This is a genomic window from Micromonospora parathelypteridis, assembly GCF_014201145.1.
Taxonomy (GTDB): domain Bacteria; phylum Actinomycetota; class Actinomycetes; order Mycobacteriales; family Micromonosporaceae; genus Micromonospora; species Micromonospora parathelypteridis.
Genome location: NZ_JACHDP010000001.1, coordinates 4,808,656 through 4,921,349, shown reverse-complemented (window position 1 = coordinate 4,921,349; position 112,694 = coordinate 4,808,656). Strand labels below are relative to the sequence as shown.

At 72.1% G+C, this 112,694-nt stretch carries 109 protein-coding genes and 1 riboswitch (2 of these 110 only partly in view); of the genes, 49 read left to right on the top strand and 60 right to left on the bottom strand.

Annotation, left to right across the window (positions count from 1 at the left end; translation table 11 throughout):
• From HNR20_RS22195 to HNR20_RS22180, 4 genes are all read right to left on the bottom strand, one after another.
• Positions 1-1,655, bottom strand: partial view of an ABC transporter permease gene (locus HNR20_RS22195; protein ID WP_184182989.1) — the 5' portion only. The gene continues 1,531 nt to the left of window position 1, outside the view; 1,655 of the gene's 3,186 nt are visible here — the first part of the coding sequence; its start codon is at positions 1,653-1,655; the stop codon falls past the left edge of the window.
• Positions 1,656-1,785: 130 nt separating this feature from the next.
• Positions 1,786-1,950 (bottom strand): hypothetical protein, encoded by a 165-nt coding sequence (locus HNR20_RS22190; RefSeq protein ID WP_184182985.1) that lies wholly within the window; start codon positions 1,948-1,950, stop codon positions 1,786-1,788.
• Entirely contained in the window at positions 1,947-2,162 is a 216-nt protein-coding gene (locus tag HNR20_RS22185; RefSeq protein ID WP_030336216.1) for a helix-turn-helix domain-containing protein, read from the bottom strand. Before HNR20_RS22185 ends, HNR20_RS22190 begins: the two co-directional genes overlap by 4 nt.
• Positions 2,162-2,641, bottom strand: a complete 480-nt coding sequence (locus HNR20_RS22180; protein WP_184182982.1) for a DUF2975 domain-containing protein — start codon at positions 2,639-2,641, stop codon at positions 2,162-2,164. Before HNR20_RS22180 ends, HNR20_RS22185 begins: the two co-directional genes overlap by 1 nt.
• A gap of 155 nt (positions 2,642-2,796) precedes the next feature.
• Here HNR20_RS22180 and HNR20_RS22175 point away from each other — a divergent pair, with 155 nt between their 5' ends.
• The 4 genes from HNR20_RS22175 to HNR20_RS22160 all read left to right on the top strand — a co-directional run bounded on the left by HNR20_RS22175 (position 2,797) and on the right by HNR20_RS22160 (position 5,418).
• Positions 2,797-3,261: a MerR family transcriptional regulator gene (locus HNR20_RS22175; protein WP_184182979.1), complete on the top strand. Its 465-nt coding sequence runs from the start codon at positions 2,797-2,799 to the stop codon at positions 3,259-3,261.
• Complete coding sequence (locus HNR20_RS22170) at positions 3,258-3,686, top strand: carboxymuconolactone decarboxylase family protein (protein ID WP_184182976.1); 429 nt, start codon at positions 3,258-3,260, stop codon at positions 3,684-3,686. Before HNR20_RS22175 ends, HNR20_RS22170 begins: the two co-directional genes overlap by 4 nt.
• A 74-nt stretch (positions 3,687-3,760) precedes the next feature.
• Positions 3,761-4,327: an RNA polymerase sigma factor gene (locus HNR20_RS22165; protein ID WP_184182974.1), complete on the top strand. Its 567-nt coding sequence runs from the start codon at positions 3,761-3,763 to the stop codon at positions 4,325-4,327.
• A gap of 101 nt (positions 4,328-4,428) precedes the next feature.
• On the top strand, positions 4,429-5,418 hold the full coding sequence (locus tag HNR20_RS22160; protein WP_184182972.1) for a hypothetical protein: 990 nt from the start codon (positions 4,429-4,431) through the stop codon (positions 5,416-5,418).
• Between the two features lie 65 nt (positions 5,419-5,483).
• Here the strand turns inward: HNR20_RS22160 and ligD are convergent, their stop codons facing one another.
• On the bottom strand, positions 5,484-6,521 hold the full coding sequence (gene ligD, locus HNR20_RS22155; protein WP_184182970.1) for a non-homologous end-joining DNA ligase: 1,038 nt from the start codon (positions 6,519-6,521) through the stop codon (positions 5,484-5,486).
• Between the two features lie 47 nt (positions 6,522-6,568).
• Here ligD and msrB point away from each other — a divergent pair, with 47 nt between their 5' ends.
• Positions 6,569-6,973: a peptide-methionine (R)-S-oxide reductase MsrB gene (msrB, locus tag HNR20_RS22150; RefSeq protein ID WP_184182968.1), complete on the top strand. Its 405-nt coding sequence runs from the start codon at positions 6,569-6,571 to the stop codon at positions 6,971-6,973.
• A gap of 36 nt (positions 6,974-7,009) precedes the next feature.
• On the opposite strand, the gene HNR20_RS22145 is transcribed toward msrB, so the two are convergent.
• From HNR20_RS22145 to HNR20_RS22135, 3 genes are all read right to left on the bottom strand, one after another.
• On the bottom strand, positions 7,010-7,618 hold the full coding sequence (locus HNR20_RS22145; protein ID WP_184182966.1) for a DUF305 domain-containing protein: 609 nt from the start codon (positions 7,616-7,618) through the stop codon (positions 7,010-7,012).
• Between the two features lie 63 nt (positions 7,619-7,681).
• Positions 7,682-8,425 (bottom strand): lytic polysaccharide monooxygenase, encoded by a 744-nt coding sequence (locus tag HNR20_RS22140; RefSeq protein ID WP_184182964.1) that lies wholly within the window; start codon positions 8,423-8,425, stop codon positions 7,682-7,684.
• Positions 8,426-8,535: 110 nt separating this feature from the next.
• On the bottom strand, positions 8,536-8,811 hold the full coding sequence (locus HNR20_RS22135) for an isoamylase early set domain-containing protein (protein WP_184182961.1): 276 nt from the start codon (positions 8,809-8,811) through the stop codon (positions 8,536-8,538).
• Between the two features lie 156 nt (positions 8,812-8,967).
• Here HNR20_RS22135 and HNR20_RS22130 point away from each other — a divergent pair, with 156 nt between their 5' ends.
• The 5 genes from HNR20_RS22130 (at position 8,968) to HNR20_RS22110 (ending at position 12,697) form a co-directional block, all read left to right on the top strand.
• The gene (locus tag HNR20_RS22130; RefSeq protein WP_110563403.1) at positions 8,968-9,228 is read left to right on the top strand and encodes a metallothionein; all 261 of its coding nucleotides are present in this window, start codon (positions 8,968-8,970) and stop codon (positions 9,226-9,228) included.
• Positions 9,229-9,411: 183 nt separating this feature from the next.
• Positions 9,412-10,356 carry a DMT family transporter gene (locus tag HNR20_RS22125; RefSeq protein ID WP_229687381.1) on the top strand — a complete coding sequence of 315 codons (945 nt, stop codon included), beginning with the start codon at positions 9,412-9,414 and terminating at the stop codon, positions 10,354-10,356.
• Between the two features lie 61 nt (positions 10,357-10,417).
• Positions 10,418-10,873 carry a GNAT family N-acetyltransferase gene (locus HNR20_RS22120; RefSeq protein WP_184182958.1) on the top strand — a complete coding sequence of 152 codons (456 nt, stop codon included), beginning with the start codon at positions 10,418-10,420 and terminating at the stop codon, positions 10,871-10,873.
• Positions 10,874-10,991: 118 nt separating this feature from the next.
• Entirely contained in the window at positions 10,992-12,116 is a 1,125-nt protein-coding gene (locus HNR20_RS22115; protein WP_184182955.1) for a lytic polysaccharide monooxygenase auxiliary activity family 9 protein, read from the top strand.
• A gap of 92 nt (positions 12,117-12,208) precedes the next feature.
• A complete protein-coding gene (locus tag HNR20_RS22110; RefSeq protein ID WP_184182952.1) occupies positions 12,209-12,697 on the top strand; it encodes a GNAT family N-acetyltransferase in 489 nt (162 codons plus the stop codon).
• Between the two features lie 6 nt (positions 12,698-12,703).
• Here HNR20_RS22110 and hemQ read toward each other — a convergent pair whose 3' ends face one another.
• From hemQ to hemE, 3 genes are read right to left on the bottom strand one after another with little or no spacing between them, the layout of a single operon-like run.
• Complete coding sequence (hemQ, locus tag HNR20_RS22105; protein WP_184182949.1) at positions 12,704-13,405, bottom strand: hydrogen peroxide-dependent heme synthase; 702 nt, start codon at positions 13,403-13,405, stop codon at positions 12,704-12,706.
• On the bottom strand, positions 13,402-14,811 hold the full coding sequence (gene hemG, locus HNR20_RS22100) for a protoporphyrinogen oxidase (protein ID WP_184182948.1): 1,410 nt from the start codon (positions 14,809-14,811) through the stop codon (positions 13,402-13,404). Before hemG ends, hemQ begins: the two co-directional genes overlap by 4 nt.
• A 6-nt stretch (positions 14,812-14,817) precedes the next feature.
• Positions 14,818-15,915 (bottom strand): uroporphyrinogen decarboxylase, encoded by a 1,098-nt coding sequence (gene hemE, locus HNR20_RS22095; RefSeq protein WP_184182947.1) that lies wholly within the window; start codon positions 15,913-15,915, stop codon positions 14,818-14,820.
• A 230-nt stretch (positions 15,916-16,145) separates the two neighbouring features.
• On the opposite strand from hemE, the gene HNR20_RS22090 reads away from it, so the two are divergent.
• Positions 16,146-16,718, top strand: coding sequence for a DUF3000 domain-containing protein (locus HNR20_RS22090; protein ID WP_184182946.1), 573 nt, complete (start codon positions 16,146-16,148; stop codon positions 16,716-16,718).
• Between the two features lie 132 nt (positions 16,719-16,850).
• On the opposite strand, the gene HNR20_RS22085 is transcribed toward HNR20_RS22090, so the two are convergent.
• Together HNR20_RS22085 and HNR20_RS22080 are read right to left on the bottom strand one after the other, a co-directional pair.
• A complete protein-coding gene (locus HNR20_RS22085) occupies positions 16,851-17,615 on the bottom strand; it encodes a hypothetical protein (protein ID WP_184182944.1) in 765 nt (254 codons plus the stop codon).
• A 51-nt stretch (positions 17,616-17,666) separates the two neighbouring features.
• Positions 17,667-18,848 (bottom strand): trypsin-like peptidase domain-containing protein, encoded by a 1,182-nt coding sequence (locus tag HNR20_RS22080; RefSeq protein ID WP_184182941.1) that lies wholly within the window; start codon positions 18,846-18,848, stop codon positions 17,667-17,669.
• 203 nt (positions 18,849-19,051) lie between these two features.
• On the opposite strand from HNR20_RS22080, the gene HNR20_RS22075 reads away from it, so the two are divergent.
• The 4 genes from HNR20_RS22075 to HNR20_RS22060 all read left to right on the top strand — a co-directional run bounded on the left by HNR20_RS22075 (position 19,052) and on the right by HNR20_RS22060 (position 24,860).
• Positions 19,052-20,380 (top strand): ribonuclease D, encoded by a 1,329-nt coding sequence (locus HNR20_RS22075; protein WP_184182938.1) that lies wholly within the window; start codon positions 19,052-19,054, stop codon positions 20,378-20,380.
• A gap of 242 nt (positions 20,381-20,622) precedes the next feature.
• Positions 20,623-21,819: a thiolase family protein gene (locus HNR20_RS22070; RefSeq protein ID WP_184182935.1), complete on the top strand. Its 1,197-nt coding sequence runs from the start codon at positions 20,623-20,625 to the stop codon at positions 21,817-21,819.
• On the top strand, positions 21,816-23,885 hold the full coding sequence (locus HNR20_RS22065) for a 3-hydroxyacyl-CoA dehydrogenase NAD-binding domain-containing protein (protein WP_184182932.1): 2,070 nt from the start codon (positions 21,816-21,818) through the stop codon (positions 23,883-23,885). Before HNR20_RS22070 ends, HNR20_RS22065 begins: the two co-directional genes overlap by 4 nt.
• 168 nt (positions 23,886-24,053) lie before the next feature.
• Positions 24,054-24,860, top strand: coding sequence for a hypothetical protein (locus tag HNR20_RS22060; protein WP_184182929.1), 807 nt, complete (start codon positions 24,054-24,056; stop codon positions 24,858-24,860).
• Between the two features lie 65 nt (positions 24,861-24,925).
• Here HNR20_RS22060 and HNR20_RS22055 read toward each other — a convergent pair whose 3' ends face one another.
• Genes HNR20_RS22055 through HNR20_RS22040 form a run of 4 tightly spaced genes read right to left on the bottom strand, consistent with a single transcriptional unit; the run spans position 24,926 to position 27,693 of the window.
• The gene (locus HNR20_RS22055; protein ID WP_184182926.1) at positions 24,926-25,345 is read right to left on the bottom strand and encodes a VOC family protein; all 420 of its coding nucleotides are present in this window, start codon (positions 25,343-25,345) and stop codon (positions 24,926-24,928) included.
• The gene (locus tag HNR20_RS22050) at positions 25,342-25,749 is read right to left on the bottom strand and encodes a VOC family protein (RefSeq protein ID WP_184182923.1); all 408 of its coding nucleotides are present in this window, start codon (positions 25,747-25,749) and stop codon (positions 25,342-25,344) included. The genes HNR20_RS22055 and HNR20_RS22050 overlap by 4 nt, the downstream gene beginning before the upstream one ends.
• A gap of 44 nt (positions 25,750-25,793) precedes the next feature.
• Positions 25,794-26,969, bottom strand: coding sequence for a sensor histidine kinase (locus HNR20_RS22045; RefSeq protein ID WP_184182920.1), 1,176 nt, complete (start codon positions 26,967-26,969; stop codon positions 25,794-25,796).
• 55 nt (positions 26,970-27,024) lie between these two features.
• A complete protein-coding gene (locus HNR20_RS22040) occupies positions 27,025-27,693 on the bottom strand; it encodes a response regulator transcription factor (protein WP_184182917.1) in 669 nt (222 codons plus the stop codon).
• A 143-nt stretch (positions 27,694-27,836) separates the two neighbouring features.
• Here HNR20_RS22040 and HNR20_RS22035 point away from each other — a divergent pair, with 143 nt between their 5' ends.
• Positions 27,837-28,988 (top strand): C39 family peptidase, encoded by a 1,152-nt coding sequence (locus HNR20_RS22035; protein ID WP_184182914.1) that lies wholly within the window; start codon positions 27,837-27,839, stop codon positions 28,986-28,988.
• Here the strand turns inward: HNR20_RS22035 and HNR20_RS22030 are convergent, their stop codons facing one another.
• Both HNR20_RS22030 and HNR20_RS22025 read right to left on the bottom strand, forming a co-directional pair.
• Positions 28,989-30,275 (bottom strand): outer membrane protein assembly factor BamB family protein, encoded by a 1,287-nt coding sequence (locus HNR20_RS22030; RefSeq protein WP_184182911.1) that lies wholly within the window; start codon positions 30,273-30,275, stop codon positions 28,989-28,991.
• Positions 30,272-31,543: an outer membrane protein assembly factor BamB family protein gene (locus tag HNR20_RS22025; RefSeq protein ID WP_184182908.1), complete on the bottom strand. Its 1,272-nt coding sequence runs from the start codon at positions 31,541-31,543 to the stop codon at positions 30,272-30,274. Before HNR20_RS22025 ends, HNR20_RS22030 begins: the two co-directional genes overlap by 4 nt.
• Before the next feature lie 125 nt (positions 31,544-31,668).
• Between HNR20_RS22025 and HNR20_RS22020 the strand changes: the two genes are divergently transcribed.
• Entirely contained in the window at positions 31,669-33,552 is a 1,884-nt protein-coding gene (locus HNR20_RS22020; RefSeq protein ID WP_373291106.1) for a DUF6311 domain-containing protein, read from the top strand.
• Here the strand turns inward: HNR20_RS22020 and HNR20_RS22015 are convergent, their stop codons facing one another.
• Together HNR20_RS22015 and HNR20_RS22010 are read right to left on the bottom strand one after the other, a co-directional pair.
• Positions 33,553-35,409 carry a DUF6311 domain-containing protein gene (locus HNR20_RS22015; protein WP_229687383.1) on the bottom strand — a complete coding sequence of 619 codons (1,857 nt, stop codon included), beginning with the start codon at positions 35,407-35,409 and terminating at the stop codon, positions 33,553-33,555.
• Entirely contained in the window at positions 35,409-37,511 is a 2,103-nt protein-coding gene (locus HNR20_RS22010; RefSeq protein WP_229687384.1) for a DUF6311 domain-containing protein, read from the bottom strand. Before HNR20_RS22010 ends, HNR20_RS22015 begins: the two co-directional genes overlap by 1 nt.
• A 155-nt stretch (positions 37,512-37,666) precedes the next feature.
• On the opposite strand from HNR20_RS22010, the gene HNR20_RS22005 reads away from it, so the two are divergent.
• Positions 37,667-38,860: a hypothetical protein gene (locus HNR20_RS22005; protein ID WP_184182905.1), complete on the top strand. Its 1,194-nt coding sequence runs from the start codon at positions 37,667-37,669 to the stop codon at positions 38,858-38,860.
• A 172-nt stretch (positions 38,861-39,032) separates the two neighbouring features.
• On the opposite strand, the gene dxs is transcribed toward HNR20_RS22005, so the two are convergent.
• From dxs to HNR20_RS21990, 3 genes are all read right to left on the bottom strand, one after another.
• Positions 39,033-40,982 (bottom strand): 1-deoxy-D-xylulose-5-phosphate synthase, encoded by a 1,950-nt coding sequence (gene dxs / locus HNR20_RS22000; protein ID WP_184182902.1) that lies wholly within the window; start codon positions 40,980-40,982, stop codon positions 39,033-39,035.
• Positions 40,983-41,246: 264 nt separating this feature from the next.
• On the bottom strand, positions 41,247-42,482 hold the full coding sequence (locus HNR20_RS21995) for a class I SAM-dependent RNA methyltransferase (RefSeq protein ID WP_184188781.1): 1,236 nt from the start codon (positions 42,480-42,482) through the stop codon (positions 41,247-41,249).
• A 49-nt stretch (positions 42,483-42,531) separates the two neighbouring features.
• A complete protein-coding gene (locus tag HNR20_RS21990) occupies positions 42,532-44,610 on the bottom strand; it encodes an APC family permease (protein ID WP_184182900.1) in 2,079 nt (692 codons plus the stop codon).
• Positions 44,611-44,772: 162 nt separating this feature from the next.
• Here HNR20_RS21990 and HNR20_RS21985 point away from each other — a divergent pair, with 162 nt between their 5' ends.
• Positions 44,773-45,438 (top strand): potassium channel family protein, encoded by a 666-nt coding sequence (locus HNR20_RS21985; RefSeq protein WP_184182897.1) that lies wholly within the window; start codon positions 44,773-44,775, stop codon positions 45,436-45,438.
• A 3-nt stretch (positions 45,439-45,441) separates the two neighbouring features.
• Positions 45,442-46,131 carry a potassium channel family protein gene (locus HNR20_RS21980; protein WP_184182894.1) on the top strand — a complete coding sequence of 230 codons (690 nt, stop codon included), beginning with the start codon at positions 45,442-45,444 and terminating at the stop codon, positions 46,129-46,131.
• A gap of 43 nt (positions 46,132-46,174) precedes the next feature.
• On the opposite strand, the gene HNR20_RS21975 is transcribed toward HNR20_RS21980, so the two are convergent.
• From HNR20_RS21975 to dut, 4 genes are all read right to left on the bottom strand, one after another.
• Positions 46,175-46,858, bottom strand: coding sequence for a DUF3159 domain-containing protein (locus HNR20_RS21975; RefSeq protein ID WP_184182891.1), 684 nt, complete (start codon positions 46,856-46,858; stop codon positions 46,175-46,177).
• Positions 46,859-46,883: 25 nt separating this feature from the next.
• Positions 46,884-47,264 (bottom strand): OB-fold nucleic acid binding domain-containing protein, encoded by a 381-nt coding sequence (locus HNR20_RS21970; RefSeq protein WP_184182888.1) that lies wholly within the window; start codon positions 47,262-47,264, stop codon positions 46,884-46,886.
• A gap of 104 nt (positions 47,265-47,368) precedes the next feature.
• Positions 47,369-48,031: a DUF3710 domain-containing protein gene (locus HNR20_RS21965; RefSeq protein WP_184182885.1), complete on the bottom strand. Its 663-nt coding sequence runs from the start codon at positions 48,029-48,031 to the stop codon at positions 47,369-47,371.
• A 25-nt stretch (positions 48,032-48,056) separates the two neighbouring features.
• On the bottom strand, positions 48,057-48,593 hold the full coding sequence (dut, locus tag HNR20_RS21960; RefSeq protein ID WP_184182883.1) for a dUTP diphosphatase: 537 nt from the start codon (positions 48,591-48,593) through the stop codon (positions 48,057-48,059).
• 90 nt (positions 48,594-48,683) lie between these two features.
• Here dut and HNR20_RS21955 point away from each other — a divergent pair, with 90 nt between their 5' ends.
• Positions 48,684-49,214: a DUF3093 domain-containing protein gene (locus tag HNR20_RS21955; RefSeq protein WP_184182880.1), complete on the top strand. Its 531-nt coding sequence runs from the start codon at positions 48,684-48,686 to the stop codon at positions 49,212-49,214.
• A 23-nt stretch (positions 49,215-49,237) separates the two neighbouring features.
• On the opposite strand, the gene HNR20_RS21950 is transcribed toward HNR20_RS21955, so the two are convergent.
• On the bottom strand, positions 49,238-50,059 hold the full coding sequence (locus tag HNR20_RS21950; protein WP_184182877.1) for a hypothetical protein: 822 nt from the start codon (positions 50,057-50,059) through the stop codon (positions 49,238-49,240).
• Positions 50,060-50,179: 120 nt separating this feature from the next.
• Positions 50,180-50,476: a DUF4193 domain-containing protein gene (locus tag HNR20_RS21945; protein WP_007075406.1), complete on the bottom strand. Its 297-nt coding sequence runs from the start codon at positions 50,474-50,476 to the stop codon at positions 50,180-50,182.
• Positions 50,477-50,910: 434 nt separating this feature from the next.
• Here HNR20_RS21945 and HNR20_RS21940 point away from each other — a divergent pair, with 434 nt between their 5' ends.
• Positions 50,911-51,426 (top strand): LytR C-terminal domain-containing protein, encoded by a 516-nt coding sequence (locus HNR20_RS21940; RefSeq protein ID WP_184188779.1) that lies wholly within the window; start codon positions 50,911-50,913, stop codon positions 51,424-51,426.
• A 36-nt stretch (positions 51,427-51,462) separates the two neighbouring features.
• Here the strand turns inward: HNR20_RS21940 and HNR20_RS21935 are convergent, their stop codons facing one another.
• Positions 51,463-52,284, bottom strand: a complete 822-nt coding sequence (locus HNR20_RS21935; protein ID WP_184182874.1) for an inositol monophosphatase family protein — start codon at positions 52,282-52,284, stop codon at positions 51,463-51,465.
• 290 nt (positions 52,285-52,574) lie between these two features.
• On the opposite strand from HNR20_RS21935, the gene HNR20_RS21930 reads away from it, so the two are divergent.
• A complete protein-coding gene (locus HNR20_RS21930) occupies positions 52,575-54,164 on the top strand; it encodes an RNA polymerase sigma factor (RefSeq protein WP_184182871.1) in 1,590 nt (529 codons plus the stop codon).
• A gap of 245 nt (positions 54,165-54,409) precedes the next feature.
• Complete coding sequence (locus HNR20_RS21925) at positions 54,410-54,643, top strand: DUF7455 domain-containing protein (RefSeq protein ID WP_030337431.1); 234 nt, start codon at positions 54,410-54,412, stop codon at positions 54,641-54,643.
• A gap of 825 nt (positions 54,644-55,468) precedes the next feature.
• Here the strand turns inward: HNR20_RS21925 and HNR20_RS21920 are convergent.
• The 3 genes from HNR20_RS21920 to HNR20_RS21910 all read right to left on the bottom strand — a co-directional run bounded on the left by HNR20_RS21920 (position 55,469) and on the right by HNR20_RS21910 (position 58,313).
• Positions 55,469-57,202, bottom strand: a complete 1,734-nt coding sequence (locus HNR20_RS21920; protein ID WP_184182868.1) for a DEAD/DEAH box helicase — start codon at positions 57,200-57,202, stop codon at positions 55,469-55,471.
• A gap of 189 nt (positions 57,203-57,391) precedes the next feature.
• A complete protein-coding gene (locus tag HNR20_RS21915; protein WP_110563367.1) occupies positions 57,392-58,054 on the bottom strand; it encodes a trimeric intracellular cation channel family protein in 663 nt (220 codons plus the stop codon).
• Positions 58,055-58,094: 40 nt separating this feature from the next.
• Complete coding sequence (locus HNR20_RS21910; protein ID WP_007456912.1) at positions 58,095-58,313, bottom strand: DUF3039 domain-containing protein; 219 nt, start codon at positions 58,311-58,313, stop codon at positions 58,095-58,097.
• An 88-nt stretch (positions 58,314-58,401) separates the two neighbouring features.
• Here HNR20_RS21910 and HNR20_RS21905 point away from each other — a divergent pair, with 88 nt between their 5' ends.
• Together HNR20_RS21905 and HNR20_RS21900 are read left to right on the top strand one after the other, a co-directional pair.
• Entirely contained in the window at positions 58,402-59,337 is a 936-nt protein-coding gene (locus tag HNR20_RS21905; protein ID WP_184182865.1) for a pseudouridine-5'-phosphate glycosidase, read from the top strand.
• Entirely contained in the window at positions 59,334-60,233 is a 900-nt protein-coding gene (locus tag HNR20_RS21900) for a carbohydrate kinase family protein (protein ID WP_184182862.1), read from the top strand. Before HNR20_RS21905 ends, HNR20_RS21900 begins: the two co-directional genes overlap by 4 nt.
• 52 nt (positions 60,234-60,285) lie before the next feature.
• Here HNR20_RS21900 and HNR20_RS21895 read toward each other — a convergent pair whose 3' ends face one another.
• Complete coding sequence (locus HNR20_RS21895) at positions 60,286-60,645, bottom strand: DUF3099 domain-containing protein (protein ID WP_184182859.1); 360 nt, start codon at positions 60,643-60,645, stop codon at positions 60,286-60,288.
• A gap of 104 nt (positions 60,646-60,749) precedes the next feature.
• Here HNR20_RS21895 and HNR20_RS21890 point away from each other — a divergent pair, with 104 nt between their 5' ends.
• Together HNR20_RS21890 and HNR20_RS21885 are read left to right on the top strand one after the other, a co-directional pair.
• Positions 60,750-61,037 carry a hypothetical protein gene (locus HNR20_RS21890; protein ID WP_184182856.1) on the top strand — a complete coding sequence of 96 codons (288 nt, stop codon included), beginning with the start codon at positions 60,750-60,752 and terminating at the stop codon, positions 61,035-61,037.
• Between the two features lie 13 nt (positions 61,038-61,050).
• The gene (locus tag HNR20_RS21885) at positions 61,051-61,362 is read left to right on the top strand and encodes a YlcI/YnfO family protein (RefSeq protein WP_074318058.1); all 312 of its coding nucleotides are present in this window, start codon (positions 61,051-61,053) and stop codon (positions 61,360-61,362) included.
• Positions 61,363-61,371: 9 nt separating this feature from the next.
• Here the strand turns inward: HNR20_RS21885 and HNR20_RS21880 are convergent, their stop codons facing one another.
• Both HNR20_RS21880 and HNR20_RS21875 read right to left on the bottom strand, forming a co-directional pair.
• Positions 61,372-61,959, bottom strand: a complete 588-nt coding sequence (locus HNR20_RS21880) for an HhH-GPD-type base excision DNA repair protein (protein WP_221309877.1) — start codon at positions 61,957-61,959, stop codon at positions 61,372-61,374.
• Positions 61,960-62,012: 53 nt separating this feature from the next.
• Positions 62,013-62,492 carry a MarR family winged helix-turn-helix transcriptional regulator gene (locus tag HNR20_RS21875; protein ID WP_184182851.1) on the bottom strand — a complete coding sequence of 160 codons (480 nt, stop codon included), beginning with the start codon at positions 62,490-62,492 and terminating at the stop codon, positions 62,013-62,015.
• A 105-nt stretch (positions 62,493-62,597) separates the two neighbouring features.
• On the opposite strand from HNR20_RS21875, the gene HNR20_RS21870 reads away from it, so the two are divergent.
• From HNR20_RS21870 to dtd, 5 genes are read left to right on the top strand one after another with little or no spacing between them, the layout of a single operon-like run.
• The gene (locus tag HNR20_RS21870; RefSeq protein ID WP_184182848.1) at positions 62,598-63,446 is read left to right on the top strand and encodes an alpha/beta fold hydrolase; all 849 of its coding nucleotides are present in this window, start codon (positions 62,598-62,600) and stop codon (positions 63,444-63,446) included.
• Positions 63,447-63,502: 56 nt separating this feature from the next.
• Positions 63,503-64,084, top strand: a complete 582-nt coding sequence (locus HNR20_RS21865; protein ID WP_184182845.1) for an ArsR/SmtB family transcription factor — start codon at positions 63,503-63,505, stop codon at positions 64,082-64,084.
• On the top strand, positions 64,081-64,623 hold the full coding sequence (locus HNR20_RS21860) for a GNAT family N-acetyltransferase (protein ID WP_184182842.1): 543 nt from the start codon (positions 64,081-64,083) through the stop codon (positions 64,621-64,623). Before HNR20_RS21865 ends, HNR20_RS21860 begins: the two co-directional genes overlap by 4 nt.
• Before the next feature lie 4 nt (positions 64,624-64,627).
• On the top strand, positions 64,628-66,112 hold the full coding sequence (locus HNR20_RS21855) for a DUF7782 domain-containing protein (RefSeq protein WP_184182838.1): 1,485 nt from the start codon (positions 64,628-64,630) through the stop codon (positions 66,110-66,112).
• Positions 66,113-66,155: 43 nt separating this feature from the next.
• Complete coding sequence (gene dtd / locus HNR20_RS21850) at positions 66,156-66,578, top strand: D-aminoacyl-tRNA deacylase (protein WP_184182835.1); 423 nt, start codon at positions 66,156-66,158, stop codon at positions 66,576-66,578.
• A 131-nt stretch (positions 66,579-66,709) separates the two neighbouring features.
• On the opposite strand, the gene HNR20_RS21845 is transcribed toward dtd, so the two are convergent.
• Positions 66,710-67,498 carry a sporulation protein gene (locus HNR20_RS21845; RefSeq protein WP_184188777.1) on the bottom strand — a complete coding sequence of 263 codons (789 nt, stop codon included), beginning with the start codon at positions 67,496-67,498 and terminating at the stop codon, positions 66,710-66,712.
• A 232-nt stretch (positions 67,499-67,730) separates the two neighbouring features.
• Between HNR20_RS21845 and sigB the strand changes: the two genes are divergently transcribed.
• The 4 genes from sigB (at position 67,731) to HNR20_RS21825 (ending at position 70,155) form a co-directional block, all read left to right on the top strand.
• Positions 67,731-68,747, top strand: coding sequence for an RNA polymerase sigma factor SigB (sigB, locus tag HNR20_RS21840; protein WP_373291115.1), 1,017 nt, complete (start codon positions 67,731-67,733; stop codon positions 68,745-68,747).
• A 123-nt stretch (positions 68,748-68,870) separates the two neighbouring features.
• On the top strand, positions 68,871-69,248 hold the full coding sequence (locus HNR20_RS21835) for an ArsR/SmtB family transcription factor (RefSeq protein WP_184182829.1): 378 nt from the start codon (positions 68,871-68,873) through the stop codon (positions 69,246-69,248).
• Positions 69,245-69,751, top strand: coding sequence for an SRPBCC domain-containing protein (locus HNR20_RS21830; protein ID WP_184182826.1), 507 nt, complete (start codon positions 69,245-69,247; stop codon positions 69,749-69,751). The genes HNR20_RS21835 and HNR20_RS21830 overlap by 4 nt, the downstream gene beginning before the upstream one ends.
• Complete coding sequence (locus tag HNR20_RS21825) at positions 69,748-70,155, top strand: VOC family protein (RefSeq protein ID WP_184182808.1); 408 nt, start codon at positions 69,748-69,750, stop codon at positions 70,153-70,155. Before HNR20_RS21830 ends, HNR20_RS21825 begins: the two co-directional genes overlap by 4 nt.
• Positions 70,156-70,165: 10 nt before the next feature.
• Here HNR20_RS21825 and HNR20_RS21820 read toward each other — a convergent pair whose 3' ends face one another.
• The 3 genes from HNR20_RS21820 to HNR20_RS21810 are packed head-to-tail and all read right to left on the bottom strand — an operon-like array spanning position 70,166 to position 74,832.
• Positions 70,166-72,721, bottom strand: a complete 2,556-nt coding sequence (locus tag HNR20_RS21820; protein WP_184182805.1) for a bifunctional acetate--CoA ligase family protein/GNAT family N-acetyltransferase — start codon at positions 72,719-72,721, stop codon at positions 70,166-70,168.
• Positions 72,722-72,744: 23 nt separating this feature from the next.
• Positions 72,745-73,926 (bottom strand): acetoin utilization protein AcuC, encoded by a 1,182-nt coding sequence (locus HNR20_RS21815; protein WP_184182802.1) that lies wholly within the window; start codon positions 73,924-73,926, stop codon positions 72,745-72,747.
• 48 nt (positions 73,927-73,974) lie between these two features.
• Positions 73,975-74,832, bottom strand: coding sequence for a sulfurtransferase (locus HNR20_RS21810; protein WP_184182799.1), 858 nt, complete (start codon positions 74,830-74,832; stop codon positions 73,975-73,977).
• Between the two features lie 100 nt (positions 74,833-74,932).
• Here HNR20_RS21810 and HNR20_RS21805 point away from each other — a divergent pair, with 100 nt between their 5' ends.
• Positions 74,933-75,622 (top strand): iron-dependent transcriptional repressor DtxR, encoded by a 690-nt coding sequence (locus HNR20_RS21805; RefSeq protein ID WP_184182796.1) that lies wholly within the window; start codon positions 74,933-74,935, stop codon positions 75,620-75,622.
• A gap of 51 nt (positions 75,623-75,673) precedes the next feature.
• On the opposite strand, the gene HNR20_RS21800 is transcribed toward HNR20_RS21805, so the two are convergent.
• From HNR20_RS21800 to HNR20_RS21790, 3 genes are all read right to left on the bottom strand, one after another.
• Entirely contained in the window at positions 75,674-76,222 is a 549-nt protein-coding gene (locus HNR20_RS21800; RefSeq protein ID WP_184182793.1) for a hypothetical protein, read from the bottom strand.
• A gap of 111 nt (positions 76,223-76,333) precedes the next feature.
• Entirely contained in the window at positions 76,334-76,588 is a 255-nt protein-coding gene (locus HNR20_RS21795; protein ID WP_184182790.1) for a DUF5522 domain-containing protein, read from the bottom strand.
• Between the two features lie 34 nt (positions 76,589-76,622).
• A complete protein-coding gene (locus HNR20_RS21790) occupies positions 76,623-77,612 on the bottom strand; it encodes an asparaginase (protein WP_184182787.1) in 990 nt (329 codons plus the stop codon).
• Between the two features lie 216 nt (positions 77,613-77,828).
• Here HNR20_RS21790 and HNR20_RS21785 point away from each other — a divergent pair, with 216 nt between their 5' ends.
• Genes HNR20_RS21785 through HNR20_RS21775 form a run of 3 tightly spaced genes read left to right on the top strand, consistent with a single transcriptional unit; the run spans position 77,829 to position 80,995 of the window.
• Positions 77,829-79,103, top strand: coding sequence for an MFS transporter (locus HNR20_RS21785; protein ID WP_221309875.1), 1,275 nt, complete (start codon positions 77,829-77,831; stop codon positions 79,101-79,103).
• Between the two features lie 59 nt (positions 79,104-79,162).
• Positions 79,163-80,020 (top strand): alpha/beta fold hydrolase, encoded by an 858-nt coding sequence (locus tag HNR20_RS21780; RefSeq protein ID WP_184182781.1) that lies wholly within the window; start codon positions 79,163-79,165, stop codon positions 80,018-80,020.
• 33 nt (positions 80,021-80,053) lie between these two features.
• Entirely contained in the window at positions 80,054-80,995 is a 942-nt protein-coding gene (locus tag HNR20_RS21775; RefSeq protein WP_184182778.1) for a MerR family transcriptional regulator, read from the top strand.
• 22 nt (positions 80,996-81,017) lie between these two features.
• Here the strand turns inward: HNR20_RS21775 and HNR20_RS21770 are convergent, their stop codons facing one another.
• Positions 81,018-81,953, bottom strand: coding sequence for a DUF2332 domain-containing protein (locus tag HNR20_RS21770; RefSeq protein ID WP_184182775.1), 936 nt, complete (start codon positions 81,951-81,953; stop codon positions 81,018-81,020).
• Between the two features lie 142 nt (positions 81,954-82,095).
• Between HNR20_RS21770 and HNR20_RS21765 the strand changes: the two genes are divergently transcribed.
• Both HNR20_RS21765 and HNR20_RS21760 read left to right on the top strand, forming a co-directional pair.
• Positions 82,096-83,208, top strand: a complete 1,113-nt coding sequence (locus HNR20_RS21765) for an FAD-dependent monooxygenase (RefSeq protein WP_229687470.1) — start codon at positions 82,096-82,098, stop codon at positions 83,206-83,208.
• A gap of 87 nt (positions 83,209-83,295) precedes the next feature.
• Positions 83,296-83,377, top strand: a riboswitch (ZMP/ZTP riboswitch).
• Between the two features lie 13 nt (positions 83,378-83,390).
• Entirely contained in the window at positions 83,391-84,290 is a 900-nt protein-coding gene (locus HNR20_RS21760; RefSeq protein WP_184182772.1) for a bifunctional 5,10-methylenetetrahydrofolate dehydrogenase/5,10-methenyltetrahydrofolate cyclohydrolase, read from the top strand.
• Positions 84,291-84,466: 176 nt separating this feature from the next.
• Here the strand turns inward: HNR20_RS21760 and HNR20_RS21755 are convergent, their stop codons facing one another.
• Both HNR20_RS21755 and nrdR read right to left on the bottom strand, forming a co-directional pair.
• Positions 84,467-87,361 carry a vitamin B12-dependent ribonucleotide reductase gene (locus HNR20_RS21755; protein ID WP_184182769.1) on the bottom strand — a complete coding sequence of 965 codons (2,895 nt, stop codon included), beginning with the start codon at positions 87,359-87,361 and terminating at the stop codon, positions 84,467-84,469.
• Between the two features lie 29 nt (positions 87,362-87,390).
• Entirely contained in the window at positions 87,391-87,894 is a 504-nt protein-coding gene (gene nrdR / locus HNR20_RS21750) for a transcriptional regulator NrdR (RefSeq protein ID WP_184182766.1), read from the bottom strand.
• Between the two features lie 540 nt (positions 87,895-88,434).
• Here nrdR and lexA point away from each other — a divergent pair.
• Positions 88,435-89,220, top strand: coding sequence for a transcriptional repressor LexA (gene lexA, locus HNR20_RS21745; protein ID WP_110563337.1), 786 nt, complete (start codon positions 88,435-88,437; stop codon positions 89,218-89,220).
• Between the two features lie 58 nt (positions 89,221-89,278).
• On the opposite strand, the gene HNR20_RS21740 is transcribed toward lexA, so the two are convergent.
• Both HNR20_RS21740 and hflX read right to left on the bottom strand, forming a co-directional pair.
• On the bottom strand, positions 89,279-91,033 hold the full coding sequence (locus HNR20_RS21740) for a hypothetical protein (protein WP_184182763.1): 1,755 nt from the start codon (positions 91,031-91,033) through the stop codon (positions 89,279-89,281).
• Between the two features lie 50 nt (positions 91,034-91,083).
• On the bottom strand, positions 91,084-92,538 hold the full coding sequence (gene hflX / locus HNR20_RS21735; protein ID WP_184182760.1) for a GTPase HflX: 1,455 nt from the start codon (positions 92,536-92,538) through the stop codon (positions 91,084-91,086).
• A 183-nt stretch (positions 92,539-92,721) separates the two neighbouring features.
• Here hflX and HNR20_RS21730 point away from each other — a divergent pair, with 183 nt between their 5' ends.
• Positions 92,722-94,188, top strand: coding sequence for an NAD-dependent malic enzyme (locus tag HNR20_RS21730; RefSeq protein ID WP_184182757.1), 1,467 nt, complete (start codon positions 92,722-92,724; stop codon positions 94,186-94,188).
• Between the two features lie 122 nt (positions 94,189-94,310).
• Here the strand turns inward: HNR20_RS21730 and dapF are convergent, their stop codons facing one another.
• The 3 genes from dapF to HNR20_RS21715 are packed head-to-tail and all read right to left on the bottom strand — an operon-like array spanning position 94,311 to position 96,857.
• Entirely contained in the window at positions 94,311-95,162 is an 852-nt protein-coding gene (dapF, locus tag HNR20_RS21725) for a diaminopimelate epimerase (RefSeq protein WP_184182754.1), read from the bottom strand.
• Between the two features lie 7 nt (positions 95,163-95,169).
• Positions 95,170-96,093, bottom strand: a complete 924-nt coding sequence (gene miaA / locus HNR20_RS21720) for a tRNA (adenosine(37)-N6)-dimethylallyltransferase MiaA (protein WP_184182751.1) — start codon at positions 96,091-96,093, stop codon at positions 95,170-95,172.
• Positions 96,090-96,857 carry a class III extradiol dioxygenase subunit B-like domain-containing protein gene (locus tag HNR20_RS21715; RefSeq protein WP_184182748.1) on the bottom strand — a complete coding sequence of 256 codons (768 nt, stop codon included), beginning with the start codon at positions 96,855-96,857 and terminating at the stop codon, positions 96,090-96,092. The genes miaA and HNR20_RS21715 overlap by 4 nt, the downstream gene beginning before the upstream one ends.
• A gap of 150 nt (positions 96,858-97,007) precedes the next feature.
• Between HNR20_RS21715 and HNR20_RS21710 the strand changes: the two genes are divergently transcribed.
• Positions 97,008-98,216, top strand: coding sequence for a DUF349 domain-containing protein (locus tag HNR20_RS21710; RefSeq protein WP_184182745.1), 1,209 nt, complete (start codon positions 97,008-97,010; stop codon positions 98,214-98,216).
• 518 nt (positions 98,217-98,734) lie between these two features.
• Positions 98,735-100,096 carry a pectate lyase family protein gene (locus HNR20_RS21705; protein ID WP_229687469.1) on the top strand — a complete coding sequence of 454 codons (1,362 nt, stop codon included), beginning with the start codon at positions 98,735-98,737 and terminating at the stop codon, positions 100,094-100,096.
• A 49-nt stretch (positions 100,097-100,145) separates the two neighbouring features.
• Here the strand turns inward: HNR20_RS21705 and miaB are convergent, their stop codons facing one another.
• A complete protein-coding gene (gene miaB, locus HNR20_RS21700; protein ID WP_184182738.1) occupies positions 100,146-101,639 on the bottom strand; it encodes a tRNA (N6-isopentenyl adenosine(37)-C2)-methylthiotransferase MiaB in 1,494 nt (497 codons plus the stop codon).
• A gap of 220 nt (positions 101,640-101,859) precedes the next feature.
• Between miaB and HNR20_RS21695 the strand changes: the two genes are divergently transcribed.
• The gene (locus HNR20_RS21695) at positions 101,860-102,768 is read left to right on the top strand and encodes an alpha/beta fold hydrolase (protein ID WP_229687468.1); all 909 of its coding nucleotides are present in this window, start codon (positions 101,860-101,862) and stop codon (positions 102,766-102,768) included.
• Positions 102,769-102,838: 70 nt separating this feature from the next.
• Here the strand turns inward: HNR20_RS21695 and fxsT are convergent, their stop codons facing one another.
• Genes fxsT through HNR20_RS21665 form a run of 6 tightly spaced genes read right to left on the bottom strand, consistent with a single transcriptional unit; the run spans position 102,839 to position 112,012 of the window.
• The gene (gene fxsT / locus HNR20_RS21690) at positions 102,839-106,708 is read right to left on the bottom strand and encodes an FxSxx-COOH system tetratricopeptide repeat protein (RefSeq protein ID WP_184182732.1); all 3,870 of its coding nucleotides are present in this window, start codon (positions 106,706-106,708) and stop codon (positions 102,839-102,841) included.
• A complete protein-coding gene (locus HNR20_RS21685; RefSeq protein WP_184182730.1) occupies positions 106,705-107,976 on the bottom strand; it encodes a TIR-like protein FxsC in 1,272 nt (423 codons plus the stop codon). The genes fxsT and HNR20_RS21685 overlap by 4 nt, the downstream gene beginning before the upstream one ends.
• Positions 107,973-108,632, bottom strand: coding sequence for a TIR-like protein FxsC (locus tag HNR20_RS21680; RefSeq protein WP_229687467.1), 660 nt, complete (start codon positions 108,630-108,632; stop codon positions 107,973-107,975). Before HNR20_RS21680 ends, HNR20_RS21685 begins: the two co-directional genes overlap by 4 nt.
• A gap of 52 nt (positions 108,633-108,684) precedes the next feature.
• The gene (locus HNR20_RS21675) at positions 108,685-109,509 is read right to left on the bottom strand and encodes an AAC(3) family N-acetyltransferase (protein ID WP_229687466.1); all 825 of its coding nucleotides are present in this window, start codon (positions 109,507-109,509) and stop codon (positions 108,685-108,687) included.
• Positions 109,493-111,793: an FxsB family cyclophane-forming radical SAM/SPASM peptide maturase gene (locus HNR20_RS32755; protein ID WP_229687465.1), complete on the bottom strand. Its 2,301-nt coding sequence runs from the start codon at positions 111,791-111,793 to the stop codon at positions 109,493-109,495. Before HNR20_RS32755 ends, HNR20_RS21675 begins: the two co-directional genes overlap by 17 nt.
• 30 nt (positions 111,794-111,823) lie before the next feature.
• Positions 111,824-112,012, bottom strand: coding sequence for a hypothetical protein (locus tag HNR20_RS21665; RefSeq protein ID WP_184182718.1), 189 nt, complete (start codon positions 112,010-112,012; stop codon positions 111,824-111,826).
• A gap of 151 nt (positions 112,013-112,163) precedes the next feature.
• Here HNR20_RS21665 and HNR20_RS21660 point away from each other — a divergent pair, with 151 nt between their 5' ends.
• The gene (locus HNR20_RS21660; RefSeq protein ID WP_184182715.1) at positions 112,164-112,415 is read left to right on the top strand and encodes a DUF2277 family protein; all 252 of its coding nucleotides are present in this window, start codon (positions 112,164-112,166) and stop codon (positions 112,413-112,415) included.
• 57 nt (positions 112,416-112,472) lie between these two features.
• On the opposite strand, the gene HNR20_RS21655 is transcribed toward HNR20_RS21660, so the two are convergent.
• A protein-coding gene (locus HNR20_RS21655) for a hypothetical protein (protein ID WP_184182713.1) crosses the window boundary here: on the bottom strand, positions 112,473-112,694 show its end. Its footprint extends 258 nt past the window's final position; only the last 222 of its 480 coding nucleotides appear in the window; its start codon lies beyond the right edge, outside the window; its stop codon occupies positions 112,473-112,475.

Here is a 112,694-nt window from a genome sequence, read left to right as displayed (position 1 = left end):
TGCTCGACCTGGGACCGCTCCCCCGTGCTGATCAGGGACCAGGCCAGGGTGCTGCCACCGACGGCGAGGGCGAGCAGCAGTACCGGACCGGCGTGCGGACGCCGACCGGCCTGCCACATGCCGAACATGGTGGCCGTCCAGGGGCGTCGGTCGACAAACCGCTCGGCGAACCGGGTGAGCGGCGGAAGCACCCGCAGAGCCAGGACGGCGCCGGCGAGCACGCCGAGCGTCGGGGCGGCGACCAGCAGCGGGTCGAGCCCGAGCCGGCCGTTCGAGCCGGCGAGCGGTGAGGCGTACCGGCGCAGCTGCACCCAGGCGAGCACGGCGAGCGCCACCAGCACCAGGTCGACGCTGGCCCGCTGGACGCTCGCCGCCCGGTTCGGGCGGGATCGGGCGGCCATGTCGGCCACGTACGTGCCGGCGCCGCGCAGCGTCGGCGCGACCATGGCCACCAGGCAGCCCACCGCGGTTGCCACGGCGGCCGCCCAGACCAGGGCGGTGTTGCCGCCCGCGGCGGAGAGTTCCGCCGAACCACCGGGCCGGACGAACCGCAGCGCCTCCACGGCGATCAGTGGTCCGAGCAGGGCGGCCGGGGCGACCACCAGGGTGGCCTCGCGGGCGGCGAGACCGGCCAACTGCCGGCGGGCCGCGCCCCGGGCGCGCAGCAGCGCGGTCTGCGGACGGCGGTCCTCGTGCAGCAGGGCGGCGACCAGCACCAGCGCGTACCCGCCGAGCACCAGGATGAGCAGCAGCGGGGTGGCCAGCGAGGAGCGGCCCACCAGGTCGGCGCGGCCGATCCGGTCCAGCAGCCCCACCATCTTTGTCGCTGTCTGCGCCGACGAGCCCAGTTGGGCGGCCTCCGGCACCGCCGTGCCGGCCGCGGCGAGGGCCTTCCGCACGGCTGGCAGGTCGGCGGTGTCGACGTCACCGAGATCCGGTTCGGCCAGCCAGGACGCCGACACCGCGCCCGGGAAGGTCGCCTCGAAGTCGGCCCGGTCGAGCGTGAACGGCCCGTACGAGGTGCCGGAGGCGACGCTGCCCGCGCCCACCCCGGGGGCGAGCAGCCAGTACGCGTCGGTCGGGTCGCGAGGCCGCCAGGTGCCGGCGAGCACGAACTCGCCGCGCCGCTCGGTGGACCGGTCGCGCACCGGGATGCGCTCGCCGACGCTCAGGCCCAGCGCCACCGCGGCCCGCTCCGGGAGGCTCACCTGGATCGGGTTCGCCCCCGGGCGGGGCCACGCTCCGCTGGTCAGCTCCGCGTGCGCGGCGAGGTCGTCGAGGATGGCCGGGTTGGCGAAGATGGGCTCGTCGCCGGTACGGGGCACGGTGCCGAGGGAACCGGTCAGCTCCCGTCCGGTGCCGTACCGGGCGACGCTGACGCTGACCGGAACCCCGGCGAGGCCGTCGGCGAACTCGGCGCGGACCGCGTTGTCGCGGTTGGCGAACTCGGCCGCGTCGCGTCCGCCCGAACCACTGACCAGAAGGCCGCGTTCCTCCGCCGGCGAGGCGGCGACCAGCGCACGCTGCCCGGCGTCCACCGCCCGGCGGTTGTAGTCGGACAGCCCGGTGACCAACGCGACGGCGACCAGAGCCGCGATCACCGCAGCCACCAGCAGCCCGCGCGCCTCGCGGGCACGCCTCCACACCAGCTTCATCCGACGCCTCCCCTGGCCCCAACGGGCCGACGACCATCAAGACAGGCCACGCACCAGGAAAGGTTCGCGCCCGTTACATGATCGTTATTCCGGGGAGGGCCAGCTCATGCTGGCCCGCGCGCAGGGGCGGCTAGCTGCCGCCCCGGAGGTTCCGGATGCCGAACACCACCGCGCCGATCACGAGCACGACGCCCAGGAGTTGGAGGCCCGGCGAGTCGTCGGCCTCCCCGTGCGCGATGCCGGCGACGCCGAGCGCGACCCCGAGAACGGCGACGACCGTCAGGACGTACCTCATGGGGTTTCCTCCTCGACCCACTCGAGCAGGTCTCCGGGCTGACAGTCGAGCACCCGGCACATCGCTTCCAGCGTGCTGAAGCGGACGGCCTTGGCCCGACCGTTCTTCAGCACCGCCACGTTGGCCGGCGTGAGCCCGACACGCTCGGCGAACTCCCCGACGCTCATCTTGCGCTTGGCCAACTCGACGTCGATGCGGACGACGATGGGCATCAGATCACCGCTTCCATGTCGGTCCGCAGCGTGGTCGCCTGCCGCAGCAGCGCACGCATCACCACCATGAGGAGCCCCAGCACGGTGACTCCCACGGTCAGCAGGAACAGCAGCAGCGGCATTCCGGGGTCGTCGGCCTGGAACCCGACGTAGAGGAAGACACCCACGAGCACCACCCACGCGGCGGCGATGGCCCACACGATCGCGTCCACCCACTTCAGGGACGCTTCGGTGAAGATGCGGTCGCTCTTGACCAGGCTGAGCAACTTCCAGGTCGAGACGATGACCACCTGGACGCACAGCACCCAGAACACCGCCACGGCGGTCGCCGGCCACCGGAGATAGGCGTCGTCCGGCGATTCCGCGGCCATGTGCGCGAACTGCCCGGGCAGCGAGAGGGTCTGGAACACGACCAGGACCCCGAACAGCACCACGAGGAAGACTCGGAGAGCGGCAACCGCTCGATGCTCCGTAACCATGCATCGAGTTTCGCTCGTTACCTATCGAAAGTCAATCGGTTCCGTTCACGGCCTCGGGCACGTCCATGCACAGCTGGCGGGAGCACACCTCGACTATTGCCTCGTTCATCGGCCTGCTTGCGTTAGAGCGCGCTCACAGCCCTAGCGTGCAGGGCATGGACGTTGATGACGCACTCCGGGAGGCGTTGCGCCTCGCGGTGGACCCGCCGGGTGGTGTCTCCATCGAATCGCTGCGCGAGCTCGCTCGCGATGACGATGCAACCGAGTGGGACATCGCCACGGCGGCAGAGCATCTGAAGATCAATCCCCACACGTTGCGTTACTACGAACGGATCGGCCTGGTCCAGGTCGCGCGGGACAACGCCGGCCACCGCCGGTACGACGCCGCGGCTGTCCGACGTCTGGTCTTCCTCATTCGAATGCGTACCTCTGGCATGCCGATCAGCGACCTGCGCCATTACATCGGCCTCGTTGACGCCGGCCAGTCCACCGTGCCCGAGCGCCTCGACATGATGCTGGAGCACCGAGACACCCTGCGCTCGCAGATTGCTCAGCTGCAGCTGGCCCTGGCCGCCACCGAGTACAAGATCGCCACTTATGAAGGAGCACCCCAGCCATGACGAGAACCACCAACACTGCCCAGTACGACATCAACAGCCCTGAGAATCTTGCCCGCCGCAAACACGGTCTGAGCGTGCTGTCCCAGATCGACGGACACCAGGGCGAGGCCGTCATCGAGGCACTGGCCGACATCAACCCCGCCATGGGCCACCACGTCGCAGCCTTTTCCTTCGGCGACATCTACGACCGTCCCGGACTCGACCCCCGAAGCCGGCAGCTGGTCACCATCGGAGTCCTCACCGCTCTGGGTGGATGCGAGCCGCAGCTGAAGGTCCACATCGGCGCCGCGCTCAACGTCGGCCTGACGCGCGAAGAGATCACCGAGGCCATCCTGCACGCCGCGGTCTACTGCGGCTTCCCCCGCGCACTGAACGCCACCTTCACCGCCCGCGAGGTCTTCGCCACGCGTGACGACCCGGCGTAACCCGACGGACCACGTGCCACGATTGTCGGATCGTCCACTGTCACGACGGGCGATGGACCGGACATGGAGTAGACGTGAGCTCCGGGACTGAGCATGAGGACCGCTTCCGACGCGTCTACGCGGTCAACTTCGAAGCACTGCTGGCGTACGCGATGCGGCGCGTCGAGCAGCCCGAGGACGCGGCCGACGTGGTCGCCGAGACCTTCCTGGTCGCCTGGCGGCGCAGCCGCGAGATGCCGCCGGAGGCCGAGGCCCGGCTGTGGCTGCATGGCGTGGCCCGGCGGGTGCTGGCCAACCACCACCGCGGCGGGGCGCGCCGGGGGCGGTTGGGTGATCGGTTGCGGCAACGGTTCAGGGCGGCCGTGGCCGTCGACCCGGGCAGCGAGGTGCCCGAGCGGCTCACCGTCCGGGCCGCGTTGGCCCGGCTCAACGAGGTGGACCGAGAGGTGCTGATGCTGACCTTCTGGGAGGGGTTGGAGCCGCGCGAGGTTGCCGTGGTCCTCCAGGTGAGCCCGGCCGCGGTCCGTACGCGACTGTCCCGCGCCCGAGCCCGGTTGCGGGACCTCATCGGTGACGACCTCGACCCACCCGGACATGTACTCGACGTCATGGCCGTACGCGCCCCCGAGGAGGGCAGATGACCGACGAACAGCTCGACCGGAGACTCCGCGACGCCGACCCGTACCGACCCGAGGTCATCGCGCACCTCGACGGGGTCGCGCAGGACCTCCTGGAGGAGATCATGTCCACGCCGATCCTCGAATCCGTCACCGAGCCACCGGGCAAGCGCTCCCGACCACGCCACCGCCTGATGGGCGGTCTCGCCAGCGCAGGCATCGCGGCCGCCGTACTCGGCATCGTATTCGGCGCCTCCATTCTGAAGACCGATCAGCCAGGGAGCCACGAAGCGTCTCCGGAAACGAGTTCCACCTCCCAGGCGCCGGCGGCGACCGCCTATTCGGCGATGGTGCTCAAGGCGGCCGAGGAGAACCCGCGGCTGCTGATCGACCAGCCCGGCTGGAAGGCAACGCACGTCTACGGGTTCGCCACGAAGATGGGCAGCATCACCTACAGCAATGGTGCGCACCACCTCAGGATGGACTGGTACCCGGCCAGCGAGTACGACGATTACCGCAAGGATCGGCTCGAGGTCAGCAAGCCGGAGCCGGTGCAGGTCGACCGCTGGCCGGGTGAGCTGTTCCGATACAACGCGAGCGACTTCGCGGTCATGCTCCGGCCTCGCGACGGCTCCTTCGTCGAGATGCGCGCCGCGAGCGCCTGGACGCGCAGCGATCTCGATCGCGTTCTCGCCAGCGTGGTCCGGGTCGACGCCCGTACGTGGCTGGCCGCGCTCCCGGCGGAGATCGTCACGCCGGGGCTGGTGAACGAGCGGGCGGCAGCGGTGCTCGCCGACGTGCCGCTCCCCCCGGGCTTCGACCCCGCCACGCTGAGCGTCGAGGGCGTCAACTCCCCCTATCACTTCGGCGTACGGGTGATCGGCCCGGTCGGCTGTGCGTGGATCACCGAATGGACGCGCGCGAAGAAGAGTAACGACGACGCGGCTCTCCGGCGGGCGGCTGACGCCTTGCGCAGCAGCCACAACTGGAAGGTGCTCCAGCAGATGGACGCCGAGGGTGACTGGCCGAACGGGTTCTGGGAGACCGCCGACAGGGTGGCCTCAGGTGAGCCTGTCCACCCCAAGATGATGAACCCCTGCGATACGGGGCAGTAGCTGACCGTCGAGGCTGCTCGGGGACGGCGACGTGCCGGTCCCGGGCAGCCCGGCATCCAGCGCGCTCAGGCGCTCTCCTCCTCAGGGGCGCGCTTGGCGCGGCTGGGCTGCACCCGCTTCGGTTCGCCGGGCATCTTCGGGTGGTCCGGCGGGTAGGGCAGGTCACCCTGGCCGGCGGCGGCGTCCCGTTCGGCCCACTCCAACAGCGGTGTGATGTCCCACGGGGCGTCGTCGATGCCGGCGTGCGGGTCGCCGCGCTCGGCGAGCCGGGCCGGGACGGTACGCAGGTCGAAGTCGTCCGGGTCGACGTCGGGCAGCTCGTCCCAGGTGACCGGGGTCGAGACGGTGGCCCGCGCGTTGGCCCGCAGCGAGTACGCGCAGGCGATCGTCCGGTCCCGCGCCATCTGGTTGAAGTCGACGAAGACCCGACGGCCGCGCTCCTCCTTCCACCAGGCCGTGGTGACCAGGTCGGGGTGGCGGCGCTCCACCTCCCGAGCCAGCGCGATGGTGGCCCGGCGCACCTCGGTGAACGTCCAACGGGGCTGGATGCGCAGGTAGACGTGCACGCCCCGGCCACCGGAGGTCTTCGGCCAACCGGTCACACCCAGCTCGTCGAGGACGGCGCGGACCTCCCCGGCGGCCCGCGCCGCGTCGGCGAAGTCGGTGCCGGGCTGCGGGTCCAGGTCGATGCGCAGCTCGTCGGGCCGGTCGACGTCGGCGGCGCGCACCGGCCACGGGTGGAACACGATGGTGCCCATCTGCGCCGCCCAGGCCACGTGCGCCAGATCGACCGGGCAGAGCTCCGCCGCGCTCCGACCGCTCGGGAAGGTGATCTCGGCAGTCGTCACCCAGGGAGGCACGCCCCGAGTGGGCACCCGCTTCTGGAAGAACATCTCGCCCTCGACGCCCTCGGGGAAGCGTTGCAGCGTGGTGGGCCGGTCCCGCAGGGCACGCATGATCCCGTCGCCCACCGCGAGGTAGTAGTGGAAGACGTCCGCCTTGGTGAAGCCCCGCTGCGGGAAGATCACCCGATCGGGGCTGCTCAGTCGAACGCTGTGCCCGGCCACGTCGACCTCGGCGACCGCTGCCTTTGTGCCAGCCATCTCGCGACCATATGCCACAGCCCCGACGTTCGACGTACCGTTGACGGGTGAGTCTTGACGACAACGAGCTGCCCCGCACCGAGGACGAGTGGCGGGTCCGGTTGACCCCCGAGGAGTTCCACGTCCTGCGGGAGGCCGGCACCGAACGCCCCTGGACCGGCGAGTACGTGGACACGAAGACGGCCGGCGTCTACAACTGCCGAGCCTGCGGGCTGGAGCTCTTCTCCAGCGACACGAAGTTCGACTCGCACTGCGGGTGGCCGAGCTTCGACGACGCCATCCCGGGCCGGGTCAAGGAGATCGAGGACCGCAGCCTCGGCATGGCCCGCACGGAGATCCGCTGCGCCCGCTGTAACAGCCACCTCGGGCACGTCTTCCACGGCGAGGGCTTCACCCCGAAGGACACCCGGCACTGCGTCAACTCGGTCTCCATCCGGCTGGAACCCCGCTGACCTGAGCTGTCCGAGCGCCGTGCGGCAGGCGCGCGCTCACGGCGTACCGCCGAGCAGCTCGACCTCGGCGGTGCGGGACTGCTCGATCCGCCGGGCCAGGTCACGGACCCGCTCGTTTCGGCCGACGCCGACCTGGGCTCGGGCCAGGTCGGCCGCCGCCCGCTGGTGGTCGGCGAGCACCTCGCGCAGTGTCCGGTCGACGTCCGCGTCGGGCGCGGTCCGCAGCCGGTCGAGTGCGGCCTCGTCACCATGGCCTTCGTGATGGTGTACGACCGCGCTGGCGCCCGGCCCGGCGGTGGGCAGCCAGCCTCGCATCGCGGACAGCTCGTCGGCCTCGGTCGCCTCGATGGCGGCGGCCAGGGTGCGCAGCGCGTCGTCGCGCACCCGGTCGCGAGCGAGCCGGACGATCTGCAGGGTGCGTTCGCTGTGTCCGACCATCGTGCTCAGGAACACCACGTCGATCCCGCTCATCTCGGCCACGTCGGCCGGGGAACCAGCCACCGCGGACCCGGCCACCGCCGAGCCGGCCGGGGACGCGGGGGCTGGTTGTGGCACGGCTGACGGGCTCGACGGGGGCGACCCGGCGCAGGCGCTGGTGAGCAGCAGCGCGGCGACGAGGGATGCCAGACGGGTACGGCGGGGCATGCCGGGTGCTCCGTTCACGCGAGGGCGGCGACACGGGTGCGACCAGGGGCCGCACCCGTGCGGTCAGACCTGAAGCCAGAGCGCCGGTACGTTCGGCGGCTCCCACCCGGGGATCGCCGTGTGCGCCTGCCGGCAGCGGTACGTCTGCCCGCCGTAGGTGACCTGGTCGCCGACCTGGTACGCCCGGCCGGTCGTCCAACTGCCGCCCGGGGCGGGCGTCGTGGGCGGCGCGGTGGTCGGGGTGGGCCGTGGGGTGGGTGAGGTGCTCGGGGTGGGGGTGGGCGCCGGTCCGCCTCCGCCGCCGATCTGCACGTCGATGCAGGAGTAGAAGGCGTTCGCGGTGTCGGAGATGTTCCAGACGGCGAGGATCTTCTGCCGGCCGGAGAAGCCGCCGAGGTTGACGGTGTGCGAGACGGTCGCCCCCGGCTGCTGGCCGTTGCCGTTGACCACGCCGACCCGGGTGTTGCCGATCCAGTACTCCCAGTTACTGGTGGCGTGCCGGGCGGTGTTCACCCAGGTGAAGGTCAGTGAGCTGCCGACCGAGGTGGCCGGCCAGCCCCGGCTGTCGTCGTTGAGGACGGCAAACTGGGCGATCCCGGCGTTGCAGCTGCGCAGGCCCTTGGGCCCCTCGACGCTCTGCGGCTCGTACTTGATCTGCCCGCAGTCGGGCACCCGGCCCTGCGCGCAGAGCGCCTGCCGGCTCGGCGGGGCGGAGACGTAGCCGTGCGCCTGAGCGGGGGCGGCGACGGTGAGGGTGGCGGCGACGGCACCTGCCGCCACCAGCGGGACGGTGATTTTTCTACGCATCGGGGCGGCTCCTTCTCCAGTTCTGGTGAGGTGCCCCTCAACGTAATTTAAACATTGTTAACAGTAAAGACCTCCATCGATAAATACATCGATGGTGACGAGTTTTCTGGTCAGAGTCGGAGCAGGCTGCCACGGTCGTCGACCTGGTCGGCGGATTCGTCGTCCAGCCAGACGCCGCCGGAGGCGAGGTAGCGGAACCGGTACTCCCCGGGCGGGAGCTTCACGGTGACCGTCCGGGTGCCGTCGCGGCGGATCACCAGCTCGTGCCGGCCCGGCTCCCAGCCGTTGAAGGAGCCGACGACGCTCACCGGACCGGGCGGGGCGTCGCGAGGCAGACAGAAGGTGACCCGGGTCTGATTGCCGAAGAGCCTGTTGCGCTTGATCACTGTGATCCTCCGGGGGTTGCGGCGGTTCACCCGGCACAACGGGCAACACGCCGGGGCCGACACGCCGCCCATCCCACCGAACACCGACATTTCACTGCCCCCATGTCCTAACTCGGGAGATTCTGGTGGTACATGTCCTGATACGGGAGGTTAGCCATGGCAACGTGCGAGGTCTGCGGCAACGACTACTGGATGGCGTTCGAGGTGCACACCGTCAGCGGCGACGTGCACACCTTCGACTCGTTCGAGTGCGCGGTCCACCGGATGGCACCGATCTGCGAGCACTGCCAGGTCAAGATCGTCGGGCACGGCGTCGAGGTCAACGGCCGGTTCTTCTGCTGCGGACACTGCGCCCGCGCGGTCGAGGGCGCCGAGGGCGCCGAGATCCGCGACGCCGTCGGCGCACGCCCAGCCTGACCACGCCACGCCCTGCGGTACGGTCGTCCCCATGCGGCCGTTGCTGGGCGTCCTGCCCCCACCGCGCTCCTGAGCGGAGCGCCGTGCCTTCGCCGACCGGGTGACTGACCCGGCTCGGCCAGTTCGCCGTACGCGCTCCGTCGACGTCGTCCCCGTCAACGGCTCACCCCTCGGAGCGCATCCGTGTCCACCTCCCGTACCGCGCCGCTGGCCGCCTCGGCCCCAGCGGTCACCCAGGCCCGCACCGGCCTGATCCAGATCACCGTCACCGGCGTGCTGTGGGGCACGACCGGCGTGGCGGTGCAACTCCTGCGCGAGAGCACCGGGCTCAGCCCGGTGAGCATCGGCTTCCACCGCCTCGCGATCGCCGCGCTCGTCCTGCTGGCGTGCACCGCCGGTCGGCTCGGCACGATCCTGGCCGCCCTGCGCGCGGCACCCGTACCGCTGCTGCTCACCGGCGTCGGCCTCGGTCTCTACCAGGCGCTCTACTTCGCCGCCGTGGCCTGGGCCGGCGTCAGCGTGGCCACCGTCGTCAGCCTGGGCCTGGCCCCGGTGCTCGCCGCGACCTGGGAGTCGGTGCGCGCCCGACGGCTCCCCGGCCCGCTGCGACTCGGCACGCTGGTCGCGGCCGTGGCCGGCCTCGCCCTGATCACCGGCGCCACGGCGGACCCCGGCGCCGCGACGCCCGCCCCACTGCTCGGCCTGCTCGCGGCGGCCGGTTCCGGCCTGGGGTACGCGGTGACCACCCTGATCAGCCGGCAGGTGTCGCAGCGCGCCACGCCGATGACGCTGACCACCATCTCCACCACGGTCGGAGCGCTGACCCTGGCACCGTTCGCCCTGGTCGCCGGCGTCAGCGCGCCGGTACGCCTCGACACCGTGGCACTGCTGCTGCACCTCGGCGTGGTCACTACCGCGGTGGCGTACGCGCTGTTCTACGCCGGGCTGCGCACCACCCCGGGCAGCGTCGCCGCCGTGCTGACCCTGCTCGAACCGCTCACCGCCGCGGCACTGGCGGTGGCACTGCTGCACGAACCGCTCCCGTTGCCGGTCATCGGCGGCGGCCTACTGCTGCTCACCGCCGTGGCCGCCACCTACCTGGCACCCGCCAGCCTGAAGACACCGTGAGCGGACCCGGCCGGGTCGGACGCGCCCGACCCGGCCGGGCGGCACGGCCTACCATCGGTGGGTGCCCCAGCAGACCACCGAAATCCGGACGGCCTCCTTCGCCGACCTGAACGCCCGCACCTTCCACGATTTGCTCAAGCTGCGCATCGACGTGTTCGTGGTGGAGCAGCACTGCCCGTACCCGGAACTCGACGGCCGGGACGTGGAGCCGGGCACCCGGCATCTCTGGCTGACCGACGGCGGCGCGCCGCTGGCGTACCTGCGGATCCTGGCCGACCCCGACGGCACCGCCCGGATCGGTCGGGTGGTGGTGGCGCCGACGGCGCGCGGCGGCGGGCACGCCGGCCGACTGATGACGGCGGCGCTGGAGGTGCTGGGCAACCGGCCCTGCGTGCTGGAGGCCCAGTCGCACCTGGTCGCGTTCTACGCCCGGCACGGCTTCGCGGTCAGCGGCCCGGAGTACGTCGAGGACGGCATCCCGCACACGCCGATGCGACGCGATCCCATTGACGCCTGACTATCGACCTGGCATGGTGCCGGGTAGAGCCATCGCAGGAGCCAGCGAATAGGCCCGGGAGTGGGCAACTCCCGGCGGTCCGGGTGTCGTCGTCCGACCTCATCCCCCCGGGGGCTCCATGTCCACTCTCGCCCGATCCCCACGCGTGCTCCGGCCGCTCGCCGTCGCGGCGGCCGCCACGCTCCTGCTGGCCACCGCGCTGATCACGGTGCTGGTCCAGCCCGCCTCCGCGCACGGCTCGGTCGTCGACCCGGCCTCGCGCAACTACAGCTGCTGGCAACGCTGGGGCAGCGACTTCCAGAACCCCCGGATGGCCACCGAGGACCCGATGTGCTGGCAGGCCTGGCAGGCCGACCCGTCCGCCATGTGGAACTGGAACGGCCTGTTCCGCGAGGGGGTGGCCGGCAACCACCAGGGTGCCGTCCCCAACGGCCAGCTGTGCAGCGGCGGGCGCACCCAGAGCCCTCGCTACAACGCGCTGGACACCATCGGCGCCTGGAAGACCACCTCGGTGTCGAACAACTTCCGGCTCCGCTTCTTCGACCAGGCCAGTCACGGCGCCGACTACATCCGGGTGTACGTGACGAGGCAGGGCTTCAACGCGCTCACCGAGCCGCTCGGTTGGGACGACCTGGAGCTGGCCGGCCAGATCGGCAACACCCCGGCCTCGCAGTGGGATCAGGACACCGGTGGCGTCTCCATCCAGATCCCGGTCAACGCGTCGGGACGCACCGGGAGGCACATCGTCTACACCGTCTGGCAGGCCAGCCACCTGGACCAGTCGTACTACCTGTGCAGCGACGTCACCTTCGGCGGAACGAGCACCCCTCCACCGACCACCGCACCGCCGACGACTCCCCCGCCCACCACGCCGCCACCCACCACGCCCCCGCCCACCACCGCACCGCCGACCACCCCGCCGCCGACCCTGCCGCCGGCCGGGGCGTGCACGGCGACGTACCAGGTCACCGGCCAGTGGGCCGGAGGCTTCCAGGCTGAAGTGAAGGTGACCGCCGGCGGCTCGCCCACCCGGGGCTGGTCGGTGAGCTGGAACTACGGCAACGGCCAACAGGTCGCCTCGTCGTGGAACGCCACCGTCAGCACCAACGGCACGCTGGTCACCGCGCGCAACGTCAACTACAACGGCAACCTCGCCGCCGGAGCGAGCACCACGTTCGGTCTGCTCGGCTCGTGGAACGGCAGCAACCCGGTTCCGCTGGTCTCCTGCACGACGACCAGTTGACCCCCGTCCGGTGCCGCACCCGGGCGGGGGTGCGGCACCGGCCGGTGGTAATTCGATGGCACGCTCCCGCCACCCCGGGGCACCATCCCCGCATGATCGAGATGCGGGTACTCACCCCCGACGACTGGCCGACCTGGCGCGAGTTGCGGCTGGCCGCCCTCGCCGAGGCGCCGGAGGCGTTCGGGTCCCGGCTCGCCGACTGGCAGGGCGAGGGCGACCGCGAGCAGCGCTGGCGCGACCGGCTGAGCATCCCCGGCTCACACAACCTGGTGGCCGTCCTGGACGGACGTCCGGTCGGGATGGCCAGCGGCGTACCCACGGCGGACCCACTCCTGATGGAGCTGATCTCGATGTGGGTGCACCCCGACGCCCGCGGCCGGAAGGTCAGCAACCTCCTGGTGGACACGGTGGCGCGCTGGGCCCGCGAAAGCGGCGCCGACCGGCTACGCCTCAGCGTCATGCCTAACAACGCGCGGGCGAAGGCCCTCTACCGTCGCACCGGCTTCACCCAGACCGACGAGTTGGGCGATCTCCTGCCCGACGGCGTGAGCCGCGAACAGGTCATGCTCCGCCCGCTGTGAACCGGGTCAGATCAGGCAGTTGACGATCTCGCCAACCGACCGCCGGCGGCCCGTGTAGAAGGGAACCTCCTCGCGGACGTGCCGGCGTGCGCCAGAGGCACGCAGGTCACGCATCAGGTCGACGATGCGGTGCAACTCGTCGGCCTCGAACGCGAGCATCCACTCGTAGTCACCCAACGCGAACGAGGCGACCGTGTTGGCCCGTACGTCCGGGTAGCCGCGGGCCATCTTCCCGTGCTCGGCCAGCATCTCGCGCCGCTCGGCGTCGGGCAGCAGGTACCACTCGTAGGAGCGGATGAACGGGTAGACGCAGATGTAGGGGCGGGCCTCCTCGCCGGCCAGGAACGCCGGGATGTGGCTCTTGTTGAACTCTGCCGGCCGGTGCAGCGCCATCTGCGACCAGACCGGGGTCAGCGCCCGCCCCAGCGTGGTGCGACGGAACCGCAGGTACGCGTCCTGCAGAGCGTCGCTGGACGCGGAGTGCCACCAGATCATCACGTCCGCGTCGGCACGCAGACCGGAGACGTCGTACACGCCCCGAACCACCACGTCCTTGCCGGCCAACTCGGCGAAGAGAGCGTCGACCTCGTGGGTGACGTTGTCCCGCAACGATGGCAGCGGGGCGCTGGCCCGGAACACCGACCACATCGTGTAGCGGATGCTGTCGTTCAGCTCCCGCAGACGGGCCGCGTTGGTCTGCTCGGTCATCTCGCCGATCCTCCCAGTGCTGTGATGATCTCTTCGGCCGCCGTCTCGCCGGAGCGGACGCAGACCGGGATGCCGACGCCGTCGTAACCGGCGCCGGCGAGGACCAGGGTGCGGTGCGCGGCCCGCAACGCCGTCCGCGCGGCGACGACCCGGTCGGCGTGCCCCGGGGCGTACTGGGGCAGCGCCCCGCCCCACCGCTGCACGTGCCCGTCGACCGGGGCGGGCAGCGGGGTGCCGAGCACCGCCGAGAGCTCTCGATGCACGGTGGTCGCCAGGTCCGCGTCGGGGCGCTGCAGGTGCGCCTCCTCGCCGTAGCGGCCCACCGACGCGCGCACCAACGCCAACCCGTCCGGTCGGCGCAGGTGCCCCCACTTCGTGGTGAAGAAGGTGGCGGCCTTGATCAGCAGTCCTTCGGTGCTGGGCACCAGGAAGCCCGACAACTCGGGCAGTTGCGGCTGCGGCACCGCCAGGGTGACCAACGCGACGCTCGCGTAGTCCAGCTCCCCGACGCTCGCCGCGGCCGCCGGGGCCGGACCCGCGAGCAGCCGGGCCGCCGGTCGCGCCGGCACCGCCAGCACCACGGCGTCCACGTCGACCAGCTCCGGATCACGCGTGGGGCCGACCGTGAGCCGCCAACCCGTGTCGGTCGGGGTCAACTCACGGACGGCGGCGTCCCGTCGTACCGTCGCGCCGCTGGCCTTCACCGCCGCCTCGACCAGGGTGCTGAGCCCACCGACCAGGGTGCCGAAGACCGGGGCGCCGGGTGCGCGCGGCGCGGCGGCCTGCGCCGCCCGAACCGCGCCGGTCAGGGTGTGCTCCACCCGGGCCGTGCGGGCCAGCGCCGGCATCGTCGTGACCAGGGAGAGATCGTCGGCACGGCCCGCGTACACGCCGCCCAGCATCGGGTCGACCAGCCGCTCGACCACCTCGTCACCGAAGCGGGACCGGACCAGCGCGCCCACCGACACGTCCGCGTCCGGCCCGACCAGCGGCCGACCACCGTCGGTGTCGGCGTCCGTCCTCGGGCGGGCCACCGTGGTCACCCGGTCCAGATCCCCGGGTACGCCCACCAGGGTGCCGCCCGGGATGGGGCGCAACCCCCCGTCGATGACCAGCGCGGCCTGCCCGACCGTGGGGTGCACGATCCGGTCGGCCAGCCCGAGCCTGCGGGCCAACGCCACCGCCGCGCTCTCGGCGCCCGTCGGGTCGCGCATCAGGAACGACTCGGCGCCGAGCTCCACCGGCTGGCCAGCCAGCTCCCCGGTGCGCAGCTTGCCGCCCAGCGCGCCGGACTGCTCGTACACCGTGATCTCGGTGCCGGCCGGTGCGCGGTCGCGCAACCGGACCGCGGCGGCCAACCCGGCGATCCCGCCGCCGACCACCGCCACCCGCCAGGGCTGCCGCATCGCCGGTCAGCCCTGGTCGACCCGGCGGCTGGAAAGCTCGTGCACCAGCGCGACCACCCGGGTCAACACCTCCGGGTCGGTTTCCGGCAGCACGCCGTGGCCGAGGTTGAACACGTGCCCGGGGGCCGCCGCGCCCTGGGCCAGAATGCGGCGCACCTCGGCCTCCACGACCGGCCACGGCGCGAGCAGCACGCACGGGTCCAGGTTGCCCTGCACCGCCTTGCCCGAACCGATCCGGTGCGTCGCCACGTCCAGCGGGGTACGCCAGTCGACACCGACCACGTCCGCGCCGGCCTCACCCATCGCGCCGAGCAGCTCGGCGGTGCCCACCCCGAAGTGGATCCGCGGCACCCCGGCGTTAACCAGCCCGCTCAGCACGGCGGTCGAGTGCGGCAGCACGTAACGGCGGTAGTCGGCCTCGGAGAGCGCGCCCGCCCACGAGTCGAACAGCTGCACGGCGGACACGCCGGCCTCGATCTGCACCCGCAGGAAGGCCAGCGTCACCTCGGCCAGCCGGCCGCAGAGCGCGTGCCACAGCGCCTCGTCGCCGTACATCAGGGCCTTGGTCTTCGCGTGGGTCCGCGACGGCCCACCCTCGACCAGGTAGCTGGCCAGGGTGAACGGCGCGCCGGCGAAACCGATCAGCGGGGTGTCGCCCAGCTCGACCACCAACTGCCGGACGGCCTCATCCACGTACGAGACGTCGTCGCGGGTGATCGGGCGGATCCGCTCGACGTCGGCGGCGGTGCGGATCGGCTCGGCGACCACCGGGCCGGTGCCCGGCACGATGTCCAGGTCGACCCCGGCCGCGGCGACCGGCACCACGATGTCGCTGAACAGGATCGCCGCGTCCACTCCGTGCCGGCGCACCGGCTGGAGGGTGATCTCGGTGACCAACTCCGGGCGACGGCAGGACTCCAGCATCGGCACGCTCGCCCGGATCTCCCGGTATTCCGGCAGGGAGCGACCGGCCTGGCGCATGAACCAGACCGGCGTGTGCGGGACGGGCCGGCGTCGGCAGGCCCGGATGAAGGGCGAGTCGGCCGGTCCGCCGGGGCGGGGTTCTCCGTCTCGGGCGGCAGTGCCCGTGGTGTCCGTGGTCATCGCCGCAATCGTGCCACGCCCACCGCCCCCACCCCGCCGGGGGTGAAAGGAAGGAGACCTGGTCGACGTCTCCGGTGGAGCAGGGACCCCTTGTCAACGCCCGAACGTCGGCCCAATCGACTCGCCCCGGCGTCCCGGATGGCCGGGCCCCGGCGGACGGGAACGGCCGTCCGGTCCGGTCTCGGCGCGCCGTCGAAGCAGGGGGGCGGACGGCGGCATAGGCTGCCGACATGGCCCCCCCGATCGCGCTCCCGGAGACGTTCGCCCGCGCGGTCGCCGGGCTGCGGTCGGCGGCCCCCCGGCCGGAGATCACTCTGGAGGAGGTCGGCGCACCCCAGCGGCTGGCCCCGTTCACGTTCGCGCTCTCCGCGACCGTGCTGCGCGACGGCGACGAGGTGGCCACCGGCCGGCTGATCCTGCTGCACGACCCGGTCGGCCACGAGGCGTGGCAGGGCACCCTGCGGTTGGTCACCTACGTGACCGCCGAGTTGGAGGTCGACCTGGCCGCCGACCCGCTGCTGCCCGGGGTCGGCTGGACGTGGCTGACCGACGCGTTGGACACCCAGGGCGCTGGCCACCGGGCGATCGGCGGGACGGTGACGCAGACCATGTCGACCCGGTTCGGCGACCTCGCCGGCCCGCCGACCGTCGGCGACATCGAGATCCGCGCCTCCTGGACGCCCGTCGACGACGAGCTGACCCCACACCTGCTCGGCTGGTGTGCACTGCTCGCCTCCACGGCCGGCCTGCCGCCACCGGGGGTCACGGCCCTGTCCGACCGCCGCCCCGCCGGCGCAGCCTGAACGACCCACCCACGCGCCGCCCCGATGCAGCGGCGTCGATCATGCAGTTGTGGTGGGCGAGATGCCCCTCGGCGCGGCATTTGCGGGGCACCAGAAGTCCATGATCGACGAAGGCTTCGGCACGGGCGTCGCTTACAGGTAGTTCTCCGCCTCGTTGCAGACCTTGTCGAGGTCCTTCATCGCCGCGTCGTACGCGCCCCTGTTGCCAGCCGCCGCCGCTCCCAGCGCGGTCGTCAGCTTGTCCAGGCAGCTCGCGATGACCGTCTTCTGCCGGGCCTGCTCGTCGCGATCGTTGCGGGTGCCGGTCAGGTCCTGCTCGGTGTTGTCGAGCTCCTGCTGCATGGCCTGCAGATCGGTGTTCAGCTTCGTGATCTCGGCGGTGCTGGCGGCGATGGTGTCGTCGCGCTGGCTGACCTGACCGGTAAGGCGCTTTTCGGTGCGGTTCAGCTCGTTGTTCTTCGTCACGAACAGCCCGGTCATCACCGCGCTGACGACGAAGAGCAGCGCGACCACCAGGGCCAGCACCAGCACCGCAGGACGTCGCCCGGTCGACGGCGCACCGGCCGGGCCGTACGCCGGCGCCATGGCGGGCGGCGCGGACATCGGCTGCCCGTACCCGGGGCCGGGCACCGGCGGCGCGGAGACCGGACCGGGGTACGGCGGGGTGCTGGCCGGGTAGCCCGGCGGCACGCTGTACTGCGGTGGCACAGGCGGGTGCGCACCGTACTGCGGCGGGACCTGGCCCGGGGCGTACGGCTGCGGCACGGTCGGGTCGGCGCTGGTAGACGGCGGCGGGGCCTGCTGCGGAACGGCCTGCTGCGGCACTGTCCGGTCCGGGTCGGGCGGCGGGGAGAAGGCCGGCAGCGGACCCTCCGGCCCGGGCGGTGGTTGGGTCATCTTCGCTCCTGGAGGTGCGCAGGTCCCGCGTCGGCAGGCGCGGTGGGATTGTCAGCAGATCTTGAACCCGTCGCAGGCGACCTTGATCGGTACGGCGAGCCCGATGCCCTCGGCGTTGCGTGCCTTGGCGGTGGCGATGCCGACCACCTGCTTGCTGCCGTTGATCACCGGCCCGCCGGAGTTGCCCGGGTTGATCGGGGCGTCGAACTGGATCGCCGGCCCGGACCCGCCCTGGGCGGGGCGCAACGCGCTCACCACACCGGTGGTGACGCTGTCCTCCAGGCCGAGCGGAGCGCCGACGACGACGATCTGCTGGCCGGACTTCGCCGCGGCGGGCGCGGTGACCAGGCCGGTGAACTTGCCGCTGGTACGCAGGTGCGCCACATCATTGGCCTTGTCGACCTTGACGATCGTGGCGGGGAAACGCTGGCTGGTGCGCTCCAGGAAGACTTCGCGGTCTCCGCTGTCCCAGACCGCCTCCACGACGTGGAAGTTGGTGAACAGGTTTGTCCCGCCCTCGGCCGTCGGCTTGCCCACCGCGAACGCGGTGCCGGTGAACTGACCGGCCCGGACCCGGAACACGCTGGGCAGCACCGCGCTGGCCACCGCCTCCGGATTGAAGGCGGCACCCGCCTGCTTCTCCAACGCCTCCGCGCGCTCGTCCAGGCCGTCGAGGCGGGCGCCGTCGCCGTCCTGGGCCTGCGCCAGCCGGCGGTCCGTGTCGGCGAGCCGCTGGCCGAGACGATCTAGCTGGTACGCCTGCAGCCCGGCCACCGCGGCCAGCACGACGATGGCCAGCGTGGCGAGAACGGCCGGCCAGCGGCGGCGGGTGGGTCGGACGGCCGGCGGTGCCGCACCTGGCCAACCGGCGTGTCCAGCGGCGGCGAGGGGCTGGACGCCGCCCGGTGGCGGGTAGCCGCCCGCCGTCGGGAAGCTGGGTGCGGCCGGTGGGTAGCTGGCGGCTGCCGCCGGAGCAGCCGGCCCGTACGGCCCGGCCGACGGGGTGCCCCACTGGCCGGTGTTGGGCGGAACGGGCCGGTCGGCGCGGGGTGCCGGAACGGGCCGGGACGGGACAGCGCCGCCAGCCGGGGGCGTGGACCAGGTCGGCGGGGCACTCGGGTAGGGCTCGGCACGCGGTGGCGGCGGCCCAGGCCGGCCCGCCGTCGGGCCGCCCACGTCGTCGGGCTCGGCACCCGCCGGTCGCCCGTCCCCCGAACCGAAGCCAGCCGTCATGGTCGCCGCGCCTCTCCCCGTGGTCGCCCCCGCAGCCGTCACGCGTCACGCGTTGCGGGTCACGGTTCGATGGAACGTACCTGCGCGAACGGGCTTTGTCTCCCCCAATGTCCGGCATCCGGCGGGACACCTTGCGGACACCTGATCGACACACGCCGGACCGGCTGCACCCGCCGGATCACCGCGCGCACTAGGGTTGGCAGGTGACCGACGAACCACCCCTGCGCCGTCGGCCCGCCGAAGAACCCCCGGGAAACGCACCCCAGCACCCGCCGTCGGCCCAGCCGCAGCCGGCGGGCGAGAGGGTCGACCCGGCCGACGGTGGGCCCGTTCCGCTGATCGCCCCGCGTGACGGCACCCCCGATCCGGTGGCTGCTCCAGCCGAGTTCGCCGAGGTCGTGGCCCGCTTCGCGGCCGGCACCGGCCCCGTCGCCCTGGACGCCGAGCGGGCCTCCGGCTACCGCTACAGCCAGCGCGCGTACCTGGTGCAGCTGCGCCGGGCCGGTGCGGGCACAGCGCTGATCGATCCGCTGCCACTGCCTGACCTCAGTGCGCTGGACGCGGTGATCGGTGAGGCCGAGTGGGTGCTCCACGCGGCCAGCCAGGATCTGCCCTGCCTGGCCGAGGTGGGGCTGCGCCCGCGTCGGTTGTTCGACACCGAACTGGCCGCTCGGCTGGCCGGGTTCGAGCGGGTCGGGCTGGCCGCGCTGACCGAGCAGTTGCTCGGGTTCACCCTGGAGAAGCACCACTCGGCGGCCGACTGGTCGAGCCGACCGCTGCCCGAGTCGTGGCTGACGTACGCCGCTCTCGACGTGGAGCTGCTCACCGATCTGCGTGACGCGCTCGACGCCGAGCTGACCCGGCAGGGAAAGTCGGCCTGGGCCGCGGAGGAGTTCGCCGCGTTGGTCCGCACCGGGGCACGTCCGCCGCGGGTCCGCGCGGAGCCCTGGCGGCGTACCTCCGGCATCCACCGGCTTCGTGGGGCGCGGGCCCAGGCCCGTGTGCGCTCGATGTGGTACGCCCGGGACCAGATCGCGGCCCGACGGGACGCCGCGCCCGGTCGGGTGTTGCCCGACTCGGCGATCATCGCCGCCGCCGAGTTGGACCCGAAGGACGAGAAGACCCTGTTGACCCTGCCCGGTTTCGGCGGTCGGTCGGTCCGTCGGTTGGCCCGCACCTGGCTCGCCGCTCTCGACGACGCACGGCAACTGCCGGAGGACTCGCTGCCGGTCTCCCCGACCGTGGAGGGCCCGCCCCCGCCGCACCGCTGGGCCGAACGGGACCCGGTGGCGGCCGGTCGACTGGCTCGCAGCCGGGAGGTGGTCATCCGCATCGCCGGTGAGCACAACCTGCCGCCGGAAAACCTGATCACACCGGATTCGGTTCGCCGGTTGGCCTGGACCCCGCCCGAGGAGCTCACCGAGGAGACGGTCGCGGAGACCCTGCGCGGCCTCAACGCCCGCGAGTGGCAGATCGCGCTCCTCACCCCGGACCTGACCCCAGCCCTGTCCCCCGACACCCCCACCGCCTAACCCACCCACCCACCCCCTCCCGCTGTTGATCATGAAGTTATTGCCGTACACGCCGGCGTGTTCCAACAACAACTTCATGATCGACCGGGGCCGGGTGTGGGGTGGGCCACAGCGGGGGGTGGGGACGGGCTTGGTTACTGGCGAGTAGCATCCGAGGGAAACGTGCCCGTGTCGGCGACCCTTGTTCGGTCCGGCGTGCCGCCCGGTGCGAAGGCCGAATCACGGTCGAATAGGAGGCTCAAGTGCCCCGTGAAGTTCGCGACGTCGTCTTCGTCGACGGCGTCCGTACCCCGTTCGGCAAGGCGGGTGGCATGTACGCCAACACCCGCGCCGACGACCTGGTGATCCGATGCATCCGGGAACTGCTGCGGCGCAACCCGCAGCTGCCTCCGGAGCGGGTCGAGGAGGTCGCCATCGCGGCCACCACCCAGATCGGCGACCAGGGCCTCACCATCGGCCGTACCGCCGCCCTGCTGGCCGGTCTACCCAAGACCGTTCCCGGCTTCGCCATCGACCGGATGTGCGCTGGCGCGATGACCGCGGTGACCACCGTGGCCAGCGGCATCGCCATGGGCGCGTACGACATCGCCATCGCCGGCGGCGTCGAGCACATGGGACACCACCCGATGGGCGAGGGTGTCGACCCCAACCCGCGCATCATCGCGGAGAAGCTGGTCGACCCGTCCGCGCTGGTCATGGGTGCCACCGCGGAGAACCTGCACGACCTGGTCCCACACATCACCAAGGCGCGCACCGACGCGTTCGCGCTCGCCTCGCAGCAGAAGACCGCGAAGGCGTACGCCAACGGCAAGCTCCAGGACGACCTGGTGCCGATGTCCATCCGTGACGCGGAGGGCGGCTGGGGCCTGGCGACGGTGGACGAGGCCCCACGGGACACCTCGCTGGAGAAGCTCGCCACCCTGAAGACGCCGTTCCGCCCACACGGCAAGGTCACCGCGGGCAATGCGGCAGGCCTGAACGACGGTGCCACCGCGAGCCTGCTCGCCGACGAGGCCACCGCCCGCGAGCTGGGCCTGCCGGTCGCCATGCGGCTGGTGTCGTTCGGGTTCGTCGGTGTCGAGCCGGAGGTGATGGGCGTCGGCCCGATCCCGTCGACGGAGAAGGCGCTGCGCCTGGCCGGGCTCAGCATCGACGACATCGGCCTGTTCGAGCTGAACGAGGCGTTCGCCGTACAGGTGCTGGCCTTCCTCGACCACTTCGGCATCGCCGACGACGACGCGCGGGTCAACCCGTGGGGCGGCGCGATCGCCATCGGTCACCCGCTGGCCTCCTCCGGCGTACGGCTGATGACGCAGCTGGCCCGTCAGTTCGCCGAGCACCCCGAGGTCCGTTACGGCCTCACGGCGATGTGCATCGGCATCGGCATGGGCGGCACGGTCATCTGGGAGAACCCGCACTGGACGGAGGGCAACAAGTGAGCGCGCTCGCCGCACCGAACGAGGTCGTCACCCGGGCGCTGCTGCGTCAGGTGAACGTACCGGGGTTGGATCGACCCGCCGCCCTGATCACGCTGGACAACGGCTTCGACCACACCAAGCCGAACACCTTCGGCCCGGGCGGGCTGGCCAGCCTGGACGAGGCGATCACCGCCGCCCTCGCCGCCGACCCGGCGTTCATCGCGGTCACCGGCAAGCCGTACATCTTCTGTGTGGGCGCGGACATCGTCGGCCTGCCGCAGCTTGCCGACCGCGCGCAGGCGCTGGAGATCGGCCGACTCGGGCACCGGGTCTTTGCCCGGCTCAAGGACAGCACGGTCCCCACCTTCGCGTTCGTCAACGGCGCGGCGATGGGCGGCGGCCTGGAGTTGGCGCTGCACTGCCACTACCGGACGCTCTCCGGTGGCGCGGCGGCCCTGGCCCTGCCCGAGGTCTCTCTCGGCCTGGTGCCCGGCTGGGGTGGCACCCAGTTGCTGCCGAACCTGATCGGCATCCCCGCCGCCACTCAGGTGATCATCCAGAACCCGCTGATGCAGAACAAGATGCTCAAGCCGAAGCAGGCCGCCGAGCTGGGCATCGCGGACGTGCTGCTGGAGCCGGCCGACTTCCTGGAGCGATCCCTGGAGTGGGCCGCCGACGTCGTGCGTGGTCAGGTCACCGTGACCCGACCGGAGGTCGACAAGGACATGTGGGCGGGCGTGCTCTACTTCGCCCGACAGACCCTCGACCAGCGGCTGCACGGCGCGGTCCCGGCCGCGTACAAGGCCCTGGACCTGCTGGAGACGGCGAAGGACGGCGACTTCGCCGCCGGCACCGCCGCGGAGGACGAGGCCCTCGCGGACCTGGTCTTCTCCGAGGAGCTGCGCAGCGGCCTGTACGCCTTCGACCTGGTGCAGCGGCGGGCCAAGCGGCCGGCGGGCGCACCGGACAAGGGTCTGGCCCGCACGATCACCAAGGTGGGCATCGTCGGCGCCGGCCTGATGGCCAGCCAGTTGGCGCTGCTGTTCGCCCGCCGCCTCCAGGTGCCGGTCGTGATGAGCGACCTGGACCAGTCCCGGGTGGACAAGGGCGTCGGCTACGTGCACACCCAGATCGAGAAGGCCGTCACCAAGGGCCGGATGGACAAGGGCACCGCCGCCAAGCTGTACGGCCTGGTCTCGGGCACGGTCGACAAGAGCGCCTTCGCGGACGCCGACTTCGTCATCGAGGCGGTCTTCGAGGACCTGGGCGTCAAGAAGCAGGTCTGGGCCGAGTTGGAGAAGATCGTCTCTCCGGAGGCGGTGCTCGCCACCAACACCAGTTCGCTGTCGATCACCGAGATGGCCGCCGAGCTGGAGCACCCGGAGCGGGTGGTCGGCTTCCACTTCTTCAACCCGGTGGCGGTGCTGCCGCTGCTGGAGATCGTCCGGGGCGAGCGGACCGACGACGCCACCCTGGCCACCGCGTTCGCGGTCGGCAAGCAGCTCAAGAAGTCGTCGGTGCTGGTCAAGGACGCCCCGGCGTTCGTGGTGAACCGGCTGCTCACCCGCTTCCTGAGCACCGTCTTCGCCGCTGTCGACCAGGGCACCCCGCTGGACGTGGCGAACAGCGCACTGGACCCGCTGGGCCTGCCGATGCGGCCGCTGGCCCTGCTCCAACTGGTCGGCCCGGCTGTCGCGTACCACGTGGGCGGCACCCTGCACGCGGCGTACCCGGACCGGTTCGGCGTCAGCGAGAACCTCAAGCGGATCGCCGACTCCGGTCGGCCGCTCGTGGTCGACGACCAGATCGACGAGGAGGTCGCCAAGCTGCTCGTCGTCGGTGACCAGCCGCTGACCGCCGAGCAGGTACGCCAGAACGCTCTCGACGCGCTCGCGCAGGAGATCCGGCTGATGCTGGACGAGGGTGTGGTCGCCGAGGCGCAGGACATCGACCTGTGCATGATCCTCGGCGCCGGTTGGCCGTTCCACCTGGGCGGCGTCACGCCGTACCTGGACCGGACCGGCACCTCCGAGCGGGTCACCGGTCAGCGGTTCCTGCCGCGCGGGGCGGCGAGCCTGCCCGCCTGAGGAGATCGCAGCACCACCGTCGCGGTGGTCGGACCGTCCCTCGTGGACGGCCGGCCACCGCGACCGTTTGTGATCAGCCGGCCCGCGAAGGGGACTTCAGCAGGGACAACACCGGTAGCCGCCCCGGGTTAGGATCACGCGTTTGCACCCCCAACTTGGAGCTGACTGATGTCTCAGCCGCCGGCCACCCCCTACGGCCCGCCGCACGATTCCTCCATCCCGCCGCAGCAGCCCGGCCAGCCGGGTCAGCCGCCGCAGCCGGGCCAGCCGCAGCAGCCCGGCCAGCCGGGCCAGCCGCAGCAGCCCGGTGGTTGGCCGCCGCCGCAGCAGCAGGGGTTCCCGCCCGCACAGCCGGGTCAGCCGTACCTGCCTGGCGGCCCGCCGCCGGCGAAGAAGTCGAACGTCGGCAAGATCGTGCTGATCGTTCTGGCGGTCGTGTTGGTGCTCTGCCTCGGCGGCGTGGCGATCACCTGGTTCGCGGTCAAGGACGACGTGGGCGACGTCGTCGACGCCACCAAGACCCGGGTGGTCGCGCCGGAGACCCTCGCCGGCCGGCCGAAGCTCACCGACCCGCAGTTGCAGGCGGCCGCCGACGATCTGGTCACCCAGATGAAGTCTGAGGTGCAGAACGAGACCAGCACGATCGGTGCCTTCTACGGTGACCCGACCAAGCAGGATCTGGTCATGATCGCCGCCGTGTCCGGCCTGATGACGGACCCGAAGAAGGAACTGGAAGACGCCGTGACCGGGCTCTCCACCGAGCTGAGCGTGACCAACATGGCGGTGGTCGAGGCCGGCCCGCTCGGCGGTGACGCGCGCTGCGGCGACGGCAAGGCCGCCGGGGACGTACCACTGGGCATCTGCGTCTGGTCCGACCGGGGCAGCCTGGGCATGGTGGTGATCTACTTCAAGACCGCCGAGCAGGTGAAGGCCGAGTTCGCCACGATCCGGGGCCAGGTCGAGCAGCGCTCCTGAGTCGTACGCGACCGAGGCCCCGGCCACCCCTCGGGTGACCGGGGCCTCGTGCCGTGCACCGGTTGTCAGGCCGGCTCGGCAACTCCCGCCGCGGCCCGCGCCGCCGCTGCCGCCGCCCGCTCGGCCTTGTTGCCGAGCACGCAGAACTCGTTGCCCTCCGGGTCGGCAAGCAGCACCCAACCCCCGCCGGTTGGGCCGACGTGATCGGCGACGAACGTCGCGCCGATGCCGAGCAGCCGCTCGACCTCCTCAGCCCGGGTCCGGTCGGCGGGTTGCACGTCGAGGTGCAGCCGGTTCTTCACCGCCTTGCCCTCGGGCACGACGATGAACAGCACCTCCGGGCCGCCGGGCGGCAGGAGCATCGCCTCCGGGTCACCGGGGAAGTCGTCCGGCTGCCGAGGGCAGTCGAAGACCTGCGACCAGAAGCCGGCCAGGGCGTACGCGTCGTGACAGTCGATGCTGATGTTGTGGATCGTCGAACTCACAGCTGGTCCTCCACAGTGGTCGTGTGGACACGTTCCGCAGCGCTGCGGAGCACGCAGAACTCGTTCCCCTCCGGGTCGGCGAGCACCGCCCAGCCCGTACCGTCGGCGTGCCGTCGGTCGGCGACCAGGGTGGCCCCGAGGCCGAGCACCCGCTCGATCTCCTCGCCCATGGTCCGACCGACGGGTTCCAGGCAGATGTGGAGCCGGTTCTTGGTCACCTTCTCTTCCGGCACCTCCTGGAAGAACAGGTTCGGCAGGGTCTCGTCCGGCGGCAGCAGGGCCGCCTCCGGATCACCGGGGGCGTCCTCGTCGTGCCGGGCGTAGCCGAGCACCGCGGACCAGAAGCCCGCCAGGGCGTACGTGTCGTGGCAGTCGAAACTGATGTTGCGGATCCTGGGATTCATAGCCGCGTGATCATCCAGCGGCGGAGCGCCGCACGCAACCCCGTTCAGCTGGGGATGGGCACCGTACCGTTCACCGCCGGAGCGTCCGCCGACGGCAGCGTGACCGTCACCTCCAGGCCACCGCCGGGCTGCGCGACCACCCGCACCGTGCCGCCGTGCGCCGTGCAGACCGCCCGGACGATGGACAGTCCCAGGCCGGAGCCGCGGGCGCCGGTGCGTTCCCGGCCGCCGCGCCGGAACGGCTCGAACAGCCCTGGCACGTCGGCCTGGTCCACCTCGAACCCGGTGTTGCCCACCACCAGCCAGGACCGGTCGCCGTCGGTGCCGGTACGCACCCAGAGCCGGCCGTGCAGGTGGTTGTAGCGGACCGCGTTCTCGATGAGGTTGCCGGCCAGCCGGTCGAGCAGCCCCGGGTCACCGACGACGGGCGCGGACTCCAGCGACGTCTGCACCCGCAGGCCGATCCGCTCCACCTCGCGGCGCATCGCCGACAGCGCGTTCGCGGTGCCGGCCGCGAGGTCACACTCGGTGCGCCGGCCCAACTGCCGCCCCGCCTGCGCCTCGCTGCGGGCCAGCACCAGCAGAGCGTCCACCAGGCCGTTGGCCCGCTCGGACGCGTCCCGGACCACCGTCGCCATCCGTCGGTACTCGGCGGCGTCCGCGTCGTCGTCGCTGAGCGTCACGTCGATCTCGGTCCGCATGACGGCGAGCGGGGTACGCAGCTCGTGCGAGGCGTTCGCCACGAAGCGCTTCTGCGCCTCGAACGCGGACGCGATCCGGTCCAGCATGGCGTCGAACGTCTTGGCCAGCTCGGCCACCTCGTCGTCGGCGCCCGAGTAGCCGATCCGCTGGTCCAGGGTCGCCTCGCCGAGCCGTTGCGCGGTCGCGGTGACCTGGTGCAGTGGGCGCAGCGCCCGACCGGCCACCGCGTACGCGCCGGCCACCCCGACCACACTGATCGCCAACAGCGCGACCAGGCCCTTGGCCAACAGCTCCCCCGACGCGGCGTCGACCAGTTGCCGCTGCCAGTCGGCGGCGTCCATCCGTCGGCCGTCGGAGAGCAGCACGACCGTGCCGGGCAGCAGTTCGTCGGTGGGCCGCAGCGCGTCACGGACCAGCAGCCAGGCCAGCAGCACGAGGATCGCCCCCGCACCGACCAGCAGCACACCGTTGAGCAGAGTCAGCCGCAACCGCAGGGTGGGCCGCACCCTGCGGCTCACCGGGCGCCCTCGGTTCGCGACTGCGGGGCTCGCAAACCCGGCTCACTCCTCGCGCTCACAGCCCCACCTCGGCCGTGCGGTAGCCCGCGCCCACCACCGTCTCGATCAGCGGTGGGTCGCCGAGCTTCTTGCGCAGGGTCATCACGGTGACCCGGACGATGGTGGTGAACGGGTCGGTGTTCGCGTCCCAGACCCGTTCCAGCAGCTCCTCACTGGAAACCACCGCGCCACGCGCCTTGAGCAGTTCGCTGAGCACCCCGAACTCCTTGTTGGTCAGGTCGACCGGCATCCCGGCGCGGGTGGCCACCCGGCGGGCCGGGTCGAGCACCAGGTCGGCCAGTTCGAGCACCGGCGGCGCGGCCGGGGTGGCCCGTCGGCCCAGCGCCTGCACCCGGGCTACCAGCTCATCGAAGGCGAACGGTTTGGGCAGGTAGTCGTCCGCACCGAGCTGCAACCCCTCCACCCGGTCGGCCACCGTGCCGCTCGCGGTGAGCATCAGCACCCGGGTCAACGCGCCGGAGGCGGCCAGGTCGGCGCAGATCTGGTCACCGTGCACGCCCGGCAGGTCGCGGTCCAGCACCACCACGTCGTAGCGGGTGACGAACGCCGCCTCGTGGCCGGCGTCGCCGTCGTACGCCACGTCGACCGCCATCCCCCGCTTGCGCAACCCGCGCGCGATCGCGTCGGCGAGGTTGCGCTCGTCCTCCACCACCAGTACCCGCATCCCCGGCCTCCTCGCTGCTGACCACCGACAACCTAGTGCCAGCTGGCAACCATCGTCCCTCGCCGCCCGCGCCGGTCGGCGTTGCGGACCTTCGCGGCGTACGCGATGCTGTGCGGCGGCACCGAGCGACGGACGGACCTGGCATGACCATCGCGGCACCACCCATCCGGCGGGACATCGCCTACCAGGGCTTCCACCTGCCGGCGGACACGACGGCCGGCAGCGCCGACAGCCTGCTCGCCACCGATCGAGGGCTGACCCTCGACGCTGCCGAGGGGCGCGGGACCTGGACGGCGCCGCCGGTACCTGTCGGTTTCCCGGTCGCCGAGGTGGTGCCGTCGTGGACCGCCGACACCCCGGACGACTGCTGGATCGAGGTCGAGCTGCGCGGCTGGCACGACGACGCAGCCAGCACCGACTGGTATCTGCTGGCCCGCTGGGCGGCCGGCGACCACGCGGTACGACGCACCTCGGTGCCCGGGCAACGCGACGGCGACGCCCGGGTCGACACCGACACCCTGATCATGACCGGCGCGACGGTCACCGGGTGGCAGGCGCGGGTGACCCTGTTCCGGCCGGCCGGCAGCCCGACCGGCCCGGTGTTGCGCAGCCTCGGCGCGGTCGCCACCGGCGCCACCCCAACCGACCAGGGGTACGAGCAGGAGCCCGACTCGGCCGACGCCCGCGCACGGGTGCTGGACGTGCCCCGGTACTCGCAGCGCCTGCATGCCGGCCAGTACCCGCAGTGGGGTGGCGGCGGCGACTCCTGGTGCAGCCCGACCTGCACCTCGATGGTGCTCGCCTACTGGGGTGCCGCGCCGGCACCGGAGCGCTACGCCTGGGTGGAACCGTCCGGCCCACGTCCGGTGGTGGTGCACGCCGCCCGGCACTGCTACGACCACGCGTACGCCGGGGCCGGCAACTGGCCGTTCAACACCGCGTACGCCGGTCTGCACGGCGTGGACGCGTTCGTCACCCGGCTACGGTCACTTGTCGAGGCCGAGGCGTTCATCGCGGCCGGCATCCCCCTGATCGTCTCCGCCGCGTTCCGGGCCGACGAGGTGCCGGGGCTCGCGTACGACACCGGCGGCCACCTGATGGTGCTTGTCGGTTTCACCGCCGACGGCGACCCGGTGCTCAACGACCCGTACGCCCCGGACGACGACGCGGTCCGCCGGACCGTGCCCCGGCAGCGGTTCGAGGCGGTCTGGCAGCGTGGCAGCGGCGGCGTGGCGTACGTGCTGCGACCCGCGTCGGTGCCGCTGCCACCGCCGCCCACCCAGGCCAACTGGTAATCAGTCGGGCGGCCCGAACAGCCGGTATGAGCCGTCCACGCGCTGGCAGAGCAGGATGGCGGCGGTCGCCTGACAGTTCCGAGCGCCGTCCGGCAGCACGTCGGTGAGGCGAGCCTCTCCGGCGCGGACGTCCAACTCCGCGACGAGCAGCCCACCGTCCGGATGCTCGCGCACGCCGACCAGCGGGCCGCCGAGGGCGAACTGGGCCAGCTCCCACCGACCCAGTTCGGCCAGCTCGCGGCCGGTCATCGGATCGAGCACGACGAGTTGCTGCACAGCGGTGCCGGTGCTGTTCAGCAGGGTGGCCACCAGCCGTCCGTCGTACGGGAAGAGCCACGCCCAGCGTTCGCTGCGCCAGCGCTCCTGGCCGGTCGCGGGATCGATCGCCCGCAGCCCGGCGGAGCGGGTCTGCGAACACAGGACGGGACCGCAGTCCTGTACGAAGTCGACCCGACCGGTTGTGCTGCTCCAGCGCAGGTCCAGCTGGTCCAGCCCGTACGCGGTGATCGTGGTCGGCGACTCGCGGATGATCAGCAGGAGGTCGTTGATCACCTGCACGAACCCGGGCGTCCCGCCGACGGGTGCGCCCAGGTCGGCGCGGGCCAGCACGGCGCCGGTGCTCGCGTCATGTACCTCGATCGACCCGTCCGCCTGGTTGAGGACCACCCGGTCCACCCCGTGGCCGGTGTCCCGGAGGCTGGCGTAGGCCGCCGCACCGGGTAGCTGCCAGCGCACGGTGCCGCAGCAGGGATCGACCGCGCGCAGGCTGACCGGCTCGTCCTCGCCGCCGGACTGCAGCAACAGGTTGCCGTCGGCCAGCTTGACGGGGCTACCCGGCTGCTGCCACCGGTACGCCCCGGTCTCCCGATCGAAGGCAACGGACAGGACGCCCTCACCGGGCACGGCCCTCTCGTAGACCGTGACCAGCAGCGTCCCGGCCACCGACGTGATCCCCCAGGCCCGGCCCTCCACCGGCACGGCGGTCTGCCAGACCGGCTCGCCGCCGGGCAGCCGGAAGGCGTTCAAGCGCCGCTGTGTCGGCTGAGCGGGGTTCGGGTCGAGGACCACGAACAGGTCGTCGGTGAGCAGCGTCTCGGAGGCGATCTGTGCCGGCAGCGTCACCATGGGCCGCCGGGACGGCAGTCCGGCAGAGGCGACGGTGGCCAGCACGAGCAGCAGGACCAGCGCGCACCTCGACAGCCGGCCGTTGGCGCGAGGTGGGCGGGGCAGTGGGTCCGCTTCCTGCCCGTGCCGCAGCTCGCCGAGGTCGATGATGGGGCCGGTCACGGTCGCAACCGCCACAGCGCGGGCGAGCCGTCGAGGCGCTGGCAGAGCAGGACTGGCAGGGACGCCTGGCAATTGCTGGCGAGGCCCGGCAACACGTCGATGACCTGCGCTCGGCCGGCTACCAGGTCCAGTTTGGCGACGACCACCCGACCGTCGGCCGTCTGCCGCACCCCGAGCAGCGGATCGTCGCGCCCGAGCACCGGGATCAGGGCCCAGTTGCCCAACTCGATCCGTGGCTGCCCGGTCGCCGCGTCCCGCACCGCGTATCCCGCTCCCGTCCCGGCCACCAACAGCCGGTCGCCCCGGACGTCGGCCAGCAGGTCCGTCGGGTCGGACCAGCGCAGCAGGCCGGTGGCCGGATCGAGGACCTGGAGGCCGCCGTTCTGCGGCACCACGCAGAGCAGGTCGCCGCAGCGGATCGTGTACGACACCAACGGCACCTCGGTCGTCCAGAGCGGATTCAGCCCGGGCAGCCCGTAGCCCACCAGACGGGTAGCGCCGGGTGGGACGAGCAGCAACAGGTCGTCGACGACCTGCACCCGCTGGAACGCCGACCGGTCGCCGGGCAGCGTGTCGACGCTGCGCAACAGTTGGCCGCTGGTGGCGTCGTACACCTGCACCTCGCCGGTCGGCTGCACGAGCAGGAACTGGTCGACCCGACCGTATGCTCCGTGGTAGGTGCTCTCCCCGGGCGACGGGACGGGCACCGACCAGAGCAACCGGCCGGTCTCGGCCTCGACCCGGCTGATCGCGCCCGACCCGTCTCCCCGGGAATCCGACAGCAGCAGACCACCGTCGACGATCGGTTGCGGAGCGCCGGGATGCTGCCAGCGCTGTTGGCCCGTCTCGGCATCGAATGCGGTGGTCTGGAACACCCCCGCGGCGTCGACTCCCATCACCAGCACCAGCCCCTGCTGGACCAGGACGTTCAGGTAGTCACCGTGGCGGGGCAGCGACGCCTGCCACCGCCGCCGCATACCGGCGTCGCTCGGTGACGGCTGGGCGTACGCGGTCAGGTGCCGATCCTCATTGGGTGTCGGCGGGTCGACCACGAAGACACTGTCCGCGGCGAGGTACACCGTGGCCGCACGCGCTGCAGGCACCACGATCACTGTCCGTTCTGGCGGCGGTGTCGCACCGGCCAGCACCACCAGGGCGAGCAGCAGCACGGCGGAGCTGCGCAGTGGGCGGCCGGCGGCGCGCGGCCGGCGGACCGGCGGCACGGCTGTCGGCTCGTCCCGGATCTCGCCCAGCTCGATGATCGACAACGACCGTCCTTCCGTCACCGTGCGGCTGGCCGACAGGCTGGCGTCCGGCAAACCGACCGTGAGTGCACCGGCCCGGCAAAAGCGACGGACCCGCGCCTGTACGATGGCGCGTCGTGGCCGTGCCGGTGGTAGACCCTTCGCTGAATCCCGTGACCGACGTCGACCCGGCCGAGGTCGAGCCGACACGGCGGCCTCGACGCCGCCCGGCCCGAGCCGACCTGTTGGCCCTCGGAGCCTATGTGCTGCTGGGCATCTTCGTCTGCCTCAACTACTGGGGTGACGTGAGCGGCCGCGTCTCCTCGCACCTGCCCACCGACCACAGTTGGTTCGAGTGGCTGTTCGCGCACGGCGCGTACTCGGTGCGGCATCTGGAGAACCCGCTCTTCACGGCCCGGCAGAACGCCCCGGACGGGGTGAACATGATCGCCAACACCTCGCTGCTCGGGGTGACCCTGCCGCTGGCCCCGCTGACCATGCTGCTCGGCCCGCAGGTGATGTACGCGCTCTACCTGGGTGGGGCGCTGGCGGCCACCGCCGGCACCGGGTACTGGATGCTCTCCCGCCACCTGGTGCGCTCCCGGGCGGCGGCCTTCGTCGGCGGCGCGTTCCTCGGCTTCGCGCCGGGGATCATCCACCACGCCAACGGGCAGCCCAACTTCGTGTCCAACTTCCTGCTACCGCTGATCGTGGTGCGGGTGCTGCGCCTCGGTGAGCCGGGCCGGTGGCGGCGCAACGGGCTGGTGCTCGGGGCGCTGGTGACGTACCAGATCTTCATCAACGAGGAGATGCTGCTGCTCACCGCGCTGGCCTGCCTGGTCGTCGTGCTGGCGTACGCCGTGCAGCGGCCGCGGGCCACCCGGGCCGCCGCCGGCACGTTCCTGGCCGGGCTCGGCGTCGCCGGTGGGCTGACCCTGGTGCTCGCGGCGTACCCGATCTGGTACCAGTTCAACGGCCCGCAGTCCTACCGAGGGCTGCAGGGTGGCGTCTTCCACAACTGGGGCGAGGACCTGGTCGCCTTCGTCACCTTCGCGCGGGACACCTGGGCCGGCGACCCGGCCGTGGAGAAGACGATCGGGCTGACCGAGCAGAACACCTGGTTCGGCTGGCCGCTGGTGCTGCTCTCGCTGGTGGCTCTGGTGCTGCTCGTGCGCCGGTCGCTGGCCACGCGGATCGTCGCGGTGCTGATCGTGGTGTTCAGCGTCGCCGCGATCGGGCCGTGGGTGCGCTTCGACGGCGTGGAGACCGGTGTGCGCGGCCCGTGGTCGTACGTGCCGGACGACCTTCCGCTGGTCGAGATGATGATGCCGACCCGACTGACGCTGGTGGTCGCCGCCGCGGTGGGCGTACTGCTCGCGTTGACCTGGGACGCCGCGCACCGCCAGGGGCGCCCGGTGGCCGACCAGCCGCGGGTGCCGGCCCAGCGCGCCGGTGAGCCGGCGACCTCCGACGATCTGGCCGCGCCCGCGCCGGTCGCGGCGCGGCGCCGGTGGCTGCGCCCGGTGGGGTACGCGGCGGTCGCCCTCGCCGTGCTGCCGCTCTTTCCCCGGCCGCTGCCCGCCCAGCAGATCGACCCGCCGCCGCACTTCATCACGGCCGGCGGCTGGCGGCCCTACGTGCCGGCGGGCCGGACCCTGGTGCCGGTGCCGATCCCGAGCAACGTGCACGGCCTGCCGACACTGCGTTGGAGTGCGCTCACCGGTCAGGAGTTCCCCGTCCCGGGCGGCTACTTCATCGGCCCCAACGAGCTGGGCGAGGGCGTCTTCGGCGCGCCGAACCGGCCCACCAGCAGCCTCATCTACTTCACGATGGACCGCGGCGCGGTCCCGGTGCTCACCGACGAGAACCGCCGTCAAGCCATCGAGGACCTGCGGTTCTGGCGGGCATCGGTGGTGGTGCTCGGGGCACACCCGCGCGAGGCGGTGCTGCGCGAACTGGTCACTGGTCTGCTCGGGTCGCCGCAGCGGGTCGACGACGTCTGGGTCTGGGACGTCCGCGCACTGGTGGGTTAACTAACCGACGCGGTCCCGGACGTCCCACACCCACCCACCGTCGACCGGTCGACCCGGGCCGAGCAGGTCGTCGACGGTCCGGCGGACCGGGTCGCCGTGCTCCAGCCAGCCGAGCACCACCACGGCGGCGCGCCAGTGCCGCAGGTCCGCGACGGCCTGGCTGCGGTCGGCGTCGGTGAGCACCGGCACCACGCCGGAGTCGGCCACCCGGCGTAGCAGCACCGACGTGGGCCGGTCCGGCGCGCCCCAGCGGGCCGCCGGGTCGTCCGGGCCACTGGGGCCGATGAAGTAACCGCCGGGCGCGGGGAACGCCAGACCGGTACGGGCGGACCAGAGCATCACCGCGCTGCGCCCGGCACCGGTGACCGGGGGCAGCGCGACCACCGTCCGGCCGGGTGGCACCAGGGGACGCCAGCCACCGTCGGCGACGAACGCCGGTACCGGCGCGACCGGCACCACGCGGATCGGCGTCGGAACCAGTGGCAGCAACGCGGCGGCGACCGCGCCGGCCCACAGCAACCGCACCGGCAGACCCGGCGCCGTGGCCGGCCCGCGCGCGGTACGGACCCGGTCCAGGGACAGCGCCACCAGCACACCCAGCACCGGTACGCAGACCAGCGCGAACCGGGCCGGCACCGCGAGGTCGAGCAGCGGCAGCCCGGCGACCAGCCGGTACGGCCCGGGGATGCCGGTGGCTGTGCCGTCCACCCGCAGCTCGGTGCCGAGCGAGAGCAGGGCGAAGACCACGCCACAACCGGCCAGCGCCCGGACCAGTGGTCGTCGCCACTGCCAGATCACGATCACCACGGCGAGCCCCAACAGTCCCGGGCCGAAGAACGAGTTCTCCTCGGTCGGGTTGGGCGAGAGCAATCCCGGCAACCAGTCGTCACCGAGCACGGTCTGCCGGGCCGACGCGGTGAACGACGCGGCGTCCAACTGGAAGCCGCTCGTGGCGAACGCCATGCCCGAATAGTGCTGCGGGCCGTAGAACTGAAACCACAGCGGGTACGCCAGCGGCACCGCCGCCACCCCGGCCGCCACCGCGAGCCGCCCGAAGAGGGCCGGCGCGAGCCGTCGGGCGGCCGCACGGTCGGCGATCGCGTAGCCCAGCGCGAACACCCCGGCCGCGAGCGCGAGGAAGACCAGCACCTCCTCGCCGATGAAGACCTGCCAGACGAGCAGCAGCCCGAGGCCGACGCCGGGCCGCCACACGCCGTCGGCCCGCCCCGGGCCGTCAGGCCGGCGCACGCCGTCAGGCCGGCCCAGACCGTCAGGCCGGTGTGCCGGATTCGAGGCGGGCCGGAACACCAGGGCGAGGATCGCCGGCACCAGGAACTGTGCGGCGATGTGCAGGTGGGCACCCGCCTGGGCGATCATGCCTGGGGCGAAGCCGCAGATCAGCCCACCGACCGCGGCTGCGGACCGGGTGGTGACCAGTCGGCGGCGCAGCAGCGCGTACCAGGCGGCAGCGGTGCCGGCGAGGCAGCAGACGACCGCCACACAGAACGCCACCTGCGAGCCGAAGAGCAGGGTGACCGGGGCCAGCGGGATACCCAGGCCGAGCACCGAGGTGTTCGCCATCAGGTTGACCCCGTCGGGCGCGTTCAACCCAGCACCGTAGAGCGGGTTCTCCCCCTCGACCAGGGCGTGGGCCGCGTGGGCCAGCATCCACTCGAAGAGGACCTGGTCACCCGCCTGGTGGAACAGCCGCCACGGGTGACCCCACTGCGCGCTGGTCAGCACCGCGGCCAGGCCCAGGTAGCCGGCCACCACCAGCACGTCGGAAAGCCAGGCCGGCCGGGCCGCTCGGGCCTCCGCCGGGGGCGAGGTGACCGGTGACGTCGTGCCGGTGGTCATCAGACCGAGCGGTCGGTCAGCGCCCGGACGTCCCAGACCCAGACATCCAGCTCCTGGCGGCCCGGGCCGACCAACTCCTCGACGGTACGTCGCAGCGGCTCCGCGTTCTGCTGCCGCACCGGCAGCACCAGGATCGCCGCCCGCCAGTGCCGAAACTCGTCGGTGAACCGGCGACGCTGCCGGTCGTCGAGCTTCGGCGTACGGCCGGTGGTCGCCACCTCCTCCAGCATCTGGCCCACCCCGCTCGGTCGGCCACCGAACCGGCCGGCGTCACCGGTGTTGCCGTTTCGGGGTGCGAGGAAGTAACCGCCGGGGATCTTGAAGTCGAGGTTGGTGGCCGCCGCCCAGCGCATGCCGTGCGTGTTGCCCATGCTGGGCACCGGGATCGGCACCAGCGTCTGGTCCGGCCCGACGTACGCCCGCCAACGGTCGGCGGTGATGAAGTCCGGCACCGGCGGCCGGCCGACCATCCGCAGCGGCATCGGGGCGATCGGCAACAGCGCGAACGCCAGGCCTGCGGCGGTGAGCACCCGTACGGTGCGCCGATCGGCGGGACGCAACGCCCAGGCCCGTTCGACGGCGAGCGCGAGCAGCAGACCGATCACGACGCTGGTGATCAGACCGAACCGGGTCGGCACCACCGCGTCCAGCAGCGGCAGGTGGACCAGCCACTGCCACGGTCCGCTGACCAGCTCCCGGTCCCACCAGGAGACCCGCTCGCCGAGCGACAGCACGGCGAAGAGCAGGCCCGTCACCGCGAGCGCCCGGACGATCAACTCCCGGCGCAGCCAGACCACGATGCCGATGGCGAGCAGCGACAGGCTCCAACCGAAGAAGGCGTTCTCCTCGGAGTAGTTCGGCGCCAGGTTGATGTTGGCTCGCTGGTTGCCGCCGAGGGTGGGCGAGCCGGGGGCGAAGAAGGCGGCGATGTCGTTGCCGTAGTCCTTCACCGCGTCGCTGAGCCCGTGGTAGGCCATCGGCCCGGCGAACTGCACATACAGGGGGTACGCCAGCAGCGCCCCAGCCAGCAGTCCGCAGGTCACCACACCGGCGCCCAGGGGCCGCCACGCGGTCCGCCAGCGGGCCGGCTCCTGCACGAGCACCGCCAGCAGGAAGACGCCGCACGCCAGCGCCGTGAAGAGCAGGATCTCCTCGTTGATGAACGCCTGCACGGTGACCAGCAGGGCGAGCAGCGCCCCGTCCCGGACCGGCCGGCGCGAACGGGTGAGCACCAGCACCCGCCAGACGATGAACGGCAGCAGGAACTGGCTGATGATGTTCGGGTGCCAACTGGCGTGCGAGAGCATCGCGGGCGAGAACCCGCAGAACCAACCGCCGGCCGCGGCCGCGAGCGGCGTACGCACCAGATGGCGGGAGAGCATCAGGTACCAGGCCATGGCGGTGCCGGCGAGGCCGAGCGTCACCAGCAGCACGAAGGACACCGCCGGCCCGAACAGCAGCGTCACCGGGACCATCGGGATGCCCAGCGCCAGCACGGCCGTGTTGGCCATCAGGTTGACGCCGTCGGGGTAGTTGAACTGCTCGGTGTAGAACGGGTACTCGCCGTGCAGCACCACGCGTACCGAGTGGGCGAGGAAGAACTGCACCTGCGCCGGGTCGCCGGTGTAGAGCGAGGCCACCCGACCGGACGGGTCCAGCCAGATCCGGCTGGTCACCCAGAGCGCGGCGAGCAGAAACAACCCGCCGACCGCCAGGTGCTGCCGCCGCCGGGTCCACCGACGCCACCACGCCCGCGTCGGTACGGCCGGCGTGCCGTCAGCCGGGCCGGCAGGCTCGACCGGCGCATCGGTGGAAGCCGGCGCGCCCTCGACCGGCGCGGCGGGCTCGACCGGCGCCTCGGTGGGGGCCGCCGTGGCAGGCTCAGCCGGCGCCTCGGTGGGGGCTGCCGTGGCCGCCTCGGTGGGGGCGGTGAGCGTGGCGTCGGTGGCACCGTCGGCCTCGACCGGCGCGGTGGAGGTACCGGTCAGCGCGGCGGGGCCGGCGAGCAGACCGACCGGAGTGCGATAGCTCACCATCTCGTCGGAGCCGGCTGCCGCCTCCGGGTGCGGCGCGGGCAGGGCGCGGGACTCGGCAGGCGTCACAGTCGGCGGAGTCTACCGGAGCATCGAAAACACACTAAAACCCCGGTGATGTCCACTGTGGTCGGCTGGAGGACGGCCACCTCGGGCCCCGCATCGGACATCTCGTACTATGGCGCTTTCCGACAGCGACGGCGAGGCGATCGGGGGCGGGCCAGGTGACTCCAGGCCGTCGGTACGGCAGGGCGCTTCCCGTCCTGCTGAGCGCGCTGCTGGTCGCCACGGCGTGCGGCCCGGTAGCCGACCGGAAGCCACAGGACCTGCGGGTCGGGTACGACAGCCTGGATGGCACGTTGGCCGTGTGGCCGCCGCGGGGCGATCTCTCGGGGGATGCCTCGGCGACGTCGGCGGTCACCGACGCGGTCCGTGACTGGCGGTCGCCGGCCGATGACCGTGTGCACCTCCCCTCGTCCGGCATCCTCTTCTCCGGTCGGGTCGACGGCGCCCCGGTGGCGATCGTGGCCGCCGACGTGCCCGGCGAGAGCGCCTCCTGGCTGCTGCAACTCACCCGCGACGGCGACCGGTACGCGGTGACCCGCGCGACCGAGTACACCGACCCGGGTTACCTCGTCTACTCCGACGTGCTGCCGGTGCAGACTCCCGGCGGCCGGCGCTACCTGGTCTCCGCCCGGGTGCAGACCCTGGTCGGGCCACAGGATCGGACGTTGACCGTCGCGGACGGCCTCAGCGCGCCGGTCGACGTGCCGTCCTGCACGGCTGTCGGTGTGACCGCGACCCTGCGCGCCACCGAGTCGCTGCCCCGGGGGAGGGCCGCCGACCGGCTGCTCGACCTGGGCACCGGCACCGTCGATCCGCGCTACCCACTGGTCCGCGACGAGTCCGGCACCGGGCGGCGGGCACTGACCGGCCTGGACACCTGCGTGCTGGCCGGCGACCGGGGCCCGTTCGGCAGCATTCCGCGCCGGATCGGCGATCGGGATGCGCCGCGCTCGGTGCCGACGTCCTGGCCGATGGCGAAGCTGACGGTTCGCTCGCTCGGCGAGGTCGCCCTCGGGGGTGGCGCGGCAGCCGAGTTGCAGCAGCTCAGCTGGGACACCGACGCCGGCGCGATGACCGCGGTGGTCTATCGACCGGCCGACGGTGGCGCGCCGGTCGTGTCGCCCGCCGATCGGGCCACCCCGTTGCAGGCGTACCAGTTGCCCATGCCCGGTCAGCCGCTGGTCGTGCTCAGCTGGCGGGCCACTCGGGACAGCTCGCTGTCCGTCCCACCGGGGACGCCCCTGCTGGTCGAGCGCCCCGGCCTGGCGGTCGTCCCCAGCCCGTCCCGCTCCCAGACCTACAGCCTCGCGAACTCCGACAAGACCCATTACCGCTCCGTAAAACCAAACTAACCCCACCCGCCCCTCCCCGCGATCTTGCACTTTCTGTCGTGGCAAATTGCCACAAACCACGCTGAACGACGACCGAAAGTGCAAGATCGGCGCAGCAGAGGGCGCGGGCGGGGCGCGGACATGACGACGGCGGGCGCCCCGGGAGGGGCGCCCGCCGTCGTTGTGCCGTGGGTCAGTTTTGCGCGGAGGCCTTGCTGGCGGGGGTCAGGCGGTCCGGGGTGGCGTCCAGGCCGGAGATCCAGCCGGTGACGTTGCGCGCCACGTCCTGAGCGGTCAGACCGAGGTCGGCGAGGATCTGCGCGCGGGTGCCGTGCGGGTGCCAGTCGGCGGGTACGCCAAGGTCCTTGAGCGGCACGCGGACGTCGGCGTCGCGCATCGCCTGGCCGAGCGCGTCGCCCACCCCGCCGACCCGGACGCCGTCCTCGACGCTGACCACGAGCCGGTGCCTTGCGGCCAGCTCGACCAGCTCCGCCGGGATCGGACGCACCCAGCGAGGGTCGACGACGGTGACCCCGTAGCCCTGCTCGGCGACCCGAGCGGCCACCTCCATGCCCAGCTGCCCGAAGGAGCCGACGGCAACGAGCAGCACGTCGGTACGGGCCGACTCGGCCAGCACGTCGACCGGGCCGACCCGGCGCAGCGCCGGCAGGTCCGCGGTGACCGCGCCGGTCGGGAAGCGCACCACGGTGGGGCCGTTGTCGACGGCCACCGCCTCGCGCAGCTCCTCCCGCAGCGTGGCGGCGTCGCGGGGAGCGGCGATCCGCAGGCCGGGCACCACCCCGAAGACCGACATGTCCCAGATGCCGTAGTGGCTGGGGCCGTCCGGGCCGGTGATGCCCGCCCGGTCCAGCACGAAGGTCACCGGCAGCTTGTGCATCGCCACGTCCAGCAGGACCTGGTCGAACGCGCGGTTGAGGAAGGTGGCGTAGACCGCGACCACCGGGTGCAGGCCGCCGAGCGCCAGCCCGGCCGCCGAGGTGGCCGCGTGCTGCTCGGCGATGCCCACGTCGTACACCCGCTCGGGGTACTTGCGGGCCAGCTTGGCGATGCCGGTCGGCTCGGCCATCGCGGCGGTGATGCCCACCACGTCCGGGCGCTCGTCGGCGACGGCCAGCAACTCGTCGGCGAAGACGTGCGTCCACTTCACCGACGGGGCGGCCAGCAGCGCGCCGGTCTCGACGTCGAAGGCGCTGCCCGGGCCGTGCAGGCAGTCGGCCTCGTCCTCCTCGGCGGGGCGGTAGCCGTAGCCCTTTCGGGTGACGGCGTGCACGATCACCGGGCCGCCGAAGTTCTTCGCCGCGCGCAGCGCCGCCTCGACCGCCGCCACGTCGTGCCCGTCCACCGGGCCCACGTACTTGATGCCGAGGTCCTCGAACATGGCCTGCGGGGCGACCGCGTCCTTGATGCCCTTCTTGACCGCGTGCAGCATCTCGTACATCGGTCGGCCGACCACCGGCGTCGAGCCGAGGGCGTCCTTGACCGTGTCGAGGACCTTCTCGTAGCCGGGGTTGAGCCGCAGCGAGGAGAGGTGGTCGGCCAGCCCGCCGATGGTCGGGGCGTACGAGCGACCGTTGTCGTTGACCACGATCACCAGCGGGTTGCCGGCGGTCGCGATGTTGTTCAGCGCCTCCCAGCACATGCCACCGGTGAGCGCGCCGTCGCCGACCACGGCCACGACGCTGCGCGCCTCACCACGCAGGGCGTACGCCTTGGCCAGGCCATCGGCGTAGGAGAGCGCGGTCGAGGCGTGCGAGTTCTCGATGAGGTCGTGCTCGCTCTCCGCCTGGCTGGGGTAGCCGGAGAGGCCACCGCGCTGGCGGAGCTTGTCGAAGCCGGCCTGACGGCCGGTAAGGATCTTGTGCACGTACGACTGGTGGCCGGTGTCGAACAGCATCCGGTCCCGGGGGGAGTCGAAGACGCGGTGCATGGCCAGCGTCAGCTCGACCACACCGAGGTTGGGTCCGACGTGCCCGCCGGTGCGGGAGACCTTGGTGATCAGGAAATCCCGGATCTCGGCGGCAAGGACGTCCAGTTCGTCGCCGGACATGCGCTTGACGTCCTGCGGACCACGCACCGTCCCGAGCAGCCGGCCGTGATTGGCCGTGTCCTCTTCAACACTCATGACCGCAGAGTCTATCGGCCGTGCGGTACTCCGCAGCCCGGCCCAAGCCCCCGGGCTGCGGAGCGGGGCCGGGTCCGGTGGCTGGGCACCCGATCCGGCATCCGCAGGCCGGCACCAGGGCGACCGCCAGCGCGCCTGGTCAGGCCCGGATCCGCAGCCGGCGCGGCGGGTCGGCCGCGACACCGGGGTACGCCGGTCGGACGGCGAGCCAGCCCCGGCGGTGGGTTTGCGCACACCACCACCGGCGTGAGACGAGAGCCCCTGCTAACGCCCGAGCGGGGGCAGCAGCAGCCCGACCTGCTCGACGTGCTGCGTCATCGGGAACAGGTCGAAGCCCCGCAGCGCCGCCAGCCGCCAACCGAGGTCGGTGAAGGTGCGGACGTCCCGGGCGAAGGCCGCCGGGTCGCAGGCCACGTACGCGACCGCCCGCGGGTTGGCGGCGACCAGCGCGCGGACCACCGGTGCGCCCGCGCCGGAGCGTGGCGGGTCGAGCACCACCACGTCGACCGGGCCGGTGATCCGTCGGCGGGCCAACGCGGTCTCCACGCGGGCCGACACCACCTCGACCGTGGGCAGGTCGGCAAGGTTCTCCCGAGCGGCGGCGACGCCCTGCGTCGCGGCCTCCACCAGGGTCACCCGGCCGGTCGCACCGACCCGGGCGGCCAACCCGGCGGCGAACAGCCCGGCGCCGCCGTAGAGGTCCCAGGCGATCTCGCCCGGCTGCGGGTCCAGCAGCTCCAGCACCGCCGTGGACAGGGTGTCCGCGGCGGCCGGGTGCACCTGCCAGAACGCGGACGCGGGCAGCGTCCAGTCCCGGCCGGCGGCCACCTCGCGGACCTCGGTCAGGCCGCTCACCGGGGTGGGCACCCCTTCGCGGACCTCCGTGACGGTCACGTCCCCACCGGTGCTGGCGACGGTCTCCACCGCCTCGGCGGCCGGCCAGCGCGCCCCGGAGGGGGTCAGCACCGGCAGTTGCTGGATGGCCGGGTGGGCGATCCGGCAGCGGTCGATCGGCACCACCTCGTGCGAGCGGTGCTTGAGCAGGCCGGCCCGGTCGGCGGCGTCCACGGCGTAGCGGACCCGGGAGCGCCAGCCCAGCAGCCCGCCGGGCAGCGCCTCGACCCGGACGCCGAGCCGGTCCAGCTCGACGTCGGTCAGCCCGGCGAGGCGGACGAGCTGTTCGCGCACCACGGCGGTCTTCCAGGCCAGTTGCGCTTCCGGGGCGACGTGCTGCAGGTCGCAGCCACCACAGGCGCCCGGCTTCGCGTACGGGCAGGGCGGCTCGACCCGGTCCGGTGAGGGTTCCAGCACGGTCACCGCGTCGGCCCGGACGAACCCCCGGTGCACCTCGGTGACCTCGGCGACGACCCGTTCACCGGGCAGCGCGTGCCGGACGAAGACCACCTGCCCGTCGACCCGTGCCACGCAGTGCCCGCCGGGGGCGACCGCGTCGACGGTCAGCTCGACGCGTTCCGCCTCGGCCAGGCCGCGCTCGGGCACCGAGGGCGGCGAGGAGGGCACGGAGGTCGCGGCCGGCCGCACGCCCGGCTCAGTCACGGCCGGTCCCGACCGGGCCGCCGTCGATCGGGCGGCTCTCGGGGGCCGGCACGGAGACCACCGGCTGGTCGGTCGGCGACAGGCCGCCTCGCGGCCCGCGTGCCGGGGTCCGGGACAGCGTGGCGTCCAGCCGGTCCAGGTTCTTGCTCGCTGTCGACGCGAGCTGCCACGGCACGCTGACCACCATCACCCCCGGTTCGAAGAGCAACCGGCCCTTGAGGCGCAGGGCGCTCTGGTTGTGCAGCAGGTTCTCCCACCAGCGGCCGACGACGTACTCCGGAATGAAGACGGTGACCACGTCCCGGGGTGACTTACGGCGGGTGGAGGCGACGAAGTCCAGGATCGGCCGGGTGATCTCCCGGTACGGCGAGTCGATGACGGTGAGCGGGATGGCCATCTCCCGCCGTTCCCAGTCGGCCTGCAGGTCCCGGGTGTCCTTGTCGTCCACGTTGACGGTCACGGCGGTCAGCGTGTCCGGCCGGGTGGCCCGGGCGTAGGCGATGGCCCGCAACGTCGGCTGGTGCACCTTGCTGACCAGCACGATCGCGTGGTTGCGGGCGGGCAGCACGGCCCGACCCTCGTCCGGCGGGGTCAGCTCGACCGCGATCCGGTCGTAGTGCCGGCGGATGGCCAGCATCAGCACGTAGATCACCGCCATCGCGGCGATCGCGATCCAGGCGCCGAGCAGGAACTTGGTGACCAGGACGATCACCAGCACCGTGCCGGTGAGCCCCATGCCGAACGTGTTGATGGCCCGGGAGCGGTGCATCCGGCGACGCGCCTCCAGGTCCCGCTCGGTGCGCAGGAGCCGGTTCCAGTGCCGGATCATGCCGGCCTGGGAGACGGTGAACGAGACGAAGACCCCGACGATGTAGAGCTGGATGAGTCGGGTCACCTCGGCCTGGAAGCCGACGATCAGCACGATCGCGAACAGGGCCAGGAAGGTGATGCCGTTGGAGAAGGCCAGCCGGTCGCCGCGGGTGTGGAACTGGCGGGGCAGGTAGCGGTCCTGGGCGAGGATCGAGCCGAGCACCGGGAAACCGTTGAACGCGGTGTTCGCGGCCAGGAAGAGGATGAGCGCGGTCATCCCGGCCACCACGTAGAGCAGGAACGAGCCGGACCCGAAGACCGTCTCGCCGAGCTGGGTGGTGACCGTCTTCTGCACGTAGCCGTCCGGGCCGGAGACGATCTGCAGGGCCGGGTCCTCGACGAACTGCAGGTGGGTCAGCCGGGCCAGCCAGATGATCCCGACGAGCAGGCTCACCGCGATCGCACCCAGCAGCAGCAGCGTGGTGGCGGCGTTACGGCTCTTCGGGGCCTTGAACGCCGGCACACCGTTGGAGATCGCCTCGACGCCGGTGAGCGCGGCGGCGCCCGAGCTGAACGTCCGCAGCAGCAGGAAGATCAACGCGAAGCCGGTCACGCTGTGCTCGGCCTGGATGACCAGGTCGGCGCTGGGCGCACGGAGGTCGTCGCCCAGGACGAAGACCCGGAAGAGCCCGGTGAGCAGCATCCCGCCCATCACGATGACGAAGCCGTAGGTGGGAATGGCGAACGCGGTGCCGGACTCCCGCAGGCCGCGCAGGTTGACCGCGGTCAGCAGAACCACCGCGATCACCGCGATCAGGACCTTGTGGGTGGCCACGAACGGCACCACCGAGCCGAGGTTGGCCACCCCGGAGGAGACCGACACCGCCACCGTGAGCACGTAGTCGACCAACAGCGCGCTGGCCACCCCGACCCCGAACTTCGGACCCAGGTTGACCGTGGCCACCTCGTAGTCGCCACCACCGGAGGGGTAGGCATGCACGTTCTGCCGGTAGCTCGCCACCACGGTGAGCATCACCACGACCACGGCCAGTGCGATCCACGGGGAGAACACGTAAGCCGAGGCGCCGGCGATGGAGAGGGTCAGCAGGATCTCGTCGGGCGCATACGCGACGCTGGACAGCGCGTCGGAGGCGAACACGGGCAGCGCGATGCGCTTCGGGAGGAGGGTGTGCTGCAGACGGTCGGACCGGAACGGTCGACCGAGGAGCAGTCGCTTCAGCAGCGAGGTGGGACTGGCCACGAACGCCAAGAGTACGACCACCACGGCGCGAGCGCGGGGGTGGGCGATCGTGGCTGCCCGGCACGACGGGGTACGGTCGGTCCCCGCCTCGCACCCGGACGTGGCAGGCTCGCACTCGTTAGTCACCGCAGCGGGAGTGGTACGCACCTTGGGAGGGACAGCGTGCACGTCGTGATCATGGGATGTGGCCGGGTCGGGTCGACCCTCGCCCACAGCCTGGAATCCCGGGGGCACTCGGTGGCGGTGATCGATCAGGACGCCGACGCCTTCCGCCGACTCGGCCCCGACTTCGCCGGGATCACGGTGACCGGGGCCGGCTTCGACGGCGATGTGCTGCGCCAGGCCGGCATCGAGCGCGCGGACGCCTTCGCGGCGGTCTCCAGCGGCGACAACTCCAACATCATCTCGGCCCGGCTGGCTCGCGAGACGTTCGGCGTGTCCCGGGTCGCTGCCCGCATCTACGACCAGCGCCGGGCGCAGGTCTACGAGCGGCTGGGCATCCCCACCGTGGCGACCGTGCGCTGGACGGCCGACCGGATGCTGCGGCATCTGGTGCCGGAGGGCAACGTGGAGATCTTCCGCGATCCCACGAGCACCGTGTCGATCGTCGAGGTGCCGCTGCACAAGGATTGGATCGGCCGGCCGCTACGAACGCTGGAGGAGGCCGCCGGAGCACGGGTGGCTTATCTGATCCGCTTCGGCATCGGCACGCTCCCCACCGGCTCTACCGTCCTGCAGGAGGGTGACCAGGTGTTCATGCTGGTCAGCGATGACATCGTGGCGACGGTCACGTCGGTGGCGGCAACGCCGCCGGAAGGGGGGCACTGAGCCATGCGGGTCGCCATCGCGGGCGCGGGCAACGTGGGCCGCTCGATCGCCCAGGAGCTGATCGACAACGGCCACCAGGTGATGTTGATCGAGCGCCAACCCAAGATGCTGCGCCCCGACCGGGTGCCGGCCGCCGAGTGGGTGCTCGCTGACGCGTGTGAGCTGACCAGCTTGGAGGAGGCCAACGTCGCCGGGTGCGACGTGGTGGTCGCGGCGACCGGCGACGACAAGACCAACCTGGTGCTGTCGCTGCTGGCCAAGACCGAGTTCGCGGTCCCCCGTGTGGTCGCCCGGGTCAACCGGGCCGAGAACGAGTGGCTGTTCACCGAGCAGTGGGGCGTGGACGTCGCGGTGAGCAAGCCGCGGGTGATGGCCGCACTGGTCGAGGAGGCGGTCACCGTCGGCGACCTGGTCCGGCTGATGACCTTCCGCCAGGGCGAGGCGAACCTGGTCGAGATCACCCTGCCGCCGACCGCACCCTACGTCGGTCAGCCGATCCACGCCGTGCCACTGCCCCGTGACGCCGCACTGGTGGCGATCCTGCGCGGCAAGCGGGTCCTGGTGCCCAGCCCGGACGACCCGATCGAGGCCGGCGACGAGCTGGTCTTCGTCTGCACCGCCGAGGTGGAGGACGAGGTCCGTGCGGTGATCCTCGGACCGGACAGCGTCGAGCGGACCCGCGGCTCACGCTGAGCCGGCGGCGCGAGCGGGGCGGCCCGGGTTTGCCGGGCCCCGCTCAGGCGCCGGGCAGCGGGGCCGGCTGTGGCTCCCGGGTGACCCGGCGCACCGTCCAGACCGTGATCAGCAGCAGCAGCGCGTACGGCGGGAAGCCCAGCACCAGCCGGGCGACGCCCAACGCGGTGTCCTGATGGGCCAGGTAGAGCCCGGCCTGCACGCCCACCTTCGCCAACCAGACCACGCCCCAGAGCACGGTCAGCTGGGTGAAGGTCCGCACCAACTTCGGGTCGTTCCGCCATTCCGAGCGGCCCTTGGCGACCAGCACCGACCAGATCCAGCCCACCAGTGGCTGCCGGATGGCCGCCGAGATCAACAGGGCGACGCCGTACCCGATGCCGTAGAGGATGCCGGGGAGGTAGAAATCGCGCTCCTCGCCGCTGCGCCAGGCCATGGCCGCGCCGATAGCGACGCCGAACAGCCCGTTGACGGCGTGCCGGATCGGCCGGCGCTGGGCCAGCCGCAGCCCGGCGATCAGCAGCGCGACGGCGACCGAGGCGATCACCGCCGGCCGCAGCTCACCGATGATGTTGGCGACGACGAAGACCACGACCGGGATGCTGGACTCGACCAGCCCTCGCCAGCCGCCGAGCTGGTCGGCCATCTGCTCGGCGATCGTCGGCAGCCGCTCCTCGTCCTGAGGGCCGGTCTCCGGCTGTGCCGCCCGGTGCTGTCCCGTCGTCATCGCCGGCCTTCCGTCCGCAGCGCCGTCACTTCGGCGAGTCCAGCTCGTAGTAGGGGTTGTAGATGACCTTGCGGTCGTCGCGCACCGCCACCCGGCCACGGGCGGTCAGGTGCCGGCCCGGCTCGATCCCGGCGATGTGCCGTCGACCCAACCAGACCAGGGTGACCACGTCGGTGCCGTCGTACAGGTCGGCCTCGAGGGTGGGCAGGTTGGTGCGCGGTGTGTAGACCACCGTGCGCAGCCGACCAGCCACCGAGACCAACTGGCCCCGGGAGCACTGCTGGGCCGGGATCCCGCCGCACTGGGCGCTCTCCCGACGCAGCTCCTGCGCGTCGATCTCAGCCTCGCTGGCGGTGAACCGCTGCAGGATGCGCCGCAGCGACACCCGGCTCTCGTCGGTCGTCATGACCTCCGCGTCACCCTCTCCACGCTCGCCGATCCCGGCGACGCCGGAACCGTGCCGCCAGCGTACGCCGACGGGGCTGGTTCCGGCGGGCCGGTGCGCGCGGGTCAGACCTGGCGCGGCTCGGCGGCCGCGTCGCCCGCCTCGGCGTCGGCCTGGTCGGCGATCTCCCGGGGCAGCCGCAGCGGCAGCGGCTCGCGGACCGGCTTCGCCTCCTGGCCACGGTCGACCACCAGGCCGTCCAGGCACTCGACGAGCGGCCCGGCCACGGCCGGATCGGTGGCCACCGGGCCCTGGAACACGCCGCGGACCATCCAGCGCGGCCCGTCGATGCCGACGAACCGCAGGTTCGTCGGACCGTCCGGGGTACGCACCTGGGCGTGCAGCTCCGGGCCGTACTCGCCGTCGACCTCCTGCGCGCTCGCACCGTCGCGGAGCAGCGACTGGCGGATCTCCTCGCGCACCTCGTCCCAGATCCCCTCGGACCGGGGAGCGGCGAAGACACCCAGCTGGAGCGCGTTGTCCCCGTGCACCAGCACCACCTGCTGGATCACACCCTGCGGGTCGGCCTGCACCCGCACCTCGACGTCGGCGATCGCCGGGATGTGCAGGCTGCCCAGATCGAGTCGCTGCACGTCGTCGTAGCTCTCGGAGATGTCGTACGGGCCGCGCACCAGCGACGGCGCCTCAGCACCCTGGTCCGGGACCTCGGTGGCCCGCTCGTCACCGGTCTGCCGTTCGGCATCGGCCCGCTTTCGGGAGAAGATCACTGCGCCCGCCCTCCGCTGTTCACGCTCACCCTGCCATCTCTTCGGTCTGCCCGCGGCCCGGCTCGTCTGGCCGCTGCTGGACCCGGTCCTGGCCCGCCGGCGACGGCACCAGCCCGGCGTGCCCACCGGTGGACCCGTGCCCACCGGTCCCGCGCCGGGACGCGGGCAGCTCGGCCACCGGCTCGAACCGCGCCCGTGCGACCTGCTGGATCACGAGCTGCGCGATCCGGTCGCCGCGGGAGATCTTCGCCGGCACATCCCGATCATGGTTGATCAGGTTGACCAGGATCTCACCCCGGTAGCCGGCGTCGACCGTACCGGGCGCGTTGAGCACCGTCACGCCGAGCCTGGCCGCCAGACCGGATCGGGGATGGACCAGGCCCACGTACCCCTCCGGCAACGCGATGGCCACCCCGGTGGGCACCAGGGCACGGCCGCCGGGCGGCAGCTCCACGTCCGCGGCCGCCACCAGGTCGGCCCCGGCATCGCCGGGATGGGCGTACGTGGGCAGCGGCAGCTCGGAGTCGAGCAGTTGTACGCGCACGGGTACGACGTCGGTCACAGGTCCCCTCTTCCGTCCGATTCGCGGGGTGACCCTGCCATCCTGCCGGTTCGCCGAGCCGCCGTGCGCCGTACCCTCGCAGGAGTGAGCATGTCGCCCTCCCCGTCCACCGATCAGCCGCCGGTCGCCGCCCGCACGGCGTACGCCGAACGGCTGGATCTGCCCTGGTGGCTGTGGCTGGCCGGGCTGGTGGCCGCCGCGCTGTTGGCCGTCGAGATCTGGATGGGCGCCTCCGGCGTCCGCGCCTGGCTGCCGTTCGCCGTGCTGCTGCCGCTCACCGCGGCCGGGATGTGGTGGCTGGGCCGGATCCGGGTCGGGGTCGCCGATGCCGAGCTGCGGGTGGACGACGCCCGCCTACCGGTGCGCTTCGTGGCCGACGTGGTGCCGCTGGACGCGGCCGGACGCCGGGAGGTGCTCGGGGTTGGCGCGGACCCGCTCGCCTTCGTGGTGCAGCGACCCTGGATCGGCGGCGCCGTGCAGGTGGTGCTCGACGATCCGGCCGACCCGACGCCGTTCTGGGTGGTGAGCACGCGGCACCCGGTCGAGTTGGCCGAGGCGGTGCTGGCCGCACGGGACGCCAACCGCCCACGCGTCGACCGGCCGGCCGGCGAGCTGGCCTGACCGACCACCCCGTACGCCGTCCGTCAGGTGCCGGTCGGCGGGCCCGGCAGGGCCGACGGCGGCGCGGGCCGGGCGATGCCCCGCCGGCGTAGGTCCACCTGAAGGTGGTCGGCCATCTGCTGGGTAGCCCGCCGGTTGAGGAAGCTGGCCACCGCCGCACCGGTCAGGAACGGCCCGAGCGTGGTGAGGTTGCGACCGAAACGCCGCAGCAGGGTGTCCCGCAGTTCCTTGCGGGCGGCGGTGCCGAGCACCGCGCCCACTCCCACGCCGGGCACCATCGGGTTGACGCCGCGCTGGGTGGCCCAGGAGTGCACCAGGGCGACCGCCCGTTGGCTGCCGCCGCTCGGCAACGCCACACCGTGGACCTCGTGCAGCTCACCGACCAACTTCAGCTCCACCGCCACCACGGCCACCGTTTCGGCGGCGAGCAGCACCGGGGCGGAGAGCAGGGTCGGGGCGACCGCCCACTCGACGGCGGCGACTCCCCCACCGGCCGCGCCGATCGCGGCGGTGGTCCGGGACGCGTTGCGGATGAGCCTGTCGGCCAGGGCGACGTCGTCCAGGCCGGGGAAGTGCTGGCGCAGAGTGTCCAGATCCCGCACCGGTATGTGCGGGGCGACCTCGGCGACGGTGTCGACCATCCACCGCACGGCGGCACGCGGCTTGAACAGGTCGGAGATGCCCCGGACACGGGCCTGACCGACCATCCGGGTCAGCAGTTGACGGCGTCGGGCCGGCTCGATGTCGTCCGCGGTCAACGCCGCGACGGTGGCGCCGAGCTCGCCCGCGCCAGTGGCGCCGAGGTCGTCCGCGCCGCCGTCGGTGGTGTCGCCTCGATCGCTCATCGGACCTCCCGGTGCGTGTGGCTACTACCCGCTACGAGTCAAGCAGGTACCCACCACGGCCGCATGCCTACACCGGCAGCGGCGGCCCCGTTCAGGAGGCCGCCGCTGTTGTCGTACTTGTCAGACGCACTCGCGACAGATCAACTCGCCGTTTCGCTCGACTGCCAGCTGGCTACGGTGGTGGACCAGGAAGCAGCGGGCGCACCGGAACTCGTCCTGCTGCATCGGAAGCACCTTGACCGTGAGCTCCTCGTCGGCCAGATCGGCACCGGGCAGCTCAAAGCTCTCGGCCACCTCGGCCTCGTCGACGTCCACCGCGCCCGACTGTGAGTCGACGCGCCGGGCCTTGAGCTCTTCCAGGCTGTCCTCGCCGAGGTCGACCTCGTCGCGACGCGGGGCGTCGTAGTCGGTGGCCATCGGTTTTCACTCTCCCATATCGATGTTGTCGCTTCCGGTTGTAACGCCGGACGACGCTGTTTCGGTTCCGCTGGCCGGCCACCACTTGTGTCGGGCACCCGACCCGAGGACCGAACGGGTCGAGCTCGCTGGGGCGACTCCCCTGCGAGCGCGGAACCTTACCCCCCCTTGGGCGAGGCATGTATACCGCCCTTGCGGCTGAGATGTACGCCCCCGCACGCGAAGTTGTTCCCAATGTGATTCAGGCGACACGAAGATAGGGGTAGTAGTACCTGGTTCGCGGTCGGCGCGCCGGCATGTCGGGCTGTTTCCACGCGACGGCCGGACAACCGTTAACCTCAGCGGCGTATTCGACGGCCGGCGGCCAGTCCGATGGTTGCCGGCTGCCGCCACCCACCTGAGGTCCCGGGAGTGCCCAGATGAGTTTTGCGCGAGTGCGAGCACTCGTCGTCGTCGGCCTGCTGGGGGTGCTGGCGCTGGCATTCGTGGTCACCGCCATCGTCCGGGACAGCCAGGGAAAGGCAGGCACAGCCGCGGGTTGCCCGGACGGCTGGCCGCTCGCCGACCTGGTTCTGCACGAACCCAAGGACGTCAAGATCAATGTTCTGAACGCGACCGACGAGCCTGGCCGGGCCGGCACCGTCGCGGACGACTTCCGCAACCGCAAGTTCCAGGTCAAGAAGGTCGGCAACGACCCCAAAAAGATCGACAGCGTGGCAGTGCTGCGGTACGGCCCCAAGGGAGTCGGCTCCGCGCACCTGCTGCAGGCGTACTTCCTCAACAACGCCGTGCCGGGCTACGACGAGAAGCGCACCGACGACACCGTGGACGTGGTGCTGGGCAACAACTTCCAGCAGCTCGCCACCACCACCGAGGTCAACCAGTCCCTCGGTGACTCAGGCCCGCCGACGGCCCCCAAGGGCTCCTGCCCGTCCCCCGCCGCCAAGTGACCGCCTGACCAGCCGGTCCCGTCGCCGGTCGGCCGATCAGGGGCCGCCGGCGGCGTCCAACTCGGCCAGCCGGTCGTGCAGCGGCGCAAAGAGCGCGGGCGGGGCCGCGACCACCAGATCCGGCCCCGGCGGCCGACCTGCCAGGCCGGCGACTCGCGCACCCGCCTCGGCGGCCACCAGTCCACCCGCCGCCAGGTCCCAGGCCCCGAGACCCTTCTCGAAGTACGCGTCGAGCCGACCCTCCGCGACCAGGCAGAGGTCCAGCGCGGCGGCGCCGAGCCGGCGAATGTCCCGTACGTGTGCGATCAACCCGGCCACCACCGTGGCCTGGTGCGCGCGGCGGCCGGCGGCGTAGCCGAAGCCGGTGCCGACCAGCGCCTGCCCCAGGTCCGTCTCGCCGGAGCAGCGCAACCGGACACCGTCACGCCAGGCGCCGCCCCCGGCCGTGGCCGTCCACTCCTCGCCGGTACTCACGTTGCGCACGACGCCGGCGACCACCACCCCGTCCACCTCGGCGGCCAGCGACACCGCGCTGTACGGCAGCCCGTAGAGGTAGTTGACGGTGCCGTCGATCGGGTCGACGATCCACCGCACTCCGCCCGGCGCGACCGGCCCGGTGTCCCCCGTGCCGTACTCCTCGCCGAGGACCGCGTCGTCCGGCCGCAGTTGCTTCAGCGCGTCGAGCACCTGCCGCTCCACCGCCCGGTCCGCCGCGGTGACGACGTCGGTGACCGTACTCTTGGTCGCGGCCACGGAGACACCCTCGACCCGCATGCGGTACGCGGTGGCCGCCGCAGCCCGCGCCACGTCGAGCGCGATCGCCAAAAGTTCCTGACTTGACGGCGCCGAACGGTGCATGCCAACGTCCCCTTCCCGCACGACCGGGGTGTTCCGGGCCACGCGCGAGTATCATCCTTACAAAGTCCACATCAGCGCCGAATCAGCGGTCCCACCGTCGTTACACAGTGCGGCGCAGGATGATCGCCGCAGACGGCGTTACAATTCACCCCTGCCCACGCGCCACGGACCGCCGACCAGCGGCCGGCCCGAGACGCGAGGGTCCCTCAACCACATCGCCCGGCCACGGTTGACCCCCGCTGTGCCGGACGACCCGGCCGTGCCCGCTCTTCGCCTCCGGAAGGTCATTCGTGACAGAACCCCGCCAGACCGGCGCCGACGTTCGCTCGCTCACCGACACCCTGATCGCCCACGCGCAGAGCGCCGGTGGTCAGCTCACGTCGGCCCAGCTCGCGCGCACCGTCGAGTCCGCCGAGGTGACTCCGGCGCAGGCCAAGAAGATCCTGCGGGCGCTCTCCGAGGCGGGAGTGACCGTAGTGGTGGACGGCTCGGCGAGCACCCGCCGCCGTGTCGCCGCCGCCCGCTCGACGACGCCGGCGTCCCGGGCCACCACCGCCAAGACCACCAAGAAGGCCGCCGCGCCGGCCCCGAAGCAGGCTCCGGCCGCCGACGACGCGCCGTCGACGCCGGCCCCGCGCAAGGTGGCCGCACGTAAGGCCACCGCCGAGGGCGCTGCCGCCACGCCGGCGAAGGCCACCAAGTCGACCCGGGCCACCAAGGCGACGGTCGCCGCCGCTGGCGCCAAGGCCGGCACCAAGGCCAAGGGCGAGGGCGCCGAGGGCGAGATCGACCCGGAGGAACTGGCCGCCGCCATCGAGGACGTGGTGGTCGAGGAGCCGGCCGAGCTGGCCCAGGCCGCCGAGACCGACGCCGCCGCCTCGGCGACCGACAACGACTTCGAGTGGGACGACGAGGAGTCCGAGGCCCTCAAGCAGGCCCGGCGGGACGCCGAGCTGACCGCCTCCGCCGACTCGGTCCGCGCGTACCTGAAGCAGATCGGCAAGGTTCCGCTGCTCAACGCCGAGCAGGAAGTGGAGCTGGCCAAGCGGATCGAGGCCGGGCTCTACGCCGCCGAGCGGCTGCGTGCCGCCGACGAGGGCGAAGAGAAGCTCATCCGGGACATGGTCCGTGACCTGGGCTGGATCTCCCGTGACGGCGAGCGGGCCAAGAACCACCTCCTGGAGGCGAACCTCCGACTGGTGGTGTCGCTGGCCAAGCGGTACACGGGTCGCGGAATGGCCTTCCTCGACCTGATCCAGGAGGGCAACCTCGGCCTGATCCGCGCGGTGGAGAAGTTCGACTACACCAAGGGCTACAAGTTCTCCACGTACGCCACCTGGTGGATCCGGCAGGCGATCACCCGCGCCATGGCCGACCAGGCCCGCACCATCCGCATCCCGGTGCACATGGTCGAGGTCATCAACAAGCTCGGCCGCATACAGCGCGAGCTGCTCCAGGATCTGGGCCGTGAGCCCACGCCGGAGGAGCTGGCCAAGGAGATGGACATCACACCGGAGAAGGTGCTGGAGATCCAGCAGTACGCCCGGGAGCCCATCTCTCTGGACCAGACCATCGGCGACGAGGGCGACAGCCAGCTCGGTGACTTCATCGAGGATTCCGAGGCCGTGGTCGCGGTCGACGCCGTCTCGTTCTCGCTCCTGCAGGACCAGCTCCAGCAGGTGCTGCAGACGCTCTCCGAGCGTGAGGCGGGTGTGGTACGCCTGCGCTTCGGCCTGACCGACGGCCAGCCGCGGACGTTGGACGAGATCGGCCAGGTCTACGGGGTGACCCGGGAGCGGATCCGGCAGATCGAGTCCAAGACGATGTCCAAGCTGCGCCACCCGTCCCGGTCGCAGGTCCTCCGGGATTACCTGGACTGAGCGGGTTTCGTCAACCGAACGTGTCGTTTTGACCACCTGGTGTGCAACACCAGATGGTGATCGTCCGGATGCACGAATGTGATCGTTGACGTGGCACCCTGGTTGCACGGCACACTGTCCCTGCCAGGTGTGACCTCGGTCCCCCGCGGGCACACAGGGAAGGCAGTGCCTAGCAAGGGTGTTGCACGATAGGTGAGCAACGACCGAAGAGATTGTTCATCGGTGACGACCAGAGGAGGAAGGCGATGACCCCGACCCTCACGCCGCCGCCCGAGACGGTGGCACCCCCAGCCGCCGATGAACGGTGCGACCGCTGCAATGCTGCCGGGAAGCTCCGGATCACTCTGGCGGGTGGGAGCGAGCTGGTGTTCTGCGGGCACCACGCGAACAAGTACGCGGAGGATCTCGTGAAGATCACCGAGCGGTTCGCAACGGAGCCCGATTTCAGCTGGCGTGGCGCCGATCTGATGGCGAACTAAATCCGCTAACCGACATAGCCGACCGGAGGCACCCCGAGGGTGCCTCCGGTCGGCTTTTTCCTACCCCGCACCCCGCACGTCCGCACCCCACACCTCGCGCCCCCGCACGTCCACGCCCCGGCACCCCACACCTCGCGCCCGTCACGTCCGCGCCCCGCACGCCCCGCGCCGCGTGCCCCGCACGCCCGCGCCTCGGCACCCCACACCTTGCACGCCGCACGCCCACGCCCCGCACGTCGGCGCGTCTGCACCCCACACCTCGCGCCGCGCACATGCGCGCCCCGGCGCCCTACAGCCCGTGCCCGCACGCCCACACCCCGCACGTCCGTGGCTCGCACGGCCCGCGCCCCCGCACGCCCGCCCTGCGCCCCGCCGCCCCGCGCCCCGCGCCCCGCGCCCCGCGCCCCGCGCCCCGCGCCCCGCGCCCCGCGCCCCGCGCCCCGCGCCCCGCGCCCCGCGCCCCGCGCCCCGCGCCCCGCGCCAAGATCGTGCTCGATCCAGGAAGTAGTGGCCTCACCGACGCACCGATACCACTCGATCCTGGATCGAGCACGATCTTGGCCAGTCGAGTGCCACCGCCGAGGGCATTCGCGGATCACCGGCCCCGGACCGGCGCGCCCTGCCCGGGGCGGGCGCAGGACAGGCGCGGAGCCCGCGCAGGAGCAGTCGCGGAGCCCCCGCAGGACAGGCGCGAGGTAGGCGCAGAACAGGCGCAGGGCCAGCACGTCGGCCCGACGCAGGACCAGCCCGCCGGGCAGACGCAGGACCAACGCGCCGGGCGAACGCAGGGCCAGGCGCGTGGGCGGTGCTGGTGGGGCGGTTGGGTCAGAGGGTCTGCACGGTGGCGATGCGTTCTTCGAGTTGCTCGATGGTGGCCTGGGCGCTCGGAGGCCCACCGCAGAGTCGGCGCAACTCGGCATGGATCTTGCCGTGTGGTTGGCCGGTGCGGTGGTGTCGGGCGGCCACCAGAGCGTTCAGTTGGCGCCGGAGCGCCACTCGACGCTGAGCGGCGCTCATGGGTGCCGGGGGCGCCGCGGTGGGCGCAGCGGCCGGCTGAGCGGCCCCGTCGGCGGTACGGCGGCGTTGGGCGGCGAGTTGGGCTGCCTGCCGTTTGGTCAGCAACAGGGAGACCTGGTCGGCGGTGAGCAGGCCGGGCAGGCCGAGGTATTCCTCTTCCTCGGGGGTGCCGGCCTGGGCCGCCGTGCCGAACGACGCCCCGTCGAAGATCACCTGATCCAGTTCGGCGGTGGCCGAGAGCGCGGCGAACCGCTTCTCCAACTCCCCGCTGGCCTGGTCGTCGCGCTGTGCCCGTTCCAGCAGGTCGTCGTCGAAACCGTCGGACTCTTTGGGTTTGCCGAGTACGTGGTCCCGCTCGGTCTCCATCTCGCTGGCCAGCCCGAGCAGGTGCGGCACGCTGGGCAGGAAGACCGACGCGGTCTCCCCGGGCCGGCGGGCCCGCACGAACCGGCCGATCGCCTGGGCGAAGTAGAGCGGTGTGCTGGCGCTGGTCGCGTAGACCCCGACCGCGAGTCGCGGGATGTCGACCCCCTCGGACACCATCCGTACCGCGACCAGCCAGCGCTGGTCGGACGCCGCGAACGTCGCGATCCGCGCGGAAGCACCCAGGTCGTCGGAGAGCACCACGGCGGCCTTCTCGCCGGTCACCTGCTCGATGAGCTTGGCGTACGAGCGGGCGGTCTGTTGGTCGGTGGCGATGATCAGACCACCGGCGTCGGCCATTCCCGCGTTGCGCAGCACGGTGAGTCGGGCGTCGGCGGCCCGCAGCACCTGTGGCATCCAGTCTCCGGCCGGGTCCAGGGCGGTACGCCACGCCTGCGCCACCAGATCCTGGGTCATCGGCTCACCGAGGCGGGCGGCCAACTCCTCGCCCGCGTTGGTCCGCCAGCGGGTCTCCCCGGAGTACGCCAGGAAGAGCACCGGCCGGACGACCCCGTCGCGTAGCGCGTCGGAGTAGCCGTACACCGAGTCGGCGCGGGAGCGCAGCAGACCGTCGCCGCCCCGCTCGTAGCTGACGAACGGGATGGGGTTGTCATCGGAGCGGAACGGTGTCCCGGTGAGCATCAGCCGGCGTACGGCGGGCTCGAAGGCGTTCTTCACCCCGTCGCCCCAGGACCGGGAGTCGCCGGCGTGGTGGATCTCGTCGAGGATGACCAGGGTGCGCCGGGTCATGGTGCGCCGCCGGTGCACCTGCGGGGCCATCCCCACCTGGGCGTAGGTGACGACCGCGCCGTGGAAGTCGGCTGCGGAGTGCAGATCCGCGTTGCGGAAGGCGGCGTCGAGTTGGATGCCCACCCGGGCCGCGGCTTCGGACCACTGGTTCTTCAGGTGCTCGGTCGGTGCGACCACGGTGACCGCTTCGATGGTCCCGTCCCCGAGCAGCTCGGCCGCGATCCGCAGGGCGAAGGTGGTCTTGCCGGCGCCCGGCGTGGCGACCGCGGTGAAGTCGTCGGTACGCCGACGCAGGTACTCCACGAGGGCCTTACGCTGCCAGGCGCGTAGTGCCGGGAACGTCTCGAGCACCGGCGTCCGGGCTGCCACGCGAAGCTCCTCTCCGACCGCACGATGGCGGACCCCGGGCGAGGGCCACGAATGCCGCCGCCCATGAAAACGCCTCCGCGCAGAAGCTGCCGCGAAGGCCGACTCAGCATAACCAGCGCGGGCCCCACGGCCCAGGCGACGCCACGCTGGTCACAATCCACGACCCAGCCGAACGGCCGACCGGCTGCTTCACCACTCCCGGTCGGTGCGGGGGTCGGCTCCATCGGAGCGCGGCGGGCGCAGCATGGCCACCGGGGCGGACCAGCGTCGACGCAGTGCGATCAGGCGCAGCCCGAAGACCAGGACGGCGGCGGCGGTGAGCGGCGCGGGACCGGTCTGCCCGGTGACGTACAGCAGCGCCACCGTGACGGAGCCGGCCAGCGCCGCCAACGCGTAGATCTCCCGGCGCAGCACGACCGGGATCTCGGCGGTGAGCAGGTCTCGGCCGAGCCCGCCGCCGATCGCGGTGAGCATGCCGATCAGGCAGGCGCCGACCGCGGGCACCCGCGCGTCGAGTGCCTTGAGCGTGCCGGTCACCGTGAACAGGGCCAGGCCCGCCGCGTCCAGCACCAGGACGGTGGTGCGCAGTCGGGCCAGTTGTGGGTGCAACCAGAAGACGGCGAGCGCGGTGATCGCGGCGGTGGCCGCGTAACGCCAGTCGGCGAATGCCAGCGGCGGCACCTCGTCGATGACCAGGTCCCGGAAGATCCCACCGCCGAGGGCGGCCACGAAGCCGACGAACGCGACGCCGAACAGGTCCAGCCGCTTGGCCACCGCCGCCGAGGCCCCGGACGCGGCGAACACCGCGACCCCGGTCAGGTCGGCGAGCAGCAGGGCGGTGGAGGTGGTCACCGCCGCAGGCTACGTCGCTGGCCGGGACCCCGGCCCAGGTTCACTCGCGGTACGAGTCGTAGATCTCCTTGCACTTGGGGCAGACCGGCGAACCGGGCTTGGCCGCCTTGGTGACCGGGAAGGTCTCGCCGCAGAGTGCGACGACGAAGGTGCCCATGACGGCACTCTCCGCGATCTTCTCCTTGCGGACGTAGTGGAACATCTCGGGACCGGTATCGGCGTCCTTCAGCTCTGGACGCTCGAGAACCTCTGTGCTCACGTCTGCACCTCCAACCGTCAAGTTTGGCAGGTCATCACGGCCGGGTCCACTTGAGGCCGGCTGAGGGCCCACCCCGTACGGTGCGCGTGTGACTGACTTTCGCATCAGCTACGGCACCGAGGTCGCCGAAGCCCTGCGCGACGGCCGGCCCGTCGTCGCCCTGGAGAGCACCATCGTCTCGCACGGTCTGCCCCGGCCGGAGAACCTGCGGGTGGCCAGGGAGATCGAGCAGACGGTCCGGAGCGCCGGGGCGGTTCCGGCGACGATCGGCATGATCGGCGGCGAACTGGTGGTCGGCCTGGACGACGGGCAACTGACCCGGCTCGCCACGGTCGACGGCGTGACCAAGCTCTCCGTCCGCGACCTCGCGGTGGCGGCGGCGACCGGCGCGGACGGCGCCACCACCGTGGCCGCGACCAGCGCGGTGGCCGCCGCGGCCGGCATCGGGGTGTTCGCCACCGGCGGCCTGGGCGGGGTGCACCGGGAGGCCGCGCACACCTTCGACGAGTCGGCTGATCTGGTCACCCTGGCCCAGACCCCGATCACGGTGGTCTGCGCCGGGGTCAAGTCGATCCTCGACGTGGGCGCCACGCTGGAGCGCCTGGAGACCCTCGGGGTCGCCGTGGTCGGTTACCGCACCCGCCGGTTCCCCGGCTTCTACCTGACCGACGCCGGCTTCGACCTGGACTGGTCGGTGGACTCGCCGGAGCAGGTCGCGGCGGTGCTGGCCGCCCGGGACGAGCACGCCGTGCACACCGGCGGGCTGCTCGTCGCCAACCCGCTGCCGGTCGAGGAGCAGCTCGACCCGGAGTTGCACGACCGGACGCTCGCCGACGGCCTGGCCCTGCTGGAGCGGGACGGCGTGACCGGGAAGGCCGTGACGCCGTACCTGCTCGCACACTTCCACTCCGCCACCGAGGGCGCGAGCCTGGCCGTGAACGTCCGGATCATCCTGCGCAACGCCGACCTGGCCGCGCGGATCGCGGTCGCCGCGGCGGCCCGCAACACCGTCGCCGCCGTATGACCCGACCGGCCCGGGTGGTCGTCGTCGGGGACGTGATCACGGACGTGGTCGCCGTGCTGTCCGGGCCGCTCGCGGCCGGCTCGGACACGGCGGCCGAGATCAGTCTCGGCGGCGGCGGTCAGGCAGCCAACACCGCGGCCTGGGTCGCCGCGCAGCGGGTGGACGTCACGCTCGTCGGGGCCGTCGGTACCGACGACGCGGGGCGCGACCGGGTGGCCGAACTCGATCGGGCGGGCGTCGACTGCGCAGTCGAGCGGGTCGAGGGCGTCCCGACCGGCACGGTGATCGTGTTGGCCGCCGGCGACGAGCGCACCATGGTCAGCCAGCGGGGCGCGAACCTGCTGCTGAGCGCCGCGCACGTCGAGCGGGCCCTCGCGGCGGTGCCCGACGCCGGGCATCTGCACCTGTCCGCGTACACCCTCCTGGACGCCGGGTCGCGCGACGCGGGGCTGCGGGCGTTGGCCGCCGCCCGCGAGCGCGGGCTCACCACCAGCGTCGACGCGGCCTCCGCGGCGCCGCTGCGGCGGGTGGGCGCGGCGGCGTTCCTGACGTGGGTACGCGACGTCGACCTGCTGCTGGTCAACGCGGACGAGGCCACGGTGCTGGCTGGCGGGCTGGACCCGGCGGCGCAGGGGCGGGCGTTGTCGGCGACGGCCCGGCGGGTCGTGGTCAAGCGCGGCGCGGCGGGCGCGGTCTGGGTCGACCGCAGCGCGGCGGTCTGCGTGGCTCCGGCCCGGCGGGTGGCGGTGATGGATGTCACGGGGGCGGGCGACGCCTTCGCGGCCGGCCTGCTCACCGCCTGGCTCGCCGGTGCCACCCCGACGGCGGCGCTGAACCGCGCCACCGACCTGGGGGCGCTGGCCGTCTCCACCGTCGGCGCACGGCCACAGCCGTAACCGTCGGCGGGGAGTTGCAGGCGTGACGGTCGAACCCTGGCCCGCTCGCGGGTCAGGGTTCGGCGTCGATGACCTTGTGCGGGCGCTCGTCGGCGGTGAGGCTCATCGGCGGCGCGTCGTCCTGCTGGCGGGGGTGGAACCGGTTGGCCAGCCGGTGCTCTTCCTTCGGCGGCCGGTCGTTGGCCAGCAGCACGGCCAGCCAGGGGATGAGCACCATGCCGAGGCCGCACAGCGGCAGCCAGAGCCAGAGCAGTGGGGCGTTCGCACCGACCAGGATCGCGCCGACGATGATGCACAACACGCGGATGCCCATCATCAGGACATAGCGGCGCTGGCGACTGTTGAGCTGATCGTCCTGGCTGCGCGAGGCGTCGGTGATCAGTATCGGCTGGTACGCCTGACGCTTCACCATGGACCTCCTCGAGGGGGTTACGCCTCATCCTGTCACCGCGGGGCCGTGATCAGCGAAATTCGACTCATCCCACTGCGTGTTACGCGCGTGGTACGCTCCGCGGCGTGGGCAGCAGGTTCAGCTTCACCGACGAGGCGTTGGCCAACCTGAGGGTCTACGACGTCACGCCCGGGGAAGTCTGGGAGGCGCTGCACAGCGCTCGACGGGTCATCCGTCATCTGGGCGACGACGTGATGGTGGTCTACGCCGCCGCCCGTCGGGGCCGCCGCTTGGCGGTGCTGCTCGCCGAGGCCGATGGCACCGACAACGACTGGGACATCCTCTCCGCCCGCGAGTTGAGCGAAATCGAGTCCAAGCGCTACGACGAGGCCGTGCGGAGATCTCGCCGATGAGGAGGCCGTGACGATGCACCGTAACGACGCGACCAAGCAGTTCCACAGCGGCGACGACCGGATCGCCGAGCTGATCGATGAGAGCCCGGCGGTGGATCTCCCCACCCCCGACACCGACGTGCCGATGGTGAGCCGATCAGTCCGGCTGCCGCTGGAGACCTACGAGCGGGTGCGGGCCGCCGCCGACGCCCGGGGCATCGGGGTCACCACGCTCATGCGTCAGTGGATCGAGGCGGGCCTGGCCGACCTGGACGACTCGGCGACCGTGTCACTCGCCGACGTCCGACGCGCACTGGCCTCGCTGGCGCACCCCACCGCCGCCTGAACCGCCGACTCAGCCGGCGGCCTTGGCCTTGGCTGCCGCCTTCATCTGCTGCTTGAACTCCCGCACCTGGCGCAACGAGTCGGCGTCGGTGACGTCGGCCACCGACCGGTACGCGCCCGGGTCGCCGTATCCGCCGGCCGCCTCCCGCCAGTCCTGCGGGGTCACCCCGAACCGCTTGCCGAGCAGGGCCACGAAGATCTGCGCCTTCTGCTTGCCGAAGCCGGGCAGCTCGGAGACCCGGCGCAGCAGCTCCGGCCCGTCGGCGACGTCGGACCAGAGCAGCGCCGCATCGCCGTCGTAGCGGTTCACCAGGACCTGGCAGACCTCCTGCACCCGGGCCGCCATCGCCTTCGGAAAACGGTGCAGCGCGGGCGGCTGGGCGAAGAGCGCGATCAGTGCCTCCGGGTCGTACCCGGCCAGCTCCGCCGCGTCCAGGTCATGGCCGAGCCGCTGCACCAGCACGTACGGCGAGGAGAACGCCTTCTCCATAGACACTTGTTGATCAAGAACCATCCCGACCAGCAGCGCCAGCGGGCTGCGCTCCAGCAAGCGGTTGGCCTCGGGGTCGATGGGGAGCACGAGCGTCATGCCTGCCATCTTGCCCTGCCCACGACGGGAGACACGACCACCGTCGACGGCGACACCCTGGACTAGCCGGCGACGGGTGGCGAGCCGGGCGTGGTCCGCAGGCGGGCGAGCGCCTGCGGCGTCAGGTGTCGTGCGAGCGTGTCCAGCGCGGCCCGGACGTCTGCGATGGGTTGTGGGTCGTTGGTGCCGAGCGCCGCGGCGAGGACACCGTCGATGGGTGCCGAGCGGACCTGGGCCACGCGATGCGAGGGCGTCGATGCGGGCCGTACCAGCAGGCGGCGGCGGTCGGTGGGGTCGGCGGCGGTGTCGATGGCGCCGGCCTCGCGGAGTCGGGCGACACACGCCGACACCTTGCTCTGCGGAAACCCGGTCCGCTCGGCGATCTCACCGACCGAACTGCCGGGATGGGCCCGGATGTCGCTGGCGACGATGAGGACCGACCGATGGCTGGTGGAGTGCTGGCCGACGCCTTCGGTCGGGATGGCGTCCTCGCCGATCTTCATCAGGGTGCGCCCCAACAGGAACAGCTCGATTCCATTCACGTCCCGACTTTACATCAGATCAGATGCATCTTTCTTGATACATCTGATCTGATGGGTTACGGTGATCTTCAGATCGGCCCGACCACGACCCCTGGAGGACCCCTGATGACCACCACCCGATTCACCCGGACCGGCACCCTCTCGGCCCCGGGTGCCAACGTCTACTACGAGGTCCGCGGCAGCGGACCGCTCCTGCTGATCAGCCAGAGTGGCGAAGGTGACGCCAATCGCAGCAGCAACCTCGTCGACCACCTCACCGCCGACTACACGGTGGTGACCTACGACCGCCGGGGGCTCTCGCGCAGCACGCTCACCGATCCGGCACGGCCAGGCACGCTGCCCGAGCACGCCGACGACGTGCACCGCCTGCTGGCCACCCTCACCGACGAGCCGGCTCTCATGCTCGGCTGCAGTCTCGGCGCAGCCATCGGGCTGCACCTCGTGGTCCGTCACCCCACCCAGGTCCGAGCCCTCGTCGCGCACGAACCCGTCGCCCCCTGGCTGCTGCCGGCGAGCGAACGCGCCCACCAGGAACAGGAACTGTTCGAACTCCAGGAGACGTACCGCACCGGCGGCCTGCCCGCCGCGTTCCCGCAGATCGCCCGCGTCGTCGGCATCGATCCGGCCAACCAGGACACCGAGCCGAACCTGACCCCCCAGCCGCTGACGCCCCAACGGGCAGCCAACTTCGACCTGTTCATCCGGCACGACTTCACGGCCGCCGCGCGGGACACCCTCTCGGTCACCGACATCGCCGGGTTGACCGAGACTCACATCGTGCCGGCCGTCGGCCGCACCACCCCACGCACCGTCTTCGACTACCGCTGCGCCCAGGAACTGGCCCGCCTCCGCAACACCGAACTCGCCGAATTTCCTGGCGGGCACAATGGCAACACCACCCACCCGATGGCGTACGCCGCCCAACTGCGCCGCGTTCTCCGCAGCGTCGGCTGACCACCGCTCCCCAATCAGGCTTGACTAATGGTCAAGGAAGCTTGACCATTGCTGCCATGGTCGACACCCCGCCCCCGGAACCACCCGCCGACGAGGTGCACGTCACCACCGAGGAACAGCTTCGGGCCGTCAGCAGTCTGGTCCGGCACCGCATCCTGGGTGTGCTGCGCGACGGCCCGGCCACCATCAGCCAGGTCGCGAACCAGCTCAACCTCCTCAAGGGCAGTTCGAGCTACCACATCCGGTTGTTGGAACGGGCCGGCCTGATCCGGGTTGTCAGCACCCGCAAGGTGCGCGGCGTGACCGAGCGGTACTACGCCCATGCCGCCCGTCAGATCATCCTGCCCGCGCCAACCCAGACCGACGTACTCATGCGCCACGCCGTGGCGGACCTGGAAGCAGCCGCACCGGGCACCGCCCGCTTCGTACGCCTGCAGCACGCACGCGTCAGCGCGGAGCGGTTCGACGAATTCGCCGCCCGACTGGCCGCCCTCCTCGACGAACTGCGCGACAGCGCCCAGCCGCAGGAAGCCGCCGCCACCATGGCGGTCGCCTTCTTCCGCCCGCAGGACCCGCGGTCATCGGCACCCACGGACTCCCCCATCGAAACCTCAGCGCCCAGGGACGACACCAAATGATCAGCTCGACCGCCCTGTCGCCCACCATCCGGCCGGCGGCCGCTTCCGACGACGAGGCACTGCTCGCTCTTCATCGCACCTCGTGGACCGCCGGGTCCGGCTTCCCTTCGGCACGCAGCGAGGAGATGTCCACCTACTTCACAGGCCGGCGGAAGCCGGAGACACACCTCGTCGCCGAGCAGGACGGCGCCATCGTCGGCTACGTGAGCGTCGAACCGAAGCTGCCATTCACCGAGGCGGCGCACGTGTACGCGCTCTGGAGCCTCGTCGTCAGCGCACAGGCCCGTCGCCTCGGCATCGCCTCGGCACTGCTGGCCGCGGCGGAACAGGTCGCGCTCGAGCGGGGTGCCACCAAGTTGAGTCTGCGCGTGCTCGGCAGCAACCTGCCCGCCCAGCGGCTCTACGAACGCCACGGCTACGTCCTCGAAGGCCGGCACGCCGCCGAGTTCCTGATCGACGGCGAGTACGTCGACGACCTGGCGCTGGCCAAGAGCCTGCGGCAGGCATCCGACCAGGCCTCCGGACCGGTGGCAGGATGACGGCGTGGACGAACACGACATGCTGCTCTCCCCCGCCGGCGTCGACGCGCTGCGGACCGCGCTGACCCAGACCGGGTTCACCAGCCACGGCATCGCCGAGAGGCTGGGCGCGCAGGCCACCGCCGCGGTCTCCCGCAACGACTACCGGGCAGCGTTACGCGCCACCGAGGACGGCGACCCGCTCGGCACCCTGATCCGGGTGTTCATCTGCGACCAGACCGAACCGGAGGCGGCGGTCGCCGCCGCGCTGGCTCCGCTGACCGTGCAGGAGGCGCTCGCCGGCGGGCTGGTCGAGCGGTACGGCGAGGGCCTGCGCGCCGGCATCGACCTGGAGCCGTACGGCGAGGACTGGTGGGTGCTCGCCGACGTCTCGGCCAGCGCCCGGCCGGGCCGACCGCTGCACGCCGAACACGTCCTCGGCGTCGGCGGGGCCACCCAGACCCTGATCGGCGCGACCATGCGCCGACCGGTCGGCACCGCTCTCGACCTGGGCACCGGCTCCGGTGTCCAGGCCCTGCACCTGGCCACCCACGCCGCCGCGGTGACCGCCACGGACCTCTCGGAGCGCGCGCTCCGCTTCGCCGCGACCACCGCCGCCCTCAACGGCCAGGACTGGGAGCTGCTGCGCGGCGACCTGGTCGCGCCGGTCGCCGGCCGGCGGTTCGACCTGGTGGTGAGCAACCCGCCGTTCGTGGTCGGCCCGGGCACCACCACGCACGTCTACCGCGACTCCGGCAGGGTCGGTGACGCGATCGGGGCCGAGCTGGCCGCCGCCGCCCCGAGCCTGCTCACCGAGGGCGGCACCATGCAGTACCTGGCGAACTGGGTGCACGTCGCCGGTGAGGAGTGGGACGAGCGGGTGGCCGGCTGGTTCGCCGGGACCGGCCTGGACGCCTGGGTGATTCAGCGCGAGGTGGCCGACCCGATGGCGTACGTCGACCTGTGGCTCACCGACGTCGGCGAGACCGCCGACCCGCAGCGGATGGCCGCCTGGTTGGACTGGTTCGACGCGCACAAGGTGGAGGCGATCGGCTTCGGCATCGTGTCCCTGCGGCGGGGCGGGCACGCCGACCCGGTGGTCCGCGTGGAGGATCTGCGTCAGCGGGTGCAGCCGCCGCTGGGCGACCAGATCGCCGCCTGGTTCGACCGCCAGGACTTTCTGCGGGTACGCGAGACCGAGGCGTTGCTCGCCGAGCGCTACCGGGCCGCCGAGGGCCTCCAGCTGCGGCAGGAGGCCACCATGGGTGACGAGGGTTGGGCGGTGGACCGGCAGGTCCTCGCGATGCCGCACGGCCTGCGCTGGACCGAGGAGATCGATCCGCTGGTGCTGGCGCTGGTCGGTGGCGCCGACGGTCGGCTGCCGCTGCGCGACCAGCTCGCCCTGCTCGCGGCGGCCCACGACGTCGAGCCCGACGAGATGGCCGAGGCGGCGGGTCCGATCGTGGCGCACCTGGTCGAGCGCGGCTTCATCGAGCCGGTGACCGCCTGATGCGGGCGGCAGGCGGGGCCAGCAGCACCCCGGCGATCCGCTGATGCGCGCGGTGGTGCAGACCGTCGGACGGGCCAGCGTGACCGTGGACGGCGAGGTGGTCGGTGCGATCGAGGACGGTCTGCTGGTGCTGGTCGGGGTGACCCACACCGACACCGCGGAGACCGCTCAGACGATGGCCCGCAAGGTGCACGAGCTGCGCATCCTGGACGACGAGCGGTCCGCCGCCGACACCGGCGCGCCGATCCTGGTGGTGAGCCAGTTCACCCTCTACGGAGACGCCCGCAAGGGCCGCCGCCCAAGCTGGACGGCAGCGGCCCCCGCCGAGGTGGCCGAGCCCCTGGTGACGGCGGTCGTCGATGCCCTGCGCCAACGCGGCGCGCCAGTCGAGACAGGCCGCTTCCGCGCCCACATGCTGGTGGAAAGCACCAACATAGGCCCCCGCACAATCCTCCTAGACCTCTAACCCCAACCCCCAACCCCACCCCACCCTGTCCCCCACCGCCCTCGGTGATCATGAAGTTGTTGCCCGCCATCTCGGCGTGTCGTGGCAATAACTTCATGATCAACCGCAGCAAGGGGAGGGCTGGGCTGGGGTTAGGAGAAGAGGCCTCGGCGGGTCAGGGACTGGCGGAGCCAGTTGTCGAGTTCGGCGGTCCAGTCGGTGCGGTCGGCCGTGGCGTGGTCCACCGTGAACCGACCGAAGGCGTCCCGACCCTCGCTGAAGACACCGCCCCGCTTGTCGACCTCCAGCACCACCTGCATCTGCTGCGCGTCGGCGATGAAGGTGACCTCCAGCTGGTTGATCGACCGGGCGTACTGCGGCGCCGGGCTGAACTCGATCTCCTGATAGAACGGCAACGTCTGCCGTACGCCATAGATGTGCCCACGCTCCACATCGGCGCGGGCGAAGCGGAAGCCCAGTCGCAGCAACGCGTCCAGCAGCCGCTCCTGCGCGGGCAGCGGGTGCACCGACACCGCGTCCAGGTCACCCTTGTCGACGGCGCGGGCAACCTCCAGCTCGGTACGCAGACCCATCGTCATGCCGTGCAGGTGTTGCCCGTACAGCTCGGTGACCGGTGTCTCCCACGGCACGTCGAAGCGGAACGGGATGTCGTGGCGCTGCCCAGGCTCCAGCCGGAACGCGCCGGTGATCTGCTGGCGGTGGAATTCCTGGGTGGTGTCGTAGTCGTTGTCGCCGCTCTCGACCTCGACCCGGGTGACCAGGCCGAGGGTCACGTGGTCGATGTCGACCTGGTGGTCACCGCCGACCACCTGGATGCGGCCCTCCAGTTGGCCGCCCGGGCGGCAGTTCGGGTTGGCCAGCACCGTCTCCACCGACGGGCCGCCGACCCCCATCGCCTTCATGAGCCGCTTGAAGACCACACCATCCTCCATCTTGTGCTCACGCCGACCCGAGGTGGCCGATCGTCCGCAACGTAGCCGTGGCGGGCAACCACACACCGCGTTGACACACCGCACCAGCGATCCGACCCAATTCCTGTCGGGTGCCCGATCGCCTCACTCCCGTTTTACGCCCCGCCCGCCAAGCTGTGTGTCACAGCGACACCGCTGGGCCGGAGACACGGCACAGACGTGGAAACGGGGAGAGACAGAGATGGTCCTGCAGATGACGGAACACCGGGCGCGCCCGGTCACCACGACCGACACCGACGGGGCCACCGAGGTCCTCGCCGACCTGGACGCCACCGACGAGCGCGGCATCTCCACCGACCTGGTCCGGGCGTACCTGAACGGAATCGGCCGGACGAAGCTGCTCACCGCCGCCCAGGAGGTCGATCTGGCCCGGCGGATCGAGGCCGGCCTGTTCGCCGACGAGAAGCTCGCCACCTGCACTCCGGTCTCTGAGGAGCTGCGGGCCGATCTGGAGCTGATCGTCGCGGAGGGCCGGGCGGCCAAGGACCACCTGCTGGAGGCGAACCTGCGGCTGGTCGTCAGCATCGCCAAGCGCTACACCGGCCGCGGCATGGCGTTCCTCGATCTGATCCAGGAGGGCAACCTCGGTCTGATCCGGGCGGTGGAGAAGTTCGACTACGCCAAGGGCTACAAGTTCTCCACGTACGCCACCTGGTGGATCCGGCAGGCGATCACCCGAGCGATGGCCGACCAGGCCCGGACGATCCGCATCCCGGTGCACATGGTCGAGCAGGTCAACCGGATGGTCCGGGCCCGCCGCGAGCTGGCGGTGACGCTGGGCCGTGAACCGACGGTCGCCGAGGTCGCCCACGCACTGGAGATCCCCGAGATCCAGGTCATCGAGCTGATCTCCTACGACCGGGAGCCGGTCAGTCTGGACCAGGCCGTCGGCGATGACGGCGAGAGCGCGCTCGGTGACTTCGTGGCCGCGGTGGACCCGCGCAACGAGCCGGGCGACGCCGCGGCCCAGGGCGAGCTGCGCAACGAGGTCAGCATCGTGCTGGCCACCCTGTCGCAGCGGGAGCAGGCGGTCATCCGGCTGCGGTTCGGCCTGGACGACGGCCGGCAGCGCACGCTGGACGAGGTCGGTCGGGAGTTCGGCCTGTCGCGCGAGCGGATCCGGCAGATCGAGAAGGTGACGCTGCTGAAGCTGCGCGCCCCGGAGCGGGCACAGCGCCTGGAGGCGTACGCCTGCTGACGCACCCGATTCCCACGGAAGGCCTGGCGGTTCGCCCGGGCCTTCCGTGCTGTCGAGGTGCTTGACGGTGGCAGCGATCCGCGATAGAAACCACGTGGTTATAAAACCAGGAGGTTATGAGCGGTGGGCACGGAGCTGTTGGACGCGACCTTCGCGGCGCTGGCCGATCCGACCCGGCGGGCCATCCTCGCCCGGCTGGCGGCCGGAGAGGCGACCGTGACGGAGCTGGCCCAGCCCTTCCAGATGAGCCAGCCGGCCATCTCCAAGCACCTCAAGGTGCTGGAACGTGCCGGTCTGGTCAGCCGGGGGCGGGACGCTCAGCGCCGTCCGTGCCGGTTGGAGGCCCGCCCTCTGCGGGAGGCGACAGCCTGGCTCGCCGGCTACCGCGACTACTGGGCGGAGAGCTACCAGCGCCTCGACGCCCTGCTCGACGAACTCCAGGCCGTCGACCAGACCGACGCGGAGCGCCGGGGTGCCCGACCGGACGGAACGGGCCGGTGACCGGCGTCGACGACCCGCTCGTCGTACACACCCCGGGCGACCGGGAGATCGTGCTGAGCCGGCTCTTCGAGGCACCGGCCCCACTGGTGTTCGCCGCATTCACCCGACCCGAGCTGCTGGTCCGCTGGTACGGCGCGCGCGGCTGGAGGCTGGCGGAATGCGACGTCGACCTGCGGGTCGGCGGACGGTGGCGGTTCGTGTCGCTGGGCCCGGAGGGTGCGCGGATGGTCCAGGCCGGGGTCTACCGGCAGATCGAGCCACCGCACCGGCTGGTCTGCACCGAGCTCTTCGACGACCAGTCCTACCCGGGCGAGACGCTGGTCAGCCACGAGTTCTACGAGGTGGCCGGGCGAACGACAGTCACCACCACCCTGCTCTACGCCACCGCCCAGGGGCGGGACACCGTGCTGCGCTACCCGATGGCCCGGGGCGTCGGGCAGAGCTACACGCGGCTCGCCGACCTGCTGCGCTCGACAACGACGACACGAGGAGAGCAACCATGAACTGGACGTTGGAAGTGGTGATCGTGCCGGTCTCCGACCTGGACCGGGCGAAGACGTTCTACGCCGACCAGCTCGGCTTCACTGTGGACCACGACACGGTCATCAGCGACGAGGCCCGCATCATCCAGCTGACCCCGCCCGGCTCGGGCTGCTCGATCGTGATCGGCAAGGGAGCCGTTCCTGACATGCCGCCGGGCTCGCTCAAGGGCCTGCAACTCGTGGTGCCCGACCTGGAGCGGGCCCACAAAGAGCTGGTCGAACGCGGTGTGGAGGTCAGTGAGATTCAGGTGCTGGGCGCCAGCCCAACCCCCACGCCCCACCCACTGGACAACGTCGGCTTCGTCTTCTTCACCGACCCGGACGGCAACTCCTGGGGCGTCCAGCAGATCTCCAGTCGCGCCTGACCGGGCGTCCTCACAAGCGACGGGGGCCGGTGTCCGGGCGGGCGACCACGCCGCCGACCCGCACCTGGGCGTGCAGGACCGAGATGCCGTCCGGGCGGGCGAGCACCGGGTTGAGGGTCAGCGACCGCACCCGGGGCTGCTCGTCGGCGAGCTGACCCACCCGCAGCAGCAGGTCGGCCAGGGCCGCCCGGTCGACCGGCGCGGCACCCCGGTGCCCGCGCAGCAGCGGCGCCGCCCGGGGCTCGTCGACCAACTCGGCGGCGTCCCGGTCGGTCAGCGGCACCGCCCGCCAGGCCCGATCGCCGAGCAGCTCGGTGGCGACCCCGCCGAGGCCGAACCCGACCACCGGCCCGAACGCCGGGTCCTCCACCAACTCGACCACGCAGGCCACCCCCGGCGGGACCATCGGCTGGACCAGCGCGTCCGCGCCGAAGGTCGCCGCCAGCTCGGCGTACGCGCGACGGAGGGTCGGCTCGTCGGGCAGGTCGAGTCGAACTGCACCGAGATCGAGGCGGTGCCGCAGCCCGGGGGCGGCCGCCTTGAGCGCCACCGGAAAGCCCAGCCGCGCCGCCGCGTCGACCGCCGCGCCAACCGAGTCGACGGGCACCGAGGCCACCACGTCGATCCCGTACGCGGCCAGCAGCGCAGCCTGGTCGGTCGCGTCGGTGCGGAAGGCGTTCTGCGCGGCGACCCGATCGATGCCGGGCAACTCGGACGCGGCTCCGGGCGGGCGGCGTAGCCATTCGGCGTACCGGTGCACCCGGGCGAGAGCCCGGACCGCCTCCTCCACCCCGCTGTACGCCGGCACGCCCGGCGGCAGCCGCCCGACCAGGAACGTCGCCACGGTCGGCTTGCCCAGCGCGAGAGCGGCCGGTAGCGCAGCCGTCACGTCGGCGTCCACCTCCGTTAGCTGACCGGGCAGCGGCGGGGCGAAGACCACCACCAGGGCGTCCACCCGCTCGTCGTCGGCCGTCTCCGCGAGCGCGGCGGCGAACTCGGCGGCACCGGCGCTCGGCCCGACGTCACGGGGATAGCCGTCCGCCACGGTGAGGCCCTGCCCGACACAGGCGGTGGCGGCCAGGCCGGTCAGGGCCGAGGAGTTGCCGACCACGCCGACCCGGCCGCCGACCGGCAGCGGCTGGTTGGCCAGCAGCACCCCCGCGTCGAGCAGCTCCGACACGGTGTCCACCCGGATCACCCCGGACTGCGCGAAGAGCGCGGCCACCGCCACCTCGTCCGGCCCAGCGGAGTCACCCAAGCCGACCGGCCGGGCCGACGAGGCGAGCGCGACGACCGGTTTCGCGCGGCCGATCCGCCGGGCCAGCCGGGCGAACTTGCGCGGGTTGCCGAAGGTCTCCAGGTACAACATGATCACGTCGGTGCCGGGGTCGTCCTGCCAGTACTGCAGAAGGTCGTTGCCGGAGACGTCGGCCCGGTTACCGGCCGAGACGAAGCTGGACAGCCCGAGGCCACGCCGGTCCGCCTCGGCGAGCAGCGCCACCCCGAAAGCGCCGGACTGGCTGAAGATGCCGACCCGGCCGGCCGGCGGCAGAGCCGGGGCGAGGGTGGCGTTGAGGCGTACCGTCGGGTCGGTGTTGGCCACGCCGAGACAGTTCGGGCCGATCACCCGCATCCCGGCGGCGTGCGCCGCGCGGACCAGCGACCGTTGCGTGGCCGCGCCCTCGGCGCCGGCCTCGGCGAAGCCGGCCGAGATGACCACCAGGCCGTGCACGCCCGCGGCGGCGGCGTCGGCGACCACCGCGGTCGCCGCCTCCGGCGGGACCGCCACCACCGCCAGGTCCAGCGGCGTCTGAGCGTCCACCGCCGAGGGGTACGCGGGCAGGCCCGCCACGGTCGGCGCGCTCGGATGCACCGGCACCACCGCGCCGGTGAAACCGCCGTCGCGCAGGTGCCCGAGCACCGCCGCGCCGACGCCCTGGCCGGTGGCGCTGGCACCGTAGACGACGATGCCACGGGGGGCGAGCAGCCGAGCGATCGAGCGGGCCTCGGTGCGGTGCTCCCGACCGCGCTGCACCTCCAGCGTGGCCTCGGTGGGCGCGATCGGGAAGCTCAGGTGCACCACGCCGTCGGCGTACTCGCGCTGGACCTGGTAGCCGAAGTCGGCGAAGACCCGCAGCATCGTCCCGTTGGCCGGCAGCACCTCGGCGACGAAGCTCATGATGTCGTTGCGGCGGGCGGTGTCGGCCAGGTGCTCCATCAGCACCGAGCCGATGCCCCGGCCCTGGTAGGCGTCTTCCACCACGAAGGCCACCTCGGCCTCCGGAGCCTGCGGGCCGAGCCGCTCGTAACGGCCGACCGCGACGATCTGGTCGGCGGCCAGCACCACGAACGCCTCCCGGTCGTGGTGGTCGACGGTGACGAAACGGATCAGGTCCCGTTCCGGGATGCGTGGGTACGGTGAGAAGTACCGCAGGTAGCGGGTGCGCTCGGAGAACCGGCTGTGCATCGCCACGATGCCCGGCGCGTCGGCCGGGTCGATCGGTCGCAACTGGACGGTGCTGCCGTCGCTGAGCAGCACGTCCACCGGCTGGTCCACGGTCGTCACCGGCGCAGCCCTCCCCCGCCGGCTCAGTCCCGCGGATCGTGCGGGTCGAGCCCCAGCAGTGGGAAGACCGTCTTGCGGGTCGCCGCGATCGCCCGGTCCACCGCGTTCGGCTCGCCGGTCGGTTGCCACGGCTCGAACGACGGGTCCGCGTCGTCGGTCATCCGCAGCGGCACCTCCCGGCCCAGACGACGAGAGGCGACCAGATCCCGCCACGCGGCAGGGGTGAGCGTGGCCGGGTCGATCGGGTCACCGGTGGCGACGGCCAGCAGGTGACTCCAGGCCCGGGGCACCACCTCGACCAGCGCGTACCCGCCGCCGCCGGTGGCCACCCAACGGCCGTCGCACAGCTCGTCGGCGAGCGCCCGCATCGCCAGGTAGGTGGCCCGCTGCCCGTCCACCGTCAGGTTCAGGTCGGCGAGCGGATCCAGGCGGTGCCCGTCCGCACCGCACTGGGTGACCAGCACCTGCGGCCGGAACGCGCGCAGCACCGACGGCACGATCGCGTGGAACGCCCGCTGCCAGCCGGTGTCGTCGACCCCCGGCGGCAGCGGCATGTTGACTGCGGTGCCCTGCGCGCCCGGCCCACCCGTCTCGTCCGGGAAACCCGTGCCCGGGAAGAGCGCCAGTGGGGTCTCGTGCAGGCTGACCGTGAGCACCCGGGGGTCGTCCCAGAAGATCTCCTGCACGCCGTCGCCGTGGTGCACGTCGACGTCCACGTACGCGATCCGCTCGGCGCCCAGGTCGAGCAGGCGGGCGATGGCCACCGCGGGATCGTTGTAGACACAGAAGCCGGAGGCTCGCGCTGGCATCGCGTGGTGCAGGCCGCCGGCCACGTTCACCGCCCGCCGAACGTCGCCGCGCCAGACCGCCTCGGCGGCAGCCACCGTCGCGCCGGCGATCAGCGCGCTGGACTCGTGCATCCCCTCGAAGACCGGGTTGTCGGACGTGCCCAGCCCGTACCCGGCGAAGAGCGGATCGCGCGGCGCGGCGCGCACCGCGGCCACGTAGGCCGGGTCGTGCACCCGGGTAAGCAGGGCGTCGTCGGCGGGCTCCGGCTTGACCATCCGCACCCCTGGCCGATCCAGGATGCCCAGCTCGCGGGCCAGCGCGACGGTCAACTCCACCCGGACGGGGTCGAGCGGATGGTCACCCATGTCGTAGGCGAGCAGCGACTCGTCCCACACCACCATCGTGTCGTCGGACATGAGCCCATCGTCGCACGAGGACCGTCGCCGACCCACCGCACGCGCTGGTCAGCGGCCGGATGTCGGCCCGGAGGCAACCGGTCGGGTCGGGTCGGCCACCCAGTTGCTCCACGATCCAACGTAGAGAGCCGCGTCCGTGCGGCCGGCCAGGTGCAGCGCGAGCACCGCCTGCGCGGCGGTCACCCCGGAGCCGCAGTACGCCCCGACGGCCCCCGCCTCGGTCACCCCGGCCGCGGCGAACCGCTCGCGCAGCACATCGGCCAGGAAGCGCCCGTCCGGGCCGACGTAAGCCCCGGCAGGTAGGTTCGCCGCTCCCGGGACGTGTCCGGCGACCGGGTCGATCGGCTCCACCTCGCCCCGGTAGCGGGGCGCCGCCCGGACGTCGAGCAGCACGGAGTCGTCCGCGGCGGCCAGCGCGGCGGCCTGCCCCGCGTCGAGCACCGGGAGACCGCCGGGACGCACCACGACGTCGCCGGGGGTCGGGGCGGGCGCGTCGGTGGAGACGGGCAGGCCGGAGGCGACCCAGGCCGGGTAGCCACCGTGCAGCAGGCGCACCGGGCGGTGCCCCGCCCAGCGCAGCGTCCACCAGGCCCGCGCGGCGGCCAGGCCGTCGCCGCCGTCGTACACGACCACGGGGTGACCGGCGCGGACGCCGGCTGCTCGCAGCGCGGCCTGCAGCGCGGCCGGGTCGGGCAGCGGATGCCGACCGCCGGCGCCCGGCGGCCCGCAGAGCGCGGTGTCCAGGTCGATGAAGACCGCGCCGGGCAGGTGGCCGGCGAGGTAGTCGTCGCGGCCGGGCGGGCCGATGAGCCGCCAGCGGACGTCGAGCAGGGTGGGCGGATCGGCGTGGTCGAGCTCGGCGGCGAGCCGATCGACCTCGACCAGCGGCTCCTGGGTACCGGACATGGCGACCATCCAACACCATTCGCTTTGACGGCACGCGGTTCGGCGGCGGTCGCTGGCTGTTTGCCGAGGTACCATCGTGCACCGGAGGGCCGCTGACGTTATGAAGTCTCACGACCTGGTCGACACGACCGAAATGTACCTGCGCACCATCCTTGAATTGGAAGAGGAGGGGGTGCCGCCGCTGCGTGCCCGGATCGCCGAACGGCTGCAGCAGAGCGGTCCCACCGTGAGCCAGACCGTCGCCCGGATGGAGCGCGACGGCCTGCTCACCGTCGAGGGCGACCGGCACCTGACACTCACCGAGCAGGGTCGGGGCAGCGCCGTGTCGGTGATGCGCAAGCACCGCCTCGCCGAGCTGTTGCTGGTCAACGTCATCGGCATGCCCTACGAGGAGGCCCACGAGGAGGCCTGCCGCTGGGAGCATGTGATGAGCGACGCCGTGGAGAAGCGGGTCTACGACCTGCTCAACCGCCCGACCCGCTCCCCGTACGGCAACCCGATCCCCGGGCTGCAGGAGCTGGGTTCGCCGGCCGCCGAGACCACCGATGTCGCTGAGGGCGAGCGCAACCTGGCCTTCCCCGGGCTCTCCGGGCCGGTCGTGGTGCGCCGGATCTGCGAGAGCGTGCAGAAGGACGCCGACGTGCTGCGCCAACTGCACGCCGCCGGTGTCGACCCGGGTGCCACGGTGACCGTGGCGCAGGAACGCGACGGGGTGTCGATCGACCGGTCCGGCGACCGGGTGCGACTGCCCCGCGAGGTCGCCTCGCGGGTCTTCGTCGCCGCCAACTGACGGCGCCGCCAGCCAAACACCCCGCCAACTGAACAATCGGACACCCGGGCGTCACAGCGCCCGGGTGTCCACCTTTTTGGCCAGGGCCGCCAGGTCGCCGGTCAACTTCTCCGCCGCCGCGCGCTCACTGCCACGCGCACCGGTCCAGCTCAACGCGGCCAGCCGCCCGTCGGTCGCCAGCCACCCCACCTCGGCGACCGGCCCGTGCCCGCTCGCCGCGGCGGTGGTCCGCCGGTACGCCTGCTGGCCCAGCCCGGTGACCTTCGCTGCCTTGTCGGGCACCACGTCCGCGGCGAAGGTGGTCTTGTCGATCGTGGTCTCGGACACACTCAGCGTCAGCTCCGGCAGCGCCGCGCCCCCGGTGCGGATCACGCAGGTGTGCGTATCGCCCTGTTCGCTGGCCGCCGCCACGTCGAAGCGCACCTTGACCAACTGCTCGATCACCGTGAAGTCCAGCAACCGGCACGCGCCGCCCGAGGAGGCCGCCACCACCTCCACCGCGATCGGCGCCGGTGGCGGTACCGCCACCGGCTCGGCCTCGGCGGCGCAGCCGCTCACCAGCAGCCCTGCCAGCCCGACGACCACGATCCGCCCGCGCACGTTCCACCCTCTCGCCGACCGACGGCGGAAGGCGCCCGCCGGATGTCCGTCGGACACCGTACGGGGTGTCGGTGTCGGGCGGAAGTCCTCGTTTCGCCGGCCCGCCGACGCCTAGCCGGACGGTGGATCATCCACGTACGGGCAGTGCCGGCAGCCGCGCCCGCAGCACGTGCCGCGCCGGGCCAGGAAACCGGCGCTGAGCACGAACAGCCCACTCGTCGGGTCCAGGTAGCCGGCCTCCCCGGCGGCCAGCGCGGCGGCATGTGCGGCGAGGACCCTGACCCGGTCGGGGTGCTCGGGCGACAGCCGGGACGGGTGCGGCTCGGTGAGCGGCCGATCGGCCAGGGGTCGTCGCTCTCCGGTCACCCGCAGCAGTCTAGGGACGGCCCATGGCAGCGGCTCAACCGTGCCGAGCGAGCGCGGCGGTCACCTCGTCCCGACCGGCGTCGCCGGCGAGCAGCAGCCGCAGCAGCACCCGCGCCTTGTACGGGTCGAGCAACCCACCATTGAGCAGCCCGCGTCGTTGCAGGTCGGTCTCCGAGCCGACCGCCCCGTACGTGTGCCGCAGCACCGACCCGGCCCCCGAGCGGGAGGTGAGGACGACCGGAATCCGCTCGGCGAGGTCCCCGAGCACCGGCGCCAGCGCGGAGGGCACGTGTCCCACCCCGAAGCCCGCCACCACCACAGCGTGGTGAGTGTCGGCCAGGCCGTTCAGCAGCAGCCCGTCGTCGTCCATCGTCACCACGTACAGGGCAACCCGGGTCGCGTCGAGCCGGTCCGGGTCGACCGGCGGCAGCGGCTCGTGCCGCGGCGGCCGGGTCAGCACCCGAACCTCCCCCTCGATCACCTGGCCGAGCGGGCCGGTGTTGGGCGAGGCGAAGGTGGCGGTGCTGGTGCTGTGCGTCTTGCGCAGCCAGCGGGCGGCGTGCAGCTCGTCGTTGACGGCGACGAGCACGCCCAGGTCACGAGCGTGCGGCGCGGCGGCCACCCGGAGGGCCGCGAGCAGGTTCGCCGGTCCGTCGGCGCCGGCCAGCGTGGGGTTGCGCATCGCGCCGGTGAAGACCAGCGGGGCGGCGTGCGGCCAGAGCAGGTCGGCCAGGAACGCCGTCTCCTCCAACGTGTCGGTGCCCTGGGTGATCACGACACCGGTCGCGCCGTCGGCCACCGCCTGGGACGCCTGGCCGACCACGTCGAGCAGGAGGCGACCGGTGAGGTTGGCGCTGGGCACCGCGTGCGGGTCCCGGACGTCCACGGGTACGCCAAGCTCGGCCAGGCCCGGCACTGCCGCGGTGAGGTCCGCGCCGGTGAGCCGTGCCACCACCCCGGGACGGCCGGCGTCGACGCCGCCCATCGCGATCGTGCCGCCGAGGGTGATGAGGGCGATGGTCACGAGTCGGGCCTCCGTTTCGCCACCCGAACGCCGGCCGGCCCGACGACCGTACCGATGCCCTGGTCCGAGCCGGCCGGTGGTGGTGGCCCGGCCCGGTGCGGGGGCTGGGCGGCGCAGCCGGGGCCGGCGGAATTGCCGTGCCGGGTCGGGCGGCCCGCCGGTACAGTCCGCGAGCCGCCGGCCGGCGGCGCGGACCCGCACAGACAGGCACCGACAGTGAGTCAGCAGGTGGGGCAGTCCCCGGTGGTCGAGGTGGGGACGGCCCGGTCGCTGTGGCGCGCCCGGAACTTCCTGCTGCTCTGGGGCGGTCAGACGGTCAGCGAGCTGGGCACTCGGATCGCCGGCGTGGCGGTGCCGCTGCTCGCCGCGGACACCCTGCACGCCAGCGTGTTCCAGATCTCCCTGTTGACCGTCCTGGCCTGGCTGCCGTACCTGCTCTTCTCGCTGCCGGCGGGCATCGTCGCCGACCGGCTCGACCAGCGGCGGCTGATGATCGCGTGTGACCTGGGTCGGGCCGCGCTCATGCTGTCCCTGCCGGTGGCCGCCCTGGTCGGCCACCTCACCCTGCCCTTCCTGTACGCGGTGGTCGGGCTCGGTGGCGTGCTCACCGTGCTGTTCACCGTGGCGTACAAGAGCCTGCTGCCCCGGCTGGTGCCGGCGGACCTGCTGGTGGACGGCAACGCCAAGCTCACCATCAGCCAGGACGCCGCCGAACTGGTCGGCCCGACGATCAGCGGCGCGTTGATCGGGCTGGTCGGCGCCGCCCGCACGTTCCTGACCAACGGGTTCGCCTTCCTGGTCAGCGCGCTGACGCTGATCCTGATCCGGGAGGCCCCGGTACACCGGGAGCCGGCACCTCGCGTGCCGCTGCGGGTAGAGCTGACCGACGGGCTCGCTTTCATCCGCCGACAGCCACTGCTGGTCAGCATCCTGGCCTGCACCACCTGGTCGAACTTCTTCGTGATGGCGTCCGGTTCGATCGAGGTGACCTTCCTGGTCCGTGAGCTGCACGCCAACCCGGTGCAGGTGGGGCTGGTCTTCTCGGTCAGCGCCGTCGGTGGACTGGTGGTGGGGGCGCTGGCCGCCCGACTGTCGGCCTGGCTCGGTTCGGCCCGGGTGATCTGGGTGGCGATGACTGCCCCGGGCCCGTTCTACCTGCTCATGCCGTTGGCCCAGCCCGGTTGGGGGGTGCTGCTCTACGGGGCCGGGCTGGCCGCGTTCTCGGCCAACGCGGTGCTGTTCAACGTGGCGGCGATGTCGTACCGGCAGCGGATCACCCCGCCGGCCATCCTCGGCCGGGTCAACGCCGCGTTCCTCTGGATCTGTTTCGGGGTGATCCCGCTCGGCGCGCTCACCGGCGGCGCGCTCGGCACCGCGCTGGGACTGCGCGGCGCGCTCTGGGTGTGTGTGCTGGGCACCTGGGCCGCCTGCCTGTTCGTGGTCTGCTCCCCGCTGCGGCGGATGCGGGACACGCCGCCGGTTTCGTCGTAGGGTCCGACACCATGCGGATGATCGCTGTGCACATGCTGCTCGGTCAGGGCGGCTGACCGATGACCCCCACGTTTGCCGCGCTCGACGGCACCGCGCTCGCGTACCGGGTGCTCGGCGGCGGAGACCCGCTGGTCTGCCTGCCGGGCGGCCCCATGCGCGACTCCGCGTACCTCGGTGACCTCGGCGGTCTGGGCGCACACCGGACGCTGATCATCCTCGACCAGCGGGGCACCGGTCGGTCGGCCGTGCCGGCGGACGTCGCCACCTACCGCTGCGATCGGATGGTCGACGACGTGGAGGCGCTGCGCCGACACCTGGGCCTGGACCGGCTGGACGTGCTCGCGCACTCCGCCGGCGCCAACCTGGCGCTGCAGTACGCGACCCGACACCCCGACCGGCTGGGCCGACTCGCGCTGGTCACCCCGAGCACCCGGGCGGTCGGGCTGACGGCGACCGCCGCGCTACGCCAAGAGGTCACCCAGGCCCGGGTGGCCGAGCCATGGTTTCCGGCGGCGGCAGCGGCACTCGACTCCATGGTGGCCGGCTGGGCCAGCCCGGAGGCCTGGGAGGCGATCGCACCGTTCTTCTACGGCCGCTGGGACACGGCGGCCCAGGTGCACCAGGCGGCCGAGCCCGGCCAGCGCAACGACGAGGCAGCGCGGATCTTCGGCGCCGAAGGCGCTTTCGATCCGCCGGCCACCCGTGCCGCCCTCGCCGCACATCGGGGCGCTGTGCTGCTGCTCGCCGGTGAGGTCGACCTCGGCGCACCGCCGGGCCTGGTGGCCCAGCTCGACGAGCTGATTCCGCACGCCGAACTGGCCGTTCAGTCGGCAGCGGGGCACTACCCGTGGCTGGACGACGCCGAGGCGTTCACCGCGACGATCGCGGCGTTCCTCACCGACCCGGCCGGGGCTTGAGTCTCCACCGGGGGGAGACGCGAGGGTGAGGGCATGAGCGAGGAGACGCGGTACACGATCGGCGACCTGGCACAGCGGACCGGCCTGAGCGTCAAGACCATCCGCTACTACGCCGACAGCGGGATCGTGCCACCAACCGACCGGAGCCCGGCTGGCTACCGGAGGTACGGCCCGGACGCCGTCACCCGGTTGGAGCTGGTCCGCACACTGCGTGACCTGGGCGTGGACCTGGCCACCATTCGGCGGGTAGTGGAACGCCAGGTGCCCCTGCACGAGGTGGCCGCCGCGCACGCCGAGGCGTTGGCGGTGCAGATCCGGGCGCTGCGGTCGCGCCAGGCGGTGCTCACCGTCGCGGCGAGGCGAGGGTCGGGAGCGGCCGAGGTGAACGACCTGCACCGGCTGGCCCAACTCACGGCCCACGAACGGAAGCACCTGGTGGACGACTTTCTGGAAACCGTCTTCGCCGGCCTGGGCGACCGGCCCACGTACCCGGGTGTCATCGCCTCGATGACACCGGACCTGCCCGACGAGCCCACCTCCGAGCAGGTCGAGGCGTGGTTGGAACTCGCCGAGTTGTGCCAGGACCCCACCTTCCGCGCGAACATGCGGCGGTTGACGCGACAGCACGCCTCCGATCACGACATCGCGGGGCTGCCCCGCCCGGACGCCGTCGCGGTGGTCCGGGACGCGGTGTCCCCCGCCCTCGCGGCCGGCCTCGATCCGGCCGGGCCGGAGGCCGATGCCGTGGTCACGTCGGTCACCAGCCGTTACGCGAGCCTCCAGGGCCGTCCCGCCGACGCGGCTCTGCGCCAGCGGCTGCTCGACCGGCTGACGGTGGCCAACGACCCCCGCCGGGACCGGTACCTCGACCTGCTGTCGGTGCTCAACGGCTGGTCGACCGGCGATGCGGTCGCGCCGGCGGTGGCCTGGTTCCTCCAGGCTCTGCACGCCCGGATGCCCCAGCCGTCTCACTGAGCCTTCGGGTCGACCGCGGGTGTCAGCCGAACCACGTCATCGCCTGGCCGTGCCCTCGCGTCCAGGCCAGCGGTTTCCCGTCCAGCGCGAGGACGTTGTGCAGCGCGGCGTCCGGCGCGTCGGGCAACCCGTCGTGCCGCAGCACCTCCGGAGCCTCGTTCGAGATCCAGTGCCCGGGCAGCTCACGGACCAGCCGGACGAACGCCTCCCGGCGCGCCGCGGGCACCTGGTAGAGCACCGACGTGTGGAAGACCACCAGCGTCGCGCCAGCCGGCGCCTGGGCGGCCAGCGCCGGCAGGTCGTCCACGAGATCGCCGCGGACCAGCAGCGGCGGGTCGGCCGCGGCAACCGCCGCCGCGGCGCGCAGCCGGGCCCGCCGGTGCGCGTGCTCCGGCCAGATCAGCGCCTCCAACCAGGACACGTCGTCGGGGTCGGTCACATCGAGCGGGTTGAGGTCCAGGCCGGCCCGCCACACCACCTGGGGTACGCACGCCGGCGGCACCATCCCGCCGGCAGCGCACTCCAGGACCGGCTCGCCGGAGCCCACCTGATGCTCGCCGTAGCGGTACGCGTACCGATCGGGGTAGAGGCAGAGCCCGGCCGAGGCGCCGACCTCCAGCAGGGCGAGGGGCTGCGGCAGCGCGGCGAGCACCGGCAGCAGCACCGCGCAGCGGCCGCTCTCGTTCGTCTGGGTGGCCCGGGTGCGTAGCTCCACCTCGATGGCCGGCCAGTGCGTCACCGTGTAGTCGTGGAAGGTGGCCGGGTCGTCGACCGGGCCGCCGAGCCAGCGGACGACGGCGAACAGCAGATTCGGCTGTCGCTTGCCGGGCGGCAGCGTGTCGAGCAGGGCGAGCAGGGCGTCGTCGCGGGCGACGGCCCACGACAGCCGCTCGTACGTGGGCGACACCCCACGCGCCTCGCGGCTGCCGAACTCAACGTACGCCTCAGCGGTCGTCATGCCCCTCATGGTCGCAGCCGTTCCACGGCAATTCAGCCCCCGTTGACGTGCGCCGCCTCACCCGCCTCGTAGAGTTCTGCGGCGGCCGGCACGTTGAGCAGCAGCTCAGCCGGCCGGCAGGGGCAACGGGGAGGAACGTGTCGTGCGGGGTACGGGTGTCCGGGTACTGATCGTCGGCGGTGGTGTCGCCGGACTGGCGACGGTGACCGCACTGCGGGGATGGGGCGCGACGGTCGACGTGGTCGAGCGGGCACCCGGGCCGACCGACTCCGGCACCGGCATCTACCTCACCGGGAACGCGACCCGCATGCTCGACGTACTCGGTCTGCGGGAGCCGGTCGCCGACGTCGCCGTGGAGATCACCCGACAGCGCAGCGCCAACCAGCGCGGACGCCGCCTCTTCGACATCGACGTGGTCGCACTGTGGCAGGGCGTCGGGCCGTGTGTGTCGCTGCCCCGGGCGCAACTGCACCGTGCGCTGCTCGCCGGCGTCGGCGACGCCCCGATCCGCTGGGGCCGCCAGCCGGTCGCGCTCGCCGAGGAGGGCGACCTGGTCGCTGTCCAGTTCGACGATGACAGCACCGAACGGTACGACCTGGTGATCGGCGCGGACGGGGTGAACTCGACGGTCCGCCGGCTCGCCTTCGACGGTCAGGCCGCCCGCGACCTCGGCCAGTACGCCTACCGGTGGGTCGTTCCCCGTATCGACGACGAGCCGGTCTGGTCGGTGCAGTTGGGGCGCGGCACGCAGTTCCTCACGATCCCGATCAGCGGCCAGCAGACCTACTGCTACTACAACGACGGCCCGGTGGTCGACCGGCCGGGCTGGCGTGACGAGCTGGGAGCGACGTTCACCGAACCGGCCGCCACCATGCTCAAGGCCCTCGACTACGACGACAGCACCCTGCACGCCGGACCCAACCAGGAGGTCGTGCTCGACTCCTGGTCCCGGGGGCCGGTGCTGCTGATCGGCGACGCCGCCCACGCCACCTCGCCGAACATGGCCCAGGGCGCGGCGATGGCCCTGGAGGACGCGTTCGTGCTCGCGTCGTCGTTGGCCACCGCCGATTCCGTCGCCGAGGCGCTGCGCGCGTACGAGGTGCGCCGCCGCCCGCGTACGGACTGGGTGCTCAGCCAGACGCATCGCCGGGACAAGGCCACCGGCTTCCCGCCGGTGCTGCGCGACCTGGTGATGCGCCGCCTCGGCGAGCAGATGTTCCGCTCGAACTACGGGCCCCTGTTCGCCCAGCCCTGACCGACCGACGCCACTACCTTGACCGGTACGGGAAACGATCTTGTATTGCCGTCCAGGTGGGCAGTCGCCCTGGTCATGCGGCATTATCGAACCACCGGCGACTGGCGGCACGGGGATGGTGGAACCATCGGGGAGCCTCTCGCGGGCGTCGACCGCCTGGGCGCCTGCGTCGAGGAACCGTCATGACCACTACCAGCACATCCGTCGAGCACGACACCCCGTCGGGCACGGCCCGGCTCCTGCCGGGCGCACCCGTCGCCGAGGCGGTCCTGGCCGAGACCGCCGCCGCAGCCGCCCGCCTGCGCAGCCGCGGGATCACACCGAGCCTCGCCACCATCCTCGTCGGCGACGACGACGCCAGCGCCGGCTACATCGCCATCAAGCAGCGTCAAGCCGCCGCGCTCGGGTTCGCCTCCCCACACGTACATCTGCCTGCCACCGTCACCCAGGCCGAGCTACACCAGGCCATTGCCCGGTTCAACACCGATCCGGCCGTGCACGGGCTGCTCGTGCAGTACCCCGTGCCGGGGCATCTGGACTACGACGCGGCGCTGCAGACCATCGACCCGGACAAGGACGTCGACGGCATGCATCCGCTGAACATGGGGCGTCTCGCCGTCGGCCTGCCCGGCCCGCTGCCGTGCACCCCCGCCGGCATCGAAGCCCTCCTCGCGTACTACGAGATCCCCGTCGCCGGTCGTGAGGTCGTCATCCTCGGCCGGGGCGCCACCCTTGGCCGCCCCCTGGCGATGCTGCTCGCCCAGAAGCGCCCGACCGCCAACGCCGCCGTCACCGTCGTACACACCGGTGTGCCCGACTGGACCCGCTACACCCGCCGCGCCGACATCCTCGTCGCCGCCGCCGGCGTACCCCGGATCGTTCAGCCTGAGCACGTCAAGCCGGGCGCCGTCGTCATCGGCGCCGGCGTCCGCTACGACGGGCGGCGCCTCCTCCCGGACGTGGACGAAGCGTGCGCCGAGGTCGCCGGCGCCATCACGCCGCGGGTCGGCGGGGTCGGTCCGACCACCGTCGCGATGCTGTTCCGCAACGCCGTGCGCGCCGCCGAGCGCGCGAGCCAGTAGCCCGGCGGGCACCCAGGTCACGTCGCGGACATGATCGACACCATGTCGCCGATGTAGGGGTATCCCGTGCCCGGGATACCGCAATGTCGGCGACATGGAGCCGTCGAGAAAACCTGGAAACGGCGCTGCCCCGACTCCCACGAGGGAAGCCGGGGCAGCGCCGCGTTTCGCGTACGTCAGCTGCAGCCGCTGGTGGAGCCGCAGCCCTCGCAGACGTAGCAGCTACCGGCGGGGCGCATCTTCGTACCGCAGGTGAAGCAGAGCGGTGCGTCGGCGGCCTTGCCGATCACGGCCTCCAGCAACTCGGTGCTGGAACCCACGCTCGGAGCCGGCTTGGCGGCGGCCACGTCGGCCATCTCCTGGGCCGGCTGCGCGACGGCCTCCGGCTTCGCCGGGGCCTCCACCGGTGCCGAGGACGCCATCGCGGTGAGCTCCACACCGGTGACCGCTGCGGCTTCCGCGTCGGCCTCGGCCCGCAGCTGGGCGGCCCGCTCGGACGCGGTGAAGATGCCCAGCTCGGCACGGCGCTCGTAGGGCAGGAAGTCCAGCGCCAGGCGACGGAAGATGTAGTCCATCACCGAGGCCGCCATCCGCACGTCCGGGTCGTCGGTCATACCGGCCGGCTCGAAGCGCATGTTGGTGAACTTGCTGACGAACGTCTCCAGCGGCACGCCGTACTGCAGGCCGATGCTGATGGCCACCGAGAAGGCGTCCATCACCCCGGCCAGGGTCGAGCCCTGCTTGGACATCTTGAGGAAGACCTCACCGAGGCCGTCGTCCGGGTAGGACGACGCGGTCAGGTAGCCCTCGGCGCCTCCGACGGAGAAGCTGACCGTCTCCGACGGGCGCTTCTTCGGCAGGCGCTTGCGCACCGGCCGGTACTCGATGACCTTCTCCACCGCGGCCGGCGCGGCCGGGGCGGTCTCGACGGCGGCCGGCTCGGTGGCCTTGTTGGACTTGGCCACCGAGAGCGGCTGGCCGACCTTGCAGTTGTCCCGGTAGATCGCCAGCGCCTTGAGGCCGAGCTTCCAGCCCTCGAAGTAGATCTTCTCGACGTCCTCGACGGTGGCCGCCTCCGGCATGTTGACCGTCTTGGAGATGGCGCCGGAGACGAACGGCTGGATGGCCGCCATCATCCGCACGTGCCCCATCGGGGCGATCGTCCGCTCCCCCATGGCGCAGTCGAAGACCGGGTAGTGCTCCGGCTTGAGGCCGGGGGCGTCCACCACGTGGCCGTGGTCGGCGATGTGCTCGACGATCGCCTCGACCTGCTCCTCGGGGTAGCCGAGGCTGCGCAGGGCGCGCGGAACCGTCTGGTTGACGATCTGCATCGAGCCGCCGCCGACCAGCTTCTTGAACTTGACCAGCGCCAGGTCCGGCTCCACGCCGGTCGTGTCGCAGTCCATCATGAAGCCGATCGTGCCGGTCGGGGCGAGGACGCTCGCCTGCGCGTTACGCCAGCCGAACTTGTCACCGATCTTGTTGCCCTGGGTCCACTGCTTGGTCGCCTCGCGGACGATCGCGGTGGCCACCGGGCTGGTCGGCTTGATCTCGTCGTTGGCCGCCGCGTGCTTGCGCATGACCCGCTTGTGCGGCTCGGCGTTGCGGGCGTAGCCCTCGTACGCGCCGACGACGCCAGCCAACTCGGCGGAGCGACGGTAGGCGGTGCCGGTCATCAGGGACGTGATCGACGCGGCGACCGAACGGCCCTGCTCCGAGTCGTACGGCAGGCCGGTGGCCATCAGCAGGGCGCCGAGGTTGGCGTAGCCGATGCCGAGCTGCCGGTAGGCGCGGGAGGTCTCGCCGATCTTCTCGGTCGGGAAGTCGGCGAAGCAGATCGAGATGTCCATCGCGGTGATGACGAACTCGACGGACTTGACGAACTTCTCCACCTCGAAGCCACCGTCGGCGCGGAGGAACTTCATCAGGTTGAGCGACGCCAGGTTGCACGAGGAGTTATCCAGGTGCAGGTACTCCGAGCACGGGTTCGACGCGGTGATCCGCCCGGTCTCCGGGCAGGTGTGCCAGTCGTTGATCGTGTCGTCGTACTGCAGGCCCGGGTCGGCGCACTCCCAGGCGGCCTGGGAGATGGTGCGGAACAGCTTCTTGGCGTCGACGGTGTCGATCACCGAGCCGTCCAGCCGGCCGCGCAGGTCGAAGCCGCCGCCGTTCTCCACCGCCGACATGAACTCGTCCGAGACCCGGACCGAGTTGTTGGCGTTCTGGTACTGCACGCTGACGATGTCGGAGCCGCCGAGGTCCATGTCGAAGCCGGCGTCGCGCAGCGCACGGATCTTGTGCTCCTCGCGCGCCTTCGTGACCACGAACTCCTCGATGTCCGGGTGGTCCACGTCGAGGATGACCATCTTGGCCGCCCGGCGGGTCGCCCCACCGGACTTGATGGTGCCGGCCGAGGCGTCCGCGCCGCGCATGAAGCTGACCGGGCCGGAGGCGGTGCCGCCGGAGGAGAGCAGCTCACGGGACGAGCGGATCCGCGACAGGTTGACCCCGGAGCCGGAGCCGCCCTTGAAGATCAGCCCCTCCTCCTTGTACCAGTCGAGGATCGAGTCCATCGAGTCGTCGACGGCCAGGATGAAGCAGGCGCTGACCTGCTGCGGCGACGGCGTGCCGACGTTGAACCAGACCGGCGAGTTGAAGCTGAACACCTGGTTCAGCAGCATCCAGGTCAGCTCGTGCCCGAAGATCTCGGCGTCCGCCGGGCTGGCGAAGTAGCCGTACTCCTCGCCCGCGGTGCGGTAGGTGCTGACCACCCGGTCGATCAACTGCTTGAGCGACCACTCCCGCTCCGGGGTCCCCACCGCGCCCCGGAAGTACTTCGTGGTGACGATGTTGGCCGCGTTGACGCTCCACGACTCCGGGAACTCGACCCCCCGCTGCTCGAAGTTGATCGAGCCGTCCCGCCAGTTCGTCATCACGACGTCACGGCGTTCCCACGTGACCTCGTCGTACGGGTGGACCCCCTCGGTCGTCCACACGCGCTCGATCTTCAGCCCAGCGCTCGCGTTGGCCTTGCTTCGTGACCTGCTTGTCGTCACACCATCCCCCGACATCTCATCCGCCCCCTCGTAAAACGCAAATCTCAATTGGTACGGCCGGCGGGTTCCGCCGCCCCGGCCCCCGCCGCGCCCTCGCGGGCACGGGCGGCGGCCCGCAGTGTCTCGATCTCCTGCTCGAAGTCCGCGAGCGAGTCGAAGGACCGGTAGACGCTGGCGAACCGCAGGTACGCCACCTCGTCCAGGCCCTGGAGTGGGCCCAGGATCGCCAGCCCTACGTCGTGGCTGGGGATCTCGGCCGCACCCTTGGCCCGCACGGTCTCCTCGACCTTCTGAGCCAGCAACGCGATCGAGTCCTCGTCGACCGGCCGACCCTGGCACGCCTTGCGCACCCCGCCGATGATCTTCGTACGGCTGAACGGCTCGGTCACCCCGCTGCGCTTCACGACCGCGAGGACCGCCTCTTCGACGGTGGTGAACCGCTTGCCGCACTCCGGGCAGGATCGCCGCCGTCGGATGAGCTGGCCGTCGTCGGCCTCCCGCGAGTCGACCACCCGGGAGTCAGCGTGCCGGCAGTACGGACACCGCATCGCCCACCTCCATCAAAATGATCGACTGCGACCGCACCGGGCACTCCCGGGCACGGCTCACCGCGACGGTGCCATCCTCGGATGACTCCCGCCGTGGTCGACGTTACTGGAGTGCGGTCGGTAGTCGGACCCAACCTGTGGGCAACTTACGCCCGTGTCACTACTACATCTAGGGGTCGACCGTATGTCGCTGGGGAAGCCGGGTCAAGTTGAGCGGCGTGTCCGGCGCGTCACGGACCATCCGGTCATCCGCACCCACCAGCACGCCCGAAGACCCAACGCCGACACCCCGCCCGAGTTACCGGCCAGCAGGCCGAAGTGCTCCGGAAAACAGCCGACGATCGAACACTAGTGCTACCTGACGTACCATTTATCAGAACATCCGTACGACCGGAGTGGTTTTTCACCCCGACACGCCGGTGAGAGGTCGTACAGATGTTTGAAAATGACTGATCTCACCTATACGGTCATGAACAACGTGGCACCACCGCACGCACCACGAGCCGACGAGGCACCCAGCGCCGACCAGGGAGGACGGACGTGACCGAGGACCGGGCCAGCCGGCCGAAGAGCCCGCAGCAGATCACCGACGCGGGCCCGCCAGCCACCCGACGCCGCAGTGCCGCGCGCAGCCGAACGGGTCAGCCCGCCGTGCGCCCGGTCACCCCGGTGGTCAGCGCCTTCCCCGACCCGGCGACGGTCGACCTGACCGCCCGCCAGCGGCGCATCCTGGAGTTCATCCGCACCTGGGTGGAGCGGCACGGCTACCCGCCGAGCGTCCGGGAGATCGGCGAGGCTGTCGGCCTGGTGTCGCCGTCCAGCGTCGCCTACCAGCTCAAGGAGCTGGAGAAGAAGGGCTTCCTGCGCCGCGACCCCAACCGGCCCCGCGCGGTGGACGTCCGCGCCCCCAGCGAGGCCATCGACGACGAGCTGTCCCGGGCACAACGACCGACCCCGGCGTACGTGCCGATGCTCGGTCGGATCGCCGCCGGTGGGCCGATCCTCGCCGAGCAGGCCGTTGAGGACATCTTCCCGCTGCCCCGCGAGCTGGTGGGCGAGGGCGAGGTCTTCATGCTCCAGGTCAAGGGCGACTCGATGCTCGACGCGGCGATCTGCGACGGCGACTGGGTGGTAGTTCGGCAGCAGCCGACCGCCGACTCGGGCGAGATCGTGGCCGCCATGCTCGACGGCGAGGCGACCGTCAAGACCTACCGGCGGCGCGACGGGCACGTCTGGCTGATGCCACAGAACCCGGCCTTCGACCCGATCCCCGGTGACGACGCCACCATCATGGGCCGGGTCGTGGCGGTGCTGCGCCGGATCTGACCGGTCGTTGGGGTGGGTGAGTGCCACGGGCACTCACCCACATTCGTTCTGACGCCGGTCAGTAGCGGTCGCCCCGGGGGCCGCGACCGCCCCCGGGATACGGCCCGTACGGATCGACGGGCGCGTCGTCGTCACGCCGACGGCCGGGCCGCTGGCCTCGGTAGTCGGGCTCCTGCCCACCGCGCCGGGGCGGCTCGGCACGACCAGCGCCGGGCTGGCTGCCGTCACCGCCGTACACACCGCCGCCAGGACGACCGCCGGCACCCTGCGGCCGACCGCCGCCACCGCCTTGGGGACGGCCGACGCCACCGGCCGGGGGGCGACCGGTGCCACTCGCCGGGGGACGACCACCGCCACCAACCGGCGGGCGACCGCCACCGGCTGGAGGACGACCACCGCCACCGGCTGGCGGGCGAGCTCCGCCGTACACGCCACCGCCGGCCCCGCCGTCCGGCCGTGCCGCACCGTAGCCACTGCCTGCGGCTGCCGGCCGGCCGCCACCGTACACGGCGCCGCCTGCCGGGGCCGGGCCACCGCGACCCGCGCCACCGCCGTAAGCCGCGCCGCCCGCCGGGGCGCCGCCACCGTAGACACCGCCCTTACGGTCATTCGGCGCTGCGAAACCGTCGCCGGCACGGCCTGCGCGCGGGCCGAGCGGCCCGCCATCCGGGTCCGGTGTCTCCGCGTCGGCCTCCGGCAGCCGGCGACGCGCACGGACGATGCCGATGATGCCGGCGCCGACCAGCAGCAGGCCGATCAACCCGACCGCGCCGACCATGTACATGATCTCGTCGAGGCCCAGCCCGGCGGTCCAGGATTTCGAGGCGGCCGGCTTGGCGGCCCCGGCCGGGGCCGCTGGCACCGCGGTCGAGTTGGACGGGGTGTAGCTGAGGATGTCGAGGGTCTCGTCCTCGGTGAACCGGCCCGCGTCGGAGACGGTGACGAACGCCTTACCGTCCGAGGTGTAGCTGATGGCCTCGCCGAACGGGTCGGCCAGCGCCGTCACCCGCGGTTTGCCGGTGGTGAGCGCACCGAGGATGTCGCCGCCGTTCACGTCGTACTCGAAGGCATCCGCGTAGGTGCGCAGAACCACTCGGGAGCCGTCCGGCGAACGGGACGCGCCGGTGATGGCGATCCGGCCGAACGTGTTGAGCGTGTTCTCCGTCTGCGTCTTTGGCAGCGTGATCTCGCCGACCTTACCCATCGGCACCGGGTCGGTGTCGCCGTTCTTCAAGGCCGCCGTCGGGGTGTAGATCTCGGCCTTACCGCTTGTCACCTTCGTGATGAGCAGCGGTTTTCCGTCGTCGCCGATGAGCAGCGCCTCGGATTCGTACGCCTTGGACCCGGGGTAGGAGATCCGGTGCAGCGTCGGCTGCTTCGCGCCGGTGACCGGCATCGACCACAGCGCGACGCGGGTGCGGCGCTCCTTCGCGGTGGTGGCGTTACCGGTGTCGGCGATCCAGAGGGTGCCGCCATCCTTGGAGAGGGCCAGGTCCTCGGTGTCGGTCGGGCCCTGCCCCGGGTACCGCACCGGATCCTTCGCGATCTTGCATTTGCTGTCGAGGAAGAAGACCCGCTCGCGTGCCGCGTTTTCGGTGTCGTCGTTGATGACGATGAAGCCGCTCTTGGTCGCGACCAGCCCGGACAGCTCCCGCAGCCGCTCGTCGGTGATCGTGCACCGCTTCTGGCCGACAGCGGCGGCGGGGAGCACGGACAACCCGGGGGCGGGAGCCGCTGCGGCGACTCCGGCGAGCGCCACGGTTGCCCCGAACAGGCCGAGGGCAACCGTGACCGAGGAAACAACGCGGCGCATTCGGCCAGTGTCGCATGCCACGGGTTTCGGTTGGATGACGCCGTGGTCGCTCAGGATCGGCTGCCGGCCGCCTGCCCCTGCCGCTCGACGTCGAACGGCGCCAGCTCCGCAGCGAGCTCCGCGCCGACGCGGACGTGCAGCAGGGTGCCCTCCGGCAGGTGCGACGTGCTGAGCACCTCGCCCGTGCGGTGCACACGGGCCACCAGATCACCGCGGTCGTACGGCAGCACGGCCCGGACCTCCACGGCCGGGCGCGGCAGCCGCTCCTCGATCGCCGCGCGCAGCCCGTCGATGCCCCGCCCGGAGTGCGCGGAAACGAAGATCGCGTCCGGCCAGAGCCGCTTGAGCCGCAGCAGCGTGTCCTCGTCGGCCGCGTCGGTCTTGTTGACCACCAGCAACTCGGGGAGCCGGTCGGCGCTCACCTCGGCGAGCACCGCGTGGACCGCCCGGACCTGCTCCTCCGGATCCGGGTGGGTGCCGTCGACGACGTGCACCACCAGATCCGCCTCCGCGACCTCCTCCAGCGTCGAGCGGAACGCCTCGACGATCTGGTGCGGCAGGTGCCGGACGAAGCCGACCGTGTCGGACAGGGTGTAGAGCCGGCCGTCCGAGGCGGTCGCCTTCCGGGTGGTCGGGTCCAACGTCGCGAACAACGCGTTCTCCACCAGCACGCCCGCGCCGGTCAGGCGGTTGAGCAGGCTGGACTTGCCGGCGTTGGTGTAGCCGGCGATGGCGACCGCGGGGACGGCGTTGCGGGAACGGCGGGCGCGCTTGGTCACGCGTACCGTCCGCATGCTCTTGATCTCGCGACGCAGCCGGGAGATGCGGTGGCGGATACGCCGCCGGTCGGTCTCCAGCTTGGTCTCACCGGGACCACGAACACCCACACCGCCACCGGCGCCGCCACCACGGCCGGAACCACCGGTCTGCCGGGAGAGCGTCTCACCCCAACCGCGCAGCCGGGGCAGCAGGTATTCGAGCTGGGCCAGCTCGACCTGGGCCTTGCCCTCTTTGCTCTTGGCGTGCTGGGCGAAGATGTCGAGGATCAGCGCGGTCCGGTCGACGACCTTGACCTTGGTGCGCTGCTCCAGGTTGCGCAGCTGCGACGGGGACAACTCGCCGTCGCAGATGACCGTGTCGGCACCGGTGGAGAGCACCACCTTGCCGAGGTCGTCGACCTTGCCGCGGCCAATGTACGTGGCCGGGTCGGGTCGGGTGCGGCGCTGGATGAGCCCTTCGAGCACCTGCGAACCGGCGGTCTCGGCCAGCGCGGCAAGCTCGGTCAGCGAATTTTCCGCGTCGGTCACCGTGCCCTCGGTCCAGACGCCCACCAGGACGACCCGCTCCAGCCGCAGCTGGCGGTATTCCACCTCGGTGACGTCGGTGAGCTCGGTTGACAGGCCCGGGACGCGTCGGAGGGACTGCCGCTCCGACAGGTCCATCTCGCCGGTGGTGACGTCGTCGAGCTCGTCCTCGACGGGGACAAAGCTCTCCTGGTCTCGCAAGCGGTTCTCCTGTCCGTTTTGATAAGTAGAACGCAATCCTGACATGACACAACGCCGAACGCACCTGCTATATGCCCATGCTCAAGGTCGCCAAAAGTGGGGGCGAATGCTGGTCGGCTGCGACAACCCGGTAGAAATGCGGGCGGCGGCCGATCGGCCGCACAGCCGTGACGGAGGGATCCCGTGGCCATCACCCGACTGCCGAGCGCCGGATTTTCGATCACCATCCGGATCGCCGTGACCGCGGACGCCTCTTCGATCGGCCGGCTCACCACCTCTGTCGGTGAGGCCGGGGCGATCGTCACGGCGCTGGACGTGGTGGACTCGGACCCGACCCACGTGATCGTCGACCTGACCTGTGACACCGCCGACGCCAGCCACGCCGATCAGGTCGTCGACGCGCTGACCGCGTTGGACGGCGTGGACGTGCGGAAGGTGTCGGACCGGACGTTCCTCCTGCACCTGGGCGGCAAGATCGAGGTGACCTCGAAGGTCGCCCTGCGCAACCGCGACGAGCTGTCCCGGGCGTACACCCCGGGGGTTGCCCGGGTCTGCATGGCGATCGCCGAGAACCCGGCGGACGCCCGGCGACTGACCATCAAGCGCAACACCGTCGCGGTGGTCAGCGACGGTTCGGCGGTGCTCGGCCTGGGCAACCTGGGCCCGGCCGCGTCGCTGCCGGTGATGGAGGGCAAGGCGGCGCTGTTCAAGCGCTTCGGCGGGGTGGACGCCTGGCCGGTGGTGCTGGACACCCAGGACACCGACGAGATCGTGCAGATCGTGAAGGCGATCGCGCCGGCGTACGGCGGGATCAACCTGGAGGACATCGCCGCGCCGCGCTGCTTCGAGATCGAGGCGCGGCTGCGCGAGGCGCTGGACATCCCGGTCTTCCACGACGACCAGCACGGCACCGCGATCTGCGTGCTGGCCGCGCTGACCAACGCGCTGCGGGTCGTGGGCAAGCAGCTCGAGGACGTCCGGGTGGTCGTCTCCGGAGCTGGCGCGGCCGGCACCGCGATCATGAAGCTGCTGCTGCGCCAGGGCGTCGGCGACATCATCGCGTACGACCGGCAGGGCGCCCTGCACCGTGGGCTGACCGGGCTCAACTCGGCGTGGCAATGGCTGGCGGAGAACACCAACAAGGAGAACTACTCGGGCGACCTGCCGGGTGCGATCCGGGGTGCCGACGTGTTCATCGGTGTGAGCGCGCCGAACCTGCTCACCGGCGAGGACATCGCGCAGATGGCCAAGGACTCGATCGTCTTCGCGCTCGCCAACCCGGACCCGGAGGTCGACCCGCGGGAGGCGCGCAAGCACGCCGCCGTGGTCGCCACCGGCCGCTCGGACCAGCCGAACCAGATCAACAACGTGCTCGCCTTCCCGGGGGTGTTCCGCGGCATGCTGGACGCGCACGCCGAGGAGTTCACCGAGGAGATGGCGATCGCGGCGGCCCGGGCCATCGCCGACGTCGTCGGCGAGGACAAGATCAACCCGACGGTGATCGTGCCGAGCGTCTTCGACTCCCGGGTCGCACCGGCGGTCGCCGCCGCCGTCCGCGCCGCCGCGCACAACCCCAGCCCGCTGCCGGCCGCCGACCCCGGCCCCGCCGACCTCCCGGAGATCGCAGCCAACGCAAGCGCAACCCCGTAACGGGCCGCAGCCCCTCCTTCTGGGTTGATCAAGAGGTTTGCGTCAGGAGCCGCGCTGATCCTGACGCAAACCTCTTGATCAACAGGGGTGGGCGCTGCGTGAACGGGGCCGGGGGGGCTGCGTCAGGCGGACGGCTGCAGGGTGGCGGGGTTGATCTCGCCGGTCGCTACCAGAACGGCGGGGCCGGAGAGCCAGCAGGAGTCGGCCGTGACGGTGACCGTCACGCGGCCGCCGGGGACGTCGACGGCGATCACGCCCGTGTCCCGGCCGGCGTCGCGCAGGGCCACAGCGCCCACCGCGCAGGCACCGGTGCCGCAGGACAGGGTCTCGGCGCTGCCGCGCTCGTACACCCGCATCAACGTGTGCCCGTCGGTGCCGTCGACCGGGTCACCCGCCACGATGAACTCCACGTTCACCCCGGTCGGAAAGACCGTCGGATCGAACCCCGGCGCCGTGGTCAGGTCCAGCTCGGCCAACTCGACACCCGTCGGTAGGACACAGACCAGGTGCGGGTTGCCGACGTCCACGGCGGTGCCGGGCAGGGTCAGCCCACCCAGGGTGGCGGTGGAGCCGTCGTACAGCCGGGGGCGGCGCATCTCGACGGACACCGTGCCGCCCTCGACCAGCGCGCGCACGACGCCGGCCCGGGTGGCCACCGGCAGCGCCGCGCCGGCGGGCGTCGCCAACCCGGTCTCGAGCAGGTAGCGCACGAAGACCCGGGCACCGTTGCCGCACATCTCGGCGAACGAGCCGTCGGCGTTCCAGTAGTCCATGAACCACTCGGCCTCGCCGGCCAGCCCGGCGCCCTCCGGATGCTTGGCCGCGCGGACCACCCGCAGTACGCCGTCCGCACCGATGCCGCGCCGCCGGTCGCAGAGCGCCGCGACCAGCTCCGGGGTCAGATCGAGCTGACCGTCCGGGTCGGGAAGGAGGACGAAGTCGTTGCCGGTGCCGTGGCCCTTGGTGAACTCCACGCCCCCATCATCGCGCAGCGGACGGCACCAGGCGCAGGGCGTCCCCGATCAGGTCCGGTCCGCCCGAATCCAGCCAGTGGATCCGCGGGTCGCGCCGGAACCAGGACCGCTGCCTGCGGACGAACCGCCGGGTGGCCCGGACCGTCTCGTCGTGCGCCTGCGACTCGGTCAGCTCACCGGCGAGCAGGCGCAGCACCTGCTGATAGCCGAGCGCCCTGCTCGCCGTCCGCCCGTCGGGCAGCCCTCGCCCGACCAGCTCGCGGGTCTCGGGCACCAGGCCGTCGGCCCACATCCGGTCGACCCGCAGCGCGATCCGTTCGTCCAGCAGCCCGGTGTCCAGGTCGACGCCGAGCTGCACCGACGGGTAGTACGGCGTCGGCTGCGGCAGCGACGCGGTGAACGGCGCGCCGGTGAGCTCGATCACCTCCAGGGCCCGGACGATCCGCCGCCCGTTGCCGGGGAGGATGCCCTCGGCGGCGACCGGGTCGGCGGCACGCAGCCGCGCGTACAGCGGCGCCGGGCCGACCTCGGCCAACTCCCGTTCCAGCCGCTCGCGCAGCACCGCGTCGGTGCCGGGGAACTCGAAGCGCTCCAACACCGCCCGCACGTACAGCCCGGACCCACCGACCAGCAGCGGCACCCGCCCCCGGGACAGGATGTCGTCGACCGCCGCGCGGGCCAGCCGCTGGTACTCGGCGACGCTCGCCGGCTCGGTGACCTCCCAGATGTCCAACAGGTGGTGCGGCACTCCGTCCCGCTCGGCGGGGGTCAACTTGGCGGTCCCGATGTCCATGCCCCGGTAGAGCTGCATCGAGTCGGCGTTGACCACCTCCCCGTCGAGGGCGTGCGCCAACGCGATGCTCAGCGCCGACTTACCCGCGGCGGTCGGGCCGACCACCGCGACGACCGTGCCGGGTCCTTCGCTGGTCACACCCGCTCCCAGGACGCCACGAAGTAGGCGACGCCGTAGGGGGCCGAGTCGTGCAGCAGCTCACCGCGCCACCCGCCGCCGGCCGATCGGGCCGCGCCGGCGAGCACCTGCCACGGCGCGCGGCCGGCCGCTTTCAACTCCGCCGACAGCACCGGGTCGAGGTCGAGCAGGCCGTCCAGGTCCGCCTCGGCCAGGGCCGTGGCGACCCGCTGGTCGTACGGGCGGGCGCGCGGGTCGTCGTACCCGGGGGCCTTCTCCCCCCGGCAGGCCGAGCCGTCCCCGAGCACCAGCAACGCCACTCGGCCCGCCACGGCGTTGATCTCGTCGGCGAGCGCGGCCAGCTCGGCCGGGCCGGCGTCGGCAGCCACCTGCACGGCGGTCACCCGCTCCCGTGTGTGGTGTCGGGCCAGCAACCACGCCCCGATGGTCAGGCTCAACGGCAGCACCGCACCGCGATCGGGCTGGCCGGAGACCAACGGCACATCCAGGTCGACACCCCATGGTTGCAGCGTGCCGGTCGCCGGGTTGGGGATCGGGCCGGTCGCCGGACCGGTGCCCAGCAAGAGCACGGTGTCCGGTTCGGCGGCCAGCAACCGGCGTACGGCGGTGTCGCAGGCCGCCCGAAGGTCGTCCAGCTCCGGGGCCGTGGAGCCGGCCACCTCGGGCACGAGCAGGGGCGGATGCGGGCAGACGGCAGCAGCGACCAGTGGCACCTGATCACCGTAGCGGGAATCCCCGGAGCGTCTCCGCGCCGATCCGGTCATTCGGCCCCTAGGACACCGTATGGTCACGGTCGGCGATAGGCGCTCGACGCGGACCGGGTCGGACCTGTGACAATGCCGGAAGCAACTTGGCTGCGCCGTGGCGGCGACGGGGGATCGTTCCCTCGACGCCGGGAGAACGAGGATGGGCACATGAGCGACTGGACTGCCTTCGGACGGGTGGACGCGGACGGCACCGTGTACGTCAAGACCACCGAGGGCGAGCGGGTGGTCGGATCCTGGCAGGCGGGAGCACCGGAGGAGGGCCTTGCGCACTTCGCACGCCGCTTCGCCGACCTGGTGACCGAGGTGGACCTGACCGAAGCGCGTCTCAAGTCGGGTGCGGCGGATGCCGGACACTCGCTGAGCACGATCCGGCGGATCCGCACCACGCTGCCCGAGGCCAACGTGGTCGGCGACATCGACGCGCTGGCCGCTCGCCTGGACAAGCTGGCCACCCTCGCCGAGGAGAAGGCCGGCGAAGCGCGCGCGGCCCGGGACGCCGCTCGCGGCGAGGCACTGGCCCGCAAGACGGCGCTGGTCGAGGAGGCCGAGAAGCTCGCCGCCGAGTCGACCGGGTGGAAGACCGCCGGGGACCGGCTCAAGGAGATCCTCGACGAGTGGAAGACCATCCGTGGGGTCGACAAGAAGGCCGACGGTGAGCTGTGGAAGCGGTTCGCCGCCGCCCGGGACGGTTTCACCCGCCGCCGTGGCGCCCACTTCGCCTCCCTGGACTCGCAGCGCAAGCAGGCGCAGACGGCCAAGGAGGAGCTGGTCGCCGAAGCGGAGAAGCTCCAGGAATCCACCGACTGGGCCGCCACCGCCAACCAGCTCAAGGATCTGATGACCCAGTGGAAGGCCGCGCCGCGCGCCTCCAAGGAGGCCGAGCAGAAGCTCTGGGAACGATTCCGGGGCGCGCAGGACGCCTTCTTCAGCCGGCGCAGTGAGGTCTTCTCGGCACGGGACAACGAGCAGCGCGGCAATCTGGAGCGCAAGCAGGCCCTGCTCGCCGAGGCGGAGGCGTTGGACATCGACGCCGACCCGAAGGGCGCCCAGGCCAAGCTGCGGGAGATCCAGGCACAGTGGCACGAGGCCGGCCGGGTGCCCCGCGAGGCAGCCGCCGGGCTGGAGCGCCGGCTCCGCGTCATCGACGACAAGGTCCGCGACGTGATGGACTCGGCGTGGCGCCGCACCACCAAGGAGGACAACCCGCTGCTCGCCCAGATGCGGGCGCAGGTCGCGGAAGCCGAGGAGCGGTTGGCCCGGGCGCAGAGCGCCGGGGACACGCGCCGGATCAAGGACGCCGAGCAGGCGCTCGCCGCCAAGCGGCAGTTCCTCCAGCTCGCCGAGCAGGCCGGCTGAGCTGACGTTCTCCGGGAGCCCCCGGTCCCGCACGGGACCGGGGGCTCCCGCATGTCCGGGCCCCACGCGGCCACGCCCCGCGCGGCCACGCCCTTGATCGTGCTCGATCCAGGAAGTAGTGGCATCCGAGTCCGAGTGAGACCACTACAACCTGGATCGAGCACGATCAAGCGGGGTAGACGCGCCGTGGGTCGGAGGGCCAGGCGACATGCGCCGACGGCGCGACGGCGACGCATTGACCTGCGCTCGCATGTTCCGTCCCACCACTCTCGGCGGCACGCCTACCGCGCATCGACCGCCCCGGCCATTTACATTCATACGCTTCTATGCTTCTATCAGGAAAGCGCTTGCCTGCACATCGGCGAGCGCGAGCGCGGGAGCCGCTTTCCTTCACGTTCTGCACTGGCGGGCCCGAGGACCACTGGTCCCGGCCATCATTCGCCGCCCACGGGCATGGGCGTCGCGACGGTCCGTCCGCCTCATCGAAAGGAAGCAGCATGCGCACAGGACGGCGTCGAATGACGCTGATCGCAACCACCGCCGCAGCCACCGCCACCCTCGTCACCGCCGGGCTGCTGACCGCCGTGTCCGCCCAGGCGGCCGCCGGCTGCCGGATCGCCTACTCGGTCGCCAGCCAGTGGCCGGGCGGGTTCACCGGCAACGTCACGGTCACCAACCTCGGCGACCCGATCTCCGGGTGGACGCTGCGCTGGTCGTACGGGGCCGGTCAGCAGGTCAACCAGGCGTGGGGCGCCACCGTTACACAGAGCGGTGGTCAGGTCTCCGCGACCAACGTCGACTACAACGGCAACCTGGCGACCAACGGCAGCACCTCGTTCGGCTTCAACGCGAGCTGGAACAACTCCAGCAACCCGGTCCCGACCAGCTTCACCCTGAACAACGTCGCCTGCACCGGGGGCACCACCCCGACCACTCCGCCGCTACCGAGCACCCCGCCGCCGAGCACGCCGCCACCCAGTACCCCACCACCCAGCACGCCGCCCCCGACGAACAACCCGCCGCAGACCGGTCTGGTCGGTTGGGCCACCCAGAACGGCGGCACCACCGGTGGCGGCAACGCCGCGACGACCACCGTCACCAACGCCTCGGCGCTGACCAGCGCGTTGAACGCCACCGGCGCCGCGGTGATCCGGGTGTCCGGGACCATCTCCTGCTCCGGAATGCTGCGGGTCCGGTCCAACAAGACCATCCTCGGCAACTCCGGCGCGACCATCGCCGGCTGCGGGCTCAACATCAACGGTGACCGCAACGTCATCATCCGGAACCTGACCTTCCGGGACTGGAACGACGACGCGATCAACGTGCAGGAGTCGGCCACCAACATCTGGATCGACCACAACAGCTTCACCAACGGGTACGACGGCGCGGTCGACATCAAGCGCGGCTCGGACTTCGTCACCGTGTCGTGGAACCGGGTCTTCAGCCACGACAAGAACATGCTGCTCGGCCACAGCGACGACAACGCCAGCCAGGACGTCGGTCACCTGCGGGTGAGCTATCACCACAACTGGTTCGACGGCAGCAACCAGCGCAACCCCCGGGTGCGCTTCGGCAACCCGGTGCACGTGTACAACAACTACTACCGGGCCAACGGTGGCTACGGCGTCGCGTCCACCGAGAACGCCGGTGTGCTCGTCGAGGGCAACTACTTCGAGAACGTCGACGACCCGTACCACCTCGGTGAGGGTGACTCCGGGCCTGGCAGCCTGGTCGCCCGCAACAACCACTTCGTCAACTCGCCCACGGGCCAGACCGGCGGCAGCGTGGCCGGCATCCCGTACTCCTACCAGCTGGACACCGCGAGCAACGTCAAGTCCATCGTGACGGCGGGCGCCGGCGTCGGCCGGATCACCGTCTGAGCGCAGCGGTAAGAGGAAGGGCCCCTTGTCCAAGGGGCCCTTCCGTAGCTCAGTGGGTGGCGCAGCCCGCGGTGGGCGCGGCCGCGACCGGCGGCGCGCCGATCGTCGGCAGACCCAGCAACACCCCGGGGGTACGCGGGGATCGTCCCGCCTCGGCCGCGTCACCGGCCCGGGTCCGTCGGTGCGCCACCGGCGCCCCGTCGGCGTTGAGGTGATGCGGCGCGGCGTACGTGATCGTGGTGTGCACGATGTCTCCCGGCCGGATCTGGCCGGCCATCGACTCCGTGCCGGGGGCCTCGGTCGCGAAGTGCACCAGCCGACCGTCGCGGGCCCGACCGGACATCCGGCCGGTCCGCTCGTCCTTGCGCCCTTCGCCGACCGCGACGAGCACCTCGACGGTCTCCCCCACCAGTCGCTTGTTCTCCGCCCAGGTGATCTCCTCGACGCATGCCACCAGCCGCTCGTAGCGCTCCTGCACGACCTGCTTGGGCAGTTGGTCGTCCATCGTCGCGGCGGGGGTGCCGGGACGCTTCGAATACTGGAAGGTGAAGGCCGAGGAGAACCGGGCCTCGCGGACCACGTCCAGCGTGCGCTGGAAGTCGGCCTCGGTCTCGCCGGGGAAGCCGACGATGATGTCGGTGGTGATCGCCGCGTCCGGCATCGCTGCCCGGACCTTCTCGATGATCCCCAGGTAGCGCTCGGAGCGGTAGGACCGGCGCATCGCCCGGAGCACGTCGTCGGAGCCGGACTGCAACGGCATGTGCAGCGAGTGGCAGACGTTCGGTGTCTCGGCCATCGCGGCGATCACGTCGTCGGTGAAGTCCTTCGGGTGCGGGCTGGTGAACCGGACCCGCTCCAGCCCGTCGATGTCACCACAGGCGCGCAGCAGCTTGCCGAACGCGTACCGGTCACCGAACTCGACGCCGTAGGAGTTGACGTTCTGCCCGAGCAGGGTCACCTCCAGTACGCCCTCGTCGACCAGGGCGCGCACCTCGGAGAGGATGTCGCCGGGACGGCGGTCCTTCTCCTTGCCGCGCAGCGCGGGCACGATGCAGAAGGTGCAGGTGTTGTTGCAGCCCACCGAGATCGACACCCAGCCGGCGTACGTGGACTCGCGGCGGGCGGGCAGCGTGGAGGGGAAGACGTCGAGGGACTCGAGGATCTCCACCTCGGCGGCGGCGTTGTGCCGGGCCCGCTCGAGCAGCACCGGCAGCGCACCGATGTTGTGGGTGCCGAAGACCACGTCCACCCAGGGCGCCTTGCGGACGATCTCACCCCGGTCCTTCTGGGCCAGGCAGCCGCCGACCGCGATCTGCATCCCGGGGTGCTTGTCCTTCACCGGGCGCAGACGACCGAGGTTGCCGTAGAGCCGGTTGTCCGCATTCTCCCGCACCGCGCAGGTGTTGAAGACGACGATGTCCGGGGAGTCGTCGGCCGGCACCGCGCGCACGTAGCCAGCCTGTTCGAGCAGGCCGGAGATGCGCTCAGAATCGTGCACGTTCATCTGGCAGCCGTACGTCACGACGTTGTAGGTCCTAGCCACCCTCTTGGTGCCCCTTCCCCTCGGGCTACCAGGGTAGCGGCCCGTTTGACGACCCCAACCCACCGGCATTGACCCGGCGGCCCATGGCGGGCATCCACGACGGGCAGTACGCTGCACAACAAGGATGTGTTCTGGGCGATTTCGGGGGCTTTGCACTCGGCGCCGACGATGCGCGGCTCCGTTCACGGGGGAGCACATGACGACCCGCGGGAGGCCAACCGTGACGCGACAAGATGCGGCACAGCGCACCGTCACGACCCCGGACGGCCGGCACCTCGCAGTGGAGACCTCCGGCGCACCGGACGGGCCCGCGGTCTTCCTGCTGCACGGCACCCCGGGCAGCCGCAGCGGCCCCCGGCCCCGGGGCATCGTCGTCTACCGCCTCGGCGTGCACCTCGTCTGCTACGACCGACCCGGTTACGGCGACTCCCACCGGCACGAGGGTCGGCGGGTGGCCGACGCCGCGGCCGACGTGGCGGCGATCGCCGACGACCTCGGCATCGAGCGGTTCGCGGTGGTGGGCCGATCCGGCGGAGGGCCGCACGCCCTGGCCTGTGCGGCGCTGCTGCCCGACCGGGTCACCCGGGCCGCCGTGCTGGTGGGGCTCGCACCGGCCGGCGCACCCGACCTCGACTGGTACGCCGGGATGGCCGAGACGAACGTGGAGGACTACGGGCAGGCCGACGAGGACCTGACCGAGCTGACGCTCAACCTGAAGGTCCGCGCGGAAGAGGCCCGGAAGGACCCGATGACGCTGCTGGACTTCCTCCGCCCCCAGTTGCCCGAGGCGGACATCCGAGTGGTCGACGACATCGCGATCCGCCGCCTGCTGACCGACATGTACTCCGAGGCGTTGCGGCACGGCCCCGAGGGCTGGATCGACGATGTGCTGGCGATTCGGCGGGGCTGGGGGTTCGACCTCGGCACCATCCGCGCGGAGGTCCGACTCTGGCACGGCGAGCAGGACCGCTTCTCCCCGGTGGAGCACTCCCGTTGGCTCGCCGCACGAATCTCACGCGCCGAGGTCCAGGTGCAGCCCGGCGCCGCGCACTTCGGGGCGGTGGAGATCCTGCCGCAGACCCTGACCTGGCTGGCCAACCCGGAGCTGGCGACCAGCCCGCGACACTGAGATCCAAGACGTGAACGAGCAGCCCGGCGGGCGGGTCAAACGCCCCACCCACCCGCCGGACCGCCCTTGATCAGATCGTGTGCGGGTCGATCACGCGGACGACGAACCGCCGTTCGCGCAGGGTCTGCACGGTCGGGTGCTCGTGGCCGATCACCTCGGCCAGCCGCTCCGCCACCGCGCCGACGTCCTCGGCGGGAGCGCCGTCGCCGGCCCGCCTCGACACCAGGGCGAGATCGCCGAGGCAGCGCAGCGTGTCCGGGTGGTCCGCGCCGATCACCGCGGACAGCCGGCCGGCGGTCTCCCGCAGCCGGTCCCGTGCCGACTCCCAGTCGCCCTCCTCGGCGAGGCACACCGCCTGGTTCACCTCCGCCGCGAGCGTGTGCGGGTGGTCGGGGCCGAGCACCTTGCGCAACTCTCCGGCAGCCCGGGCAGCCGATGCACGCGACTCCGACCTGCGGCCGAGCGCACGCTCGGCGGCGGAGATGTTGCTCAACGTCGCCAGGGTGTGCGGGTGCTCCGGGCCGAGCCGGAGTTCCTCCTCGTACGCCTGGATCACGGCGGTCATCTCGGTAAACGCCCGGCCCGCGTCGCCAACGGCCAGCAGATTCGCCGCCCGGCTCGACCGGCACGCCACCGTGTCCGGGTTGTCCGGTCCGAAGAGTTCGTCGAACTTCCGGTAGGCCGCCTCGAACATCGGCGCCGCCTCGCCCGCCCGGCCGGCGCTGCGCATCGACACCGCCAGGTTGACCTGGGCACTGAGGCTTCTACCGTCGTCGGGCCCGAGCACCTCGCAGTACGAGTCGTACACGGTGCGCAGCAGGGTGGCCGACCTCTCGTACTCGCCGGCTTCCCGCAGGTCGCTGCCCAGGCGGACGGCGGAGACGAGGGTGTACGGGTTGGTGGGGCCGAGCACCAGCCGCCGCCGCTGGTGCACCTCGTCGTCCCAGCGGCGGGCCGACCGGTAGTCGCCGACCAGCCGGTACGAGACGGCGAGGTTGTTGGCCGCACTCAACGTCCGTGGGTGGTCCTCACCGAACACCTGAAGCCACGAGGCGTAGGTGGACCGGTCCCGATCCAGCGCTTCGGCGTAGCGGCCGAGCGCCCGCAGGTCGCCGCCGAGGCTGCCGGCGGTCATCAGGCTGTGCGGGTGCAGCGGGCCCAGCAGCCGACGCTGCTCCGCCAGCACCGCCTCGTCCAGGTCCCGGGCCTCTTCGAACCGGCCCAGGCTGCGCAGGATGTTCGCCCGGTTGAACCGCAGGTGCAGCAACTGTCGACCGAGCGCCGTCGCGTCGGCCTCGTCCTGTGTGTCGCCGAGCCGGGCGGACCAGGTGTCGTCCACCTCCTGGCTGAACCCGTCGGCCTGGTCCAGGCCACCGCGTTGCCACAGATAGCGGACGCGGTCGATCAGCAGCTGACACACCGACTCGTCCGGGCAGGTCAGCGCCTCGGAGACCTCCAGGTGCGGCCAGAGCATGCGCAGCCGGGCCCAGGTGGTCGGGTCGTCCACGTCACCGCGGGGCCGGGACGCGGCCAGCACCAGGTGCACCTGGTGTCGGGCGGCGTTGATCTCGTCATCGGTCATCCGGTCGCGTACCACCGCCTGCAGCAGCCGGTGCACCTGGACCCGCCCGCCCTGGACGTCCAGTTTCAGCAGCGCCAACCGGTTGATCTGCTGGACCAGGGCACCGCGCACGAGCCGCTCCGACACCGACGGGTCGAACGGCACGAGAGCTGCCGCCATCTCGTCGCTGTAGACGAGTTCGAGTGCGATCTCCGGGGCCAGCACCGAGCAGAGCTGCAACAGCCGGTACGCGGCAGGCGCCTGGTCGAGCAGCCGGTTCAGCGACAGGTCCCAGGTGGCCTCCACCGACAGCGCGCTGGGGCCGTGTCGTTCGATCTGCCGCAGGTAGTCGGCGACCGACGTGCCGGTGTCGGCGAGCCACGCGCCCGCCGCCGCCACCGCGATCGGCAGATCGCCGAGCGCCTCGGCCACGCGGTCGGCCTCCTCGGCGCTGATCGTGGGCACCCGCTGGGCGAGGTGCGCGACACTCTCGGTGCGGTCGAAGACATCCACCTGGATCGGGTTCGCCCGGTCCCCCCAGGCCCGGTTGCGGGAGGTCAGCAGGACGTGCCCGGGGCCCTGTGGCAGGAAGGGTTCGATCTGGTCGAGCTCTTCGGCGTTGTCGAGGACGACGAGCCACCGCTCGTACGGCTCGCCCCGACTCAGCACCTGCAGTACCGACCGGACCGTGTCGGGCAGGGTTGGCCCGGCGAGGATGCCGAGGCGACCGGCGAGGTCGGCGAGGGCGGTGTCGACGAACTGCGGCGGGTCCGCCACGATCCACCACACCACGTCGTACGCGGCCTTGTACCGGTGCACGTACTCCAGGGCCACCTGGGTCTTACCGACACCGCCCATGCCCTGCAGGGCGACCGGCAGCACCACCGCGCTGCCCCCGCTCTGCAACTGCGCGCGCAGCCGTGCCAGGTCGTCCTCCCGGCCGGTGAAGCGGGCGTTCCGGTTGGGCGCGTTGAAGATCAACGGCTCGGCGCCGGGATAGCGGGAACTCCCACCCGCCGGGCCGTCCGCCGACGACGGCACTGGCCGGCCGACCAGCCGCAACACCCGCTCCACGGCGGTCGCGGCGCTCACGTTGACCAGGTTGGTGGAGCTCTGGGAAGGGAACTCGGCCAGCGGGCGCAGGTCGGCGACGTACACGGCGAGGGCCGTGGAGCCGGTGCTCGTGTCGCGGTCGGGCAGACCGCCCGACGGCGTCGCCACGTAGGCCGGCGACACTACGGTCAGCGTGCGCGGGGCAGGCGTACCGGCGGACCCGACGGCGGCGGTGGGGTCCACCACCCGCAGCCCGGCCGAGCTGAGCACCCGCTCCAGCCACTCGGCCCAGATGGCGTCCTCCGGCGCGCACCGGAGCACGATCTGGTCGTCGATCGCCTCGGTACGCCGCCGGAAGCGGGCCTTGCCCCGCTCCCGCACCGACTCGTCCATCACCGGCAGCGCGGTCACCGCACCGTCGGTGAGGATCCCGGTCAACGTCTCGAACGCGGCCAGCAGCGACGTCGGCGAGCCGGGCGGGTCACCGAACGTCGCCAGTGTCTCCTCGTACGCGTAGAACGGCCGGTACGGGACCTCGACCGCCGCCCAGTATCGCCGCCGTTCCGCCTCGGTCATGCCCGCCGGCAAGCCGGCGAACCGGCGCATGGCCAGCAGGCGACCCGCCTCGGCCCGTTCCTTCTCGGCCTGGTCCACCCGCATCGGCACCGGCAGGACCCGGATGTCGCGCCGGCGGTACCGGTCCCGCACCGAGTGCGCCACCCGGGCCGCCCCGTCGATGCCCTGGTCGCTGAGCGTGAAGCAGTCGACCAGGGTGTCCGGCAGGTGCAGGGTGCAGATGTCGGCGACGTCGCTCAACCCCGTCCGGCTGTCGATCAGGGTGAAGTCGTACTGGCGCTTCATGTCCGCCCGCAGCGCCTCGAAGAACTGCGCACCGCCCAGCCGGTTGTAGAAGTTGTCCCAGTCCAGCCCGCTCACGGACACGGCGTAGTCGCTGTTCTGCCGGCCGGCGGAGAGGAAGTCGAGGCCGCCGCCGTCCGGGAAGTTCCAGCGCAGCGAGAACGCGTGCCGCCCGACCCGGGCGTACTGCTCCATCCAGCGATCCGGCCGGTCGTCGACCCGGGTGGTCTCCCACTCGTAGTCGCGGATCATGTCGATCACGCCGCTGGTGCCCTGGATCGCCTCGGCGTCGAGGAACGGGTGGAAGAAGCGGTGCAGGCCGGGTGACTCGAGGTCCCAGTCGGCGACGAGGACCCGCCGGCCGCTGGCCGCGAGGATCCAGGCGACGTTGGCCAGCGCCATCGTCCGACCCGTCCCACCCTTGAACGAGTAGAAGGTGACGACCTGACCTTCGCGATCGTTGTTCATCGGTTTTCTCCGTGGGTACGCGGTGGGGCCGGATCATCAGGCGTGGACGCGGGGTCGGGCGTACCGGTCGGGCCGGCGGCGGACAGGCCGTCCCGCAGGCTCGGCACCGGCTCCGGCGGTGGTTCGAAGGGGACGACCGGGCCGTATTTCAGGAACTGGCGGCGGGCCTCGGTGACCAGCGCCGGCATCAGGTCGACGAACTCCGGCATGCTGCAGGCACGCTTCACCTGGGGCAGACCGGCGTCGTGCAGCACCTGCGTCACCTCGGTCGCCCACCGGGTCGCGTCCTGGGTGTCCTCCTCGTCGGTGACCACCAGGGGAACGACCCACTCCCGCAGACCGTGCAGCATGCGGGCGAGGCCTTCGGGCCCATCCGGGGTCGCCGCTATCCACGGGTCGACCAGCAGCACGGCCGGTCGACGATCGAGCAGCCCGGCGGCCTGCGCGAAATCTTCCGTGCGGGCGGACAGCCCGAGACGCTCGGCGGTGCTCACCGCGTACTCGGCCGCGGGCAACTCCTGGCTGCGCCCGTACGGCCGCCAGAGCCGGCCGTTGGCGGCGTAGCCGGCGGGGTCGCGGTCGGCCGGGAGGCGGTCCTGGGTCGGGGCCAGGACGGCGACGACGAAGTCCGGGTCGGTCGGCGCCGGGCGGGCGACCTCGTCGAGGCCGGGCGCCCGGGACGGGCCCAGCGGTCGCCGCTCGGCGATGTGCACGATCTGACCGGCCAGGCGGCTCAGCAGCAGCTCGTACTGCTCCCGGTAGGAGGCGAGCATGCAGAACGCGCGTAGGCCGTCCTCGGCGTACTCCGGGACGTCCCGACCCAGGTCCAGTGCGCCGTCCAACTCCGGATGGGCCTCCCACGGAGGGAACGGGATCCACAGCACCGGGATGAGATGGCCGGCGGCGGTCCGGGCCGGCTTGGCGGCGGCCAACCGTGCCCGGAAGGACTCCTGCTCCCCCAGTGCCCACGGACGGCTGAAGTAGCCGGGTGAGTAGAGCGGGACGAAGACCTCGGCGTCACCGAGTGCCTCGGCGAGAGCGGCCTTCCAGTCCGCGCCCAACGGGATGTGCTGGTCGAAGAAGCCGATGCGCATCCCGGCCACCGGTCGCGCCTGGCGCCGCACCGCGTCGGACAGATCGGTGAAGAACTGGCCGACCCAGACGTCGGCGTCGGCCCGCGCTCCCGGCGCCGGCGCCGAGTGGGCATAGCTGAGGAAGAAGTACGTCCCGCGCGCCGCCGGTCGACGCCGGTCCGCCGGCGGGCTCATCCCGGCTCCTCAGCGAACCGGTTGCACAGCTCGTCCGCGCTCTCCGGCACCCAGGGCTCCACCAGGTACGACCGGTGGATGGCCACGATCCGCTGTGCGAGCCGCCAGACCACCGCCCGGTACGCGTTCTCCCACTGCATGGTCAGCAAGCCATAGACCCCATCCCGCTGGTAGTGCACCGCGATGTCGGGATCCGGCACGGCGGTCGGGGAGAACCGTTGGATGTCGCGGAGCACCCGGGGCAGTGCGGCGCCGTTCGTCGGCGACCAGGTGACCGGCACGATCGCCGTCTCGTGGGCCGAGGCGGAGCTGTGCCGCGGGACGATCCGTCGGCGGGAGAAGGCGTCCCATTCCCGGCCACACCACTCGCTGCCGAGCAGCGCGCTGGACACCAGCGGGACGAAGACCTGGCAGGTGCCGGCGGCCTCGAGGAGCTCCGGACTCCAGCGCTCCCCGCCCGCGATGGAGCTGTCCAGGAAGCCCGCGTCGACCCCGGTCACCGGGCCGACCAGCTCGCTGACGTGGACGGAGAGGTCCTCGAAGAACCGGGAAACATATTCGGCGGGCTTGCCGGTGGCCCGACGGACCGGCGCTCTCGAATAGCTGAGGAAGAAGAGCGGCGCGCGCGTTCGGGAGGGTGCGTCCACTGTGCTCACCGCAGCCCCTCCGCCCTCCCCACGCGGCCGGAACATCAGCGTAGACCCCGCGTCAACGTCGCGCCGCCAATCGGTTCGCCGTGAACCAGCCGACCGCGAAGTCCACAGTGGCGCGCGCCGGCAGCAGGCGAGCGTCTGCCCGACCGACCCGACCGTGTGCGACGAACGGCGCGTCGTCGAGCGCGGCACCCACCGTGGGGAAGTCGCCGTCGTCGAGGTCGAGACCGCGGAAGTCGAGGCGGACCCGGCGCCCCTCGACGAGCCGGAAGCAGCGGTAGTCGCGCTCGGGCGGCGGCACCGGCAGCCGGTACTCGGCCAGGTGCAGGGCGCTGCACGCCTCGTACCCGAGACCGAGCAGCAGGATCTGCCCGTCCGCCGCGTAGAGGCCGCCCACCGGTGAGCGTTCTCCGAGGTGGCAGGTGAGCTCGTGACCGCTGGTGAGCTGCCCGGCCCGAGGGCCGAGCGCGGCGAACGAGGTCTGCGGATGATCACTGCGTACGGCGCCGGGGGCGCAGCGGACGTACTCGGCGAGCGCACCCATCCGCTGGGAGGGGGTGGTCCGGCGGTCCCAGCCCGGCAACGCCGCCTCGTACCGGTCGCGCTGAGCCCGGTCCATGCCGGCGGTGGCCGCCAGGTGGGTCCGCGAGGTTGTCGAGTTGCCGTCGGTGTGTGTGGGCACCAGCAGCGTGCCGGCAGGGCCGAGGACGTCCCGCAGTGCGCCGGCGAGGGTCGCTGGTCCGTGCTCCAGCGGGCCCAACCGCCGCAGGCCGCAGTGCACCACGAGGCACGCGCCCGGGCGGACGCCCAGCGTCCGCAGGTCGTCGGCGAGGCGAGGACGGCCCAGAGTGGGCGGATGCCGCTCATCCGGACCCGACACAGGTCTCCTCCAGGGCGTGCCGCAACTGGCCGACGAACCGCTCACCCGCCTCGGTGAGCGACCGGCTGGCCAGCAGCGCGTCGACGCCATCCCGGGTCCACGCCAGGTAACGGGCGGCGTGCGCTGACGCATCCGCATGGTCGGTGGCCGCTCGGGCCCGCCACACCTGGGTAACCGCCAGGTGGGCGTACACCCCCTGGAGCACACCCTCGGGCGGCCGCGGGTCGGGGCGCCAGGGCACCCGGATTGGCGTGCCCTGACCTGGCTGGACGAGGTCGTACTGGTCGAGCACGGCACCGAGCTTCGCGTGCTGCCACTCGTGCACGAGCAGCACCGCCATCGCCTCCGGATCGGGATCGGGGGTGACCGCGACCGCGCCGAACGCCTGCCGGGCGGTCGCGCTCCGCAATGGTCTCGCCGGGTCGGGCGCCAGCGGCACGACCGCACGCAGACCGCCGTCGAGCGCCGCCGCGTGCGCCGGCACGTCCCGGTGCACGACCCGCCAGGCCTCGGCCAGGGTACGGCCCAACGCCTGCGCCGCCGGGGTCTCCAGGCGGGGGGCCACCCGCTGGCCGTAGCAGTCCCGGTACGGATCGCAGTCCTCGAGAAGCAACCGGCCGCCGGGCACCGGCACGCCGCGAGTCGGTCGCCAGCCGGCCGACGGCGGTGCCATCGGGTCGAGGAGGACCGTCTGCTCGGCCGACCCAGCACGGACCCGGAACCCACCCGGCAGGACGCTCACCTCGGCGCTCTTCCCCGGGTCGGGCAGCGCCAGGCTGCCGAGCGTGGGCAACATGATCGCGTTGGCCCGCACGGGAACGTTGAGCGTGGTCGAGAGGCCCGCCCGGAGGGCCGCGGTGACGGCGAGGGCCGGCAGCGGGTCGGCGGCCTCGCCCTCGTTGAAGCGGGCCGACGAGACGAGGCGATGCACCAGCCAGGGCCGCACGAAGGGGTGTTCCAGGATCGCCCGGAGTGCCTCCGGCGCCTCCTGGTCGAGGTGAGCGAGCACCTCCCAGGCTGCCGCGGAGCCAACCTCGTCGCGGCAGGCCGTCAGCAGCACCCGCACCCTGGCGAACTGGTCGTCAGCGAGCCGGGTGAGAGTCTGCGTCGACCCGTGCCCGGTCGCCAGGTCGTCCAGCAGTTCGACGACGGGCGGAGCGACCCACCCGCTCGGCGCGGGCGGGGCTGGCGGCGGGTACGCGTTCACGGTGTCGATCAGGCGGAGCAGGTCGGCGCAGTACACCGACGGGTTGTCGAAGCCGGAGCCGGTGCGCCAGCGGTGGGCGTACAGGCCGCCGCCGCACTGGTCGACCACCGGGCAGGCCCGGCAGGTCGCGCAGAGCCCGGCCATGCCCTCCTGTCGGACGGCGACCCCGGGGTGCCGGGCCACGTCGTCCACCGAATGCCCGAACACGTCGAACCCGGTGCCGGCGGCCCCGTGGTACGCGGTCTTCAGCGAGTCGACCTGCTCCCAACTGCCGTCCGCCTCGATCACGAGCACGTCGGCCGGCGCGAGGCCGAACGCCTCGGTGCCGCCGCCACCCGGCCGCAGCGCCTCGAACAGCCGGATCGACATGGGGCGCCCGTCGTCCACCCACCGCCGGTGCAGCCGCCCCAGCCAGTCGGCGTACGGGGTGGGCCCGGGGCGCAGCGGGGGGTGGTCCCAGGTGGCGTGTGGCAGCAGCAGGTCCACCCGGGGAGGGCTCTCGGCCAGCAGCGCCTCGTACACCCGGTCGGGATCGTTGCGGACGTCGATCGTGCAGAGGATGCCGGCGTAGCTGGCGCGGTGCTCCGGCTGCCGGAGCAGGGCCAGGGCTCGCCGGACGTGGTCATGGCTGCTGCCGCCGTGGGCGAAGATCCGGTGCCGGTCGTTGGCGGCACGGTCGCCGTCGAACGAGACGCCTACCTGCACCTCGTGGTCGACGAACAGCCGGCACAGCTCCTCGTCGAGCAGCACGCCGTTGGTCTGCATCCGCAGGTCGAGCCGCGTCGACGGCGTGATCGCCGCCCGCAGCTCGGCCAGCACCTCGCGCAGGCCCGCAGCGCCCAGCAGCAGCGGCTCACCCCCGTGCAGCACCACGTGCACGACCGGCAACCCGTGCTCGCGGGCGTGCTCGGCGATGCGCTGCGCGGCGGCTCGGACCGTGGCCGGTGGCATCCGCACCGGTCGGCCCCGCCAGGTCTGGTCGGCGTGCTGGTAGACGTAGCAGTGGTCGCAGCTGAGGTCGCAGCGGCTGTGCACCTTCAGCACGAACTGGCTGATCCGCCGGCAGGGTCCGCCCACTCCGGGTGGACCGCACCGGCAGGCCATCGCTCAGATGGACGAGTTGAAGGCGGCGACGGGCACGCTGCCGGACGGGGCGGAATCGTTCGCCACGACGCGCCTGCGAACCGCCTCGATCAGATCGGCGTGCTCGACGGCGATCCGCTGCAACGGGGTGTGCAGGCTGCGGGTGAGGTTGTCTGGGTCAGGACGGGGTGAGCGGGTGGGGGCATGGTCCACAATGAGTCTCCGGGGGCGCGGGCGCTGGGAGCGCGAGCGGCAGCAATTGCTCGAAAGGCTCTCGTCCGTGACCAGGATAGACAAATATCGACCCAGTGTCACCGTCGGTACAGTTGCCTGCACCCCGGGTGCCGACAGAGGAGGAGCGCACATGTGCCGGAGCATCAAGACGCTGCGTGAGCCGTTCACCCCGCAGGTAACCGACGCGGACGTCGAGGCGGCCGCGTTGCAGTACGTCCGGAAGATCTCTGGCTTCCGGGCGCCCGCCGCACACAACGCCGCCGCGTTCGACGCCGCGGTGGCCGCCGTGGCCGAAGCGACGCGCGACCTGCTCGATCAACTGGTGGTGCGGGGTGCCGGATCGGGCACCACGGACCGGCAGGCCGCCACCGCGTCCAGCTGATCGGCAGCAGCGCTCGACTCACCGGCGCGGGACCGGCCGGGCCTGACCCGTGCAGGGTCAGGCCGCGGCGAGCGCCGGGGCGATCGTGTCGGGCGCCCAACGCGAGCGGTGGCACTGCGACCAGCCCCGGCAACCCGGGTCGCCCAGGGTGCAGAGCCGTCGCCTGCTGAGTACCTCACCGTCGTCGGTGTCCCGCACGTCGAAGTGCACCGGACGGACCGTGCCGTCCGGGGCGACGAGCAGGTGCCGGCCCGCGTCGAGCGTGTCGTCGCGCAACAG

What these genes read in the sequence shown, in the direction of transcription:
- HNR20_RS22190 (WP_184182985.1), bottom strand. Translation starts at nt 1,950, where the DNA reads ATGAGGTACGTCCTGACGGTCGTCGCCGTTCTCGGGGTCGCGCTCGGC.
- HNR20_RS22185 (WP_030336216.1), bottom strand. Translation starts at nt 2,162, where the DNA reads ATGCCCATCGTCGTCCGCATCGACGTCGAGTTGGCCAAGCGCAAGATG.
- HNR20_RS22180 (WP_184182982.1), bottom strand. Translation starts at nt 2,641, where the DNA reads ATGGTTACGGAGCATCGAGCGGTTGCCGCTCTCCGAGTCTTCCTCGTG.
- HNR20_RS22175 (WP_184182979.1), top strand. Translation starts at nt 2,797, where the DNA reads ATGGACGTTGATGACGCACTCCGGGAGGCGTTGCGCCTCGCGGTGGAC.
- HNR20_RS22170 (WP_184182976.1), top strand. Translation starts at nt 3,258, where the DNA reads ATGACGAGAACCACCAACACTGCCCAGTACGACATCAACAGCCCTGAG.
- HNR20_RS22160 (WP_184182972.1), top strand. Translation starts at nt 4,429, where the DNA reads ATGTCCACGCCGATCCTCGAATCCGTCACCGAGCCACCGGGCAAGCGC.
- ligD (WP_184182970.1), bottom strand. Translation starts at nt 6,521, where the DNA reads ATGGCTGGCACAAAGGCAGCGGTCGCCGAGGTCGACGTGGCCGGGCAC.
- HNR20_RS22145 (WP_184182966.1), bottom strand. Translation starts at nt 7,618, where the DNA reads ATGCCCCGCCGTACCCGTCTGGCATCCCTCGTCGCCGCGCTGCTGCTC.
- HNR20_RS22140 (WP_184182964.1), bottom strand. Translation starts at nt 8,425, where the DNA reads ATGCGTAGAAAAATCACCGTCCCGCTGGTGGCGGCAGGTGCCGTCGCC.
- HNR20_RS22130 (WP_110563403.1), top strand. Translation starts at nt 8,968, where the DNA reads ATGGCAACGTGCGAGGTCTGCGGCAACGACTACTGGATGGCGTTCGAG.
- HNR20_RS22115 (WP_184182955.1), top strand. Translation starts at nt 10,992, where the DNA reads ATGTCCACTCTCGCCCGATCCCCACGCGTGCTCCGGCCGCTCGCCGTC.
- HNR20_RS22110 (WP_184182952.1), top strand. Translation starts at nt 12,209, where the DNA reads ATGATCGAGATGCGGGTACTCACCCCCGACGACTGGCCGACCTGGCGC.
- hemQ (WP_184182949.1), bottom strand. Translation starts at nt 13,405, where the DNA reads ATGACCGAGCAGACCAACGCGGCCCGTCTGCGGGAGCTGAACGACAGC.
- hemG (WP_184182948.1), bottom strand. Translation starts at nt 14,811, where the DNA reads ATGCGGCAGCCCTGGCGGGTGGCGGTGGTCGGCGGCGGGATCGCCGGG.
- hemE (WP_184182947.1), bottom strand. Translation starts at nt 15,915, where the DNA reads ATGACCACGGACACCACGGGCACTGCCGCCCGAGACGGAGAACCCCGC.
- HNR20_RS22090 (WP_184182946.1), top strand. Translation starts at nt 16,146, where the DNA reads ATGGCCCCCCCGATCGCGCTCCCGGAGACGTTCGCCCGCGCGGTCGCC.
- HNR20_RS22085 (WP_184182944.1), bottom strand. Translation starts at nt 17,615, where the DNA reads ATGACCCAACCACCGCCCGGGCCGGAGGGTCCGCTGCCGGCCTTCTCC.
- HNR20_RS22080 (WP_184182941.1), bottom strand. Translation starts at nt 18,848, where the DNA reads ATGACGGCTGGCTTCGGTTCGGGGGACGGGCGACCGGCGGGTGCCGAG.
- HNR20_RS22060 (WP_184182929.1), top strand. Translation starts at nt 24,054, where the DNA reads ATGTCTCAGCCGCCGGCCACCCCCTACGGCCCGCCGCACGATTCCTCC.
- HNR20_RS22050 (WP_184182923.1), bottom strand. Translation starts at nt 25,749, where the DNA reads ATGAATCCCAGGATCCGCAACATCAGTTTCGACTGCCACGACACGTAC.
- HNR20_RS22040 (WP_184182917.1), bottom strand. Translation starts at nt 27,693, where the DNA reads ATGCGGGTACTGGTGGTGGAGGACGAGCGCAACCTCGCCGACGCGATC.
- HNR20_RS22035 (WP_184182914.1), top strand. Translation starts at nt 27,837, where the DNA reads ATGACCATCGCGGCACCACCCATCCGGCGGGACATCGCCTACCAGGGC.
- HNR20_RS22015 (WP_229687383.1), bottom strand. Translation starts at nt 35,409, where the DNA reads ATGACCACCGGCACGACGTCACCGGTCACCTCGCCCCCGGCGGAGGCC.
- dxs (WP_184182902.1), bottom strand. Translation starts at nt 40,982, where the DNA reads ATGAGTGTTGAAGAGGACACGGCCAATCACGGCCGGCTGCTCGGGACG.
- HNR20_RS21980 (WP_184182894.1), top strand. Translation starts at nt 45,442, where the DNA reads ATGCGGGTCGCCATCGCGGGCGCGGGCAACGTGGGCCGCTCGATCGCC.
- HNR20_RS21975 (WP_184182891.1), bottom strand. Translation starts at nt 46,858, where the DNA reads ATGACGACGGGACAGCACCGGGCGGCACAGCCGGAGACCGGCCCTCAG.
- HNR20_RS21970 (WP_184182888.1), bottom strand. Translation starts at nt 47,264, where the DNA reads ATGACGACCGACGAGAGCCGGGTGTCGCTGCGGCGCATCCTGCAGCGG.
- HNR20_RS21955 (WP_184182880.1), top strand. Translation starts at nt 48,684, where the DNA reads ATGTCGCCCTCCCCGTCCACCGATCAGCCGCCGGTCGCCGCCCGCACG.
- HNR20_RS21950 (WP_184182877.1), bottom strand. Translation starts at nt 50,059, where the DNA reads ATGAGCGATCGAGGCGACACCACCGACGGCGGCGCGGACGACCTCGGC.
- HNR20_RS21945 (WP_007075406.1), bottom strand. Translation starts at nt 50,476, where the DNA reads ATGGCCACCGACTACGACGCCCCGCGTCGCGACGAGGTCGACCTCGGC.
- HNR20_RS21935 (WP_184182874.1), bottom strand. Translation starts at nt 52,284, where the DNA reads ATGCACCGTTCGGCGCCGTCAAGTCAGGAACTTTTGGCGATCGCGCTC.
- HNR20_RS21925 (WP_030337431.1), top strand. Translation starts at nt 54,410, where the DNA reads ATGACCCCGACCCTCACGCCGCCGCCCGAGACGGTGGCACCCCCAGCC.
- HNR20_RS21900 (WP_184182862.1), top strand. Translation starts at nt 59,334, where the DNA reads ATGACCCGACCGGCCCGGGTGGTCGTCGTCGGGGACGTGATCACGGAC.
- HNR20_RS21895 (WP_184182859.1), bottom strand. Translation starts at nt 60,645, where the DNA reads ATGGTGAAGCGTCAGGCGTACCAGCCGATACTGATCACCGACGCCTCG.
- HNR20_RS21885 (WP_074318058.1), top strand. Translation starts at nt 61,051, where the DNA reads ATGCACCGTAACGACGCGACCAAGCAGTTCCACAGCGGCGACGACCGG.
- HNR20_RS21880 (WP_221309877.1), bottom strand. Translation starts at nt 61,959, where the DNA reads ATGGCAGGCATGACGCTCGTGCTCCCCATCGACCCCGAGGCCAACCGC.
- HNR20_RS21870 (WP_184182848.1), top strand. Translation starts at nt 62,598, where the DNA reads ATGACCACCACCCGATTCACCCGGACCGGCACCCTCTCGGCCCCGGGT.
- HNR20_RS21865 (WP_184182845.1), top strand. Translation starts at nt 63,503, where the DNA reads ATGGTCGACACCCCGCCCCCGGAACCACCCGCCGACGAGGTGCACGTC.
- HNR20_RS21860 (WP_184182842.1), top strand. Translation starts at nt 64,081, where the DNA reads ATGATCAGCTCGACCGCCCTGTCGCCCACCATCCGGCCGGCGGCCGCT.
- dtd (WP_184182835.1), top strand. Translation starts at nt 66,156, where the DNA reads ATGCGCGCGGTGGTGCAGACCGTCGGACGGGCCAGCGTGACCGTGGAC.
- sigB (WP_373291115.1), top strand. Translation starts at nt 67,731, where the DNA reads ATGGTCCTGCAGATGACGGAACACCGGGCGCGCCCGGTCACCACGACC.
- HNR20_RS21825 (WP_184182808.1), top strand. Translation starts at nt 69,748, where the DNA reads ATGAACTGGACGTTGGAAGTGGTGATCGTGCCGGTCTCCGACCTGGAC.
- HNR20_RS21815 (WP_184182802.1), bottom strand. Translation starts at nt 73,926, where the DNA reads ATGTCCGACGACACGATGGTGGTGTGGGACGAGTCGCTGCTCGCCTAC.
- HNR20_RS21810 (WP_184182799.1), bottom strand. Translation starts at nt 74,832, where the DNA reads ATGTCCGGTACCCAGGAGCCGCTGGTCGAGGTCGATCGGCTCGCCGCC.
- HNR20_RS21805 (WP_184182796.1), top strand. Translation starts at nt 74,933, where the DNA reads ATGAAGTCTCACGACCTGGTCGACACGACCGAAATGTACCTGCGCACC.
- HNR20_RS21780 (WP_184182781.1), top strand. Translation starts at nt 79,163, where the DNA reads ATGACCCCCACGTTTGCCGCGCTCGACGGCACCGCGCTCGCGTACCGG.
- HNR20_RS21775 (WP_184182778.1), top strand. Translation starts at nt 80,054, where the DNA reads ATGAGCGAGGAGACGCGGTACACGATCGGCGACCTGGCACAGCGGACC.
- HNR20_RS21770 (WP_184182775.1), bottom strand. Translation starts at nt 81,953, where the DNA reads ATGACGACCGCTGAGGCGTACGTTGAGTTCGGCAGCCGCGAGGCGCGT.
- HNR20_RS21760 (WP_184182772.1), top strand. Translation starts at nt 83,391, where the DNA reads ATGACCACTACCAGCACATCCGTCGAGCACGACACCCCGTCGGGCACG.
- HNR20_RS21755 (WP_184182769.1), bottom strand. Translation starts at nt 87,361, where the DNA reads ATGTCGGGGGATGGTGTGACGACAAGCAGGTCACGAAGCAAGGCCAAC.
- nrdR (WP_184182766.1), bottom strand. Translation starts at nt 87,894, where the DNA reads ATGCGGTGTCCGTACTGCCGGCACGCTGACTCCCGGGTGGTCGACTCG.
- HNR20_RS21740 (WP_184182763.1), bottom strand. Translation starts at nt 91,033, where the DNA reads ATGCGCCGCGTTGTTTCCTCGGTCACGGTTGCCCTCGGCCTGTTCGGG.
- HNR20_RS21715 (WP_184182748.1), bottom strand. Translation starts at nt 96,857, where the DNA reads ATGACCGGATCGGCGCGGAGACGCTCCGGGGATTCCCGCTACGGTGAT.
- HNR20_RS21710 (WP_184182745.1), top strand. Translation starts at nt 97,008, where the DNA reads ATGAGCGACTGGACTGCCTTCGGACGGGTGGACGCGGACGGCACCGTG.
- HNR20_RS21705 (WP_229687469.1), top strand. Translation starts at nt 98,735, where the DNA reads ATGACGCTGATCGCAACCACCGCCGCAGCCACCGCCACCCTCGTCACC.
- fxsT (WP_184182732.1), bottom strand. Translation starts at nt 106,708, where the DNA reads ATGAACAACGATCGCGAAGGTCAGGTCGTCACCTTCTACTCGTTCAAG.
- HNR20_RS21685 (WP_184182730.1), bottom strand. Translation starts at nt 107,976, where the DNA reads ATGAGCCCGCCGGCGGACCGGCGTCGACCGGCGGCGCGCGGGACGTAC.
- HNR20_RS21660 (WP_184182715.1), top strand. Translation starts at nt 112,164, where the DNA reads ATGTGCCGGAGCATCAAGACGCTGCGTGAGCCGTTCACCCCGCAGGTA.